The organism is Caballeronia temeraria (genome assembly GCF_001544795.2).
GTDB classification, from domain to species: Bacteria; Pseudomonadota; Gammaproteobacteria; order Burkholderiales; family Burkholderiaceae; genus Caballeronia; species Caballeronia temeraria.
The window spans coordinates 1-115,343 of sequence record NZ_FCOI02000020.1; the positions used below are offsets into that span (position 1 = coordinate 1).

The 115,343-nt window shown below is 65.7% G+C and carries 93 protein-coding genes and 2 pseudogenes (1 of these 95 running past the window's edge); 46 read left to right on the top strand and 49 right to left on the bottom strand.

Annotated features, from left to right (window positions below; translation table 11 throughout):
- Positions 1–1,416, top strand: a 1,416-nt coding sequence (locus AWB76_RS25125) for a thioesterase domain-containing protein (RefSeq protein WP_244173445.1), incomplete at its 5' end; no start/stop codon positions are given.
- Positions 1,417–1,583: 167 nt separating this feature from the next.
- On the opposite strand, the gene AWB76_RS25130 is transcribed toward AWB76_RS25125, so the two are convergent.
- Positions 1,584–2,237, bottom strand: a complete 654-nt coding sequence (locus tag AWB76_RS25130) for a GAF domain-containing protein (protein ID WP_061162846.1) — start codon at positions 2,235–2,237, stop codon at positions 1,584–1,586.
- Between the two features lie 187 nt (positions 2,238–2,424).
- Between AWB76_RS25130 and AWB76_RS25135 the strand changes: the two genes are divergently transcribed.
- The 4 genes from AWB76_RS25135 (at position 2,425) to AWB76_RS25150 (ending at position 12,831) form a co-directional block, all read left to right on the top strand.
- On the top strand, positions 2,425–3,309 hold the full coding sequence (locus AWB76_RS25135) for an alpha/beta fold hydrolase (RefSeq protein ID WP_244173446.1): 885 nt from the start codon (positions 2,425–2,427) through the stop codon (positions 3,307–3,309).
- Entirely contained in the window at positions 3,297–4,988 is a 1,692-nt protein-coding gene (locus tag AWB76_RS25140) for a cyclic peptide export ABC transporter (protein WP_061162848.1), read from the top strand. The genes AWB76_RS25135 and AWB76_RS25140 overlap by 13 nt, the downstream gene beginning before the upstream one ends.
- Before the next feature lie 52 nt (positions 4,989–5,040).
- Positions 5,041–12,243, top strand: a complete 7,203-nt coding sequence (locus AWB76_RS25145) for a non-ribosomal peptide synthetase (RefSeq protein ID WP_061162849.1) — start codon at positions 5,041–5,043, stop codon at positions 12,241–12,243.
- 165 nt (positions 12,244–12,408) lie between these two features.
- Positions 12,409–12,831, top strand: coding sequence for an amino acid-binding protein (locus tag AWB76_RS25150; protein ID WP_061162850.1), 423 nt, complete (start codon positions 12,409–12,411; stop codon positions 12,829–12,831).
- 45 nt (positions 12,832–12,876) lie between these two features.
- Here AWB76_RS25150 and AWB76_RS25155 read toward each other — a convergent pair whose 3' ends face one another.
- The 5 genes from AWB76_RS25155 to AWB76_RS25175 form a co-directional block, all read right to left on the bottom strand.
- Positions 12,877–13,869: an ABC transporter substrate-binding protein gene (locus AWB76_RS25155; RefSeq protein WP_061162932.1), complete on the bottom strand. Its 993-nt coding sequence runs from the start codon at positions 13,867–13,869 to the stop codon at positions 12,877–12,879.
- A gap of 2 nt (positions 13,870–13,871) precedes the next feature.
- Complete coding sequence (locus AWB76_RS25160) at positions 13,872–15,065, bottom strand: Gfo/Idh/MocA family protein (protein ID WP_061162851.1); 1,194 nt, start codon at positions 15,063–15,065, stop codon at positions 13,872–13,874.
- Positions 15,065–16,390: a Rieske 2Fe-2S domain-containing protein gene (locus AWB76_RS25165; protein ID WP_061162852.1), complete on the bottom strand. Its 1,326-nt coding sequence runs from the start codon at positions 16,388–16,390 to the stop codon at positions 15,065–15,067. The genes AWB76_RS25160 and AWB76_RS25165 overlap by 1 nt, the downstream gene beginning before the upstream one ends.
- Positions 16,391–16,431: 41 nt before the next feature.
- On the bottom strand, positions 16,432–17,406 hold the full coding sequence (locus AWB76_RS25170; protein WP_061162933.1) for a PDR/VanB family oxidoreductase: 975 nt from the start codon (positions 17,404–17,406) through the stop codon (positions 16,432–16,434).
- A 205-nt stretch (positions 17,407–17,611) separates the two neighbouring features.
- Positions 17,612–18,937, bottom strand: coding sequence for an MFS transporter (locus AWB76_RS25175; protein ID WP_061162853.1), 1,326 nt, complete (start codon positions 18,935–18,937; stop codon positions 17,612–17,614).
- Between the two features lie 262 nt (positions 18,938–19,199).
- Here AWB76_RS25175 and AWB76_RS25180 point away from each other — a divergent pair, with 262 nt between their 5' ends.
- Positions 19,200–19,787, top strand: a complete 588-nt coding sequence (locus AWB76_RS25180; RefSeq protein WP_061162934.1) for a MarR family winged helix-turn-helix transcriptional regulator — start codon at positions 19,200–19,202, stop codon at positions 19,785–19,787.
- An 83-nt stretch (positions 19,788–19,870) separates the two neighbouring features.
- Here the strand turns inward: AWB76_RS25180 and AWB76_RS25185 are convergent, their stop codons facing one another.
- From AWB76_RS25185 to AWB76_RS25205, 5 genes are all read right to left on the bottom strand, one after another.
- Complete coding sequence (locus AWB76_RS25185) at positions 19,871–20,203, bottom strand: hypothetical protein (protein WP_061162935.1); 333 nt, start codon at positions 20,201–20,203, stop codon at positions 19,871–19,873.
- Between the two features lie 292 nt (positions 20,204–20,495).
- Entirely contained in the window at positions 20,496–21,584 is a 1,089-nt protein-coding gene (locus AWB76_RS25190; protein WP_061162854.1) for a porin, read from the bottom strand.
- A gap of 52 nt (positions 21,585–21,636) precedes the next feature.
- Entirely contained in the window at positions 21,637–22,356 is a 720-nt protein-coding gene (locus AWB76_RS25195) for a sulfite exporter TauE/SafE family protein (RefSeq protein WP_061162936.1), read from the bottom strand.
- Positions 22,357–22,368: 12 nt separating this feature from the next.
- The gene (locus AWB76_RS25200; protein ID WP_063936399.1) at positions 22,369–23,811 is read right to left on the bottom strand and encodes an amidohydrolase family protein; all 1,443 of its coding nucleotides are present in this window, start codon (positions 23,809–23,811) and stop codon (positions 22,369–22,371) included.
- A 9-nt stretch (positions 23,812–23,820) separates the two neighbouring features.
- Positions 23,821–25,197: a uracil-xanthine permease family protein gene (locus tag AWB76_RS25205; protein WP_061162855.1), complete on the bottom strand. Its 1,377-nt coding sequence runs from the start codon at positions 25,195–25,197 to the stop codon at positions 23,821–23,823.
- A gap of 251 nt (positions 25,198–25,448) precedes the next feature.
- On the opposite strand from AWB76_RS25205, the gene AWB76_RS25210 reads away from it, so the two are divergent.
- The 7 genes from AWB76_RS25210 to AWB76_RS25240 all read left to right on the top strand — a co-directional run bounded on the left by AWB76_RS25210 (position 25,449) and on the right by AWB76_RS25240 (position 33,434).
- Positions 25,449–26,486 carry a LacI family DNA-binding transcriptional regulator gene (locus tag AWB76_RS25210; protein WP_061162937.1) on the top strand — a complete coding sequence of 346 codons (1,038 nt, stop codon included), beginning with the start codon at positions 25,449–25,451 and terminating at the stop codon, positions 26,484–26,486.
- A 180-nt stretch (positions 26,487–26,666) separates the two neighbouring features.
- Complete coding sequence (locus AWB76_RS25215) at positions 26,667–27,644, top strand: AraC family transcriptional regulator (RefSeq protein WP_061162938.1); 978 nt, start codon at positions 26,667–26,669, stop codon at positions 27,642–27,644.
- A 142-nt stretch (positions 27,645–27,786) separates the two neighbouring features.
- Positions 27,787–28,845, top strand: a complete 1,059-nt coding sequence (locus AWB76_RS25220) for an ABC transporter substrate-binding protein (RefSeq protein ID WP_061162856.1) — start codon at positions 27,787–27,789, stop codon at positions 28,843–28,845.
- Positions 28,846–28,907: 62 nt separating this feature from the next.
- Positions 28,908–29,711 carry an ATP-binding cassette domain-containing protein gene (locus tag AWB76_RS25225; protein WP_061162857.1) on the top strand — a complete coding sequence of 268 codons (804 nt, stop codon included), beginning with the start codon at positions 28,908–28,910 and terminating at the stop codon, positions 29,709–29,711.
- Between the two features lie 28 nt (positions 29,712–29,739).
- Positions 29,740–31,023 (top strand): sugar ABC transporter permease, encoded by a 1,284-nt coding sequence (locus AWB76_RS25230; protein ID WP_061162858.1) that lies wholly within the window; start codon positions 29,740–29,742, stop codon positions 31,021–31,023.
- 25 nt (positions 31,024–31,048) lie between these two features.
- Positions 31,049–31,777, top strand: coding sequence for an SDR family oxidoreductase (locus AWB76_RS25235; RefSeq protein ID WP_061162859.1), 729 nt, complete (start codon positions 31,049–31,051; stop codon positions 31,775–31,777).
- Positions 31,778–31,805: 28 nt separating this feature from the next.
- Positions 31,806–33,434 (top strand): FGGY-family carbohydrate kinase, encoded by a 1,629-nt coding sequence (locus tag AWB76_RS25240; RefSeq protein WP_061162860.1) that lies wholly within the window; start codon positions 31,806–31,808, stop codon positions 33,432–33,434.
- Positions 33,435–33,467: 33 nt separating this feature from the next.
- On the opposite strand, the gene AWB76_RS25245 is transcribed toward AWB76_RS25240, so the two are convergent.
- Positions 33,468–34,358: a LysR family transcriptional regulator gene (locus AWB76_RS25245; protein WP_061162861.1), complete on the bottom strand. Its 891-nt coding sequence runs from the start codon at positions 34,356–34,358 to the stop codon at positions 33,468–33,470.
- 99 nt (positions 34,359–34,457) lie between these two features.
- Between AWB76_RS25245 and AWB76_RS25250 the strand changes: the two genes are divergently transcribed.
- Genes AWB76_RS25250 through AWB76_RS25270 form a run of 5 tightly spaced genes read left to right on the top strand, consistent with a single transcriptional unit; the run spans position 34,458 to position 40,137 of the window.
- The gene (locus AWB76_RS25250; RefSeq protein WP_061162862.1) at positions 34,458–35,351 is read left to right on the top strand and encodes an HpcH/HpaI aldolase/citrate lyase family protein; all 894 of its coding nucleotides are present in this window, start codon (positions 34,458–34,460) and stop codon (positions 35,349–35,351) included.
- A 14-nt stretch (positions 35,352–35,365) separates the two neighbouring features.
- Positions 35,366–36,556 (top strand): CaiB/BaiF CoA transferase family protein, encoded by a 1,191-nt coding sequence (locus AWB76_RS25255; RefSeq protein ID WP_061162863.1) that lies wholly within the window; start codon positions 35,366–35,368, stop codon positions 36,554–36,556.
- A gap of 16 nt (positions 36,557–36,572) precedes the next feature.
- On the top strand, positions 36,573–37,382 hold the full coding sequence (locus AWB76_RS25260) for an amidohydrolase family protein (protein ID WP_061162864.1): 810 nt from the start codon (positions 36,573–36,575) through the stop codon (positions 37,380–37,382).
- A 28-nt stretch (positions 37,383–37,410) separates the two neighbouring features.
- Positions 37,411–38,775 carry a short-chain fatty acid transporter gene (locus AWB76_RS25265; RefSeq protein WP_061162865.1) on the top strand — a complete coding sequence of 455 codons (1,365 nt, stop codon included), beginning with the start codon at positions 37,411–37,413 and terminating at the stop codon, positions 38,773–38,775.
- A 24-nt stretch (positions 38,776–38,799) separates the two neighbouring features.
- Positions 38,800–40,137 (top strand): 2-hydroxycarboxylate transporter family protein, encoded by a 1,338-nt coding sequence (locus AWB76_RS25270; RefSeq protein WP_061162939.1) that lies wholly within the window; start codon positions 38,800–38,802, stop codon positions 40,135–40,137.
- Between the two features lie 12 nt (positions 40,138–40,149).
- Here AWB76_RS25270 and AWB76_RS25275 read toward each other — a convergent pair whose 3' ends face one another.
- The 5 genes from AWB76_RS25275 to AWB76_RS25295 are packed head-to-tail and all read right to left on the bottom strand — an operon-like array spanning position 40,150 to position 45,140.
- Positions 40,150–41,001, bottom strand: coding sequence for an isocitrate lyase/PEP mutase family protein (locus tag AWB76_RS25275; RefSeq protein WP_061162866.1), 852 nt, complete (start codon positions 40,999–41,001; stop codon positions 40,150–40,152).
- 4 nt (positions 41,002–41,005) lie between these two features.
- The gene (locus AWB76_RS25280) at positions 41,006–41,509 is read right to left on the bottom strand and encodes a LeuD/DmdB family oxidoreductase small subunit (RefSeq protein WP_061162867.1); all 504 of its coding nucleotides are present in this window, start codon (positions 41,507–41,509) and stop codon (positions 41,006–41,008) included.
- Positions 41,506–42,786, bottom strand: a complete 1,281-nt coding sequence (locus AWB76_RS25285) for a 3-isopropylmalate dehydratase large subunit (protein ID WP_061162868.1) — start codon at positions 42,784–42,786, stop codon at positions 41,506–41,508. The genes AWB76_RS25280 and AWB76_RS25285 overlap by 4 nt, the downstream gene beginning before the upstream one ends.
- 8 nt (positions 42,787–42,794) lie before the next feature.
- Positions 42,795–43,880, bottom strand: a complete 1,086-nt coding sequence (locus AWB76_RS25290) for a TauD/TfdA family dioxygenase (protein WP_061162869.1) — start codon at positions 43,878–43,880, stop codon at positions 42,795–42,797.
- Positions 43,881–43,904: 24 nt separating this feature from the next.
- The gene (locus tag AWB76_RS25295) at positions 43,905–45,140 is read right to left on the bottom strand and encodes a CaiB/BaiF CoA transferase family protein (RefSeq protein WP_061162870.1); all 1,236 of its coding nucleotides are present in this window, start codon (positions 45,138–45,140) and stop codon (positions 43,905–43,907) included.
- A 194-nt stretch (positions 45,141–45,334) separates the two neighbouring features.
- Here AWB76_RS25295 and AWB76_RS25300 point away from each other — a divergent pair, with 194 nt between their 5' ends.
- The gene (locus AWB76_RS25300; RefSeq protein WP_061162871.1) at positions 45,335–46,069 is read left to right on the top strand and encodes an IclR family transcriptional regulator; all 735 of its coding nucleotides are present in this window, start codon (positions 45,335–45,337) and stop codon (positions 46,067–46,069) included.
- 7 nt (positions 46,070–46,076) lie between these two features.
- Here AWB76_RS25300 and AWB76_RS25305 read toward each other — a convergent pair whose 3' ends face one another.
- Entirely contained in the window at positions 46,077–47,312 is a 1,236-nt protein-coding gene (locus tag AWB76_RS25305) for an MFS transporter (RefSeq protein WP_061162872.1), read from the bottom strand.
- A gap of 243 nt (positions 47,313–47,555) precedes the next feature.
- Here AWB76_RS25305 and rbsK point away from each other — a divergent pair, with 243 nt between their 5' ends.
- From rbsK to AWB76_RS25325, 4 genes are all read left to right on the top strand, one after another.
- Complete coding sequence (rbsK, locus tag AWB76_RS25310; RefSeq protein ID WP_082864529.1) at positions 47,556–48,536, top strand: ribokinase; 981 nt, start codon at positions 47,556–47,558, stop codon at positions 48,534–48,536.
- A 49-nt stretch (positions 48,537–48,585) separates the two neighbouring features.
- Positions 48,586–49,905 (top strand): MFS transporter, encoded by a 1,320-nt coding sequence (locus tag AWB76_RS25315; protein WP_061162874.1) that lies wholly within the window; start codon positions 48,586–48,588, stop codon positions 49,903–49,905.
- A gap of 36 nt (positions 49,906–49,941) precedes the next feature.
- Positions 49,942–50,901, top strand: coding sequence for a Dap2 family DHDPS-related protein (locus AWB76_RS25320; RefSeq protein ID WP_061162875.1), 960 nt, complete (start codon positions 49,942–49,944; stop codon positions 50,899–50,901).
- A 65-nt stretch (positions 50,902–50,966) separates the two neighbouring features.
- Positions 50,967–52,082 (top strand): LacI family DNA-binding transcriptional regulator, encoded by a 1,116-nt coding sequence (locus AWB76_RS25325; RefSeq protein ID WP_082864530.1) that lies wholly within the window; start codon positions 50,967–50,969, stop codon positions 52,080–52,082.
- Positions 52,083–52,124: 42 nt separating this feature from the next.
- On the opposite strand, the pseudogene AWB76_RS25330 reads toward AWB76_RS25325, so the two are convergent.
- Positions 52,125–52,379: pseudogene (locus AWB76_RS25330) on the bottom strand (carbohydrate ABC transporter substrate-binding protein); the annotation flags it as partial.
- Between AWB76_RS25330 and AWB76_RS25335 the strand changes: the two are divergent.
- Positions 52,380–52,634, top strand: a pseudogene (locus AWB76_RS25335) (extracellular solute-binding protein); the annotation flags it as partial. It lies immediately after the preceding pseudogene.
- A gap of 250 nt (positions 52,635–52,884) precedes the next feature.
- On the top strand, positions 52,885–53,130 hold the full coding sequence (locus AWB76_RS25340; RefSeq protein ID WP_061162878.1) for a hypothetical protein: 246 nt from the start codon (positions 52,885–52,887) through the stop codon (positions 53,128–53,130).
- A gap of 78 nt (positions 53,131–53,208) precedes the next feature.
- Here the strand turns inward: AWB76_RS25340 and AWB76_RS25345 are convergent, their stop codons facing one another.
- The 3 genes from AWB76_RS25345 to AWB76_RS25355 are packed head-to-tail and all read right to left on the bottom strand — an operon-like array spanning position 53,209 to position 55,788.
- Entirely contained in the window at positions 53,209–53,967 is a 759-nt protein-coding gene (locus AWB76_RS25345; RefSeq protein ID WP_061162879.1) for an SDR family NAD(P)-dependent oxidoreductase, read from the bottom strand.
- 36 nt (positions 53,968–54,003) lie between these two features.
- Complete coding sequence (locus AWB76_RS25350; protein WP_061162880.1) at positions 54,004–55,365, bottom strand: MFS transporter; 1,362 nt, start codon at positions 55,363–55,365, stop codon at positions 54,004–54,006.
- A gap of 51 nt (positions 55,366–55,416) precedes the next feature.
- Complete coding sequence (locus AWB76_RS25355; protein ID WP_061162881.1) at positions 55,417–55,788, bottom strand: tautomerase family protein; 372 nt, start codon at positions 55,786–55,788, stop codon at positions 55,417–55,419.
- Positions 55,789–56,060: 272 nt separating this feature from the next.
- Here AWB76_RS25355 and AWB76_RS25360 point away from each other — a divergent pair, with 272 nt between their 5' ends.
- A complete protein-coding gene (locus AWB76_RS25360) occupies positions 56,061–56,492 on the top strand; it encodes a MarR family winged helix-turn-helix transcriptional regulator (protein ID WP_061162882.1) in 432 nt (143 codons plus the stop codon).
- 13 nt (positions 56,493–56,505) lie between these two features.
- Here AWB76_RS25360 and AWB76_RS25365 read toward each other — a convergent pair whose 3' ends face one another.
- Both AWB76_RS25365 and hisD read right to left on the bottom strand, forming a co-directional pair.
- Complete coding sequence (locus AWB76_RS25365) at positions 56,506–56,946, bottom strand: acyl-CoA thioesterase (protein WP_061162883.1); 441 nt, start codon at positions 56,944–56,946, stop codon at positions 56,506–56,508.
- Between the two features lie 20 nt (positions 56,947–56,966).
- Positions 56,967–58,280 carry a histidinol dehydrogenase gene (gene hisD, locus AWB76_RS25370; protein ID WP_061162884.1) on the bottom strand — a complete coding sequence of 438 codons (1,314 nt, stop codon included), beginning with the start codon at positions 58,278–58,280 and terminating at the stop codon, positions 56,967–56,969.
- A 184-nt stretch (positions 58,281–58,464) separates the two neighbouring features.
- Between hisD and AWB76_RS25375 the strand changes: the two genes are divergently transcribed.
- Positions 58,465–59,511 carry a LacI family DNA-binding transcriptional regulator gene (locus tag AWB76_RS25375; protein WP_061162885.1) on the top strand — a complete coding sequence of 349 codons (1,047 nt, stop codon included), beginning with the start codon at positions 58,465–58,467 and terminating at the stop codon, positions 59,509–59,511.
- A 70-nt stretch (positions 59,512–59,581) separates the two neighbouring features.
- Here the strand turns inward: AWB76_RS25375 and AWB76_RS25380 are convergent, their stop codons facing one another.
- Entirely contained in the window at positions 59,582–60,370 is a 789-nt protein-coding gene (locus tag AWB76_RS25380; protein WP_061162886.1) for an SDR family NAD(P)-dependent oxidoreductase, read from the bottom strand.
- A 180-nt stretch (positions 60,371–60,550) separates the two neighbouring features.
- Between AWB76_RS25380 and AWB76_RS25385 the strand changes: the two genes are divergently transcribed.
- Positions 60,551–61,498 (top strand): GlxA family transcriptional regulator, encoded by a 948-nt coding sequence (locus AWB76_RS25385; protein WP_061162887.1) that lies wholly within the window; start codon positions 60,551–60,553, stop codon positions 61,496–61,498.
- Between the two features lie 21 nt (positions 61,499–61,519).
- On the opposite strand, the gene AWB76_RS25390 is transcribed toward AWB76_RS25385, so the two are convergent.
- The 13 genes from AWB76_RS25390 to AWB76_RS25450 form a co-directional block, all read right to left on the bottom strand.
- On the bottom strand, positions 61,520–61,915 hold the full coding sequence (locus AWB76_RS25390; protein ID WP_061162888.1) for a tautomerase family protein: 396 nt from the start codon (positions 61,913–61,915) through the stop codon (positions 61,520–61,522).
- A gap of 140 nt (positions 61,916–62,055) precedes the next feature.
- The gene (locus AWB76_RS25395; protein ID WP_061162889.1) at positions 62,056–62,295 is read right to left on the bottom strand and encodes a hypothetical protein; all 240 of its coding nucleotides are present in this window, start codon (positions 62,293–62,295) and stop codon (positions 62,056–62,058) included.
- A gap of 358 nt (positions 62,296–62,653) precedes the next feature.
- The gene (locus tag AWB76_RS25400) at positions 62,654–63,031 is read right to left on the bottom strand and encodes a CoA transferase (RefSeq protein WP_208606609.1); all 378 of its coding nucleotides are present in this window, start codon (positions 63,029–63,031) and stop codon (positions 62,654–62,656) included.
- 192 nt (positions 63,032–63,223) lie between these two features.
- A complete protein-coding gene (locus tag AWB76_RS25405; protein WP_061162891.1) occupies positions 63,224–64,180 on the bottom strand; it encodes a type VI immunity family protein in 957 nt (318 codons plus the stop codon).
- Positions 64,181–64,196: 16 nt separating this feature from the next.
- The gene (locus tag AWB76_RS25410) at positions 64,197–65,171 is read right to left on the bottom strand and encodes a beta propeller repeat protein (protein WP_157696208.1); all 975 of its coding nucleotides are present in this window, start codon (positions 65,169–65,171) and stop codon (positions 64,197–64,199) included.
- A 10-nt stretch (positions 65,172–65,181) separates the two neighbouring features.
- Positions 65,182–65,688: a hypothetical protein gene (locus AWB76_RS25415; protein WP_157696209.1), complete on the bottom strand. Its 507-nt coding sequence runs from the start codon at positions 65,686–65,688 to the stop codon at positions 65,182–65,184.
- A 129-nt stretch (positions 65,689–65,817) separates the two neighbouring features.
- A complete protein-coding gene (locus AWB76_RS25420) occupies positions 65,818–66,186 on the bottom strand; it encodes a DUF4150 domain-containing protein (RefSeq protein WP_061162894.1) in 369 nt (122 codons plus the stop codon).
- The gene (locus AWB76_RS25425; protein WP_061162895.1) at positions 66,183–67,247 is read right to left on the bottom strand and encodes a hypothetical protein; all 1,065 of its coding nucleotides are present in this window, start codon (positions 67,245–67,247) and stop codon (positions 66,183–66,185) included. The genes AWB76_RS25420 and AWB76_RS25425 overlap by 4 nt, the downstream gene beginning before the upstream one ends.
- Complete coding sequence (locus tag AWB76_RS25430) at positions 67,244–68,266, bottom strand: DUF2169 family type VI secretion system accessory protein (RefSeq protein WP_157696210.1); 1,023 nt, start codon at positions 68,264–68,266, stop codon at positions 67,244–67,246. The genes AWB76_RS25425 and AWB76_RS25430 overlap by 4 nt, the downstream gene beginning before the upstream one ends.
- Before the next feature lie 5 nt (positions 68,267–68,271).
- Positions 68,272–69,633, bottom strand: a complete 1,362-nt coding sequence (locus AWB76_RS25435; protein WP_061162897.1) for a hypothetical protein — start codon at positions 69,631–69,633, stop codon at positions 68,272–68,274.
- Between the two features lie 14 nt (positions 69,634–69,647).
- A complete protein-coding gene (locus tag AWB76_RS25440) occupies positions 69,648–70,106 on the bottom strand; it encodes a hypothetical protein (RefSeq protein ID WP_157696211.1) in 459 nt (152 codons plus the stop codon).
- A gap of 33 nt (positions 70,107–70,139) precedes the next feature.
- Positions 70,140–72,494, bottom strand: coding sequence for a type VI secretion system Vgr family protein (locus tag AWB76_RS25445; RefSeq protein WP_061162899.1), 2,355 nt, complete (start codon positions 72,492–72,494; stop codon positions 70,140–70,142).
- Between the two features lie 19 nt (positions 72,495–72,513).
- Positions 72,514–72,996, bottom strand: a complete 483-nt coding sequence (locus tag AWB76_RS25450; RefSeq protein WP_061162941.1) for an Hcp family type VI secretion system effector — start codon at positions 72,994–72,996, stop codon at positions 72,514–72,516.
- 148 nt (positions 72,997–73,144) lie between these two features.
- On the opposite strand from AWB76_RS25450, the gene AWB76_RS25455 reads away from it, so the two are divergent.
- The 7 genes from AWB76_RS25455 to AWB76_RS25485 all read left to right on the top strand — a co-directional run bounded on the left by AWB76_RS25455 (position 73,145) and on the right by AWB76_RS25485 (position 82,082).
- Positions 73,145–73,744, top strand: a complete 600-nt coding sequence (locus tag AWB76_RS25455; RefSeq protein WP_082864533.1) for a type VI secretion system tube protein Hcp — start codon at positions 73,145–73,147, stop codon at positions 73,742–73,744.
- Positions 73,745–73,760: 16 nt separating this feature from the next.
- Positions 73,761–74,267, top strand: a complete 507-nt coding sequence (gene tssE, locus AWB76_RS25460; RefSeq protein ID WP_061162900.1) for a type VI secretion system baseplate subunit TssE — start codon at positions 73,761–73,763, stop codon at positions 74,265–74,267.
- Positions 74,268–74,284: 17 nt separating this feature from the next.
- Entirely contained in the window at positions 74,285–76,171 is a 1,887-nt protein-coding gene (gene tssF / locus AWB76_RS25465; RefSeq protein WP_061162901.1) for a type VI secretion system baseplate subunit TssF, read from the top strand.
- A complete protein-coding gene (tssG, locus tag AWB76_RS25470; protein WP_061162902.1) occupies positions 76,147–77,229 on the top strand; it encodes a type VI secretion system baseplate subunit TssG in 1,083 nt (360 codons plus the stop codon). Before tssF ends, tssG begins: the two co-directional genes overlap by 25 nt.
- Before the next feature lie 112 nt (positions 77,230–77,341).
- On the top strand, positions 77,342–79,966 hold the full coding sequence (tssH, locus tag AWB76_RS25475) for a type VI secretion system ATPase TssH (RefSeq protein ID WP_061162943.1): 2,625 nt from the start codon (positions 77,342–77,344) through the stop codon (positions 79,964–79,966).
- 3 nt (positions 79,967–79,969) lie between these two features.
- The gene (gene tagH / locus AWB76_RS25480; RefSeq protein WP_061162903.1) at positions 79,970–81,325 is read left to right on the top strand and encodes a type VI secretion system-associated FHA domain protein TagH; all 1,356 of its coding nucleotides are present in this window, start codon (positions 79,970–79,972) and stop codon (positions 81,323–81,325) included.
- A 13-nt stretch (positions 81,326–81,338) separates the two neighbouring features.
- Positions 81,339–82,082: a PP2C family protein-serine/threonine phosphatase gene (locus AWB76_RS25485; RefSeq protein ID WP_061162904.1), complete on the top strand. Its 744-nt coding sequence runs from the start codon at positions 81,339–81,341 to the stop codon at positions 82,080–82,082.
- Positions 82,083–82,174: 92 nt separating this feature from the next.
- Here the strand turns inward: AWB76_RS25485 and AWB76_RS41135 are convergent, their stop codons facing one another.
- The 8 genes from AWB76_RS41135 to AWB76_RS25525 all read right to left on the bottom strand — a co-directional run bounded on the left by AWB76_RS41135 (position 82,175) and on the right by AWB76_RS25525 (position 97,415).
- Positions 82,175–83,566 (bottom strand): hypothetical protein, encoded by a 1,392-nt coding sequence (locus AWB76_RS41135; RefSeq protein WP_157696212.1) that lies wholly within the window; start codon positions 83,564–83,566, stop codon positions 82,175–82,177.
- On the bottom strand, positions 83,553–83,915 hold the full coding sequence (locus AWB76_RS25495) for a hypothetical protein (RefSeq protein ID WP_061162906.1): 363 nt from the start codon (positions 83,913–83,915) through the stop codon (positions 83,553–83,555). Before AWB76_RS25495 ends, AWB76_RS41135 begins: the two co-directional genes overlap by 14 nt.
- A gap of 250 nt (positions 83,916–84,165) precedes the next feature.
- Positions 84,166–85,677, bottom strand: coding sequence for a type VI secretion system contractile sheath large subunit (gene tssC / locus AWB76_RS25500; protein ID WP_061162944.1), 1,512 nt, complete (start codon positions 85,675–85,677; stop codon positions 84,166–84,168).
- A 20-nt stretch (positions 85,678–85,697) separates the two neighbouring features.
- Positions 85,698–86,219 (bottom strand): type VI secretion system contractile sheath small subunit, encoded by a 522-nt coding sequence (gene tssB / locus AWB76_RS25505; RefSeq protein WP_061162907.1) that lies wholly within the window; start codon positions 86,217–86,219, stop codon positions 85,698–85,700.
- A 90-nt stretch (positions 86,220–86,309) separates the two neighbouring features.
- A complete protein-coding gene (gene tssA, locus AWB76_RS25510; protein ID WP_061162908.1) occupies positions 86,310–87,341 on the bottom strand; it encodes a type VI secretion system protein TssA in 1,032 nt (343 codons plus the stop codon).
- A 12-nt stretch (positions 87,342–87,353) separates the two neighbouring features.
- Positions 87,354–93,362 carry a two-partner secretion domain-containing protein gene (locus AWB76_RS25515; protein WP_082864531.1) on the bottom strand — a complete coding sequence of 2,003 codons (6,009 nt, stop codon included), beginning with the start codon at positions 93,360–93,362 and terminating at the stop codon, positions 87,354–87,356.
- A 32-nt stretch (positions 93,363–93,394) separates the two neighbouring features.
- On the bottom strand, positions 93,395–95,155 hold the full coding sequence (locus tag AWB76_RS25520) for a ShlB/FhaC/HecB family hemolysin secretion/activation protein (RefSeq protein ID WP_082864532.1): 1,761 nt from the start codon (positions 95,153–95,155) through the stop codon (positions 93,395–93,397).
- A gap of 34 nt (positions 95,156–95,189) precedes the next feature.
- The gene (locus AWB76_RS25525; RefSeq protein WP_244173447.1) at positions 95,190–97,415 is read right to left on the bottom strand and encodes a CHAT domain-containing protein; all 2,226 of its coding nucleotides are present in this window, start codon (positions 97,413–97,415) and stop codon (positions 95,190–95,192) included.
- 148 nt (positions 97,416–97,563) lie between these two features.
- Here AWB76_RS25525 and tssJ point away from each other — a divergent pair, with 148 nt between their 5' ends.
- The 8 genes from tssJ (at position 97,564) to AWB76_RS25565 (ending at position 109,656) form a co-directional block, all read left to right on the top strand.
- A complete protein-coding gene (gene tssJ / locus AWB76_RS25530; RefSeq protein WP_244173448.1) occupies positions 97,564–98,070 on the top strand; it encodes a type VI secretion system lipoprotein TssJ in 507 nt (168 codons plus the stop codon).
- A gap of 73 nt (positions 98,071–98,143) precedes the next feature.
- Positions 98,144–99,484 (top strand): type VI secretion system baseplate subunit TssK, encoded by a 1,341-nt coding sequence (gene tssK, locus AWB76_RS25535; protein ID WP_061162910.1) that lies wholly within the window; start codon positions 98,144–98,146, stop codon positions 99,482–99,484.
- 30 nt (positions 99,485–99,514) lie between these two features.
- Positions 99,515–100,843: a DotU family type VI secretion system protein gene (locus tag AWB76_RS25540; protein WP_061162911.1), complete on the top strand. Its 1,329-nt coding sequence runs from the start codon at positions 99,515–99,517 to the stop codon at positions 100,841–100,843.
- 1 nt (position 100,844) lies between these two features.
- Positions 100,845–104,474: a type VI secretion system membrane subunit TssM gene (gene tssM / locus AWB76_RS25545; protein ID WP_061162912.1), complete on the top strand. Its 3,630-nt coding sequence runs from the start codon at positions 100,845–100,847 to the stop codon at positions 104,472–104,474.
- Positions 104,471–105,238: a type VI secretion system-associated protein TagF gene (gene tagF / locus AWB76_RS25550; protein WP_061162913.1), complete on the top strand. Its 768-nt coding sequence runs from the start codon at positions 104,471–104,473 to the stop codon at positions 105,236–105,238. The genes tssM and tagF overlap by 4 nt, the downstream gene beginning before the upstream one ends.
- Positions 105,235–107,097: a serine/threonine protein kinase gene (locus AWB76_RS25555; protein ID WP_061162914.1), complete on the top strand. Its 1,863-nt coding sequence runs from the start codon at positions 105,235–105,237 to the stop codon at positions 107,095–107,097. Before tagF ends, AWB76_RS25555 begins: the two co-directional genes overlap by 4 nt.
- 54 nt (positions 107,098–107,151) lie before the next feature.
- Entirely contained in the window at positions 107,152–108,924 is a 1,773-nt protein-coding gene (mltA, locus tag AWB76_RS25560) for a murein transglycosylase A (protein ID WP_061162915.1), read from the top strand.
- 24 nt (positions 108,925–108,948) lie between these two features.
- Positions 108,949–109,656 carry a response regulator transcription factor gene (locus tag AWB76_RS25565; protein WP_061162916.1) on the top strand — a complete coding sequence of 236 codons (708 nt, stop codon included), beginning with the start codon at positions 108,949–108,951 and terminating at the stop codon, positions 109,654–109,656.
- Between the two features lie 25 nt (positions 109,657–109,681).
- Here AWB76_RS25565 and AWB76_RS25570 read toward each other — a convergent pair whose 3' ends face one another.
- Complete coding sequence (locus tag AWB76_RS25570) at positions 109,682–111,457, bottom strand: ATP-binding response regulator (protein ID WP_061162917.1); 1,776 nt, start codon at positions 111,455–111,457, stop codon at positions 109,682–109,684.
- 266 nt (positions 111,458–111,723) lie between these two features.
- Between AWB76_RS25570 and AWB76_RS25575 the strand changes: the two genes are divergently transcribed.
- Positions 111,724–112,455, top strand: coding sequence for a hypothetical protein (locus tag AWB76_RS25575; RefSeq protein ID WP_061162948.1), 732 nt, complete (start codon positions 111,724–111,726; stop codon positions 112,453–112,455).
- Positions 112,456–112,705: 250 nt separating this feature from the next.
- Here the strand turns inward: AWB76_RS25575 and AWB76_RS25580 are convergent, their stop codons facing one another.
- Together AWB76_RS25580 and AWB76_RS41695 are read right to left on the bottom strand one after the other, a co-directional pair.
- Positions 112,706–113,833, bottom strand: coding sequence for a YbdK family carboxylate-amine ligase (locus tag AWB76_RS25580; RefSeq protein ID WP_061162918.1), 1,128 nt, complete (start codon positions 113,831–113,833; stop codon positions 112,706–112,708).
- Positions 113,834–113,986: 153 nt separating this feature from the next.
- The gene (locus AWB76_RS41695; protein ID WP_167357786.1) at positions 113,987–114,223 is read right to left on the bottom strand and encodes a hypothetical protein; all 237 of its coding nucleotides are present in this window, start codon (positions 114,221–114,223) and stop codon (positions 113,987–113,989) included.
- Between AWB76_RS41695 and yedE the strand changes: the two genes are divergently transcribed.
- Positions 114,129–115,340: a selenium metabolism membrane protein YedE/FdhT gene (yedE, locus tag AWB76_RS25585; protein ID WP_061162919.1), complete on the top strand. Its 1,212-nt coding sequence runs from the start codon at positions 114,129–114,131 to the stop codon at positions 115,338–115,340. The genes AWB76_RS41695 and yedE overlap by 95 nt on opposite strands.
- On the top strand, positions 115,337–115,343 hold the 5' portion of the coding sequence (gene yedF / locus AWB76_RS25590) for a sulfurtransferase-like selenium metabolism protein YedF (RefSeq protein WP_061162920.1). 245 nt of this gene lie beyond the right edge of the window; 7 of the gene's 252 nt are visible here — the first part of the coding sequence; it begins with the start codon at positions 115,337–115,339; the stop codon falls past the right edge of the window. Before yedE ends, yedF begins: the two co-directional genes overlap by 4 nt.

The window sequence follows — 115,343 nt, forward strand, 5'->3', positions numbered from 1 at the left end:
GGCAATCTCGAGTTCCTCGGACGCAACGATCATCAGGTCAAGATTCGCGGCTTCCGTATCGAGCTTGGCGAGATCGAAGCGCAGATCGCCAGTCATCCGGCTGTGCGTGAAGCCGTGGTCATCGCGCGGGCAAGGCAGCAGGATGCGCAGGATCAGCAACTCGTCGCGTATGTCACGCTTGCAGCGGAAATCGATGCGAGCGTTCTGCACGAACATCTCGATTCGCGTTTGCCGGACTATATGGTGCCCTCGGCGTTTGTCGTGCTCGATGCGCTGCCCCTTACGCCCAACGGCAAGCTCGATCGACGCGCGCTGCCCGATCCACAGTGGCAGGATCTTGCGGCTTATGTCGCGCCGCGTACATCGCTCGAAGCGTCGCTTGCGCAATGCTTCGCCGATGTGCTCGGGCTCGAACGCGTGAGTGTGTTCGATAACTTCTTCGCGCTCGGTGGGCATTCCCTGCTCGCAGTGCAACTGATGGCGCACATCGACGCCAGGCTCGGCGAGAACATCTCCATCCGCGTCCTGTTCAATGCACCCTCTGTGGCCGAACTGGCAGACCATCTGAGCACCGCGCCCTCGAACACGGAATTCGACACGATCATGCCAATCCGCGCTCACGGCGAAGGCGCTCCGTTGTTCTGCATTCACCCCGTCGGCGGACTCGCATGGAGCTATGCGGGCCTTGCCCGGAGCATCGAAGGGAATCGGCCCATCTACGCACTTCAGACGCCCGCGCTTCAGCAACCGGACTACATCCCCGCGAACATCGCGGAGATGGCGAGCGACTACATCGCGCGCATTCGCGGCATTCAGCCTCAGGGACCGTATCGCCTGCTCGGATGGTCTTTCGGCGGACTCGTGGCCTATGAAATGGCAACGAAGCTTCAGACCCTCGGCGAGACCGTCGATCAGCTCGTGCTGCTGGATTCGCGCCTGCCAGATGGCCGGGCCGCGCGCGATGTCGATGAATGCACGCTCATCGAAGCCGCGTTCCCGAACATGCCCGAAGCATTGACCATCGCGCTTCGCGGCATGCGAGACACCGCAGAGCGCGTCGATGCCCTGCGCGAACATCGGCTGATTCCGAGCTATATCAGCGATCGACACGTCATGACGGTCATCGAAGCAACGCAGCGAAACATGCAGTTGCAGGGCACGTTCGCGCCGGCGCGGTTCGGCGGCGACATCCTCTACTTCACCGCGATGCGTTCCGAAGCGCCCGGTCAGCCGCGTCACGTCGACGAATGGCGCGAGCGGATCGAAGGGTCGCTCGTGAATGTCGACATCGATTGCGCGCACGGTGAAATGGGCCAGCCCGCCTCGCTCGCGATCATCGGACAAAGCCTTGCGCCGTTGAACGTGTTCGACGCGTCGACGCGCCGCTATCCCGATCAGGCGCTCGGCGTGAAGTAACGGTATCGACATGAACCGGCGCCCGCGGCGAATCTCGCCGTGGCGCCGTAAATGAACGGAGAAGGAGAAACCTGATGGCCCTACGATCGCTGCCCGTCGACGCGATGCGAGCCGCAAAAAAAGCGGCGGCGCATAACGCGCCGCCGCTCATCGTGCGAAACGAACAATCAGCTTCCCCGCCGATGTTTCCGATCGCTGTGCTTGCGCACGTTGCTGGCGAGCTCGGAGATGATCTCGGTCGCCGCGCCGATGATCTGGCTGAAATCGAAACCCGCGCGCGTCATCTCGCGATAGAAGGATCGCGCGAGCATCTTCGAAAGCTGGCCTGGATTCTGGATCGACTGAGCCACGATGTCGCCGATCGTCTGATCCGACGCGCGCTTGAGCGTCATGCGCGTGAAGGGCGAGGAAACGAGTTTCTGCAGCCGATCCGCCTCGACCGCTCGCGCCACGAACGTGGCAAGAATTCGAAGCAGCTTCAGATCATATTCATCGAACTGCCGTTTGTCGCGCGGACCCGAAACCTGCACCACGCCGATCGGTTTCCCGCTCAGTTCGAGCACCGAAAACATCTTGTCGCGCGCGTCCGAATATTCGACGATGGCCCGCGCGCCGAGATGCACCTCGCCGAACGACACGTAGTGACCCGCGCACACTTCGGCGATGCGCTCGTCGGCTGTCACCGAAACAACACATCGCTTCGCATCGAGCGCATCGGCCACCATCGTCGCGAGTTCTTCGGGCGAGCCGGCCGAATAGTCGGCGACCGAAAAATCACTTTCGATGATCGACTCTTTGAATGCGGGTTCCGAATTTTTCATATGCGTATCCACCAGAAAGTTTCATTGAACTGACGGGACTTCGTGAATGAGCCGAGCGTAGGCGTAAAAAATTAGGATCCTGTGAGCGGCGATAAAGCCCTGCCGGATTCTGTCGATTCGAGACCTAATCCGTTTCTAACTCTCGATCGCCAAGCTGTCTGCGTTTGATTCCTGACAGGTGACCATCATGAAACGACCCTCTTTCGTGCAGCGACGCAGCGTCAGAATCCGCAATGGCCGCTTCGACATCTCCGTCGAAGATACAGGCGAAAGCGGAGCGCCCTGCGTGCTGCTGCACGGCCGCGGCGAGTGCAGCGGCGTGTGGCGCACGCTCACGGAATCGGCCTGCGCAGACCATCGCTTCGTATCGATCGATCTTCGCGGACATGGCGATTCGAGCTGGGACCCGGAGCGCGCATACGACGCGAGAACGCTCGCTGGCGACGTGCTCGAAGTCCTTTTTGCATTGAACATACGAAAGCCTGTTCTGATCGGTCATTCGCTCGGCGGCAGCGTTGCCTTGCATCTTACCGGGATGCTCGAACAGTTCACCTCCGGCCTCGTCCTCGTCGACTTTGGACCGTATTCCGATGGCCCCGGTTCGCAAAGCGTGCTCTCCGAAATACGCGAGACGCCGGCACGCTTCGACTCGATCGACGAGTATGCGCAATGGCTGCAGGAGCGCCGTCCGCTCGCGAGTGGACGCGCGCTGCGCAATCTCGCGGCACACGCATTGCGCCGCACCAGCACGGGCGGCTTCGAGCCGAAGCTCGACCGGGCCGTGGCCGACGATTCGCCGCATGACGCCGCGCGCGACATGCAGCTCTGGGCCATGCTCAAATCCGTGCGCTGCCCGAGCCTCGTCGTGAGAGGCATCGGATCGGCGCTGCTCACGCCGCAGGTCGCCTGGCGCATGGCGCATCAGGCACTGCCCAAGGGACAGCTCGCGACGATTTCCCGCGCCGGTCATTCCGTGATGACCGACAATCCCGACGAATTCAACACGACCATCCAGACCTTTCTCGCCTCCCTGTCGCCGTCAGCGAGCGGAGGCGCCTCATGTTTTCGCTGATTCCTGAGCAGCTCCGGCGCGAGTCGCGGCCGCGCATCGTGCTTGCTGTCGTCGCCGGCTTCATCGGCGCGATTTGCAGCGCGGAAATCGCGCGACTGATCAGTGGTGTCGCGGGCGGCCCCATACCGACGCGCGGACTGGCTATCGGCTTCTTCGCCGTGTGCGCCGCGCAACTGCTGTTCAGGACGACCTCGCAAATTCTCATCATGGATTTCGGGCAGCAGGTGATATGCAGCCTGCGCATCGAGTTGTGCCGGAAGATCCTGCATACGCCCTATAAAAAGCTGGAAGCGCTCGGAAAACCGCGCCTGCTCGCCATCCTCACCACGGACGTCAACACGTTCGCGCAGGCCGCGCAGATGCTCCCGGTCACGTTCGGGCACCTGGTCCTGATCGCCGTATGTCTCGGCTATATGGCGTGGCTCTCCTGGCAGGCCTTCGCGTGCTTCTTCGTCTTTCTGATCACCGCAGCCGTCATCTATCACTGCGTGGAGCGCTGGCCGCTACGAGAGATGCAGGCCGTGCGCGATCAGCTCGATGTCATCTTCCGGCATTTCCGCTCGCTGCTCGAAGGCACGCGCGAATTGCAGCTCAATACATCGCGAGCGCGGTACTTCACGGATCACGTCGTTCATCCGACCGCGCATGCCTTCCGTCGCTCTTTCACGCGCGCGATGCTCCTCTATTCGCTCGTCGCGAACGCGGGCGGCATGTTGTTCTACGTGGCCATCGGTTTGATTCTGCTCGTCGTGCCGCACTGGTTTCCTCAGTCGCCCGGCGTTCTCGTGACCCTCACGCTTCTGCTGCTCTTTCTGATCCAGCCCGTCAGCGAAGTGATGACCAGTCTGCCGATTCTGCGGCAGGCTTCCATCGCGTTGTCGCGCATCCGCATTCTCGATGCCGAGCTGACGCAAGCGCCGGATGACGACGCTCGCGCAACGCAGGACGATCCCTTCGCCGCTGCGGTCGAGGGCGCGCCATTGCTCAGATTCGCCGGCGTGTCGCATCGCTATCCGGGGCTGACCGAGGATCGCCCGTTCACGCTCGGGCCGATCGATCTGTCGATCCGTCAGGGCGAAGTGGTCTATCTGATCGGCGGAAACGGCAGCGGCAAGACCACGCTCGCGATGCTGCTGCTCGGCCTCTACGAACCCGAGCAAGGGCATGTCGAACTGGGCGGAATTAAGGTCGGAAAGCATAACCTCGTGCAGTATCGTCAGCGCTTCTCGGCTGTCTTCGCCGACTTCCATCTGTTCGACGAAATCCTGTGTCAGGACCAGGCGCAGGTCGCGAAGCAGGCGGCGCATTACCTGCACACGCTCGAACTCGATCACAAGGTCAGCCTCCAGGGCAACAGGTTCAGCACCACGAGTCTTTCGTCCGGGCAGCGCAAGCGCATGGCGCTGATCGCCTCGTATCTGGAAGATCGTCCGATCTATCTTTTCGACGAATGGGCCGCCGATCAGGACCCCGTGTTTCGGCGCGTGTTCTATACGGAGCTCATCCCCGATCTGAAGCGCCGGGGCAAAACGGTGATCGTCATTTCTCACGACGATGCCTACTTCGAATGCGCCGACCGGCTCGTGCAGGTCGCGCAAGGACGGCTCGTCGACGTATCCGCCGAGGCGCTGAAGGCGGGCCTGTACGCAAGACGCAAGAACTCGCCGGTGGCCGACTGACGCAAACGACACCGCCAGCCGTTTTGTTGAAAACTTTTCATCGGGTGACACGATGCACAGCTTTCCTCTCACGCCCGCGCAACTGGGCGTCTTCTTTCGGCAACAAGTCGACTTGCAGGATCCCCGATACAACCTCGCGCACCTGACCGAAATCGCCGGGCCGCTGGATATTGGCGTGCTGGAGTCGGCTTTGCGGCAGACGATCTCGGAGGCGGATGCGGTCCAGGTCAGGCTCCGCGGGACGGAAGGATTGCCGCATCAGATACTGGAGTCCGTCGACTTCAGGCTGCCGGTGCTCGATGTCAGTGGCGCGGCCGATCCGCTGCAGGCCGTCGAGGATCACGTTCAGACGCGGCGTTCCACGGCTATCGATCTCGATCAATGGCCTCTGTTTAATATCGCACTCCTAAGGACTGGTCAGGACCGATTATTTCTGTTTCTGTGCTTTCATCATCTCATCTTCGACGGCTACTCGTTTCTTCTCTTCATCGAGCGTCTCGCGGAGATTTATTCGGCTTTGAAAAGCGGCGCGCAGCCGGCCGCTGCGAAGTGGAGCCGATTAGCCGATCTGCTCGCCGATGACGAGGCCTACCGCGCATCCGCTGCTTTTCAGAAGGACCAGCAGTTCTGGAGCGAGTATCTGGCGAACTGCCCGGAACCTCCGATCATCGCCGGGGACGTGCAGAACGCGTCGCCCGCGAGCGCGACGGTCAAGGCGAAGGTCAATCTGTCGCCGGAAAAAACGGAATCGCTGCGACAGACCGCCCAACGCAACGGCACATCGTGGTCGCAGTTCATCACGGCCGCGATGGCCGCGTATCTCGCGCGCGTCACCGGACAGACCGATGAAGTGATTCTCGGCATGCCCGTCACCGCACGAGTCGGCCGCACCGCCAAGAATGTTCCGGCCATGATGTCCAACGTGCTGCCGTTGCGGGTGCCGATGAACCCGTCCTCCAGCATGACCGAACTGGTCAGGCAGGTGTCGGCCCAGAGCCTGCGCGTGCTGCGCCATCAACGTTATCGGATCAAGGACATCCGGCGCGATCTGGAACGCCTCGACATCGGTCAGCGATTGTTCGGGCCGATCGTGAATATCATGCCCGGCTTCAATAGCGCGATCGCTTTCACGGACTGCGAAGTCGTTTCGACGCGAACGTTTTCGGTCACGCCCGATGACCTGACACTGCATGTGCACGACGAAGGCGAAGCGGCCGGACTGAGGCTCGTGTTCGATGCCAGTGCCGCGCTGTATTCCTCCGAGGCCGTGCGGACGCATCTGCGACGATTCATGCATTTCCTCGAACATGCGATTGCGCACCCCGACGCGCCGTTGCATACGCTCCCGCTCCTGCTGCCAGGCGAGCGCGCGCAGCTCGGCACATGGAGCGGCGCGTCCGCACCCTTCGCGCAGGACCAGTGCATCCACCAATTGTTCGAGCGGCAGGTCACGCGCACGCCCGATGCAACCGCGCTCGTCTTCGAGGGCGAATCGCTCAGCTATGCACGGCTCAATGGCCGCGCGAACCGGCTCGCGCACCAGCTGATCGCGCTGGGCGTCGGTCCCGAGGCGCGCGTGGCGCTGTGCATGGAGCGCGGCCCGGAGATGGTGATCGCGTTGCTGGCGATACTCAAGGCAGGCGCCGCCTATGTGCCGTTCGATCCGGCCTATCCGGGTGAACGGCTGGCGCACATGCTGAGGGACGCTGCGCCCGTGTTGCTCATCGCCGATGCCGCCGGGCGCGACGCGCTCGGCCCTGCAGGAGATCTGCCGGTCCTCGACCCCGCCGCCTTCGACGACACCCGGCCCGATCACGATCCGCAGGTCGCGGCGCTCGGCGCCCGTAGCCTCGCTTATGTGATCTACACCTCGGGCTCGACCGGCGCGCCCAAGGGCGTCATGGTCGAACACGGCAATATCGTCAATCTCGCGGTGGCGCAGATCGGACTCTATGGCGTGGGTCCGCAAAGCCGTGTCGTCCAGTTCGTCTCGACCGGCTTCGATGTCAGCGTCGCCGATATTTTCATGACCCTCGGTGCGGGCGCGGCGCTCTGTCTGCCGGTGCGCGACGACTGCCTCGCGGCTTCATCGCTGATCGAGTACATGCGCCGGCACGCGATCACGCATGCCCAGTTGCCGCCAGCGCTCTTGCAGGGACAGAATTCGCTCGCGCTCTTGCCGAGGCTTCAGGTGCTCGTGCTGGGCGGCGAATCTCCGGGCCTCGCGCTGATTCACTCGGTTCAATCCGATGTCAGGATTTTCAACGCCTACGGCCCGACCGAAACCACGGTCTGCGCAACGGCGTGGTGCAGGCCGCAAGCATTCGATGGCTACACCGTGCCGATCGGCCGTCCACTCGCGAACACGCGCATCTACCTGCTCGACGCGCACGGCCAGTTGATGCCTCCGGGCGCCGTCGGCGAACTGCATATCGGCGGCGCCGGGGTCGCGCGCGGCTATCTGAACCGTCTGGAGCTTACCGCCGAACGCTTCCTCCACGATCCCTTCAGCGAAACGCCCGGCGCGCGCATGTACCGCACCGGCGACCTCGCCCGCTGGCTGCCCGACGGAAATATCGAATTTCTCGGCCGCAATGACCATCAGGTCAAGATTCGCGGCTATCGCATCGAGCTGGGCGAGATCGAGGCGCGGCTGACGGCGCATCCAGCCATCCGCGAAGCGGTCGTGCTGGCGCGCGAGACCGGCGGCAGCGGCAAGCAGCTCGTGGCCTACTACACGGCGCAAGCGCCCCTTGAAGCGCCCCAAAGTCAGCAGTTGCGCGCTCATCTGCAGGAGACGCTGCCGGACTACATGGTGCCGGCCGCCTACGTGATGCTGGACGCGCTGCCGCTCACGCCGAACGGCAAGGTGAACCGCCGCGCGTTGCCCGCGCCGCACGACGACGCGTTCACCCGCCGCGATTACGAACCGCCGATAGGCGACGCCGAAACGCGGATCGCCGCGATCTGGTCCGAGGTGCTGGGACGCGAGCGGGTAGGCCGGCACGACAACTTCTTCGAGCTTGGCGGCCATTCGCTTCTGGCGGTGTCGCTCATCGAACGGATGCGTCAGGCAGGCGTGCAGGCCGACGTGCGCGTGCTGTTCAGTCAACCGAGCGTGGCCGCACTCGCGTCCGCGGCGCAAAGCGTTCGTCATGCAGTGGCGGTGCCGCCGAACGGCATCCCCGCCGGCTGCGAGACGATCACGCCGGAGATGCTGCCGCTCGTGAAGCTGAGCGCGGAGCACATCGCGGCCGTGGTGGCCCGGGTCGAAGGCGGCGCCCGCAACGTGCAGGACATCTACCCGCTCGCGCCGCTGCACGAGGGGATGCTGTTCCATCACATCGCGGGCGGCGACGGTGATCCGTATCTCCAGAACATGATGATGGCGATGCCCGAGCGCGTCGAACTCGCGCGCTTCGTGCAGGCGCTGCAGACGGTGATCGCGCGTCACGACATCCTGCGCACGGCGGTGCTCTGGGAAGGTCTGCCCGAGCCGGTGCAGGTGGTATGGCGCGAGGCCCGCCTGATCGTCGAAGAAGTCGAGCTGTCGCCGCAGGATGGCGAGATCGAGGCGCAACTGGCCCGGCGCTTCGACCCGCGATATCAACGGCTCGACGTGCGGCACGCGCCGATGATGCGCCTCTACGTCGCCCGCGATCCGGCCAACGGCCGCTGGCTGTTGCAACTGCTCGGCCATCACATGGTGATGGACTACACGGCGCTCGAGATGATGCTGGAGGAAATCGAAGCGATCCTGCGTGACGACGCGCAACGTCTTCCCGTCCCGCTTCCTTACCGCAACTTCGTCGCGCAGGCGCGTCTCGGCATGAGTCAGGACGAACACGAGGCGTACTTCCGCGACGTCCTCGCCGATGTCGACGAGCCCACGCTGCCGTACGGTCTGAGCGACGTGCAGAGCAACGGCCTGGGCATCGCGGAGTTCAGGACGAGGCTCGCGCCCACGCTGAACCGCCAGTTGCGCGAGGAAGCGCGCAAGCTGGGCGTGAGCGTCGCGAGCCTTTTCCACCTCGCGTGGGCGCAGGTGCTCGCGCGCGTGTCGGGGCGTGAAGACGTCGTGTTCGGCACGGTGCTGCTGGGCCGCATGCAGGGCGGCGCGGGCGCGGACCGCGTGCTCGGCATGTTCATCAATACGCTGCCGATCCGCATCCGTCTGCACGACGTGAGCGTCGGCGATGCGGTGCGCGAGACGCATACGGCCCTGTCGACGCTGCTGCACCACGAGCACGCCTCGCTGGCGCTGGCGCAGCGCTGCAGCGGCGTCGCCGCGCCGTTGCCGCTGTTCAGCGCCCTGCTGAACTACCGGCACGGCCGCGCATCCGGAAGAACGGACGACGCGCGCGCCACTGCGAGCGGCGTGTCGGTCCTGCATGGCGATGAGCGCACGAACTATCCGCTGCTGCTCTCGGTGAACGACTTCGGCGACGACTTCGAACTCGTCGTGCAGGCCGATACGCGCGTCGATGCATCGCGTGTGGCCGGCTACATGGACTGCACGCTGGACGCGCTGGCCGTCGCGCTGACGCAAAGCCCCGCGCTGCCCGTGCGCGCGCTGGAGATGCTGCCGCTCGCCGAGCGCGAACGCTTGCTCGTCAAGCGCAACGAAATCACGACGGACACACCGCAAACCACGGTGATGGCGCGCTTCGAGGCGCAGGTCGAGCAGTCGCCGGACGCCGTGGCGGTGGTGTTCGAAGCCGAGCGTCTGACGTACGCGGAACTGAACGCCCGCGCGAATCAACTGGCGCATCATCTGATCGATGCGGGCGTGAAGCCCGACGACCGCGTGGCGATCTGCGTGCAACGCGGCATCGAGATGATGGTCGGCGTGCTGGGGATTCTGAAAGCGGGCGCCGGATATGTGCCGCTGGACCCCGGCTATCCCGTCGAACGGCTCGCCTACATGCTGCACGATTGCGCGCCGGTGGCCGTGCTCGCGCAGGCGAGCGTGCGCGACGTGCTGGGCGAACCGCCGGCGCCGATCATCGAACTGAGCGCACGGGAATTCGAGGCACAACCCACGCATAACCCCGTCGTCGCGGATCTGACGCCCCGGCATCTGGCCTATGTGATCTACACCTCCGGCTCGACGGGCCAACCGAAGGGCGTGATGATCGAGCATCGCAATATCGTGCGGCTCTTCACCGCCACGGACCCCTGGTTCGAGTTCGGGCCGAAGGACGTCTGGACGCTGTTCCACTCGTTCGCATTCGACTTCTCGGTGTGGGAAATCTGGGGAGCGCTGCTGTACGGCGGCCGGCTGGTCATCGTGCCGAAGGAAGTGAGCCGCTCGCCGCAGGAGTTCTATCGCCTGCTGTGCGAGGAAGGCGTGACGATCCTGAATCAGACGCCCAGTGCGTTCCGGCAACTAATCGCCGTCCAGGGCGAAAGCACTCTGCCTCATCGGCTGCGACAGGTCGTCTTTGGCGGCGAGGCGCTCGAACCAGTGATCCTGCAACCGTGGTATGCGCGCGAGCAGAACGCGTCGACGCAACTCGTGAACATGTACGGCATTACGGAAACGACGGTGCACGTGACCTACCGCGCGCTGACGCCCGAGGACGCGCAGCGCGCCGGCCGCAGTCCGATCGGCGGGCGCATTCCGGACTTGCGTCTGTACGTGCTGGACGGCCAGGGACAGCCGGTGCCGGAGGGCGTGACCGGCGAGATTCATGTGGGTGGCGCGGGCGTGGCGCGCGGCTATCTGAACCGTGCAGATCTCACCGCGCAGCGTTTCGTGCACGATCCGTTCAGCAGTGACGCAGACGCGCGGATGTACAAATCGGGCGATCTGGGCCGCTGGCTCGCCGATGGCACGCTCGAATATCTCGGCCGTAACGACGACCAGGTGAAGGTCCGCGGTTTTCGCATCGAGCTGGGCGAGATCGAAGCGAAGCTGCTGGCATGCGATGGCGTGCGCGAAGCCGTGGTGATCGTCCGGCAGGACAGTTCGGGCGACAAGCAGCTGGTCGGTTATGTGGTCGGCCATGATGACGCGGTACTGCCGGCGGCGGATTTGCGCGAACAACTCTCGACGATGCTCGCCGACTACATGGTGCCCGGCGCCTTCGTGAACATGAAGGCGTTGCCGCTGACGCAGAACGGCAAGCTGGACCGGCGCGCGCTGCCGGCGCCGGATCGGTCCTCGGTCGTGACGAGGCATTACGAGGCGCCGCAGGGCGAAGCGGAAATCGAGATCGCGCGTATCTGGCAGGAGCTTCTGGGTGTGCCGCGTATCGGCCGTCACGACGATTTCTTCGCGCTCGGCGGCCACTCGCTGAAGGTCATCACGTCGTTGTCGCGCATCGCCGGCGTGTTCGACAAGAAAATCGCGCAGCTCGATTTCTATCGACAGCCGACTGTCGCGGGCGTCGCCGGGTTGCTCGCCCGCGATGCGCACGCGGCCGACGCGGCGAACACGCTCGTGCCGATGCTCGCGCGCGGTTCCGCCCCGACCCGGCTGACGGTCGTGTGCGCGCCTTACGCGGGCGCGTCGGCCACGGTGTTCCGGCCTTTCGCCGATGCTCTGTGCGCGCGCGATCCGACGCTCGCGGTGCGCGCGATCGCGCTGCCCGGCAACGAGCTCGGCAGCGATCCGCGCGATTACGTATCGGTGGTCCGGATGGCGCAAGCCTGCGCCGACGAGCTCGTCGCGACGATCATCGGCGACATCGCGGTGTATGGCCATTGCGTAGGGAGCTTTCTCGCCTTCGAGCTGGCGCGCCAGATCGAAGCGCGGGGGCGCAAGGTCGCGCTGCTCGCCGTCGCGGCGGCGTTTCCGCTTCCGCGCCTTCTGCGCTGGCTGCCGATGCCCGCGCCGTGGAGCCTCACCAGCGACAGCAAGCTGCAGGCGCTGATCCGAAGCTGGGGCGGCCCGGCCGGCGAGATGGAACCGGAGGTCGTCGCCTTCATGATGGGCAACTTCCGCAGGAACGCCCAGCTCACGTTCGAGTATGAGAAACGCCGGACCGATGAAACGATCGCCGCGCCGATACTCTGCATCGTCAGCCGCGACGACCCGCTCACGCGCGGCTACGAGCGGCGTTATCGCGCTTGGTCCGCGCTTTCGGATCGTACGGATCTGGCAGTCTTGTCCGAGGGGCAGCATTACTTCATCGGCACGCGGCCCGGACTCGTCGTGGACGTCGTTTGCCAATATCTGCAGGATCACCGCGAGCCGTCGTCGCCTGTTGTCGAACGGGTTCGGTCTGTGGTCACGCGTGCGGAACGGTGATCTTCAAGGGGGTTCGCGGAATCGACGATTAGTTGCATTCCACGAATGCGATACCGTTCCCCCTTGCAGAACGGACGTTCGCACGCCGCAAATTTGCCGTTCTTGTTCGCGCGCCTTTGATGAACTAGATTTTTATTTTGTACTGCGACTGGCGGAGGAAGTGCCATGGAACTGAGCGTCGAACGTGTCGATGTCTGGGCCGCCACCATCGAGGACAAACCCGGTGGACTTGCTCAGGTTTTAAATGCCTTGCGGCTCGCTGGCGCGGACCTCCAGTTCGTCGTCGCGCGGCGCACGCCCGAGGCATCGGGAAAGGGAGTCGTGTTCGTTGCGCCGCTGCAAGGCGAAAGTGAAATCCGTGCCGCGACACAGGCGGGCTTCAGCGTCAGCCCGAGCCTTCACTCCGTGCGCGTCATGGGTATGGATCAACTCGGGATCATCGGGCAACTCGCTCAAATCCTGGGCGACGGCGGCGTCAATCTTCGCGGCGTTTCCGCCGCGGTACTCGGTACGCAGTTCATCGCTTATATCGCTGTTGATTCGCTTCAAGATGCCGAAACGGCAATGGATATTTTGCAGAGGGCATGAATCGTCCGGCCAGCCCCGCCGCGCTCGCCACGCCCCACGCCACGCTCAAATCTTGAAACTCTCCAGCGTCGCAGGATGAAAGAGTTCCTCGGGCTGCAACAGCCGGCTGGACAAGCCTTCCTTGTGATGCCGTTCGAGAAAGCGCGACAACACGTGCCGGTTCGGCTCGAAGCCATAAGACCAGAAATCGTGTCCCATGAGACGCCGCGCATTGCGCAACTGTTCTTCGACGAACGGCAGCGTCACCTTGGTCGCCGAGGTGTCATTGAGCCTGGCGAGCGCCAGCGCCTTGCTCTTCTCGAAGGCCTTCGCCACCGCGCCGGGCAGCCACGGATGCTGCTCGGCAAGCGTGCGCCGCACGCCCAGCAGATGCATGATCGGGAAGAGTTTAGTGCGCGTGTACCAGTCGGCGGCGGCCTTTTGCGGATCGTCGAACAGGTACTTGACGTTCGGATTACCGTTCGTGAAGCACGACGGCGCGCGCGGGCCGATGACCGCATCGATCTCGCCGGATGCCAGCAAGCCCGAGATCGTCTGGCTTTCCGGCGCGTTCTCGAGCCGAACGTCGCCGGGCAGCTTCAGACTGATCTTTTCCGGCCGGCCCGCTTCCTCGTAGCCGCCGCGAACCCACGTGACGTCGGACGGCTTAAGGCCGTGGTCTTCCTCGAGGAACAGTCGCGCCCATACGTTGGCCGTCAACTGATATTCCGGCACGCCGATGCGCTTGCCCTTCAGATCGGCAGGCGACTCGATGCCGCGATCGTTGCGGACATAGATTGACGTGTGCCGGAAGGCGCGCGACGGAAAGATCGGCACGCCGATATACGGGCTCGTGCCCGCCGCCGTCTTGACGCTAAAGCTCGACAGCGACAGTTCGCAGATATCGTAGTCGGCGTGGCGAAACGCGCGAAAGAAGATCTCTTCCGGATCCTGCAGCATGAAGGTCGGATCGACACCGTCGATCTGCACTTCGCCGTCGACCAGCGGCCGCATGCGATCGTAATTCCCCACCGCGACCGACAGATTGAGCTTGCCCATATTCAGCATTCCTTTGTAATTGATGTTTCGCCGCCGATGAGCACGTCGCGCTGTTCAGCGCTCGAACGCAGCATCGCGAGGCAGATTTCCAGCGTGCCGCGCGCCCAGACACCGTCGTGCAGCGGAGCGGTGTCGCCGTGCACCGCGGCCATGAGTTCGTCGATGACTTCCGCCCGCGGCACCTTGGGCGCATCGAGTTCGATGCGCTCGCGCCGTTCGTCTCCATACACGACGACGCCATCGGGCATCGGCCGAAGATCGCCGCGCTCGCACGACACGATCAGCGGCCCGAAGTGTTGATGCCTGCGGGCATCCGGAACGTTCGCGGCAGGCGTATAGGCGTTACCGCCATAAGTGCCCGCCGCCTTGAGACGCGCCTCTTCTTCGCGAGACGCCACTTTCGCGAGCTTGCGCCGCGCGACGCCATACTCGTCGGCGCTGCGCGTCTGACCCATTTCGCCGATCCAGCCGGTCCACTCGTCGGAATCGAAGTGCCCGTAGCCGTTGTAGGCAAGCGTCGCGAATGCTCCGTTCTCGAACCAGAGCGTCGCGGCGTACGCGCCTTCCGTCGGACGCGCCGGGTCCCAATTGCCGACGGCCGCCCGGACCCGCGTCACGCGGCTTCCCGCGAGCAGGCGCACGATATCCACCTGATGCGCCGCCTGACTGAATACCGCGCCGCCGCCCTCTTCCGTCTTCAGCTCTTCCGGACGGCGCGGCCGATAGAGATAGTCGGTGTAGTTGAGCGCCTGGATCATCTTCACGTCGCCGAATGCGCCCGATGCGATCAACTCGCGCGCACGCAGATACGGCGTATCGAAGCTATGGCAGTGACCGACGATGAGATGCACGTTCGCCTCGCGGCATGCGGCGATCATGTCGTCGCACTCGGCGAGCGACAGCGCCATCGGCTTTTCGACGAGCACGTGCTTGCCGTGCGAAGCCGCGATTCGCGTATGCGCCGCATGGAACTGATGCGGACTGGCAATGTAGACCGCATCGATGTCGGCGCGGCGCGCGAGCGCTTCGACATCATGGAAGGCCGGCGCGTCGAAGTCGGCTTCGAACTGCGAGCGCGCCGTCTCGCGCGGATCGCAGGCCGCGGCGAGCTGCACGCGCGCATCGGCGAGAAAGGTCGGCAGCATCAGCGAGAAGGCGCGGCCGAGGCCCACGATTCCGAGTCTGATCCGTTTCATCAGACCTGAACCTGATAGTTGGACTCGAGTTCCGGCGCGGCCTGCCCAGCCGGCTCCACCCAGACCGGATGCGCCGCGTATTGCTTCCAGTCGGTGTCCTTCGGCACCATCGCCTGAAAGGAACAGACGCTGCGCGGAATGGCCTTGTCGCCGGTACCGATAGCGGCCTCGCCCGACTTGAACGCCGCGAGCGCATCGAGCATGCGGCGGCGGAACTCGACCACGGCGACATCGCTCGCGCCGAGGCGCTCTTCGGTGCGATCCGCGATCGCGCCCATCGTCACCCACATCGCGATGTCCTGATTCGGAAAGCCCTTGATGCCGGTGAAGTTGCCGGCCTTCATGGCTTCACGATCCTGCCAGAAGCGGTTGTCGTGATTGCGCAGCGGCCGATAGTGCTCGTCGAGATCGATGCCGACCTGCTGCCCGAGGAACTTGCGCCACGTCTCGGTTTCCGGCGTCTTGTCCGGATGGCCCCACGCCATGAAGTAGAACGCGGTGCTGCGATCATCGCAGGGCACGTTGATGTTCGCCACGTTGTAGAGATTGTTCGGCGGGATCAGCGCGGTGGCCGGCGCGACGAACACGGTCGAGCGCACATAGTCGTGCGTCGCCGCGTTCTGTATCGGCCGGCGCAGTGCGGCGTAGCGGAAGCCGTATTCGGTGCGATGCACCTGGAGGCGAGGCGCCTTGTCCGTCGACGGGCGCAGCCAGTTTTTCGAGGTCGCTTCCGCGCCGCCCACGCGCGCCGGCACGAAGTCCGACGAGTGCAGGCTGGAGCTGTGCGCCGAATCGATCGCGCCTTCGAGAATCTGTGCCCAGTTGCACGGCAGGATCGCCTTGGCGATGCTCACGCGCGTGTCCTCGGTCGGCGCCCATGCCGGCGGCACGAACTCGGGAATGGCGTCCTGCGGGCCCATGTACGCCCACACGAAGCCGCCCCATTCTTTCGTTTCGTAGGCCTTGTGCTTGACCTTCTTCGTCATTTCGCTGCACGAAGGCTCCGAGACCATCTCGATCACATTGCCCTTCACGTCCATCTTCCAGCCGTGATAGAGACAGCGCAGACCGCAATCTTCGTTGCGTCCATAAACGAGCGACACCCGGCGATGCGGACAGTATTCGTCCATCACGCCGACGTTGCCGTCGGTGTCGCGAAAGACCACGAGATCCTCGCCGAACAGACGCGCCTTCACAGGCGCCCCGTCCGGCTCGCTGACTTCTTCGATGAGACACACCGGCGTCCAGTGACGGCGCATCAACTGACCCATCGGCGCATCGCCTTCGACGCGGCACAGCAATTCATTTTCTTCATGCGTGAGCATTTACGCTTCTCCTGACCAACGTATGCAGCGGGGATTGTTCTTCAGAGATCCAGCACCAGTTCTTCGCTCTTCGCACGCGATACGCAGATCATGATCTGATCGTGCTTCTCGTCGTCGCCGAGCACCATGTCGCGATGATCCGCTTCGCCCGCGCACAGCGTCGTGCGGCACGAACCGCAGGTGCCGCTCTCGCATGAGCTCGGCGCGCGGATGCCGTTGTCGCGCAGAATTTCGAGAATCGAGCGGTCCTTCGGAATATGGAAGCAGCGGCCCGAGCGTTCCAGCTTCACGCTGAAAGGCGTGTTGTCGGCCGCGCGCGACTGATCGACGCCGAAGCTCTCGAAGTGCACGCTGCCGGCCGGCCAGTGGCCGGTCATGTCCCGCACGCCGTCCATCAACGCACGCGGGCCGCAGCAATACACGTGCGCGCCGCTCGCGGGTTTCTCGAACACGGGCCAGAAATCGAGCGCTTGCGCGAGGTCGCCGTGGTCGTGATGGATGACCACATGCGGCTTCCATTCCGGGCTCGACAATTCGTCGATGAATGCCGTTGTCTCCGGGCTGCGGGAGACGTAAAAGAGCTTGAAACGCGGGCCGTCGATGGCTTTGAGATAGCGCATCATCGAGAGAATCGGCGTGATGCCGATGCCGCCCGCAACGAAGACGAAGCTGCGCGCGCGCTCGTTGAGCAGGAACTCGTTGCGCGGCTCCGAGACGTCGATGCGGTCACCTTCCGCGACGTCGTCCGCCATGCTGATCGAGCCGCCGCGACCCGCCGCGTCACGCTTCACGGCGATCACATAACGGTCCGTCTCGGCCGGATCGTTGCACAGCGAATAATTGCGATTCGCCCCGTTCGGCACGCGCACCGTCAGATGCGCACCCGCCGTGAACGGGGGCAGCTCGCCGCCTGCGTCGTCACGCAACTCGAAACGGAAAATGCCTTCCGCCACCTTGTCCTTCTTCGTCACCACGAGCGTCCTGAATGACAGTTCGTTGCTGGCCGACTCGTTCATCACCTGCTCTCCCCGCGTATCACCTGAATCGATCGCGCCCGCTGCGGCATCGATCACCATGACGTTTATATTAGATATCTAATCATTTTAAGGCAAGCGGGTTTTCCCTGAAGCGAGTCGTTTAGGTGCCGGCGCGGGTATCGAACGAAAACGGCGCCTTCATGGCGAAGGCGCCGCTCAAGCGATGCGATGCGATAAACGATGCTTACCCGTGCTTTTCCGCGTGCTCGCGCAGCGTGTTGGCCGGCACGCCGATCAGCACGGCGAGTCCCCCCAGCAGGACGATCGCCGCGATCGCGGACAGTCCGATGGCGAGGCTGCCCGTCATCGTCTTGATCCAGCCGAGCGCGATGGGTCCGCAGAATGCGCCGACCTGCCCCAGGCAACTGATCGCGCCGATGCCCGCGGCGGCGGCGTCATCGGAGAGATAGGCCGGCGGAATCGACCAGATGATCGCGGCCGCGCCGAAGTACGAGATGGAGATCATGCCCAGACAGATGATGGCCGCCGTCGTATTGCCGGACAGCACGGGCAGCAGAAAGCCGCCCAGCGCGCCGACCGCCGTGCACAGGAAGAAATGCCAGCGGCGCTCCAGCGTCACGTCGGAGCTGCGCGCGACCGCGAACATGCCGAGCGCGCCGATGATGTACGGCAGCGCGGACAGCAAGCCGACATTGAGCACGTCCGACACGCCCGCCTGACGGATGATGGTCGGCGTCCAGTAGTTGAGGATCGTGCCGCACAGAGGCACCGTGCCCCAGCCCGCCGCGAGGATATACACGCGCGGGTCCTTCAGCGCGGCCAGCAACTGGTGGCGCGAGTGTGTGGCGGGCTTCTTCTCGGCGCGGTCGGCGGCGAGCGCATCGAGGATGATCTTCTTCTGTTCGTCGTCGAGCCAGCGCGCTTCCTGCGGACGATCGACGAGATAGAAGAACGCGACGACGCCCATCAGCAGCGCGGGCAGCCCTTCGAGAAAGAACAGCCATTGCCAGTTCTTGTACCCGAGCACATTGACGAAGTTATGCAGAATCCAGCCCGAGAGCGGCCCGCCGATAATGCCCGCGGCAGCAATCGCCAGCAGGAAACGCGACGTGATCCGCGCACGCCGCGCGCCTGGATACCAGTACGTCAGATACAAAATGATGCCGGGCCAGAAGCCGGCCTCCGCGGCGCCGAGCAGGATGCGCGCGATATAGAACTGCGCCGGCGTGGTCATGAACGCCATCGCGGTCGAGATGCCGCCCCACAGGATCATGATGCGTGAAATCGTGAGGCGCGCGCCAATCTTCTTGAGCCATAGCGTGCTCGGCACCTCGAGCAGGATATAGCCGATGAAGAACAAGCTCACGCCGAGACCGTAAGCAGCGTCGGACAAACCGAGATCCTGCTTGAGATGCAGTTGCGCGAAGCTGACGTTCACGCGATCCAGATAATTGAGCACCCAGCAGACGAAGATGAACGACATCAGCCGCCAGGTGACCTTGTGATACGTGGCTTCGACGCGCGCTGCCGCCGCGTCCGATTCCGACATGAATTGCGTGACTGTGGATTTGGCCACCAGGCGTCTCCGATTCCCATGCTCATGAGGACGATGTCCCGGCGCGGACAGTTGTCTCACGTGTTCCGGACATGCGTGGTTTTTATTCGATATCTAATCATTATGGTACGGAGGCCAGCGCACGCGGACAAGTTCGGGTTTGCACCGAGAGCAGCGCGCCTCGCAGCGGATGCAGGCGGGACGGCCGCGCGGCTATGATGTCGGGAAGATCAACTGCATTCGGGAAAGAACCGCCATGACACGAAAGAAGACTGTGGAGGGCGCGCCGCGCGAGACCGCGGAGATGCTGCGCCATTGGCACGAATCGGTGCCCAACGATCGCCTCGCGCACCTCGTGAAGGACGCCACGCGCTCGATGGTGCGCGCATTGCAGATGCGGCTCGCCGAACATTCGGTGTCGTTCGGGCACTGGACCTTCCTGCGTATCCTGTGGGAGAACGACGGCCTCACGCAGCGCGAATTGAGCGAACAGGCCGGCGTGATGGCGCCGACAACGTTCGCCGCCGTCACCGCGATGGAAAAGCTCGGACTCGTCGAGCGTCAGCAGCGCCCGGACAACAAGAAAAACACGCACGTGTTTCTCACCGCCGAGGGGCGCGCGTTGAAAGACCAGCTGGTTCCGCTTGCCGAAGAGGTCAACGAGATCAGCGTCACGGGTTTGACCGACCGCGAGATCAAGACCGCGCGCAAGGTGCTGCTGACCATCATCGAAAATCTTGCGGATGACGAATCGGATTCGACAAACCCGATGCGACGCGTTTTATCGACGCGCGAATTGGGCAAGTTGATCGCCGAGCGTGGCGAGAGTCTGGAAGACGCGTGAGGTGCTTTGCCGGGCGAGCATCGGCCCAGCTGACACGAGCTATGCAGATCGTGTCGGGCGCGATGCCGTCGGACCGGCCCATTTCAGTTCGGAGCCAAACCCTCAAGCGTTTCCGGCAGGTAAGCCGTCGATCCGCTTCCGACCTCCGCGACGGCATTGAAATCGGCAGTTTGAAGTGCGGCCGTGTCAGCGCCCGCGATAGGACGCTTCTGCATCGCCCGGCTCAGGATGTAAATCGTGTGCTGATAGAAGAGTTCGAGTTGCCTTGCATCCGATGCATGAGGCGCTAGATCGAACGCCTCCTCGAGGGTCCGGCGCGCGATGTGAAAACGTTGAAGCCCGCGAATCACGCGAACCTGGAACACGACCCCGTCACTGTTGTGAGGGATTGCTGCCCACACTAGCGCACTGCCCATGAACGCCTCCATTGGCTACAAACTTCGTCTTATGATGGCGCTCAAAAAATATATTTCAAAAATACGTCAGCCTGGTTTTGATGTTTTCACCACACACAGAGAGGGAAGGCAGCAGCGCGACCGCAAGAATCCGCATGAGCCGGGCGTCATAGCTGCGCGACGTCGCACAAGACGCGTGTGCTCATCGAGTTCGTGATCGAACATTTCCGGCAGCTCGGCTATGCGCAAAGCTTCGATGCGACGAGCAACAAGTGAGGGAACGCGAGGAATTCGCGCAAAGCTCACGCCTCGCTCAAAACAGGTGATGAATCCCCGCCAGCACGACCGTCTGCCGGTTCGACGACGAAGGCCCGATGCCCAGCGTCGTCGCCACCGCGCCGGACGACGCCCGCTCCAACATCACATCGGCGTATAGCTGCGTGAGCTTCGAGAGCGCGTAGACGTTGGCGATCGTCACCTGGGTCCAGCGCTCGCCGGCGAACGTCGTCGTCCACGCGCCCACGCCGATCATGTACGCGGGCGTCACCTGCACGTTCGCGCCGCCGTCGATCGTCCGGTAATCGTCGGCCCGGCCCCGTTCCTCGATGCGCACCTGCGTGAGTAGCGCATGCAACTGCACGCGCCCGATCTGAAAACTCCCGCCGATGCCCGCATTCCTCACGCTGTCGGCGACGAAAGGCGCGCTGCCCGTGAGACCGATGCCCTCGAAGTTCGTCAGGCCGAGACCGCCGGCAAGGTTCACCGTGCGATCGCGATACTCCGAGTAAGCCGCCGCGAGATTGAGCGGCCCATAGCCGTATGTCGCGCCGAAGCTGAAGCTGCGCCCCGTCGTGCTGCTCGACTGATTGGTGAAGCCGTACATCGCGCCGAGCGTCACGCCCGCGATCGTCCGGCTGCGGAACTTCACCGTGTTCGACAGTTCGACGGGCACCGTATTGCCGAGACCATCGATATTCCCGGGATGAAACGCCGAGAAATCGCCGAGCGTCTGCGCCGTCGACAGCGGCCCGAGCATCTCGAAGTGAAAGTCCGTCTGACGTCCGAGCGTGATCGTGCCGATGCGGCTCTCGCTCAAACCCACATACGCCTGCCGGTTGAACAGCGTGCCCGCGCTCGACATCGCGCCGCTGATCGTCGAGAAGCCGGACTCCAGCTTGAACACCGTCTTCAGCCCGCCGCCGAGATCCTCGACGCCGGTCAGGCCCCAGCGGTCGGCCTGCAACGTGCCCTGCTGCGCGATGAACGCGTGCGCGCCGCGCAGATTGCTCACGTAGCCGATGCCCGCATCCAGACTGCCGTACAGCGTGACGCTGCTTTGCGCGTTGACGCCGCTCGCAACGAGCAGCATCGACAAGGCGAGCGCAATCCGACTCTTGTTCATAAGGGTCTCTCGATCGATGGAAGGAATGAGCCGGCCGAACGCCGGCCAAGGTTCAGGCGGCCAGCGTCTGATAAAGAATCGCCGCGCCCGAGACGATGGCGAACGCCATCACGCTGATGCGCAGGACGCGCGCGTTCAACCGCTGATGCACGTGCTGGCTGATCCAAGCGCCGGCGATCACCGCAGGCACCAGACACAGCGCCGACATGAACTTCGCGCCGGTGATCGTGCCCGTCACGCTCAGCATCGCGAGCGACAACGCCTCGCCGATCGCGAAGCACAGCGCGATGGTCGAGCGCAGCGCGGGCGCGCGATAGTGCTGGAAGACCATCGCGAGCGCGGGGCCGCCGATGCCCGTCGCGGTTTCGGTGATGCCCGTCACCGCGCCCGCCGCCATCAGCGCATTGCGGCCCGGCAGGAAGCTCGGCGCGCACAGCGTCGCGACGGCGGCCGCGATCGTCGATGCGCCGATGAACACGTTCAGGTCGTGCGCCGAGATGCGCGAAATGATCCACACGCCCGCGACCGCGCCGGCCGTTCTGCCGACCGTGATCCACAGCGTGCCTTTCGAATCGAGCGCGGGCCGCTCGCGCCAGGCAAGGTAGACGTTCAGCGGCAGCATCAGGATCAGCAGCGACACCGGCAGCAATCCCGGCTCGATCAGGCCGATCACGGGCGCGCAGATCAGCGCGAAGCCGACGCCGACCGCGCCCTGGATGAACGCGGCGATCGCAACGGTCGATGCGAGAACGATGAAGACAGTCAGACTCACGGACAAGCTCCTTCAGACGGTAGGCAGGATCGCGCCCGATGCCGCATCGTGTGCGGCGTCATGCACGGCTTCATGCACGCGCGGCGCGCTGTGCACGCGCTGGATCGGCGCGCGCGCGACGACTTCGCGTGCAACGTCGTCGACTTCGCGCAGAAAGGCACGCGCGTCCCAATCGGTCGGCCAGCCCTGCCAGAGACGCAGCTTGCCGGCGACGAACACGGCATCGATCTGGCTGCGGTTCGCCAGCCGCACCAGCTCCCACGTGAGGTCCCACGATGGCCGCATCTCGGGCACATCGAGATCGACGAGCAGGAAGTCCGCCGCCTTGCCCGGCGCGATCTCGCCGATGCGCGTGTCCAGGCGCAACGCGTCCGCGCCGCCGCGCAACGCGCGGTCGAGCCACAGCTCGCCGCCGCCGCACGACGAATCGCCGCTCGCCAGGCCGAAGGCGAAGCGTTGCGCGGTCTCGGCGGCATCGATCAGGCGGAACGCGTCGCTGCGCGTGCCGTCGGTGCCGAGTCCGAAGCGGATGCCGAGCGCGGCCATCTGCAACGCGGGCGCGACGGCATTGCCCTTCCACGAGCTCGCGACCGGGTTGTAGCTCACGGCGGCGCCGGTTCCCGCCAGAAGGTTCAGCTCCGAGGGCGTGACGAGCGTCGCGTGCGCGATCAGCGTCTGCGGTCCGAGCGCGCCCGCGTAATGCAGATGCTCGATCGGCCGCATCTTGCGTCGCACGATCGAGCGCTCGACCGCCGCGAGATGTTCGTTCGCATGCGTCTGAAACACCGCGCCGGCATCGGCGCACAATGCGGCCGCCGTCTGCAGCATCCCGTCCGAGCCCGCTTCCGGCACCGAGACCGCGAGCGACGGATGCACGAGCGCATGTCCTTCCCAGCGCGCCAGATGCTGCTGTGCACGCACGACGATCGCGGCGCGCGCGGGGGCGTCGATGTCGTCGGCGAGATCGTTGCAGATGAGGCCGAGCACGCAGCGCACGCCGGCTTCCTGCGTGGCCGCGGCGATCGTCGAGGCATCGCCGCTCGCGCGCGTGCCCGCGTCGCAGACCGTCGTGAAACCGCCGCGCAGCGCTTCGAGCGCGGCGAGCTTCGCGGACAGATAGACGAGGTTTTCGTCGAGACAGTTTTCGAGCGGCACCCAGATGCGCCGGTAAATCTCCGAAGGCTCGCCGAACGCAAGCGCCTTGCCGAAGGATTGCGTCAGGTGATGATGCGCATCGACGAAGCCCGGCATCACAAGCTTGTCCGGCAGCGCGACCGGCGTCAGATGCGGATGGCGCGCGATGACTTCATCGGCGGGGCCGACCGCGCTGAACGTGCCGTTCGATACGACCACGGCATGATCGCGCTGCGGACCGTCCGCGAGCAGCACATAGGCGGGCAGAAGCAGGAGTTCGTCGTCTTGCAGACGGGCGGGCGTGAGAGATGCGTTCTTCATGATGGTTCTTCAGTGGCAGGAGCGGTTGTCGTTGACGGCGGCTTCGAGATGCGCGGCGGGATCGGCCGCATGGCGTTCGCGCCAGTTCAGGTTCAGATGCGCGAACAGCGCGTTGACGAGCACGGCGGTGAGCGCGCCCATCGCGAGACCGTTGCCCAGCACGATCTGCAAGGCGGCCGGAAAGCGGCTGTACACGCCGGGGACGACGATCGGCAGCACGCCCATCGTGAGCGCCGCGGCGAGCGTGTACATGTTGGCGCGCGAGCGCAGCTCGACCTGGCGCAGCAGGTTGATGCCCATCACGCCGATGATCGAGAAGACGATGAGCGCCGTGCCGCCGACGACCGGCGCGGGAATCGCGTTCGCCAGCCGTCCGAGCGGCGCGAGCAGCGCGATGACGATGAGCAGCACGCCCGCCGCCGCCGTGACGAAGCGCGAGCGCACGCCCGTCGCCTGCACGATGCCGATGTTCTCGCTGCTCGTGATGATCAGCGACGTGCCGAACAGTCCGCCGAGCACGGACATCGTCGCATCGCCGCGAATGGTCCGGGGCACTTCGGTCTGCGGATCGATCTCCTTGCCGACCACTTCCGCGATCGCGATCGTCTGACCGGTGGCTTCGGCCATCGAGATCACGCTGAAGATGAGCAGCGGCAGCGCGGCCAGCACGTCGAAGCGCGGCATGCCGAACGGCAGCGGCGTGGGCAGCGTGACGAGCGCGCCGCTCCAGACCTCGGCGAAACTCATCAGCCCGAGCGACCACGCGAGCGCCGCGCCCGCGAGCAGGCCGAGCAGCACGGCGAGCTGCCCGAGCATGCCCTTGAAGAGCTTCGCGAAGAGCACGGTGAAGCCGACCGTCGACAGCGCGAGGCCGATGCCGACCGGGCTGCCGAACTCCGCCGTGCCCGGCGTGCCGACGATCACGACGCCGTAGATGCGGATCAGATTGACCGCGACGAGGATCAGCATCGTGCCGATCACGATGCGCGGAAAGAAGCGCAGGCAGCGCGCGAACACCGGCAGCAGCAGGAAGTAGAGCAGTCCCGTGAGGATGGTCGCGCCCGCGGCGGTCTGGAGATTCGTCTGCTGCGCGATCAGCACGAACAGCACGACGGGCGCGCCGCCCGGCACCATGATGAACGGCAGCCGCGCGCCGAATTTGAGCGGCCCGAACGACTGCAACAGGGTGCCGAGCCCGCACACGAGAAAGGTCGCGCTGATGAGATCGACCGTGAGCGCGGACGAAAGCCCGAGCGCCTTCGCGACGAGAAACACGGCCGTGATCGGCGAGGCCGCCACGACGAGGACGTGCTGCAGACCGAACAGGATGAGCTTCGCGAGCGGCAATCGCTCGTCGACTGCGTGAACCGGCGGATGGTGGGCCATGACGGTTGACTCCGGTGGACGATGAGTGAATCCCAAATCGATTTGGGATCAGGACAAAAGAAATGGGCTGCTGCCCCAAATCGATTTGTGATCGTAGAATGGTGTGTCATTTTTGGCTTGTCAAGCAGGGGATTTCATCAGGATCGCGGTGAGAACGGCGGGCGTTTCATCACACGAACCGGTCTAAAGACGCGCTGTCTTCCCATGAGAGAATCCCGCATCGAAACGTGAGCGACGTGAACGAAAAGACCATGAAAAACCCGGCGCCAAACAGACAGCGGCCCACCATCGCCGATGTGGCGCGCGCCGCGGGCGTCTCGACGACCACCGTCTCGCACGCGCTCAACGACAAGGGTTATGTCGATCAGCAAACGCGGGAGCGCGTGAAGGAAACGGCGCGCGCCCTCGGCTATCGTCCGAGCGTGCGGGCGCAGCGATTGCGTACGGGCGAGGCGCACACGATCGCGCTGATCTCGTCGATGCCCTTCGAAATCGCGGGCGGCGCATCGCGGCTCGGCTTCCTCATGGAGGTCGCCGCCGTCGCCGCCGCAGCCGCGCTCACGCGCGGCCTCGCGCTCGTGCTGGTGCCGCCGGTGATGGCGGGACGTCTGCCGCTCGAACAGCTCGACATCGACGGCGCAATCGTCATCGAACCCACGACCGACGACGCCAACGTCGCGCATCTGCAGGATCGCGGCCTGCCCGTCGTATGTCTCGGACGCCAGCCGGGGAATGCTTCCGTGCCGTTCGTCGATATCCATTCGTCGGCGACGACGGAACTGCTGCTAAATCATCTCCACGATCAGGGCAGCAGAAGGATTGCGCTCATCATCGGCGCGCAGCAGCGCAACTCGTACATCGAAGCACGCGCGAGCTACGAGCGTTTCTGCGCGGCGCACGGCATGGCGCCAGTGATCTCGGTCGCCGACGAATCGGGCGGCGAAGCGGCCGGGCGCGATGCTTGCGCAGCGTTGTTGCGCGAGCATCCCGATGTGGATGGCCTATGCGCGCTGGTCGATGCGTTCGCGGTCGGATCGGTTCAGGCGATCGCTGAGACCGGCCGGCGCGTGCCGGCGGATATCAAGGTCGTCACGCGTTACGACGGCACGCGCGCGCGAAGTTGCCGCCCGCCGCTCACCGCGGTCGATCTGCATCTCGACGATATGGCGCTGCAGGCCGTCGAATTGCTGTTCGCGCATCTCGCGAGCAAGGACGGCGCGCAGTCGGTGATGCCGCCTTTGCCGACACTCGTGATCCGCGAATCGTCCGGCGCTGCGGGCGCGAATTGAGGGCTGCTGCTTTGCACAAAAGTTGACATTCGCCCGCTAAGGACTAACCCGAATGCAAGAAAGTATCAGTCGGCGGTGTTTTTTTAAGTGGTGAGATGACATCGAAAGGGCTACTTTTGAGTCATGGCAAGACGCGATGAACCGCGCAGCGAAGAGTACAAAAAGCAGCGGAGACGATGGATGACAACAAACCGGGAGACGGCGCGCAGCGACGACGCCCGTCATGCCAAAGCGAGCGAGCCCGATCTTGAACTGGTGGCCGTTCCGCGGGACGAGTCGTTCAAGGTATGGTCGCATGGCTATCCGTATCGCACCGTGCGCTGGCATTTCCATCCCGAGTACGAAATCCATCTCATCACGGCGACCACGGGCAAATATTTCGTCGGCGATCACATCGGCAATTTCGCGCCGGGCAATCTCGTGATGGTCGGATCGAACCTCCCGCATAACTGGGTCAGCAGCGTTCCGGGCGATGAGCGCGTCGCCGAACGATGCCTCGTGCTCCAGTTCGATACCGGCTTCGTCACGCGTGCAACCGAAGCGTTTCCCGAGTTCAGGCGCATGGACGCGCTGCTCGATGCATCGCGCTGGGGCCTGCTCTTCACGCCGCAAACGGGCGCGGCCGCCGAACCGATCATGCGCGAGATGCTCGGCGCACAGGGCATGCGGCGCATCGTGCTGCTCGCGGCGCTGTTCGAACTGCTCGCGCAGAGCGAAGAACCGGCGAAGCTCGCGAGCGCCGCGTATCGCGCCGACCCGGACCGTTACGGCGAGACGCGCATCAATCACGTGCTTTCGTTCATCGGGAAAAATCTCTCGCAGGAGTTGCGCGAGACCGAACTGGCGGAGCTCGCCGGACAAAGCGCCAGCGCCTTCTCGCGATATTTTCGCCGCCATACCGGCGTGCCTTTCGTCCAGTACGTGAATCGGCTGCGCATCAATCTCGCGTGCCAGTTGCTCATGTCGGACGAGCTGAGCGTGACCGATATCTGCTATCAGGTCGGCTTCAACAATCTTTCGAATTTCAATCGCCAGTTCCTGTTGCTCAAGCAGATGTCGCCGACGCGCTGGCGCACCTATCAGCGGCTCAATGCCGCGAGCGCGGCCGAGTCGGCTGAGTCGGCCGAACCGGAAGAAGTACCCGAAATCTTCGGCTAGTGTGCGGCGGGAACGGCGGTGGCCACGCATCCATCAACCGGTCCCTTCAAAAGGATTCCTAATCGATTCTGATTCAGATACAGATGCGATGAGCCAGCCACGGTAGTACGCCATTCCAATCCTAAAAATTCGGAGACACGCGATGAAGAAGCTCTCAACCCAATTGATCAGTGCGGGCGCGCTGAGTCTTGGCCTGTCGTGCAGCCTGCAGGCGCTGGCCGCGCCCAGCGGCACAGTGGCGTTCCTGATGCCCGATCAGGCATCGACCCGTTACGAGCAGCACGACTTTCCCGGCTTCAAGGCCGAAATGGCGAAGCTCTGTCCGGATTGCAAGGTGCTCTATCAGAACGCCAACGCGGCCGTCGCGACGCAGCAGCAGCAGTTCAATTCCGTCATCGCGCAAGGCGCGAAAGTGATCGTCCTCGATCCGGTGGATTCGACGGCCGCCGCGTCGCTCGTCCACATGGCGCAGAGCCAGGGCATCAAGGTCATCGCGTATGACCGGCCGGTGCCGTCGACCCCGGCGGACTACTACGTCTCGTTCGATAACGAAGGCATCGGCAAGGCGATCGCGACGTCGCTCGTCGATCATCTCAAGGCGACGGGCGTGGCGACCGGCAAGGGCGGCGTGCTGGAAGTCAACGGCTCGCCCACGGACGCGGCAGCGGGCCTCATCAAGAAAGGCATTCACGCCGGCCTGCAAAGCGGCGGCTACAAGACGCTCGCGGAATACGACACGCCGGAGTGGGCGCCGCCCAAGGCCCAGCAATGGGTCAGCGGGCAGATCACGCGCTTCAGCTCGCAGATCGTCGGCGTGGTGGCGGCCAACGACGGCACGGCCGGCGGCACCATCGCGGCCTTCAAGGCGGCCGGCGTCAATCCGGTGCCGCCCGTGACCGGCAACGACGCCACGACCGCCGGACTGCAGCTCATCATCTCGGGCGACCAGTACAACACCATCCTGAAGCCGAGCGAGATCGTCGCGGCAGCGGCGGCGAAGGCAGCGGTCGGGTTTCTCTCGGGACAGCCGCCGAAGGGCGAAACCTCGCTCTTCAACACGCCGACGCAATTGTTCAAGCCCTCCGTCATCACGGCGCAGAATCTGAAGGCCGAAGTGGTCGACAAGGGCTTCGCGAGCGCGAAGGAGCTTTGCACGGACCGTTATGCGGACGGCTGCAAGAAGCTCGGCATCACGCACTGAGCGGGAGCGATATCGGCGGCGCCCGGCCATCTGCGGGTTCCGCCGCACCGAAGAGGATCATCATGAATGCAAACCCCACCCCGCGCGCGCAGCCCGGCGAGCTGGTGCTGAGCCTGCGCGGCGTCTCGAAGCATTTCGGCGCGGTATCGGCGCTCACCGACATCGAGCTGGACGTGCACGCCGGAGAAGTCGTCGCGCTGGTCGGCGACAACGGCGCCGGCAAATCGACGCTCGTCAAAGTTCTCGCGGGCGTGCATCAGCCGAGCGCGGGCACGATCCATTTCGGCGGCAAGGAAGTCACGCTGTCCGATCCCGGCATGGCGCTCGATCTGGGCATCGCGACGGTCTTTCAAGACCTTGCGCTGTGCGAGAACCTCGATGTCGTCGCGAACATCTATCTCGGACGCGAGCTCGCGCCCATGCGTCTCGACGAAGTGTCGATGGAAGTGCGCGCCTGGACCCTGCTGAACGAACTGTCGGCGCGCATTCCGAGCGTGCGGGACGTGGTCGCCTCGCTGTCGGGCGGACAGCGCCAGACCGTGGCGATCGCGCGATCGCTGCTGCTCGACCCGAAGCTCATCATGCTCGACGAGCCGACCGCCGCGCTGGGCGTCGCGCAGACGGCCGAAGTGCTGAACCTGATCGAGCGCGTCCGCGATCGCGGCCACGCGGTCATCATGATCAGTCACAACATGGAGGACGTGCGCGCGGTCGCGGACCGCATCGTCGTGCTGCGGCTCGGCCGCAACAACGGCATCTTCTATCCCGATTCGTCCAACGCGGAACTCGTGGCCGCGATCACCGGCGCGACCGAAAACGCCGTGTCGCGCCGCGCCGGACGTCGACAGGCTCAACAGGACGCATGAAACAGGACATCGGGTCAAAGGATCGATCATGAGCAAGCACACTCCGGGCAGCGCGCCGCCCGACACGCAGAGCGCGCCCCAACCTTCCACCCTGCTCGATCGCAGCGACGTTCGCGTGAAGCACGCGAGCGGCGTCGGCGAAAGCATCTCCGCGTTCTTCGACCGCGTGCGCTCCGGCGATCTGGGCTCGCTGCCGGTCATCGCGGGTCTCATCATCATCTGGACCGTGTTCACGAGCCTGAACCCGGTGTTTCTGTCGGCCAACAATCTCGTGAACCTGCTGTTCGACTGTTCGACGGTCGGCGTCATCTCGCTCGGCATCGTCTGCGTGCTGCTGGTCGGCGAGATCGATCTGTCGGTCGGCTCGATGAGCGGCTTCGCCTCCGCGCTCGTCGGCACGTTGTGGGTCAACGAAGGCTGGCCGGTGCTGCTCGCCATCGCCGCGGCGATCGTGGTCGGCGGCGTGATCGGCGCGCTCTACGCGCTGTTGCTCAACCGGCTCGGCATGCCGAGCTTCGTCTCGACGCTCGCCGGACTGCTCGCGATTCTCGGATTGCAGCTCTACGTGCTGGGCGCGAGCGGCTCGATCAACCTGCCGTATTCCACGCCGATAGTGAACTTCGGGCAACTGATGATCATCCCCGCGCCCGTCTCGCACGTCCTGGCGCTGCTGCCCGGCGTCGCGATTCTCGGGCTCGGTCTGCGCACGCGAGCACGCCGTCAGGCCGCGCGGCTCTCCGCGCCATCGACGGGCAGTCTGCTCGCGCGCGCCATCGCCATCACGGTGTTTCTGGAGGTCGTCGTCGCCTATCTCAACACGGGGCGCGGCGTGCCGCTGATGTTCGGCGTGTTCCTCGGCCTCACCGTGCTCATGGACTACGCGCTGACCCGCACGCGCTGGGGCCGTTCGATGAACGCCGTCGGCGGCAACCGCGAAGCCGCGCGGCGCGCGGGCATCAAGGTCGGCAGCATCTATACGAGCGCATTCGTGCTGTGCGCGGGCTTCGCGGCCCTCGGCGGCATTCTCACCGCCGCCCGCCTCGCGTCCGCGAGCCAGCAGGCCGGCACCGGCGACGTCAACCTGAACGCCATCGCGGCGGCGGTGATCGGCGGCACCAGCCTCTTCGGCGGGCGCGGGAGCGCGTATTCGGCGGTGCTCGGCATCATCGTGATCCAGTCGATCGCAAGCGGCCTCACGCTGCTCAATCTGTCTTCTTCGTTGCGTTTCATGATTACCGGCGCGGTGCTGGCCATCGCGGTGATCGTCGATTCGCTCGCCCGCCAGTCGCGCGTGTCGCATGGCCGCGCCTAAGCGCACCCCTACAGGAGAATCGTCAATGTCAGTTTCCATCGCGGGAAAAGTGGCCGCCATCACCGGCGCGGCGTCGGGCATCGGACTCGAGTGCGCGCGCGTGCTCATCGAAGAAGGCGCGAAAGTCGTGCTGATCGACCGCGCGGCGGACCGGCTCGCGGCCTGTTGCGCGGAGCTCGGCGCGAACGCGCTGCCCTTGTCCGTGGATCTGCTCAAGCCCGCCGAAGTCTCGTCGATGCTGCCGAAAATCGTCGATCTCGCGGGCGGCCTCGACATCTTTCACGCCAACGCGGGCGCGTATATCGGCGGGGAGATCGTGGAGGGCAATCCGGACGAATGGGATCGCATGCTCAACCTGAACATCAACGCCGCGTTCCGCTCGGTGCACGCCGTGCTGCCGCACCTCGTCGCGCAGAAGTCGGGCGATATCGTGTTCACCAGCTCGATTGCGGGCATCGTGCCGGTCGTGTGGGAGCCGATCTACACGGCCTCCAAATTCGCCGTGCAGGCGTTCGTGCACACCACGCGGCGCCAGGTCGCGAAGCACGGCGTGCGCGTGGGCGCGGTCGCGCCCGGCCCGGTCGTGACCGCCCTGCTCGACGACTGGCCGAAAGCGAAGATGGAGGAAGCGCTCGCCTCCGGCAGCCTGATGCAGCCGCGAGAAGTCGCCGAAGCGGTATTGTTCATGCTGACGCGTCCGCGCAACGTGACCATTCGCGATCTCGTGATCCTGCCGAACAGCGTCGATCTGTGATGACCCTACCCCGACCACGGACAAAAAGATGAACTCAGGCAACCCGAGCGGCGGCGAACGCTACGTCATTGGCGTCGACGTGGGCACCGGCAGCGCCCGCGCCGGAATTTTCGATGCCGCCGGCAACATGGCCGCCTCGGCGAAAAAGGACATTACGCTGTTTCACGAGAGCGGCGCCATCGTCGAGCAATCGAGCGGGGAAATCTGGCGCGCCGTCTGCCACGCCGTGAAGGAAGCGCTCGCGCAGGCGGCGATCGCGCCCGCGTCCGTCGCCGGCATCAGCTTCGATGCGACCTGTTCGCTCGTCGTGCTCGGCGACGGCGGCAAATCGCTGCCCGTGGGACCGTCGGAGCAGGCGGAGCGCGATATCGTCGTGTGGATGGATCATCGCGCGCTCGAGCAGACGGAGCGCATCAACGCGACCGGGCACGCGGTGCTGAAGTTCGTCGGCGGCAGGATTTCGCCGGAAATGGAGACGCCCAAGCTGCTGTGGCTGCTGGAACATCGCCCGCAGGTCTTCGACGCCGCATGGCAATTCTTCGATCTCACCGATTTCCTGACATGGCGCGCGACCGGCGATCTGTCGCGATCGGTCTGCACCGTGACCTGCAAGTGGACGTATCTCGCGCATGAAAAGCGCTGGGACGAGACGTATTTTCGGACCATCGGACTCGGCGCGCTCGCCGACGAGAACTTCGCGCGCATCGGTCAGCATGTGGTCGATCCGGGCACGCGGCTGGGCAACGGACTCACCGCCGATGCCGCCGCGGAACTCGGCCTCGTCGCGGGAACGCCGGTCGGCGCGGGCGTGATCGATGCCCACGCGGGCGGCATCGGCACCGTGGGCGCGCAGGGGAATCCGGAGTCGTGTCTGGCCTATGTGTTCGGCACCTCGTCGTGCACGATGACGACGACCGCCGAACCGGTTTTCGTGCCCGGCGTCTGGGGCCCCTACTTCTCGGCGATGGTGCCGCAGGCATGGCTCAACGAAGGCGGCCAGTCGGTCGCGGGCGCGGCCATCGAGCGCCTGCTCGCGATGCATCCCGCCGCCGCCGACGCCGCCCTTCGCGCAAAAGAGCGCGGCGAATCGCTGCCGGGCATGCTGGCCGCGCTGGCGGCGGAGGCGTCCGGCAGTCTCTCGGACGCCGTGAAACTCGCCGATGGACTGCACGTCGTCCCCGAGTTTCTCGGCAACCGCGCGCCTTTCGCCGATCCGCACGCGCGCGCGGTCATCGCCGGCCTCGGCATGGAAACGGGCCTCGACAGTCTCGTCGCGCTGTATGTGGCCGGTGTGTGCAGCATCGCTTACGGGCTGCGGCAGATCATCGAAGTGCAGGCGCAGGCCGGCGCGCCGATCGAACAGGTGACGATCAGCGGCGGCGCGGGCCGGCTCGATCTGGTCCGGCAACTGCTCGCCGACGCGACGGGCAAGCCGGTGCTGGCCACGCAAGCCGAGGAACCGGTGCTGCTCGGCTCGGCGATGCTCGGCGCGGTGGCGGGCGGCCTGTTCGACGACGTCCGTTCCGCGATGAGCGGCATGGCGCGCGTCGATACGACCTACACGCCGGCAACGGGCGATCTCGCGCAGCTCCAAGACGCGCGATATCGCGCATTCATCCGCTTGCAGCGTTGCGCGCGGGAGATTCGCGAGGACTAGCCCCACGCGCATCGGCCTGCGGACCTCGCCGCGCTATTCTCCGCGCGCGAGGCTCGCCGCGACCGCTTCGTCGGCGCACTGCAACAGGCCCTGAATCAGGCGCGCGCGCGGCGATGCCCGCTGCCACACCATGCCGAAGCGGCGCGGTTCCGTCTGGACCGGCAGCGCGAGCCGCGCGACCGAAAGCGCCGACGTCATCGGCGAAACGATATCCGGCACCAGCGACACGCCCAGTCCGCGGTCGACCATCATCGCGATCGCCATCAGCGCGTTCAGCTCGAAAAGCTCGTGCGGCACGATGCGTGCGGCGTGCAGATACCGGTCCGCCTGCTTGCCGCCGCCGAGCGTGCGGTCATAGCGGATGAACGGCTCGCGCCGCAGCAGCTCGTGCGGGTCTTCGTGCGCGAGCCGCGCGGGCGCGAGCACGACGAGCGGCTCCTCGCGCAGCAGATGCCAGTCGTAGGCCTTCGGCAGCGCGAACGCCGGATGCAGGCAGATGGCGACATCGAGATCGCCGCGTTGCAGCGTGTCGTACAGCTCCATCGACGTGCCCGCGCGTATCAGCAACTTCGCGCGCGGAAATTCGCGCGCGAAGTTGGCGAGCACGTCGGGCAGCAGGCTCAGGAGCGCCGTCGTGATCGTGCCGATGCGCAGTTCGCCCGTCGCCTCGCCTTCGAGCGCGTGCGCCTTCAGATCCGCGAAATCCGCGACGAGACCGCGCGCCCGCTCGATCACGCGATGCCCCGCCTCCGTCGGAATCACCGTGCGGCCAGCCCGCACGAAGAGCGTGACGCCCAGCTCGCGCTCAAGCGCCGACATCTGCTGCGCGATCGCCGCGGGCGTCACGCCGACGCGGCGCGCGGCCTCCGCCATCGAGCCGGTATCGACGACGAGCAGCAAATTGGAGAGAAACGCCGTATCCATCGGATAGCTTTTCTTTTGTTTGAAGATAGACGCGGATAGTTTATCTAAAACGTGAGCGTCCGTAGACTGGTCGGCATATCAAAAAAGCAAGGGAGACACATGAGAAGCAAGCTCTTCGTGCCGGCGTCGCGCCCGGAACTCTTCGCCAAGGCGCTCGCGAGCGCCGCCGACGCCCTCTCGTTCGATCTGGAAGACGCCGTTTCACCCGAGCGCAAGCCGCAGGCGCGCGCTGATCTGCGCGCGCTGCTCGCCACCGACGACGCGCTCGCGACCGGCAAGACGCTCATCGTGCGCGTCAACGCGCTATCGACGCCGCATTTCGCCGCCGATATCGACGCCGTCGCGCGCAACGGCGTGTCGCTCGTCAATCTGCCGAAGCCGGAGCATCCCGACGACGTGCTCGCGGCCGCCGCGGCCCTCGAAGCCGCCGAGCGCGCGAACGGCGTTACCGCGCCGATTGGCCTGCTGCTCAACGTCGAGTCGCCGCGCGCGTTGCGTCTCGCCGCGGAACTCGCGCTCGCGCATCCGCGCGTCGCGGGGCTGCAACTCGGCCTGGGCGATCTGTTCGAGCCGCTGTCGATCGCGCGCCGCGAAACAGCCGCGATCCAGCAGGCGATGTTCGCGCTGCGCATCGCGGCGGGCGAGGCGAACGTCTTCGCCTATGACACCGCGTTCGCCGACATCAAGGACAGCGACGGCTTTCGCGCCGAGGCGCGGATGGCGCGCGCGTTCGGTTTCATCGGCAAGAGCTGCATTCATCCGAGCCAGATCGCGATGGCGAACGACGTCTTCCGCCCGTCCGACGACGACATCGCGCACGCGCTGCGCGTGGTCGACGCCGCGCGCGATGCGGATGCCAGAGGCGTCGGCGCGTATATCGTCGATGGAAAGATGATCGATCCGCCGTTCGTCGAACGCGCGCGCGTGCTCGTCGCGGATGCGGCGCGGCTCGGGCTGCTCTCGGAAGCGCAGCGCATCGCGGCGGGAATTTGAAAGGAGAAGGTTTCATGGAACAGAACGTCGGACGCGGCGGGCCGCTTTCGGGCGTGCGCGTGCTCGATCTGAGCGCTTATATCGCCGGTCCTTACGGCTGCACGCTGCTCGCGGATCAGGGCGCGGAAGTCATCAAGATCGAACCGCCCACGGGCGATAACCTGCGCAAATATCCGTCGACGCTCGAAGCGGAAAGCCGCGCGTTTCTCGGCGTGAATCGCGGCAAGCGCGGGCTCGTGCTCGACCTCAAGCAGACGGAAGCGCGCGACGTGCTGATCGCGCTCGTGAAAGGGGCCGACGTGCTCGTGCACAACTTCCGCCCGAGCGTGCCGGCGCGGCTCGGCATCGCGTACGAGCAACTGCGCGGGATCAATCCGCGTCTCGTCTATTGCGCGGTGACGGGCTACGGCGAAACCGGCCCGAACAAGGACAAGGCGGGCTACGACCAGGTATTGCAAACGATGACCGGCATGTGCACGCTGCAAGGCCCCGCAGACGGTCCGCCCGAAGTGCTCTACGGGTCCGTCGTCGACTACTACGCGGCGGCGCTCGTCGCATCGGGCGTGTCGTCGGCGCTGTTCGCGCGCGAGAAGACGGGCGAAGGTCAGTACGTCGGCGTGTCGCTGTTGCGCAGCGCGCTCACGATGCAATCGGCGCGCATGATCTGGGCCGACAGCGAACCGAAGGACGTCGGCCGCGACATGCGTTCGGGCGGCATCACCGGCATTCATCCGACGCGCGAGGGTTATCTGTATCTCTCCGCGAACACGCCGCATTTCTGGAAGTCGCTGTGCGCGCTGACCGGCCTCGATGCGCTCGCGACCGACGAACGTTACGACAGCGTGCGCAAGCGCGCCGTGCATCGCGACGAGATCGTGCCGAAGCTGCACGAAGCGCTCGCGCAACGCACGGCGCTCGAATGGGAAGCGCATTTCGGCGATGCCGTGCCGTGCGCAGCGGCGCGCAGCGTCGAAGACATGTTCGACGATCCGCAAGTGCTCGCCGAAGACATGGTCGCGCGCTTCGACTATCCGGGCGTGGGCGCGTATCGCGGATTCAAACATCCGGTGCGCTTTTCCGCGACGCCGCTGCCCGAGCCGTTCGCCGCGCCCGCTTTCGGCGAGCACAGCGATGCGTTGCTGCGCGAAACCGGCCTGAGCGGGGAAGCCATCGAAACGCTGCGTGCGAAGCGCGCGGTGCTTTGAACGGAGACGCCTCGCGATGAAATGCGATTCCCACATCCATATCTATGACCGTGCGTTTCTGAAGCCGGGCGATGCTCAGGTCTTCGTCGAAAACGCCGATGTCGCCGCGTATCGCAAGGTACAGACGCAGATGGGCACCGGGCGCGTGGTGATCGTCACGCCGCGCGTGTACGGCACGGACAACGCCGTCACCGTCGATGCCATCCGGCAGCTCGGCTTCGACCACGCGCGCGGCGTCGCCGTGCTCAATCCCGACGTCACCGACGACGAACTCGACACGCTGAACCACGGCGGCATACGCGGCATCCGCTTCACGCTCTATACGGCGAAGAACGCGGCGGTCGGCTTCGACATGGTCGAGCCGCTGGCCGCGCGCGTCGCGGAGCTCGGCTGGCACGTGCAGTTGCACTGGACGGCGGAGCAGATCGTCGAGCACGAAGCGCTGTTGCAGCGCCTGCCCGCGAAGATGGTCTTCGATCATCGCGCGCGTCTGCCCTTGACGGATGGCGCGCGGCACGCGGCGTTCGACATCGTGCGCCGTCTCGCCGATGCAGGCCGCGCGTGGATCAAGCTCTCCGGTCCTTATCTGGACTCGGCGGCGGGCCTCGACAACCGCTATGCCGACATCGCGCCGATGGCCCGCGCCTGGGTCCAGGCCGTGCCCGAGCGCCTCGTGTGGGGCAGCGACTGGCCGCACGTGACGGAGACGCACAAGCCCGGCGATGCATTCCTGCTCGACCTGCTCGACGAATGGACCGGCGACGATGCGACACGCGAGCGCATCCTCGTGACGAACCCCGCCGTGCTCTACGGCTTCGCAATCTAAAAGAAAAAGATATCTCAGGAGACACCGCATGAAATCCGCCGCCGCGCCGACACCCGTGCGCAAGACCCGCTTCACCGAAGCGACCATCCGGCTCTTCGAGCGCACCATTCCCGACCCCTTCGTGCTCGCGATCCTGATCACCGCGATCGTCGCGGCGCTGTCGCTGATCTTCGCGCCGCATGCATCGGTGCCGAAGATGATCGGCGGCTGGTACAAGGGCTTCTTCGACATCTTCACGTTCGCGTTCCAGATCACGCTCGTGCTCGTCACCGGCCACGCGTTCGCGCACGCGCCGCCCGTGCAGCGCATGTTCAAGGCGCTGGTCTCGATCGCGCGCACGCCCGCGCAGGCGGCCACGCTCACGTTCGTGCTCGTCGCGGTGACGTCGTTCTTCAACTGGGGCATGGGTCTCGTCGTCGCCGCGTTGCTGGCGCGCGAAGTGGCGAAGCGCATGCGTGTCGACTTCGCATGGATCGTCGCGGCGGGATTTTCCGGCTGGGTCGTGTGGGCGAGCGGCATTTCGAGCTCCATCGCGCTCGCGCAATCGACGCCGGGCAGCTCGATGAACGTCGTGCAAAAGCTCACGGGCGCCGTGCTGCCCTTCGGCGAGACCGTGTTCACGCGCTTCAATCTCGTGCCGACGCTCGTGATGCTCTTCGCGATGCCCTTCGTGCTCGCGTGGCTCAAGCCGCGCGACGAAGACGCCGTCGTGCTCGACACCGAAAAGCATCCCGATGCGCCGCTGCGTAAAAGGCCCGAAGGCAAGCTGAGTTTCGCGCGCTGGATCGAGCATTCGTGGATCGGCAGTGCGTTCATCGGCGCGGCCGGCATCGCGCTCATCGTGTTGACGCAGTTTCAGCACATCGCGTTTTCGGGCGTGAACGCGGTGATCTTCGTGATGTTCATCGCCGGCGTGATCCTGCACGGCTATCCGCTCGCCTATGCGGACGCGATCAAGAACGCCGCGAAGCAGACCGGCTCGATGATGCTTCAGTACCCGCTCTACGGCGGCATCATGGGCATGATGGACGCGACCGGCCTGCCCGATGTGATCTCGCACTTCTTCATCGCGATATCGAATGCGCACACGCTGCCGTTCTGGAGCTACGTGTGCTCGCTCATCGTCACGTTCTTCATTCCGAGCGGCGGCGGGCACTGGGCCGTGCAAGGGCCGTTCGTCGTGCCCGCCGCGGTCGCGCTGCACGCGTCCGTGCCGGCCACGACGATGGCCGTCGCGATGGGCGAGCAGGTCTCGAACATGCTGCAGCCGTTCTGGGCGGCGCCCGTCGTCGCGATGGCGGGCGTCGGCGTGCAGCGCGTGCTCGGCTTCACGGTGATGACGTTCGCCCTCGGCCTGATCGTGTACGGCGCGGCCTTGCTGATCTTCATCTGACGCGCGATGAACGGAGACGAATCGATGAAGTCCTCTGCACGCGCCCTCGACGCGCAAAACGAAAGCATGGGCCTGAAGGAACGCTGGTGGCGCGTGTTCGATGTGCGCATCGGCGCGCTGCCCTTGCCGGTCTATGCGGTGCTGATCGCCGTGCTCGCCGCGATGAGCGCGCACGGCAAGCTCGCCTCCGACCTGCCGACGGGCATCGCGCTCGTGACGGTCGGCGGTTTCACCTGCGCCGAGCTCGCAAAGCGCATTCCGTGGATCCGTCATATCGGCGCGACCTCGATTTTCGCGGCCTTCATTCCGTCGATGCTGGTCTATTACCAGCTGATGCCGGCGCCGGTCACGAAGGCCGTGACGACCTTCACGAAGCAGTCGAACTTCCTGTATCTGTTCATTGCGGCGATCATCGTCGGCAGCGTGTTGAGCATGGACCGGCAGACGCTCGTGAAGGGCTTCGTGCGCATCTTCATTCCGGTGGCGAGCGGATCGGTGGCGGCGGCCGTCGTCGGAAGCGCGGTCGGGACGGCGCTCGGACTCGATCTGAAGCACGCGTTGTTCATGGTCGTCGTGCCGATCATGGCGGGTGGCGTGGGCGAAGGCGCGCTGCCGCTATCGGCGGGCTACGCGCAGATTCTCGGCGTCGAGCAGGGGCCGCTCTTCGCGCAGGTGCTGTCGGCGGTGATGCTCGGCAATATTGCGGCGATCTGTTGCGCGGGCGCGCTGAACTATCTCGGCACGCGGCGGCCGCATCTCACGGGCAATGGCCGTCTGACCGTCGCGCACGGCGACGACGACGTGACGGGCGCGAAAGCCGCATCGTTCGAATTCGACGTCAGCTCGGTCGCCGCCGCGGGCGCGACGGCCATCGCGTTGTATCTGCTCGGCGTGCTGAGTCATCAGTATTTCGACTGGCCCGCGCCCGTGGTGATGCTCGTGCTCGTCGTCGCCGCGCAGTTCTTCCAGCTCGTGTCGCCGCGCGTGCGAGGCGGCGCGCGCTTCATGTACGGATTCTTCTCGACCGCCGTCACGTATCCGCTGATGTTCGCCATCAGCGTCGCGATGACGCCGTGGGGCGAGATTGTCACCGCGTTTCACTGGGTCAATATCGTGACGGCCGTCTCGACGGTGCTCACGCTCACGCTGACGGGCTTCTTCGTCGCGCGCCGCATGGGCATGTATCCGGTGGAAGCGGCCATCGTCAACGCGACGCACAGCGGGCTCGGCGGCACCGGCGATGTCGCGATTCTGACCGCCGCCAACCGCATGGAACTGATGCCGTTCGCGCAGATCGCGACGCGCATCGGCGGTGCGATCACGGTCATGATCGCGCTCGCGGCGTTTGCGTGGCTGCGTTGAGCGGAACGTCGATTACTCGTAGCGACGTGCGTCGTCCATCAGTCCCGGCGTGCCGATGATCGCGTTGATCTCGTCGAAGTCGGCCATGCGTTCTTTCCAGGGCGCGGTCGTGCGATGCTCGCGCAGGCTGCCGTAGAAACCTTGCAGCGTATGCGCGACCGCCCGCGCCGCGCCGCCCGGAAAGATGACGATGCGAAAGCCGCGCGCCGCCAGCGCATCCGCGCTCTGCACCGGCGTCTTGCCGCCCTCGACCATATTGGCGAGCAACGGCACGCGCGACGCGAAACGCGCACAGGCCGCGTCCATCTGCTCGGCCGAGCGCAGCGCTTCGATGAAGAGCGCATCGACGCCCGTTTCCAGATAGCGTTCGGCGCGTGCGAGCGCGGCGTCGAGACCTTCCACCGCGAGCGCATCCGTGCGCGCCAGAATCAGCGTGTCGCGGCGCTCGCGTGCATCGAGCGCGGCGCGCAGCTTGCCGCACATCTCCGCGACGGGAATCACGCTCTTGCCATCGAGATGACCGCAGCGCTTCGGGAAGGTCTGGTCTTCGAGCTGGATCATCGCGGCGCCCGCGCGTTCAAAGCCGCGAACCGTGCGTTTGACGTTCAGCGCATTGCCGAAGCCCGTGTCGCCGTCGACGATAACGGGCAACGTCACGCGTTCGGTGATGCGCGCGAGCGTGTCGGCGACTTCGGTGAACGTCGTGAGCCCGACATCGGAGCGGCCCAGCTTCGTATAGGCGATCGACGCACCCGACAGATACAGCGCATCGAATCCGGCCTGCTCCGCGATCAGCGCGGAAAGCGCATCGTAGACGCCGGGCGCGAGCACGGTCTTGCGCGCGAGTTGTTCAGCGAGTGTCATCGGTTCATCGCTCCTTGACGCTGTAGCGCTGCTTCAGCAGCTTGAAAAGCCCGCCCGCTTCGGCCATGTCGAGCAGGAACGAAGGCAACGGCTCGCAAACGAGCGTGTCGCCGCCTGCCCGCGTAATGCGCCCGCGCAACGGATCGATGGCGATGCGCTCGCCCTCTTCCATCGCCTCGGCCTGCGCGCAGGTGAGCAGCACGAGTCCCACATTGAACGCGTTGCGGAAAAACAGGCCGCTGAACGCGGGCGCGATCACGGCGCGCACGCCGAGCTGCACGAGCGCGGCCGGCGCCTGTTCGCGCGACGAGCCGATGCCGAAGTTCGGCCCCGCCACGACGACATCGCCAGGTTGCACGTTCGCCGCGAACTCCGGACGTTGCCGCTGCAGGCAATGCCGCGCGATCTCGTCGATGCCGAATTTCATGTACGCGCCGGGCGCGAGCGCATCGGTATCGACGTCCGCGCCGACGCGCCACACACGATGCGTTTCGATCACTTCGCTCATGCGAGCACCTCGCGCGGGTCCGTAATGCGCCCGCGCAACGCGGACGCCGCCACCGTATAAGGCGAGCCGAGATAGACCTGTGCCGTTTCCGCGCCCATGCGCCCTTTGAAGTTGCGCGCGGTGCTGGAGATCACGGTGCTGCCTTCTGGAATCTGTCCGCCATAGCCGGAGCATGCGCCGCACGATGTGGCGAGCACCTGCGCGCCGGCGTCTTCGAGTATCGACATCACGCCTTCGCGGCGCGCGGTTTCGCGATCGCGCACGCTCGCCGGTGCGACGACCAGTTGCACGCCGTCCGCCACGCGCCGATGCGCCAGCACGCTCGCCGCCGCGCGCAGATCGTCGAGCTTCGCGCCGGTGCATGCGCCGATGTACGCCACCTGCACGGCGACGTCGCCGAAAGCATCGGCCGCGCGCGTATTCGCGGGACTGTGCGGCGCGGCCACTTGCGGCGCGAGCGTGCCGGCATCGAAGTCGTGGGTTTCGGCGCAGGCATCGGGGTCGCTTCGCCAGTGCGCGATGTCGATCTCATCGGTGACGCCCGCTTTGCGCAGATAGTCGAGCGTCACCGCATCCGGTGCGATCAGTCCCGTCTGCGCGCCCATTTCCGCGCTCATGTTCGACAGCGTCATGCGCTCCTGCATCGACAAGGCGGTGACAGCTTCGCCGCAGAACTCGACGGCCTGATAGCGCCCGCCGTTCATGCCGAAGCGGCCGATCATGTGCAGCATCATGTCCTTCGCCGTGACGCCGCGCGCGAGCCGACCGCGCCAGTGCATGCGCAGCGTCTCGGGCACCTTCACCCAGATTTGCCCCGATACCGCGACGCCCAGCATCTCCGTGCTGCCGATGCCGAACATGTACGCGCCGAACGCGCCGCCCGTCGGCGAATGCGAATCGCCGCCGACGCAGAACATGCCGGGCCGCACGTGCCCATGCTCGGGCAGCACGACATGACAGATGCCGACGCTGTCGTACACGTTCGGCAGGCGCTGCTCGACGGCCCACTCGCGCGCGATGCGCACGATGCGGCGCGATTCGTCGTCGGCTTCGGGCACGTAGTGATCGATGACGAGCACGATCTTCGACGCGTCCCAGAGCGGCGCGCCGAGTTCTTCGAGCATTGGCTTGAGGCGTCGCGGGCCGCTCGAATCGTGGAACATCGCGAGATCGACGTCGCATGTGACGATCTCGCCCACCGCGACTTCGGTGCGCCCGCACGCCTTCGCGATGAGTTTTTGCGCGAGCGTCCGGGGCGCGGTCACGAGCTGGCTCATGGTCGCGCTTACTCGACCATCTGCGCGACCTGCCCCGCTTCGAGCAGCAGGCGATCGTGCGTCGACGGCAGCTCCGCGAACGGGCGGCGATGCTGCGCCCACATGCGCAAGTCCTCCGGCTTGTGGAACACCTGCGCGTCGGGCATCGCGGGCCAGTCGGACACCGTGAGCCACAGGCGCAGCAGATGGCGGCGCTCGTTGAGCGGCCCGGCATCGACATAATCGGTGCGGCCGTGCACCAGCACGCGGTTGTTGAGGAACTGGATGTCGCCGTCGCGAAAGCCCATGTCGAGATAAAACTCCGGCGACGCCGCGATCTTGCGCGCCGTGTACAGCGCCTCGGATTCGAGCGCGCTGAACGGAACCTGGCCGCTCTTTTCGGCGAGACGCGCGTAGCCGGTCGGAAGATAGCAGATCACTTCGCCCGCGCTGTCCGTGAAGAACGGCACCTTGTGCTCGCTGAAGGTGCGCGTCGCGCGGCGGCCGTCTTCTTCGGTGCGCTTGCACCAGAGGCCTTCGCGCAGCGCTTCGAGCAGATCCGGGCGCGTGCGCAGCATTTCGTTGTGCACGGCGAGCGCGCTGGAGATGCGGCTTTCGCCACCGGAAATCGCGGTGCGCAGACACATCAGGCCGATGATGTCGCACGAGTCTGTGTGCATCAACTGACCGCCGCCCTTGCGATAGCCGCGCGACTTCGGCTCGTAGTCGCTCACGTTGACCACATGGCCGAGCACGTCGCCGAGATACGACTGTGTCACCGGCTTGCTGACGTACGAGCCGAGGCCGAAGTAGATGCGCGTCATGTCGTCGTCGGAGTAGCGCTCGCGCGGCAGGCCGCGCAGCATCATGAAGCCGCGTCCGTTGCGCAGGAATGCGGGCAGCTCGCGCATGAAGCGGGCCATCGTGTCGAGCGGAAAAGTCTCCGGGCTGATGTCGGGAAAATCGATGTCGCCGAGCGAATGCAGGTGCGCGAGCGCGCCGTCGATTTCCGCGATTTCGGCTTGCGTCAGCACGTGCAGGCCTTCGCGCGTCCAGTCGAGTTCGGGGCCTTTCCAGGCGGCGGGCGAGTCGATCAGTTGTCCTACTCGATTCATCTCATGCTCCTTGAGGAAAATGGTTCAGGCGCGCACGGCGTCGTGATGTGCGTCGATGACGGCGCCGCAGCCGATGAGTTCGTCGAGCGCGCATTCGCCGATGAGCGGCGCGAGAATCTCGCGCGAATGCTCGCCCTTCTTCGGTGCGGCACGCGTGAAGCCGCCCGGCGTTGCCGACAAACGCGCGACGACGTTATGCACGGCGACGTGGCCGAGCTCGTCGTCTTCGATCTGCACCAGCGCTTCGCGTCCCGTGACGTAGGCATCGTCGGCGAGATCGCTCGCGTCGAGCACCGGCCCCGCCGTGACTTCGGCGTGCTCGAAGAACGCGAGGTTGTCCGCGAGCGTGCGCGCCCGGATGAAGTCGCCGACCACGCGATCGACGTCCTCCACATGCTGAAGACGCGCGCTGTTGGTCGCGTAGCGCGGATCGGCGTTCATGTCCTCGCGGCCGATCGAAGCGAACAGGCGCTGCGCCATGCTCTGCGTCGAGGTCGAAATGCACAGCCACCTGCCGTCCGCGGTTTCGTAGGTATTGCGCGGACACGTGGTGCTCGAGCGGCTGCCCGTGCGCGCCTTCACGTCTCCGGTGAGCTGATAATTCGCGACCTGCGGACCGAGAATCGAGATCATCGGATCGAACAACGACAGGTCGATCACCTGCCCGTCGCCGCCGTTCACGCGCGTTTCCCACAGCGCGACCATCGCCGCGTGGGCGCCGTAGAGGCCCGCGGTCATGTCGCCGAGGAACATCGGCGGGAGCACCGGTTCGCGATCGCCGAAGCCGTTCATCGCGGCGAAGCCCGAATAGCCCTCGACCAGCGTGCCGAAGCCCGGACGCCCGCGATACGGTCCCGTCTGCCCCCAGCCCGACACGCGCACGATGACGAGCTTCGGATTGGCCGCGTGCAAGGTCTGCGGCGAAAGCCCCATCTTCTCCAGCGTGCCTGGCCTGAAGCTTTCGACGAGCACGTCCGCATCCCGCGCGAGGCTCGCGATCAGCTTCGCCCCCGCTTCGTGATGGAAGTCGATGCACACGCTGCGCTTGTTGCGCGCGTAGGCCTTCCAGAACACCTCCGCGCCCTGCGTGCGGAACGCGCGCAGCGTATCGCCTTTCAGCGGCTCGACCTTGACGACGTCCGCGCCGAAATCCGCGAGCTGCAAGGTCAGCATGTTGCCCGCGACGAGACGCGACAAATCGACCACCTTCACGCCGCGTAGCGGCCCGATGTGCGAGGCGTCGAAGGCTTTGCGATGCATGGTTCAGGTCCTCCCGGTTGCGCGTTCTGGGCGCGCCGACAACATCGGCGTGAAGTGATTATCCTTAAAAATAGACATCGTGTCTATTTTTGCTTCGAGACGGCGGCGAGGCGCTCGCCCTTGCGGGCCGCATGCCTTACGCGGCAAGATACGCGGCAACACGAAGACAACGGCGCAACCAACCGGAAACAGCAATGGCAACCGAAGAACCCGGCGTCGCGGCGGTCAACCGCGCGCTCTCGATCCTCAAGGCGTTCGAGGACAGCATCGACGGCATGACGCTCACCGATCTCACCAATGCGACAGGCCTCTACCACAGCACGATCCTGCGTCTGTGCGAATCGCTCGAGCACTTCGGCTATCTCAAGCGTCTCGAAGACGGCCGTTACATGCTCGGGCCGATGCTCTTTCATCTCGGCATGATTTATCAGACCTCCTTCCGTCTGCGCGATTACGCGCTGCCGGTGCTGCGCACGCTCGTCAAGGAAACGGGAGAGACCGCCGCGGTCTACGTGCGCGAAGGGGACGAGCGCCTGTGTCTCTATCGCGTGGAATGGCAGCGCTCGGTGCGCATGCATGTGCGCGAAGGCGAACGTCTCACGCTGGAAGCCGGTGCGGCGGGTCATGTGCTGCGCGCGTTTTCCGATGGCGCGGTCAAGGGCAATCTGAAGAAGGTGCGCGAACACGGCTATTGCGTGTCGCTCGGCGAGCGCGAGCCGGAAAGCGCCGCGATTGCCGTGCCGGTGTTTCGCACAGGACAGGAGCTCGTCTGCGCCATTTCGCTCGGCGTGCCGCGCTACCGTTTCGATCGCAAGTCCTTCGATGTCTATCTGCCGAAGGTGATGGAAGCGGGCGCGGCCCTCACGAAGGCGCTGGGCGGCGACGTGTCGCTCTTCGAGCCGCCCTACGCGCATTTCAGCGGCGTGTGAGCGCGCGTCACACGTTCTGCTGGATCGCGGGCGTCGCGCCGTCCACTTCCTGCCCGGTGCGATTCACGCGCGATTGCAGTGCCGCGAAGCAGCCCGCGCCGATGACGAGCGCCGAGATCATGAACAGGAAGCCGTTGTTGTACGAGCCGCTCGCCTTGACGAGATAGCCCACGCCGAGCGGCGCGAGCAGCCCGCCGATCTGCCCGCCCGTATTGATGACGCCCGCGAACACGCCGCGCGCGCCCTGCGGCGCCAGTTGCGCGACGAGCCCCGCATACGGCGACAGACAGCCGTACAGCAGGAACGCCGCCGCCGAAAGCCCGATCACGCAGGCGACGATATCGTCGGCGCTGTACGCGAGATACAGCGCGAGGCCCGTGCAGACATAGCCGACCGCGACGAGCGTCGGCCGTCTGCGATGCAGCAGTCCGCTGCCGAGCCAGCCGAACACGACGATGCCGAGAAAGCCGAACAGATAAGGCACCGACGCCGCGACGCCCAGCGACTTCAGATCGATGTGCCGCTGGTTGGCGAGATACGACGGAATCCAGCCGAGAAAGCCCCAGTAGCCGACGCTGAAGGTCATGTAGCCGAAGAACAGCAGCCACGTGCTCTTGCGTCCCGCGAACAGACGCCACTGCTCGGCGCGGCTCGCCGTGTCGTGCGTGACGCGTTCCTTCGCTTCGATCGCCTTGCCGGGAATCATAAAGAGAATCAGCAGCGCGACGATCACGCCCGGAAACGCGAACACGTAGAACACGTCGCGCCAGTCGCCGTGCATCAGCAGGCTCGTGACGACGGGCGCCACGACCGCCGGCCCGATCGCCAGCGCCGAGAGCCAGACGGCATGCGCCTTGGCCGCGTCCTTGTGACTGAAGTTGTCGGCGACAGCCTTGTAGACGGCCGCGTTGCACGAGCCCTCGGCCAGTCCGAAACAGAAGCGCGCCGCGATAAGCACGGCCATCGACGTCGCGAGACCCGTCATGCCGGTGAAGATCGAAAACAGGACGGGCGCCACGACCAGCAGCGCCTTGGTGCCGAACCGGTCCGCGAGGAAGCCGCCGGGCAACTGCATGAGCGCGTAGCCGAGCGCGAATGCGGCGAGCAGAAAGCCGAACTGCGCGGCGTCGAGGTGGAGCGATTTCATCATCGTCGGACCGGCGACGGAAATGCTCACCCGGCCGAGATAATTCACGAACTGCAGCAGCCAGGTCAGCGCCAGCAACCGGTATCTCAAACTCATCCTTGTCTCCCTCGCTTCGCGCGAATGTCCTGCGGCTCGAATAATAGAAATCATGTCTATTTTCGATAACGTAACGGACCAGCGGGGACTACACAAGAAAAGGAGGATCGGGGATTTCCCGTAGCCGGCGCGTTTAGGGAGTTTCCCTGAGCGCGTCTGCTTACCGTTGCTTTGCCTCGCCTTTGCGCGTTAATGTAAGCGCTAACACATCCGCGATCTCCAATTTTCTTGCCCGTCTTTTGTATGACACCGCTTAAAACACCCGAAAATGTAAGCGCTAACTCAAGCTATTCCGCCGCCCGGATCGTCGTCGCCGGAAGCGCGAACATGGACCTCGTCGTGCACGCGGAACGCCTTCCGGCGCGCGGCGAAACGTTGCTCGGCGGCGCATTCGCCACGTTCTCCGGCGGCAAGGGCGCGAATCAGGCGGTCGCGGCGGCGCGTCTCGGCGCATCGGTGGCGATGCTCGGCTGCATCGGCGACGACGCCTTCGGCGCGCAGCTCCGCGACGGCCTGCGCAACGAGCGCATCGACACGGCGCACCTGCATACGGCGGACCACACGTCGAGCGGCATCGCCGTCATCACGGTCGCCGCGGACGGCGCGAACACGATCGTCGTCTCGCCCGGCGCCAATGCCGCGCTCACGCCAGGTCACGTCGATGCGGCGCAAGACGCCATCGACGACGCCGGCATGCTGATTTGCCAGCTCGAAGTGCCGCTCGACACGGTGCGGCACGCGATCTCGGCCGCCGCGCGGCTCGGCACGCCGGTGCTGCTCAACCCGGCTCCGGCGCAGCCGCTCCCGGACGCGCTGTACCGGCAGGTGAGCGTGCTCGTCGTCAACGAGACCGAAGCCCATTTGCTGACGGACGTGCCCGTCGACGGCCCGGCGTCCGCGCGCGATGCCGCCACGCGCCTGCGCGCGAAAGGCGTGGAGACGGTGATCGTCACGCTTGGCGCGGCGGGCGTCTGGTATTCGAGCGACGCGGAGGAAGGCCATCTGCCCGCGCCGCGCGTCGACGCGATCGACACGACGGCTGCCGGCGATACCTTCGTCGGCGGTTTCGCCGCGGAACGCGTGCGCGGCGCGAGCATCCGCGATGCGATCGACTTCGGGCAGCGCGCCGCGGCGCTCAGCGTCACGCGTCGAGGCGCGCAGGCATCCATTCCGACGCAGGCCGAAGTGCGGGCGCAATCCCCGCTCGCGGCCGCGATTCGATAGACCCGGCGGCAAGCCCGCAGCCATCCATAAAACGATAGGAGACGACAGCATGAACCCGACCCCCGCGCCCGAGCAGGCCCCGCCGCGCGTGCGCCGCGCCCAGATCGTGGCGCTTACGCTGCTGATGGTGAGCGGCATCGTGAACTATCTCGACCGGGGCACGCTCGCGGTCGCCAATCCGCTGATCCGCAAGGATCTCGGTCTGTCGCTCGGTGAGATGGGGCTGCTGCTCTCGGCGTTTTCGTGGAGCTATGCGCTCTTTCAGTTGCCGGTCGGCGGCCTCGTCGATCGCGTCGGGCCGCGCAGGCTGCTCGGGCTCGGACTCATCGTCTGGTCGCTCGCGCAGGCTGCGGGCGGCATCGTGTCGACGTTCGGCTGGTTCGTCGTCGCGCGGATCGTGCTCGGCATCGGCGAGTCGCCGCAGTTTCCGTCGGCGGCGCGCGTCGTCAGCAACTGGTTTCCGATGCGTGCGCGCGGCAAGCCGACCGGCATCTTCAACTCCGCGTCGCCGCTCGGCACGGCGCTTGCGCCGCTGTGCCTGTCCGTGCTCGTCGTCGAATTCCACTGGCGCTGGGCCTTCGTCATCACCGGCGCGCTCGGGCTCGTGGTCGCGGTGATCTGGCTTGCGGTCTATCGCGATCCGATACCGTCGACGCTCACGCCGGAAGAAGTGCAGTACCTGAAAGGCGACGTCGCCGAGACAAAACCCGCCGAGAGCCTGAGCTTCGCCGACTGGCGGGCGCTCTTCTCCAACGTCACGACGTGGGGCATGCTGATCGGCTTCTTCGGCTCGGTGTATCTGAACTGGGTCTATCTGACCTGGCTGCCCGGCTATCTGACGATGCAGCGCCACATGACGTTGATGCACACGGGCGTCGCGGCCTCCGTGCCGTTCTTCTGCGGCTTTCTCGGCGCGCTGTGCGCGGGATGGTTCTCCGACCTCATCACGAAGCGGAGCACGCAGCCGGTGGCGAGCCGGCGCAACGCGGTCGTCATCGCGATGCTCGGCATGGTGGCGTTCACCGTGCCGGCCGCGCTCGTCGAAAGCAATACGATCGCCATCGTCTGCATCTCCGTGGTGATCTTCCTCGCCAACGCCGCATCCGCCTGCTCCTGGGCGCTCGCGACGGCGGCGGCGCCGGCCAATCGCGTCGGCTCGCTCGGCGCGATCCAGAACTTCGGCGGCTTTCTCGGCGGTGCGCTCGCGCCGATCCTCACGGGCTACATCGCGCAGACGTGGTCGTTCGTGCCGGCGCTGCTGACGGCCGCCGTGATCGCCTTCGTCGGCGCGATGAGCTATCTGTTCCTCGTGCGCAAGCCGATCGAGAGCGAAGAGCAACCGGGCGCCCCGGCGCGCGTCGCCGTCTGAGCGCCACTTTCACGAACTTCAAAGGACAACTTCGACATGACCCTCTCCACTTCCGCGACGCGCCCCGCGCAATCGATCGAAGGCATCGTGCCCGTCATGCTGACGCCCTTCGACGACGCCGGCGCGATCGACTATGACGGGCTCGAACGGCTGATCGAGTGGTATCTCGCGCATGGCTCGGACGCGCTCTTCGCCGTGGCGCAGTCGAGCGAGATGCAGTTTCTGAGTCTCGCAGAGCGCGCCGCGCTCGGCCGCTTCGTGGTCGAGCGCGTGGCCGGCCGCGTGCCGGTCGTCGTGTCCGGCCATATCAGCGACGATCCCGACGCGCAGGCGGAAGAACTCAGCGCCGCCGCGGCGACGGGCGCGGACGGCATCGTGCTGGTGACGAACCGGCTCGACCCGCGCCGCGAAGGCACGGAAGCGTTCTCCGCGAACCTGCGCCGCCTGATGAGCCGCCTGCCGTCCGATATCCCGCTCGGCCTCTACGAATGCCCCGCGCCGTACCGGCGTCTCTTGTCCGACGACGAACTCCGCATGTGCATCGACACCGGCCGTTTCGTGATGCTGAAGGACGTGAGCTGCGATCTCGAAACGGTGAAGCGCCGCGTCGCGCTGGCGCAGGGATCGCCGATGAAGATCCTGAACGCCAATGCCGCGATCGCCTGGGATGCGATGAAAGCCGGTTCGGCGGGATTCAACGGCGTGTTCACGAACTTCCATCCGGACCTGTACAACTGGCTGCGCAACCGCGCGCACGAGAACCCCGCGCTCGCCGACGAGCTTTCGACCTTTCTCGTGCTCGCGGCGGTATCCGAGGCGCTCGGCTATCCGGCGCTCGCGAAGATGTATCACCAGCGCATCGGCACGTTCGGTTCGATTCGCTGCCGCGCGATCGACTACGACGTGCGCGAGCGCTTCTGGGCGCTCGACGCCGTGCTCGACAAGATTGTCGAAGGCACCGAACATTTCCGCGCGCGCATCGCGGCCGGCGCCTGACACGCGCGTGACCCTGCCGCGCCGCGAGTAAGATGACGGGCTCATCCAACGAAGCCACAGCGTCGATGCCTCGCTCCTCCGACTCCGCCCCTGCTCTCGAAGACGAACCGTCGCCGGCCGGGCGGCCCGCCGGAGCGCGCACGCGCCGCGGCACGGGACGCACCGTCCTGTCCGATGTCGCGAAACGCGCGGGCGTATCCACGGCGACGGTTTCGCGCGTCTACAACGAGCCGGGCAAGGTGTCCGAGAGCGTGCGCGAACGCGTCGAGCGGGCGGCGCTGGAACTCAACTGGTTCCCGAACGCGGCCGGGCGCGCGCTCGCGTCCACGCGCAGCCATATCGCGGGCATCGTCATTCCGACGCTCGACGATCAGGTGTTCGCGTCGCAGGTGAGCGGCATGCAGGCGGCGCTCGCCGCGCGCGGCATCACGCTGTTTCTCGGCTGCTCGAACTACGATCCGAACGAGGCGCTCTCTCAGGTTCACGCGATGCTCGCGCGCGGCGTGGAAGCGATCGCGGTCGTGGGCGAGGCGCATCCGCCGGCGCTCTTCGACGCGTTGCGCGTCTGGCGCGTACCCTACGTCGTGCTGTATGCGTGGCGCGAAGGCAGTCCGCACGATTGCATCGGCTTCGACAATCGCGGCGCGTATGAAGAGATCACCGAGCATCTCGTCGCCCTCGGACATCGATCGATCGCCGTCTGTATCCAGCCCACGCGCGACAACGACCGCGTGCAGGCGCGGCTGGAGGGAATCCGCGTGGCGCTGGCGCGTCACGGTCTCGCGGTGCGCCCGGAGCATCTGATCGAAGGGGAATCCACGCTGGATTTCGGCCGGCGCGCGTTGCGCTCGCTCTGGCAACAGCCCGGGCCGCGTCCGAGCGCGATCATCTGCGGCAACGATCACATCGCGCTGGGCGTTCTGCGCGAAGCGGAAGAACTCGGCATCGCGATTCCGGGGGAGCTTTCGGTGACCGGTTTCGACGATCTCGCGATCGCACGCGAAGCGCGCCCGCCCCTCACGACGATGCACGTGGATACACGCGAGATCGGCACGGTCGCCGCGAAGCATCTGCTCGATGCGCTCGATGGCCGCGCGGCGCGGCAAGGCTACGCGGTGCCCGTGACCTTGAAAGTGCGCGGGTCGACCGGTCCGTGCCCCGATGCGGCAAGCAAAGCCTGATGTGCATCGGGCACGGCGCGGCCGGTTCGCGGTGACGTCCGCTTACTTCTTGTAGATGCGTTTGCGCGTCTGTTCGAGTTGCGCGAGGATGCTGTCGATTTTCGACGGATCGGCCACGAACTGTTGCATGCCCTTCATGCCTTCGTCGGCCATTTCCTTGGTCATGTCGCGATCGTAGAACTGCGCGATGCCGCCCTTCGTGTTCGACAGAATCTGGAAGCCGATCTTCGAGATCGGATCTTCCGGCTCCGGCGACTTGCTGTTCGCCGACAGCAAACCGAGCCCCGCCGCGAGCCTTCAGGCACCGGCAAACAATACGCCGCGCCGAGCGTGTATCACTCGTGGGGCCTGTTCTATCGCAAGTATCTGTTCCAGACGGTCGGCATCAGCGAAGAGCCGAAAACCTGGGATCAGCTGATGGACACATGCAAGAAGCTGAAGGCCGCGGGCATCACGCCGTTCTCGGTCGGCGGCCGGGATGCGTGGACGCTCGCGGGCTGGTTCGATTATCTCGATCTGCGGCTGAACGGCAACGCGTTCCGTCAGCAATTGCCATCGCCGGCACCGCATCCAGCTCACGCGCGGATCGGTGTACGGCGCATTGCCCGCCATCACCTTTGTCGACCAATGGTGAAGCAAGCGTGGAAGGCACCCCTTTCGTAATGGCACGGATCAGCGATGCATCGGTCAAAGCAAATAGCGTCGGCTCGTGTTCGCGGTTGTGATCGAGCGGCCACAGCGACAGCCCTGAAATGGCCGGAACGCATGGCGATTGGCGTCACATGGCGGAGAGCCTGCAATCATGAATTCACCCACGTTCAATATCGACCCAACCCCGCGCCGGGCCGATGGCGAGTACATGGCGCATGCCAGGATCATCTATCAGTCCGGCGACCAGATCGAGCCGCAAGTGCTCATGAGCGGCGATCTCGCAGCGTTCGATTTGCGGGAGGACGCAATCAACTTCGCCAGGCAATGGGCGGCGGCATGGCTGTCAGATCGGGAGGAGAAAGCCCGTGCTCGCGCCGCTGAATTTCCGCCGGCTTGAATGCTCCTTCCCGGCCCTTCTAACCCGGCTCGACCATGCATCGAGCCATGTTCGCCGGTAGAGCGTAATTGCGCATATCTACTGCGCCGTCCATCCTCCGTCGATACGCAGACTCGTACCGGTGATCATCGCGGCAGCAGGCGATGCGAGATACAGCACCGCCGCCGCCACCTGATCGCTGTCCAGCAGACGGCCCATGGGAATGCGGTCAAAAACCCAGCGCCTGAACTGCTCGTTCTCGAAGAACGGTTGCGTCATCGGTGTATCAACAAATGTAGGCGCCACCGAGTTCACGCGTATTCTCGGCGCAAGTTCGACTGCGGCCGCCTTCGTCAGCCCTTCCATCGCGTGCTTCGTCATACAGTAGACGGATCGATCAGGCGCGCCCACGTGCCCCATTTGCGACGATATGTTGATGATGACACGGTCGCCCGTCGCTTCGCCTTCGAGCATCTTGCGAACGGCCGCGCGCGTGGCCAGAAACATCGCCCTGACATTCAAACCGATCACGAAATCCAGCTCCGATGTTTTGACATCCGCGAGTCGTGACGGAATGTTGGTGCCCGCATTGTTGACGAGGATATCCAGTTTCGGAAGTTCAGCGAATGCCCGCTCCAGTGGCTCGTCTTTCAATAGATCGCAAACCAGAGGCGTGCAAGCGCCGCCCTTTCGATGAATGCGAGTGGCGACTTCGTCCAGTTCCCCTGCGTCCTTGCTGAGCAGATAGACGTGCGCACCGGACGCGGCGAGCATGGAGGCGATGTCCGCGCCGAGGCCACGGCCTGCGCCAGTCACTACTGCGGTCTTACCATCGAGACTAAAAAGTCCGTTCGACATACGTTCCTCCCGGATTCCAAAGTTCAGTTGATTGATTCATCCTTCGCGCGTATTGCCTGCCGGGATCATCGTTGCTGTCGACGGCGCCTTGCGATCGTCGGCGACCCTCGCGAACAGCGCGCAGACGAGCGTGATCCCTGCCGTGATCATTGCGAAGATGGCTACCGGCGTGTAGTCGCCGTACTTCGCGAGCAGCGCGGTAGCGATCAACGGCGTCGGCGCACCGGCGACCAATGCGCCCAGCTGGAACCCGATCGTCACCCCGCTGTAACGTACCTCCGGGCTGAACATTTCGGCGAACCATGCGGCCATCGGCGAGAACACGGCTGCATGAGCAATCGTGAGGACCATGATTTCCGCGAGCAGAATCATCGTCGGATTTCCGGTCCCTACCATCTGGAAGAACGGGAATGGAGCCGCCACCGCGACCAATGCGCCGAACACCACCACCTGCCTTCGACCCAACCTGTCCGATAGCGCGCCGAAGAAAGGCTTCGTCAGCAGTTCGAGCGCAGCGGCAATCAGGATCGCGACGAGAACCGTTTTTCGCGGCAAGCCCAGGTGGCTCGTCATATACGTGAGGCCGAACGTGGTGAACACGTAGTACAGGATGTTGTCGGCAAAGCGGAGTCCCGCGGACATCAGGATCGCCCTCGGGAACCGCCGAACCGCCTCGACGATCGGCAGCTTGACGGTTGCATCGGTGTCGAGCACCTTCTTGAACGCAGGCGGCTCTTCGATGCGCAGTCGAATCACGAGCCCGACCGCGACGAGTACCGCGCTGAACAGAAACGGAATGCGCCAGCCCCACGCGAGAAACTCCGTTTCCGGCAGGCGACTCGCCAGTTCCATTCCGCCGACCGCCATGCACAATCCTGCGGGCAGACCCATCTGCGGAAAGCTGCCATAGAGGCCACGCCGGTTCGGGTTCGCATGCTCGACGGCAATCAGGGCCGCCCCGCCCCATTCACCGCCCACGGCGAGCCCTTGCACGATGCGCAGCAGGATCAAGAGCATCGGCGCGGCCAGTCCGATGCTGTTATATGACGGCACAACACCGATGAGCGTGGTCGAAATGCCCATCGCCAGCAGCGTCGTGACCAGCACGAACTTGCGCCCGACGCGGTCGCCAAGATGGCCCGCCACGATGCCGCCGAAAGGTCGAGCGATGAACCCGACCGCGAACGTGCCGAATGCCAGAAGCGTTCCGGTCAACGGATCTCCACCGGGGAAATACAGCTTGCCAAAGACGAGTGCCGAGGTGATTCCGTACAGAAAGAAATCGAACCACTCAATGGCACTTCCAATGAAACTGGCAATGGCGATCGTCAACATCTTCGGTGACGAATGTCCTGTCGTAGTCGAGCGTTTGGTATCCAAACCCGTCTCCTGATGCATAGGTATGCGAAGCGTTATAGATTGATCTACAGACCGTATCTAAGGTCGTTGTTACGCGTAGGGAGGATCGGGCAACTGCTTGCCGCCGCGAATAATGAACGCGGGATTGAATTCGAGCAGCCCCGTCTCGATACGGTCTTCCGGAACACCGGCATAGTCGCTGAAAATGGCGCTCACCTTCTTGACCAGCGTGAGCTTTGCTTCGTCGGATCGACCCGCGCGAATATTGCACATGATGAGCGTGTCGCCGCCGGGTTCTCCACCCACGTAACTGCTTTCGGACGAGAGGTCATTGAAGACCACGCTGATGATCTCGAGCGGCGACTTGATGGTCTCGTTCACGGCCATCGTGATCGCCTTGGCGATTTTCCTCTTGACGTCGACGTCCAGTCCGGCGCGCGTGTTGCAAACGATGATGGGCATTTCTGACACTCCTTCGAGATGAATTGATGTGTACGGGTTGGAGCTTGTTAAGCGGATGCATATACATCTATACGGGCGCAATATGTTTCGACTAATATCAAAGCAGATGCATCTACAACCGATGTATATGCAACAGTCTAGTTAGAATCATCGGGTCTTCAACTTGGTGAGAACCCGTACTACCCTGCTCTTTCGTCGGCTCGACGTGTCCTGCAACGAAGTGCTACGATAGTTGCATATACACTGATCGATCAGATCGAAAGGAAATATCGATGTTCACCGAATGCTATTGCACCCAGTTCAGGCGCTCGGCGAATGCCCTGACGAGCATTTACGACGACGCCTTGCGACCGGTAGGTCTGAAAATCACACAGCACACGCTGTTGCGCGGGCTCGATCGCCTTGGCTCGGCGACCTACAACGAGATTGCAGCCGAGTTGTCACTCGACAAGACGACGATTTCGCGCAACATCAAGTTGCTGATCGACGCGGGATGGGTCGAGGTATCGAGCGACGAGGACGCGCGTTACAAACTGGCAAAGCTCAGTCCCGCCGGTGCCCGCGTCCTGAAGCAGGCCGAGCCGCACTGGCGCGCGGCGCAGACCCAGGTCGAGAAAGAGCTCAAGAAGTACCTGAAAGGCACCGCCAAGGACGTACTTCTGGAGGCGCTGGAGACGCTGCAGCACGTTGGCAGCGAACGATAGGCAACAGCGCATCTCAATGAGGCGCACGAATGTGATGGACCGCGTGTCGCATGTCCTCGGACAACGGCACGGGCCTTCGTGTTAGGCGGTCGACGTAGACATGAACGAACGTGCCATGCGCGAACGACTGATCACGGTCGTTTCTGAACAGGCTGATCTCGTACGTTACGCTCGTCGTCCCCACTCGGGTCACACACAACCCGCAGGTGACGAGGTCCGGAAAGACGACCTCGTCGAAGTACTCGCAACTCGTGTGCACGACCAGGCCGACAGCCTCTCCGCAAAGCGGGTCGAGTAGACCGCGATCGACGAGCCATCCATTGACTGCGGTATCGAACCACGTGTAATGAACAGCGTTGTTCACATGCCCGTAGATGTCGATGTCTTTCCACTGTGTATTCACCTGGCAAAACCAGTGGAAGTCGCTGCGCGGCCGTGGCCTGGTGCGTGTCATGAGCGTCTCCTCAGCAGCGCTTACGCGGGGACTGCCGTGCCGTAAGGCACATCGCGATTGCCGAAGCGGCGCACGCGAATGTTCGCTTGTTCCCCGTGCGCGATCATCCCCTCGATGGCGCACAGTCGTGAGCAGTACGAACCGATCAGCGCACTCGCTTCATCCGTCAGCACCTTCTGATAAGTGCACGTCTTGATGAACTTGCCCACCCAGAGACCACCCGTGTAGCGCGCGGCTTTGCCGGTCGGCAGCGTGTGATTCGTGCCGATGACCTTATCGCCGTATGCAACGTTGGTGCGCGCGCCGAGGAAGAGCGCGCCGTAGTTCTTCATGTTCTTCAGAAAGTAATCCGGGTCGCGCGTCATCACCTGAACGTGCTCGGATGCAATGCGATCGGCGACCGCGACCATTTCTTCGAGCGTGTCGGCCACGATCACTTCACCATAGTCGCGCCACGAAACGCCCGCCGTGTTGGCCGTCGGCAGAATGTCGAGCAGGCGTTCGAACTCCGCGATGGTGTCCTTGGCCAACTGGAGCGAGTTCGTGAGGAGAACGGCTGGCGTGTTGAAGCCGTGCTCGGCCTGTCCCAGAAGGTCGGTTGCGCACAGTTCCGCATCGACGCTGTCGTCGGCGATCACCAGCGTTTCGGACGGCCCCGCAATCAGGTCGATGCCGATGCGACCAAACAACTGACGCTTCGCTTCCGCGACGAAGGCATTGCCCGGACCGACCACCATCGCAACCGGATCGATCGTCTGCGTGCCGAGCGCCATCGCGGCGATGGCCTGAACACCGCCGAACGTGTAGATTTCGTCGGCGCCGCCGAGATGCATGGCGGCGACCACAGCCGGGTTCGGCTTGCCACCGACCGGCGGCGATGCCGTGATGATGCGCGGAACGCCCGCCACCTTCGCGGTCACGACGCCCATGTGTGCCGAGGCGACCAGCGGAAATTTTCCGCCCGGGACGTAACACGCGACGCTGTCGACCGGCATGTTCTTGTGGCCCAGCACGACGCCGGGCAGCGTCTCGATTTCGACGTCGCGAATCGACTCGCGTTGTGCCTGAGCGAAATTGCGCACCTGTGCCTGCGCGAACTTGATGTCGTCGAGCTGGCCCGGCGACAGCGTGCGAACACAGTTCGCAATCTCGTCTTCCGACAACCGGAAGCGCTCGGGCGACCAGTTATCGAACTTCGCCGAGAGTCCGGCGACCGCCGCGTCCCCGCGCGATGCAACGTCGGCGAGAATGCCCGTGACCACGTCACGGACCTTGGCGGCGTCCTGAGAGGATTCTTCCGCGCTGCGACCATGCTTCAGGTATTGGATTGCCATTTGCATTTCCTTTTTTCGGGGTGACAAAGAAGCAGCGTGGTCCGGAGTCGGAAGGCCTGCTGCGTTGCTGCAAATGTAGCGCAAGTTTTTCTGCAAAATTTGCGCAAATGCTCCACACTTACCCTACGGGCTCATATCCATAGGAGATTTGTGCCTCCTCCGTACAACCCGACAGTGCAAATCTATGCAAACGAAAGACCGTTCCGCGGTTCGCTCGAAGATATCGAAAGTTCGCCTCGAAGATGTTGCCGAGCGCCTCGGCATCTCGGTGTCCACCGTGTCTCGTTCGCTGACGGGCCACCCGGCTATAAGCAGCGAGACCCGTAGCGCCGTGCAGGCGGTCGCTGCCGAAATGGGTTATCGAATTCCGTCGCAGGGCCGATCCACCCGCAAATCGGCGACGAAGCTGATCGGGGTGGTGGTCGGCGCGCTGCACAACCGGTTCATGACCTTGTTGCTGACGCATCTCCATGACGCGCTGCAGGAGTTCGACTACCAGATCACGCTGATGATCGATTCGATGAACGACTCGGAGAACCTGCTCGCTTTCAGGCCTCTGATCGACGGCTATCTCGATGGGATGATCTTCGCCACCGCGACGCTCGACTCACCCGTGGTCGCCGAGATGCAACGACGAGGCATTCCCCTCGTACTCGTCGTTCGCTCCGTCGACGATGTGAGGGTCGACACGGTCGAGGTCGACAACGTTCACGCGGGGGCGCTCGCGGCCGAGCATCTCTATCAACTGGGCCATCGACGGATCGGGCTGGTCATGGGTTCGCAGAACACATCGACGAGCAGAGACCGAGTCAAAGGCGCCTTGCAGTGGCTGGAGGGCGTGGGCATAGCGCCGGCATCGGTGCCATTGATCTATTGCGATTACACCAGCGAGGCAGGCTATTCCAGCGCCATCGCGATGTTGAGCGACGATAACCGGGTCACAGGTATCGTCGCCGGAAACGACACGATCGCGCTGGGCGTGCTCGAGGCGGCAAAAAGGCAGAGCATCGCGGTGCCGCAACAACTCTCGATCATCGGCTTCGATGACATGCCGCTGGCGGGATCGCCGCTGGTCGGATTGACATCGATCCGACAGCCGGTCGAAGCAATGGCGTGCACCGCCGCGCGCCGGCTAGTCGAGCGCATTCGGGCCGGCGGGATGGGCGCACCCGTTCACGATGTCTTGCCCATCCAGTTGGTTCGTCGCGATACAACGGGACCGTTAAGCTAAGGCCACTTTATCTTGGCGGTGAGTTCTTCCTTGCGCCATGATCCGGGCTTTATTCAGTTATCCATATTGCCTACGCGTAGCGCGGCGCGGCCTTGGCATTGGCGAATTGGGGAGCCAGCGCACGACGGTCCGCTTCCCACTTCGTCCATTGATCGCCATCGTGCAGTGTCGGGATGGTCACGAGTTCGCCCTGATCGAGTCCGGCGAGCGCGGCATCCACGAGGTCGCTTGCTGTCATCGTGCTCGCCGCTTCCTTTTGCTTCGCATAGCCCGCCACGTCCCAGAACTCGGTTGCCGTCGCTGCGGGCAGCACGGTCTGCACGCGCACACCCTTGCCAGCTAGATCGCGCTGGAGCGCATGGCCGAAACTCAGAACATACGATTTCGAGGCGCTGTAGACACCGTTCAGCAGTTCGACCGCAATACTGACCACCGAACTGATGTTGATGATCGTGCCCGAGCCCTTTGCGACGAACGCCGGCGCGACCGCATAGGTGAGACGCGTCAGCGCCGTGATGTTCAGATCGATCATCGATTCCATTGAGTCGACATTGCCGTCCAGCACCGATGCAACCGAGCCGACGCCTGCGTTGTTTACCAGCATCGTGATGCGCTGATCTTCGCGAAGCATGCGTTCGATACTCGCGAGCGCGGCCTTGTCGTTGAGATCCGCGACAACAGTCTCGATCGAGCGGCCCGTCTCTTTCGTGAGGCGCGCTGCAAGCGCATCCAGCCGGGTCTGGTTACGCGCCACCAGAATGAGGTCGAAACCGCGCTTTGCGAGGCGATCTGCATAGATGGCGCCAATGCCAGCCGATGCACCGGTGATGAGCGCAAAACCTTTCGTAGAAGCAGTCATGATCGTTCCTTTGAGTGGATTGAACCAGCACGGTGCCGGTTCATGAAGCTAATTCTGATCTTGACCGTCTACGGCCTCAATGTCATAGATGCAATGATTTAAGCCATCGCGCCGAGGGCTCCGCGGGGTCGTCTGTTTTGTGCTACCTTCAATGAATCAGGCCATGCCTCGCGCGACATCATGCACACGGTCGGACTTCTCGTTTATCCGAATTTCCAGTCGCTCGCGCTCGCCGTGGCGAGCGTCTTCGAATACGCCAACCTTCTCCGCGACGAAACGTCGTATCAGTTCAGCATCGTGTCTCAGCACGGCGGACCGATCACTTCGTCCCAGGGATTTTCTGTCTACAGCGAACCGCTTGCGAAAGAGGGCTACGACACGCTCATCGTCGCGGGCGACAACGATTGCCGCCTTCCTTCGGCAGCGCTCGTGGAATATCTTCGGCGCGCACCGCGCCATTCACGGCGCATTGCTTCGATCTGCACAGGAGCGTTTGTTCTGGCTGCCGCGGGTCTGCTGGAAGGCAAGCGCGCGACGACGCACTGGTTCCATGCGCGTGCGTTCCAGGCGCAGTATCCGAACATTCAGCTCGAAGAAGACCGCATCTACGTGGTCGATGGGCAGATGTGGACGTCGGCCGGAATGAGCGCGGGCGTGGACCTAGCCCTCGCGATCGTCGAAAGCGATTTCGGGCTGGAAACCTCGCGCATGGTCGCGCGCAAACTCGTGCTTTATCAGCGACGCGGCGGCGGCCAGTCGCAGTTCTCGGCGCTGCTGGAGATGGGCGCGCGCTCGGACCGCGTGCAGATGGCGCTGACCTACGCGAGTGAAAACCTGGCGAGCGACTTATCGGTCGAACGATTGGCCGAAGCGGCCCGGCTGAGTCCGCGTCAGTTCAGCCGTGTGTTTCGTGAGGAAACGGGGCAATCGCCCGCCAAGGCGGTCGAGCGGCTGCGTGTCGAAGCCGCTCGACTGATGATGGAAACGACGCGTCATCCTATCGAGATCGTGGCGAGAGAGACGGGCTTTGGTGACCGGGAACGCATGCGTCAGGCCTTCCTGCGTGCATTCGGTCAGCCGCCGCAAACCATACAGCGGGCATCGGGCATCACGCCGCTTGCGCCGTGAGCGCAGCTTGCATTGCTTGCGTTACTGCTCGCCGGGCGTCCAATCCGGGCTATAGCCACCCAGCGCAGGGTGATACATCTCATCGCCGGAATGCTGCGTGAACTCGACGTTGAGCCGGTCTTCACGCAGCCCGAGAATGTCGACGCAATGCGCGCACAGCGCTTTGGCCACGTCCATACGCAGCTCGGGCGGCCTGCCCTTTCTGATGTCCAGCATCATGACCGCGACCGGTGTGGGCGCTTCACCGGCTTCGGGAATCCGCCAGACACCTCCTTCGCCCAGCTCGCGAATCGCGACGCTGATGCGCCGGATGTCGACCGACATCATCTGCGCGTAGGTCTCGCTCATCTTCAGCGCCAGGCGCCGTTTGTCTTCCACTGAATAGTGGCCGCATACGTCCAGTTGCAGATAGGGCATGGTCGTGACGCTCCTCGAAAGCCCCATTTTTTCATCGAAAGCAGTGCCGTTTCAATGTCACATGCGCAAGGATTCCAGACATGCGGGCGCCGCATCCGCCGCGCAGGGCTGCGGATGCGGATGCAGCACAACGAACGCGCTCAGAGCAGACGCGGATCCTGCGCCTGAGGAACGGGTTGGCCAGGCCACGACGCCGGAATGTGCAGATCCTTCAGGATCGCGGCGACGCCAGGCCACGACGCCGGAACTGACGGCGGCAATGGACCAGGGTTGCCGTTCGGCGGAAGCGTGATCGTGGCGATGCCGCCGCGAATGGACGACATCGCGTCGCGGTGCAGGGTGTCGGTGCGTGGCAGATCGGTGATGCTCAGCGTAGCCATGATTGGTCTCCTGGCAAAAGTGAAGTGAATGGCGTGAAAGCCGCCACCCGTTCTTTTGCATGAGGCGTGCCAATGAGCGCGAAAGACGCCGATTCCCGGTTTGAGTCGAATTTCTGGGCGAATTCAAGTGATTCGAAGACGAATCCACGCGTGTGTTTGCACCATGCGATGGACGCGAACAACAGTCCGATGGTTCGATGTCGGTAAATGCCAGACATATGAGCCGCGCGGCAGCGTGAGCCACGCATCACTGCCCCGTCGCTTGCCATTGGAGGATCGGATGCGTGGCGCCGGCAGGCATCGCCCAGACGCCCCCCCCCCGCGCTGAAGTCGTATCCCTTGAAACTGGATTGCTGACTCATCTGCGCCGTGCTTCGTGGTTGTGCTCGCCGAGTTCGGGACCAACGCTTCGGATGCTCCCCGGCGTGTCCGACAGCCGCGGCGCCACGTTCTGCATTTTCAGCATGCCGAAGCGCGGATGAGCGATTTCGATGGTCGCCTGGCGCGCCCTGAAGTGCGTATCTTCCAGCATCTCGGCCGCGCGGAAGATGTCGCCGCCCGGCACGCCCGCTTCATCGAGCACGCGACCTAGCGCTTCGCGATCGAAGGCGGCGGTCCAGTCGGCGATGATCTGGTCGAGCACGGCCTGATTCGATCCACGCGCGGTATGCGTTGCGTAGGCCGGGTCGGTGGAGAGTTCCGGCTGTCCCATCGCGGCGACCAGCCGCTTGAACACGCCCGACGCTCATGCGCACGCTCGGCGTCTTGCGTCGTCGGGATCATTCGCTGTCGCCGGCTGCGCTCGCGGTGCGGGAACTGTTGCAGGAGGTTGTCGCGAAGACGATTGAATGAGGTCGAGCGGCAGCGGTTGGGCGGCGCTGGCTGGCTAAAGTGCAGATCTCGTATTCGAGCAACAACGACCGCCGGATCAACCGCCCACGCCGATATCGCACGCGAGCCATTCTTCCTGCTCCTCGAACCGCCGCAGCCATGCACCCAGCACGTCGGGCCGGGCGAACGGCCCGGCCAAAGGCGTCGGGTCATCGAGCAGCAATGGCGCGATCAATCGTGCGACATGAACATACGTATCGAAGTCTTCGTATGCGTTGATGTCGCCCAGCAGCGGCTTCGGGCCGGCCGCGATCGCGAGCGCATGCCGGCCCGCTCGACGGAAAATCTTCTGCGCGGCAAGTGCGCCGTCGGCGTTTTCTATGCTTGCGAGGTCCAGCTTCATCGCGCGCGCATAGTCGCGGCCGATCAGCGTGAGCCAGTTCGCGCCCGGCATGCCACGCATCGCGTCCCACTGCAACGAAGTCCGATCGATGATCTGCACCGCCCAACAGCGTTTCGCGAGCGCCGCCATGCGCATGTGCGCGGTGAAGACCGCGCCGCTTCGATGCTCGAACACGTAACCGCCGGTCGCCCACGAAAGCGGCAGCGCGTCGATGAGCCATGCGGTCAGCTCCGATAACACGCCCGGAGGCGTGCCATCGGCGAAGCGCACGAAGAGGTGGCTCGCGCGATCGGTATCGGGCACGGGCGCGACATCGACGAATTCCCAGACGTTGGCCTGTGACGTCTGCTGAACATCGCTCGCGAGTTGCAGATAGTGCGTGCCGCCCTCGCACGGCCATGTCTCGCACAGGCTCGCGATGAAACTTGGAGTCCTAACGTTCTCGACGTCCTGCCATTCGATCTGCGCCGCCGCGCGATAGCGTGTCAGACGCTGATCGAGCCATCCCGCCTGCAGCTTGTTCAGCAGCGTTCGCAACGCTTCGGCGTGCGCAGCGAGCCGCCCCCGAATGAACACGACAAATGCGAGACACGGAGCGACATCGGCGGTCGCCCGCTTGATCGGGTCGATGGATGCGAAAGAGTCGGCCATGTCGTCGTCCGTCGATTCAAAACTCGAGTATCGTCCAAGGCCAGCTGTCCGTGTAGGGCGCGTACTCGACCACGGATGGCGGAGGCTGATCCGGCGGAACGAAATAGGCGCGGTCGCCCGCTATCCAGATCGTCACGGCCGCGAACGTCGTCCGGATCATTTGCACATCGCGGCCGATCAACTCCGCCGCGCCCTCCTCGGCAGCAAAAAGAATGCGGTCCTTCAGCCTGTCCATGCCGAGCAGCGGCACCTCGTAACGGCCGAATTCGGTGAAGCCGCCCGCAGCCGTCCCTTGCACCAGACGTTCGAGTTCACCCGATGCCGCGATCAACATGTCCTGCCCTTCGAAGCGGCAGATGCCGGTCAGACTCTCGCTCGGATCCACCGGGCCGGGCACGCTCAGTGGCCGCCATGTGGCGCCGTCGAAATGGAGCAAGGTCTGCATCGCGCCGACTGCATAGACATCGCCGGGACTGCCTGCGAACGCGCGTATCGTCCGCTCGCCGTTGCCCGGTCCCTCGTGTTGCTGCACCCACGCGCGGCCATCCCAATGATAGATGTGGCCGCCGTAGGTGCCGGCAAAGACATCGTCGTCCGAGTTGCCCCACAACACCGTGAGATTCGGCGGCAAGCGCGTGGAGCGCAGTACAGGAAGATCGGTCGCCGACCACGCGGGCGAACCGCCCTCGGTCCGGTAAGACACCGCGCCCGCGGGCGGCGGCCATGTGACGCGAGCCGTGGTCGCAACGGTACCGTCGGCGCTACCCGTCCACACCGAGCCTTGGGGCGAAGCCCAGAGGCAACGCAGCGAATCGTTCGTTTCCAGAACGCGTTGGGGGACGGCTCCCACCGGCTGATCCGCCGGCAACGTGAACACGTCGCCCGTCGCGCTCGCAATGTCGCCCTCTTCATAATCGATGAACAGCAGGTACAGTTCGTCGCCCGCTCGCGCCGCAGCAAGCACTTCGGTGCACATTTCCGTTTCGCTCATGATTCGGCTCCTAACCGCGTTTTCCGGTCACTGCCTTCTTTGCCGCTGTCGCCGCCTTTTTTAGCGCGACCTGCTCTTTCGTCGGATCCCAGGGATTGCGCAGCTTCGTCTTCGCGGTGATGCCGGCATCCTCGAACGCTTGCTCGGCAAGCAGGCGAATGCATTTGGCCGCCTTGTCGATGAGGTCGTCGCGATCGAGCGTCGAATCCTTGATCTCGCGTCGCTTCTTTCCATCCTTGAGCGCCTTTTTCGTGGCCTCTTCGTACTTTTTCATCCATTCGTCACGCGTCGCATTCGTACCGTTCAGTTCGTTTTGCTGAGAAAACTCTCGCATGGGGTCCGTGAGAAGCTTGTGCTCCTGCCCCTCGGACTGGCCATCGCTCACCATCCACGTCAATGCGCCGCTCGTGCTGTAGTCTCCGCAATCGCCGAACTTCGGGCCTGACCGCCCCGACTCATGCATCGCGGAACAAGGAAGAATATGCTCCGCCTGATACCGCTTCTTCGTGCCCTGCATCTCTTCGTGCGTTCCCATTTTGATCGGCGGATCGAACTGCGCGAATATCTGCGCGCAATTCATCTTGTCCTTCGCACCGGCCTTCACCAGCTTGGCCTGGACCATCGCTGCCGTCTCCGCCATGATCGCTCACATCTGGTTGCCCATGCCGGTGCTGCCCGTGAACGCGACATACGCGCCTTCCGCCTTCACGTTCGTGCTGCCGGTCAGGATGTAACAACTCGATCCCGTCTTCAGACTCACGACCTCCTTCTGCGTGCCGGGTTCATTGCCGTTGCACGCACTCACCGCAGAGTTGAGCGTGAACACGGGCTTCCCGCCGATCTTCACGTGGCGCGTATCGTCGTCGAGCCGGCCGGTGCCGTCGGCGGTCAGGATGGGATACGGCACGGGCAGCGGGCTCGGCGCGGCCGGCGTGATGCACACGCTCGGGTTCATGTAGACGACCTGATGACCGCTCGATTCGCTCGCGATCTCCTTGCTGTTCGCGGTGATCATGCTGCGCGCGCCTCCTCGATGTCATCCGCGCCGAGCAGCACGGCCCCGCGCGCGCCGTCGTCGGAGCAGCCGGTGATCACGGCGGTGTCGTCGTCGGCGATGTGCAGACGCCATGCTTCGGCCGCCAGCACGGCGAGCAGCGGCATCGCGGCAGCGCCCGGATCGCCGAGTTCCTTCAAGGGCATCTTCAGACCGGCGCGCGGACCCAGCACATCGGCAAGACGCGGAATCACGTTCTGCAACTCCTGCGCCGCATAGTCTTCGTGCGAGACATCGAGCAGCCACGCGTTGCTGCGCCCGCCCGCCGCGCGCAGCGGCGTCAACGCGCGATCCAGCGCGCCATTCAGCCCCGCCGCCTTCGATGTCTCCTCGCTTCCCACGGGATGCGGCTCGCGCGCGGCGCCGATGCCGTACACGCCGATATCCACCGGCGCACGAGCCGCTTCGAGCACGATGAACGCCGCCGCTTCGCCGGGCCGCACGCCGTCGACGTTCTCGCTGGTCAGCAAGCGCTGCGACCGTTCGAGCGCTTCGAGCACGCGCCAGTCGTGCAGCGAATCCACGCCGCCCCAGATCACCAGCCGGCCCTCGCCGATGCGCCGCACCGCATGCGCGAGCGCGGGCGATCCGGCCGCGCGTCCGAACGGAAAGACCTCGATGTCGATATCGGGAAAGACCGCGCCGAAGCACTCGCGCAGACGGCGGATCACGTCATCGCCCTCGTAGTGCGCAGAAAGGCACAGCATCAGCAGCGCCGGACGCCGGCCCCGCGTGGCGTCGCCGATGTCGCGCCCCGTATCGCGCAAGCGCGCGCAGAGTCCGTCGAGCGCCTGCCGCCCGAGCGCCTCGATGCGCCCGATCCCCGCGACGTCCGGCGGCACCGACGGCGCGCGGCAGAACATCACGCGTTCGCCCGCGGCATCGACGAAACGCGACTGCGTGACGTTGCACAGCCCGGCGCGCAGCAGCAGCAGCGTTTCGGCTGCGCTCTCGCCGAGGCTCGTGACGGCATCCCACGCGACGCATCGCGCCAGCGCCGTCTGATCGCGCAGCGTGCTCATACGCGATACTCCTTCGCCTGCACGCGAATGGCCGTGAAGCGGTCGCGCGTCTTCGGCGGGCAGCGAAAGATCGCGCGCCACACCAATTCGAGGATGAGCGCATCGCTGTCCACGACGACCGTATCGAGCGCGGGACGCCGCTGCACGAGCGCGCCGTCGATGAGCGCATCGACCGCAATGCGCCATCTCGGCAAGCGAAAGCCAAGCTCCGCCGATGCATGTACGCCCGCCGCCGTGACGCGCTCGCCGCCCTGCAACGGCGGATCGAAGATGAGGTCCGGCGACGCGCAGTTCTCATGCTCCGCGCGATAGTCGGCCGGTCGCGCGGGATAAACGTGCTTGAGCCAGGCGGCGTCGCAGGTGCCCATCGTCAGACGGCGCGGCGCGTAGCTGCGGCCGATGGGTGCGCACCCGGCAGGCACGTATCGGCCGCCCGCAATGCCGATCGGCGCGTCCGGCGCCTCGATCTGCGGCGCGAGCGTGCCGATCAGCGCCGCGGGAACCCGCGCGATGCCGCTGCCGACCGGATTGCGCGCCTCTTCGAGCGGCCGCTGCGGATCGCTCAGATCCAGCCCGCCGTATGCGCGCGACCACGCGAGCGGCGTCGCGGTCAGCGCGAGGCTCGCGCCCGGCACGACACCGTGCGGCGCGCGTTGCCAGAGCCGCGCGCCCCAGACGCGCAGCCGCTTCACGCGCCCCGCCACGGAAAGCGCGACATCGACGCCCGGCTGCGCGCGCATCGACGGCGGCATCGCGTGACCGGCGAGCACGACGTCCGTGCCGCGCTTCGCGAGCCCATAGTCCGCCGGCAGCCGGATATCGGGGATGTGCGCCGGTCCCCACATCACGTCGCCCATGCGCACTGCGCGCGGCGTTTCGCTCGGCATCAGCGCTTCGCCCGGACGAATGTCGTACGACGCCTTGACGATCACGATCCGCGCTTCGGCGCCGTCGCGATCGATGATCGGCAGCACGTCCGCGAGCAGGTCGCTGTGATTGTGAAAAGCGGGCTCGTCCATGACGTTCAGCTCCGCTCGCGCAACCATGCGCCGATACACCGGAGCGCCTGCCGCTGCACGCCGACGAAATCATGCACGCTGAAGCGCGGCACACGCGATGCCGTCGCCGCGCGCATCTCCAGATAAAGCGTGTCGCGTTCCTCGCGCGAGCCGGGGCCGTCGCGAAGCAGTTCGAGCAGCAGCGCGAGCGACAGCGCGCGGCCATCGCGATAACGCACGCCATAACGAAAATGCGACGCGCGCTGTTCCCAGAGCGAGGCGGTCTCGCGCGCGTTCGCTTTGGCATCGCGTGCATCGGATGCATCGCATGCAATGCCCGTGATGGTCTGAATGGACCGCCGTGCGCCGATGGCCGCCTCGGAATCCGCCGCGTGCCGCGCCAGCACCGACAGCAAATCCGGCACGAGATCGACGACGCCCAGCCGGGCCGCCGCCCGGATGCCCGCGCGCGGATCGGCGCCTTGCAGCAGCCGCGCGATGGCGGGCGCATCCGCCGCGCGGCCGAAGAGCGCGACGCAATGGGCGGCATCGGCCCAGCCGGGCGCATCGCCACGCATGCACCACGACGCGAAATCGTGCGCACGCGCCGCGCCGATGCTCACGCCCGCGCGCAACGCGAGACGCACGCGCGTCTCGGCATGAAGCATGTCGAAGCATGGCTGAAGCGCTTCCTCGCACGCGCGCGGCTCGTAGCCCGCGAGCGGCGCGCCGAGCGCGGCGGTGCTGACGCCGAGATCCGGATCGCGCAGGGCCGCGTGCCACGCAGCTTCGGCAAGCGTGCCCCGGAACGCCAGCACGCGAACGCATGCCTCGCGAATGCGCGCCTGCGGATCGCACAGCCATGGCGCGAGCGCATCGTCGAAACCGGGATGCGGGCACACGCCGAGCGCTTCCACCGCCGCCCTCGCCTCCGGCGCGCTGCGCATGACCGCGCGCCTGAAAATGCCCAGCGCCTGCGTGTGCAGCGCAGGATCGTCGACGGTGCCGAGCGTGAGCAGCGCCGCGAAGACACGTCCCGGGTCCGCGAGATCCGGATCGAGCGCGAGGCGGATCACCAGCGCCAGCGCATCCGGCCCGAGCGCGACGATCGCGTTGATCTGCGCGAGCAGCCGCTGCTCGGCGCGCGCCGGAAGCTGCCAACGCTCATCGGCGAGCGGCTCGCGATGCACGCGCAGCGCCGACGCCGTATCGAAGCATTCGCGCGCCGCGTGCCGTCTGAAACGGGCGATATCGTCCGCGTCGCGCACCGGCCCCCGCACACTGAGCGGCGCGCGGGTCTCGCGGGCGTGCTCGCGCGGCGGCCCGACCCAGGTCGCCGCGAGTCCGAGACACGCGGGAACGTCGGTCAGGGCAAGTGCCGTGCGCATGATGCCGGGCCTCGTCAGTTGAGCTTGATCATCGGCGCGAGCAATTCGAGCAGCCGGTGACCGCGCGCCGTGAAGCGCTTGCAGGCGAGTTCCACGTCGCCGTCGCGGCCGAGCGTGAGGCGCGCGCCGCCGTTGCGCAGCACGATGTCGCCCTGCGCTTCCAGCACAAGCTTCGGCGGCCTCGCGGCGCGTTCGGCGGGCGCGGTGATCGCATCCGGCTGCGCATACGGAACGATCTTGCCGATCACCACGCCGCGCCCGCCCGATGCGTCCGCGAGCCACACGAGCACGTCGTCGCCGGCGCAGAGCGCGACGGCTTCGCCGCCCGTCGCAAGCACGCGGCATTCGGCCATGCGCGCCGTTTCACCGATTTGCACGGTCACCGCGCCGCCGTCCTCGGCGGCCAGCACGCGCGCGGCGCAGACCGGCGCGGGCGGAAGAATCGACGATAAAACCTCGGACATGTTGGACACGATTCGCTCCCGGCGATGAAGGCAGACACACGCTTAGTTAAGCGTAATATCCGACGCCTCCATGATGATGCTGCTGCCGCCCTTGATGTTGATCTTGCCGCTGGCGTCGAGCGTGATGTTCTTGCCGCAGATCGCGATGGTGCCGTCCTTCTTGAGGCTGATGGAGGCGTCGCCGCTCGTGAGCGTGAGCGACTCGCCCGCATCGACGATGAGCGTCTTGGTCACCTTCAGCTCGTCGCTCTCGCCGACATTGACGGATCGTCCCTTCGTGATCTTGACGGCGAGCGCCTTGCCGACGGTCTCCTTCACATCGCCCTTGACCTCGAACGTGCGGTTGCCGTCGATGGTGAGCTTGTGATTCTTGCCGATGGTGGTCGTCTGGTTCGCGCCCACCGAAACGGTCTGGCTCAGACGCACGTCGATGTTCTGATACCCGCCGACAGACACCGACTGATACGCGCCGATGCCCACTTCCTGCGCCGCGCCGATCGCGATCGTCTCGTTGATGCCCACGGCGTGCGTGCGTTGCAGCTTCACGCTCGCCGTCTCGCTCGCCTTCACGCTGATGGTCCGGTTCTCGCCGATGGTGATGGTCTCGTTCCTGCCGACCGTTTCCGTCCGGTTCGCGACGATCGCGATGGTCTCGTTGTTGCCCACCTTCTCGTTGCGATCGACGACTACCTCGATCTTCTCGTTGTTGCCGACCGTTTCCGTGCGGTCATGTTTGACGACGGTCGTCTCGTCGTGATCGATCGTCTTCTTGCGATCGTGCCCGACCGAATGCGTCTCGTCGTTCTCGACTTCGATGCTCTGATCCTTCTCCGCGTGCAGCACGACCTGCTCCGCGCCCTTCTTGTCCTCGAAGCGCAATTCGTTGCAGTTCGCGGCGCTGCCGCCCTTGCTCGAACGGCTCTTGATGCCGCTCTGCGTCATGTTGCCGGGCAAGTCGTACGGCGGCATCTGCTCGGCGTTGTACACGCGCCCGGTGATGATCGGCCGGTCCGGATCGCCTTCCAGAAAATCGACGATCACTTCCTGGCCCATGCGCGGAATCGCGACCGCGCCGAAGCCCTTGCCCGCCCACGGCTGCGAGACGCGAATCCAGCACGAGCTGTTCTCGTCGCGCTTGCCTTGCCGGTCCCAGAAGAACTGCACTTTCACGCGGCCGTACTGATCGGTGTAGATTTCGTCGCCGCCCGGACCCACGACGACGGCCGTCTGCGGCCCTTGCACGAACGGCTTGCGCGCGTTGCGTGCGGGCGCGAAGGCCTGCTTCGAGTCGATCGCGGAAAACCAGCATTCGCAGCGATTCGCCTGCGCGCCGTCGAAGGCTTCGTAGTCGGCGAGCTCGATTTCGTAGCGCGTGCGCGTGACGAGATACTGCGCGTTCTGATCCGCGCGCGGATGCCGCGTCAGCTTGAGCAACGCGCCCGCGCGCACGCTGCGGCTATTGGTGCGCGCCTCGACCTGATGCCAGTTGATGCCGGGATCGTCGGGCACGCTGCCTTCCACGCGCCACTCTTCCGCGCGCGATTTCGCGCGGCTCTCGCCGTGATCCGCGTCGACATAGCCGCCGGGATAATCGAAATGTTCGAGTCCGGCGAACGCATCGAAGCCTTGCATCGGCTTCGCGGCCTGCTTCTGCAACGGCCGCGACGGATGCTTGAAGTCGTAATCGGTGAGCAGCCAGTTGCGCGTTTCGATCGCATGCTGCGTGCGCCACTCGCTCACGTATTCGATATCGGGCGCGGCGGCCATCACCGCGCCATACGGCAGCGATTCGCAGCCCGCGACGCTCTCGTGCGTGGCGAGCGTATCGGTCAGGATCAGCGATTCCTTGCCGTCCTTGTCCTGGAACCAGTAGTAGATGCCTTCGTCTTCGAGCAGCCGGCTCACGAAGTTGAAATCCGATTCGCGATACTGCACGCAATATTCACGCGGCGGATGCGCGCGCGTGCTGGCCTTCCACTTGATCTCGCCGAATTCGAGCCCTTTGTAGACGGGATCGGCGAAAACGGCCTTCACGATCTCTTCGACCGTCTTGTTCTGAAAGATGCGGCAGTTGCTGCGCCGCGCGAGCAGCCACAGCCACGGCCGCACCGCCGCCTCGTAGACGTGCAGCCGGCCGCGCATGCCGGTCTGCCGGAAGCCGACCACGTAGCCACCGAACACGCGCGGCTTCGCTTTCGGCACATTGAGCGACACGCTCACGCGCTTGCCCAAAATGCGCCCGAAGTCGAGGTCCGCGCGCTTCGACACGAGCGTCAGCTCGATGCGCGGCATGCGCCCGAGCTCCGCGCTCGCACGCACGCCCAGGATGCGCAGATCGTCGCCGAGCGGTGTATCGACGGTGACGAGCGGGCTTTGCGCGACGGCATCGTTGGCCATGAACGCACCGTGCTTCCGGTCAGCGCACTTCGGTGCTGCGCACGTCCCAGCCGAACTTCACGGCGCCGCCGAGCGCGCCCTTGTCGTCCTGCGGCTTGTATTCGAACTCGATGTCCGCGTAGCTCAGGTCGACAGTCTGCTCCGGATGGCTGTTCCCCAGGCATTTGAGCGATACCTGCGTCACGGTCACCTGCTTCATCGTGACGGTGAGGAATTCCTTTTGCCCTTCGCCCGCCTTGCTGACGGTCAGTTTCGCATTGGCGATGTGCTTGCCGCTCGCGCAGCTCTTCTTGAGCGTGGGCGCGGACTTGTCGTACTGATGCACGAACTGGAAGACGCCCGGACACGCCTTGCCGATGCCGCTGCCGCTGCCCGTCATCGGATTGCTCGCGTTCGTCACGCCCCAGTTGAAGCTCATTACCTCGATCTGTCCTTCCGCGCCCTTGTGCTTCGACTCGCCGTCGATTCCATCGATCTTCAGATAGCAGTCGGTCGTAGCCATGTGATCCTCCGTCGTGATCGGCCTTCGTTGCGCGCGCCTCGCGCATGCAATCCACTGGTTAAACGAATCGCCCCGGCGGTTTTTGAACTTCAAAATCGCGCGTCGCGCGCCGTCTTATGTTCGATACGCCGTCCAACGGATCAGCACGATGCCCAGCCACGATCTGCGCGAGCCGCGCCCGGAAAGCCTTCTCACGATCGACGCCCTGCGCCAGCTCGATATGCTCGCGCTCGCCGATTCCGACGACATGTTTCTGCACGTCGTGCCCAAGCGCAGCAACACGCCGGTCAAGGGCGAAGCGCCGAAGCGCGGCGACTGGGACACGCCGATGCAGATTCACGGCTGGCGCTGGGCGCAGGGCTACGACGCCGCGCCGCTCGCCGCCGCGCTCAACGCGAACGACATGCGCGTGACCGCGCTCGGCGTCGTCAAATCGGTGGATTCGGCCTCGCCCGTGCTCGCGCGTTTGTGCGCGCAGGCCGAACTGCTCGCCCTCGCGCACATCCGCTGCTACAAGTCGGCGGGAACGGACCACGGCGTGCAGATCGAATATCTGTCGATGAAGCTGGAGCAGGCGTATATCCGCAACTATCACATCTACACGAGCGCGCGCCTGGCGCGGCCGTGCGAAGTGTTCGAAGTGTCGGCGCAGCAGATCACGATGATCTGCGCGCCGCAGACCGAAACCGGCAGCCGCGGCGCGGACGTGACCTTCGCGCTCGATGTCTCCGCGCGTCGCGTGACCTGACCGCAAGGACAAGCCGATGAACGCACCCGCCGCCGCCGACCGCCTCCAGCCGACGCTGCTCGATCGCCTTATCGACGACGATCCCGCCGCGCGCACCGATCCCGCCGGCGGGCGCTTCATGTCGCATCGCGGCTTGCGCGCGGCCGTGCTGCGCGACGTGTCGTGGCTCTTCAACACGACCAATCTCGGCGACGCGATTGCAGAAGACGCCTGTCCGCACGCGTTCGCGTCGGTGCTCAATTACGGCTTGCCGTGCCTGTCGGGGCGGTTTGCATCGACGATCGATACGGTCCTGCTCGAACAGGCGATCCGCCAGGCGATCGAGCGCTTCGAGCCGCGCATCGACCCGTCGACGCTGGAAATCGAGCCGGTGCTCGACCGCTCCGTGCTCGACATGCACAACCAGATCGCGCTCGTGATTCGCGGCCTTCTGTGGGCGCAGCCGGTGCCGCTCGAATTCGCGCTGCGCACGGAGATCGATCTGGAAGAAGGCGGCATCACGGTGATGGAGCTGCCGCGCTGACGGCCACGGCGACGCTCATGGACCCGCGCCTTCTACGTCACTACAACACCGAGCTCGCGCATTTGCGGGAGATGGGCGCGGAGTTCGCGCAGCAGTTTCCGAAGATCGCCGCGCGGCTCGGGATGAGCGGCATCGACGTCGCCGATCCTTATGTCGAGCGGCTGCTCGAAGGCACCGCGTTTCTCGCCGCGCGCGTGCAGTTGAAGATCGAAGAGGAGTTTCCGCGCTTCACGCAGCAGCTCGCGCACGTCGTGCTGCCGCAGGCCGCGTGTCCGACGCCGTCGATGCTGATCGCCCGGCTCGCGCCCGATCTCGCCAGCCCGAATCTCGCGGAAGGCTTCACGGTGCCGCGCGGCACGGCGCTCATCGGCCGGGATGCGCCGGGCGCGCACGCGACGCCGTGCGAATTCCGCACCGCCGCCGATCTCACGCTCTGGCCGCTCGAACTCGCCGAAGCGCGCTATGTCGCGCAGTTGCACGATCTGCCGCTCGCCGCGCTGCCCGCGACGCAGGCGCTCGCGCATCGCGTGAAGGGCGCGCTGCGCATCCGTCTCGCGACGTCCGAGGGATTGTCGTTCGATGCATTGCGTCCCGATGCGCTGACGTTCTACTTCTCAGGCGCCGACGAAACCGCGTATCGCCTGTACGAGCTCGTGATGGCGGGCACGCTCGCCGTGGTCGTATCCACGCCCGAGCGGCCGAGCCGCGCGCTCGCCGCGTTGCCCGGCGACGCCGTCGCGCCCGCCGGCTTCAGCGATCGCGAAGCGCTCTTGCCCGTCACGCCGAACGCGTTTCAGGGCTACCGGCTGCTGCACGAGTATTTCGCGCTGCCCGAGCGCTTTCGCTTCGCGCGCCTGAACGGTCTCGCCGAAGCGCTGCCGTCGTTCGCATCGCGCGAAATCGAGCTGACGTTTCTGCTCGCGGCCGGCGATGCCTCGCTGGAACGCATCGTCACGAAAGGCAACGTGCTGCTCGACTGCGTGCCCGCGATCAACCTCTTTCCGAAGCGCGCCGACCGCGCGCTCGTGACCGAAGCCGCCGGGCGCTTTCATGTCGTGCCGGACCGCACGCATCCGCTCGACTTCGAAGTGCATTCGGTCACCGCCGTGTCCGGCTACGGCGCGAGCGACGACACCGAGCAGGTGTTTCATCCGTTCTACGCGGATTTTCTGTCGGACCGTCCCGGCGACGCCGCGTATTTCACGACCGAGCGCGAGCCGCGCATCGTGGCCGCCGGGCGGCGCAAGAGCGGCGCGCGCACCGAGTACGTCGGCAGCGAGACATATGTGTCGATCGTCGATCCGAACGCCGCGCCGTATCGCGCCTCGCTGCGGCAACTCACGTTCGCGACGCTCTGCACGAATCGCGACTTGCCGCTGACGATGCCGCGAGGCGCCGCCGGCAACGATTTCTCGCTCGATATCGCCGCGCCCGTGAGCGCCGTCCAGTGCGTGAGCGGCCCGTCGCGGCCCGCGCCCGCGAACCTCGACGCGACGCAAAGCTGGCGGCTGATCGACCAGTTGTCGCTGCATTATTTGTCGATGTGCAATGGCCCGCGCGAAGCCGCCGCCGCATTGCGCGCGCTGCTGATGCTGCACGTTCCCGACGCCGATCACGCCGGGCGCGCGCAGGTCGCGGGCGTCGTGTCCGTGGATGCGCAAGCCGTCGCGCGCCGCTTGCCGATGCCCGGCCCGATCGCGTTCGGGCGCGGCCTGCTGATCGACGTGCTCGTCGACGATCTGGCCTTTCAGGGCGGCAGCGCGTGGCTTTTCGGCAGCGTGCTCGACCGGTTTTTCGCGCGTTACGTGTCGATCAACGCGTTCGTGCAAACCGCGCTGCGCACGAGCACGCGCGGCGAAATTCTCCGGCTGCCACCGCGATGCGGCACGAGACCGATCTTCTGAGCGCGGCGGCGCTGCCCGAACCCGCGCGCGCGCTCGTCGATCTCTTCGATGCCGTCGCCGCCGAGCCGCATCGGCATGATTTCTATCGCGTGATGCGGCACGTCGAGGCATTGACGCCGCACTTGCCGCGCCTCGGCTGCGGCGCGCGGCCCGCCGACGAACCCGTGCGTCTCGCGCAAGACGTCTCGCTCGCGTTCGCGCCCGCGCCGCTCGCCGCGCTCGAACGCGATTGCGGCGCCCGCGCGCCGCGTCTCGAACAGCGCTTTTTCGGCTATTTCGGCCCGAATGGCCCGCTGCCGCTGCATCTGACGGATTTCGCCCGCGAGCGCGCGCTGCATCATGGCGATACGGCGTTCGCGCGTTTGCTCGATGCGCTGCTCCACCGGTTCCTGCTGCTGTTCTATCGCGCGTGGGCGCAGGGGCGGCCGGTCACGGCGCTGGATCGTCCGGGCAACGATCGCTTCGCGTTCTACGCGGGCGCGCTGATCGGTATCGCCGATGAAGCGAGCCGTCATCGCGATGCGGTCTCGGATCACGCGAAGCTGCATTTCGCCGGCCTGCTGAACATGCAGACGCGCCCTGCCGCCGTGCTCGAAGCGATCGCGGGCGCGCTCCTGCGCGTGCCGGTGCGCGTCGAGCCGTATCGCGGGCACTGGATGACGCTGCAACGCGATGAACGCACGGCGCTGCGTCATCGCGCGATGCGCTGGTCCGGCGATGCGTCCGGCTTCGCGCAACTCGCGCGCGGCGCCGTGCTCGGCCGCGCCGTGTGGGACCGGCAGCACGCGTTTCGTCTCGTGATCGGGCCGCTGTCGCTCGCGCAGTTCGAGGCGCTCCTGCCGGGCGGCGACGCGCTGCCGGCGCTCGTCGCCGTGGTTCGTCAGCATCTGAACGACGAGCTCGCGTGGGATGCGCAGCTCGTGCTCGCCGCCGCCGACGTGCCGACCATGCGAATCGGGCGCTACGGGCGGCTCGGGCTGTCGGCGTGGCTCGGTCGCGCCGCGCGACACGCCGATTGCGCCGATCTCGCGCTCGACGCCGGAGCGCATATCGCGTGATCGCGTGCATCGCGTGCATCGCGGGCATCGCGGGCATCGAAAGCAGGTTGCAAAATCCGCGCCGCTGCACCGTCTTATCGGATGGAGGCTCGCGCCGGGAAAGGAGATCGGAATGGCGGAAATCAGTCGTGTCGCGCTGTTCGGCAAGCTGGACAGGCTCGGCTACAAGACCGTCGAAAGCGCGACGGTCTACTGCAAGATGCGCGGCAATCCATATGTCGAACTCGCGCACTGGATCATGCAGATTCTGGAGACGCCGAACTCCGACTGGCAGCGCATCGTCGCGCATTACGGCGTGGACGCCGCCGCGCTCGCGCGCGAGCTGACCGCGTCGCTCGACCGTCTGCCGCGCGGCGCGAGCGCGATTTCCGATATCTCCGAGCACATCGGCGACGCCATCGAGCGCGGCTGGGTCTACGGCACGCTGCTGTTCGGCGCGAGCAAGGTGCGCACGGGCCATCTGCTCGTCGGCATGCTGAAGACGCAGCGGCTGCGGCACGTGCTCGTCGGCATATCGAAGCAGTTCGAGCGCATCAAGCCGGACGACCTGTCGGACAATTTCGCGCGCATCGTCGCCGATTCGGTCGAGGAAACGGAAGCCGAGCCGCCGCACAGCCCCGCCGATACCGACGCGCCGCCCGCGATGGGCGCGCAGGACGCGCTGCGCAAATACGCGACCGATCTCACCGACAAGGCGCGCAGGAACGCGCTCGATCCCGTCACCGGCCGCGACGACGAAATCCGCCAGCTCATCGACATCCTGATGCGGCGGCGGCAGAACAATCCGCTGCTCACGGGCGAAGCGGGCGTCGGCAAGACGGCGGTCGTCGAAGGTTTCGCGCAGCGTCTCGTGCGCGGCGACGTGCCGCCGCCCTTGCGCGACGTCGCGCTGCTGTCGCTCGATCTCGGCCTCTTGCAGGCGGGCGCGAGCATGAAAGGCGAGTTCGAGCAGCGCCTGCGCCAGGTCGTCGAGGACGTTCAGGCGAGTCCGAAGCCGGTGATTCTCTTCATCGACGAAGTGCATACGCTCGTCGGCGCGGGCGGCGCGGCCGGCACCGGCGATGCGGCCAATCTGCTGAAACCGGCGCTCGCGCGCGGCGATCTGCGCACGATCGGCGCGACGACGTGGGCCGAATACAAACGGCACATCGAGAAAGATCCGGCGCTCACGCGGCGCTTTCAGGTCGTGCAGGTGCAGGAACCGGACGAAGACAAGGCCGTGCGCATGCTGCGCGGCGTCGCTGCGGTGCTGGAAGCGCATCATCGCGTGCAGTTGCTCGATGAGGCGATCGAGGCCGCCGTGCGGCTGTCGCACCGCTATATTCCGGCGCGGCAGTTGCCCGACAAGGCCGTGTCGCTGCTCGACACCGCGTGCGCGCGCGTCGCCGTCAGCCAGCACGCGACGCCCGCGCAGGTCGACGATTGCCGCCGCCGCATCGAAGCGCTCGACGTGGAGGCGGATATCGTCGCGCGGGAAGCGAACGCGGGCGTCGATACCGGCACGCGCGCCGCCGATGTCGCGGCTGCGCTCGCCCGCGAACGCGATGCGCTCGGCGTGCTGGAGGCGCGCTGGAGCGAAGAGAAAGGCGTCGTCGATGAATTGCTGGCGTTGCGCGCGTCGCTGCGCGAAGCCACCGCCGCATCGTCACGCGACGACCAGCTTGCGCGGCTCGCGGAGCTCAAAACGCGCCTCGCCGGCATGCAAGGCGACGCGCCGCTGATTCTGCCGAGCGTCGATGCGGGCGTGATCGCGGGCGTCGTCGCGGACTGGACCGGCATTCCCGTCGGCCGGATGCTGAAGAACGAGCTCGACGCCGTGCTGCATCTCGCCGATGCGCTCGATCGCCGCGTGATCGGCCAGCGCCACGCGCTTGAGATGATCGCGAAGCGCATTCAGACGTCGCGCGCGCGGCTCGACAATCCCGACAAGCCGATCGGCGTATTTCTGCTCGCGGGCACGTCGGGCGTCGGCAAGACGGAAACCGCGCTCGCGCTCGCCGAAACGCTCTACGGCGGCGAGCAGAACGTCATCACCATCAACATGAGCGAGTTTCAGGAAGCGCACACCGTCTCGACGCTGAAGGGCGCGCCGCCCGGCTACGTGGGCTATGGCGAGGGCGGCATCCTGACCGAAGCCGTGCGCCGCCGCCCGTACAGCGTGGTGCTGCTCGATGAAGTCGAGAAGGCGCATCCGGACGTGCACGAAATCTTCTTCCAGGTCTTCGACAAGGGCTGGATGGAAGACGGCGAAGGCCGCTACATCGACTTCAAGAACACGATCATCCTGCTGACCTCGAATGTCGGCTCGGAGCTCATCATGTCGATGTGCCGCGACGCCTCGCGCCTGCCCGCGCCCGGCGACCTCGCGCGCGCGCTGCGCCAGCCGTTGCTCGACGTGTTTCCCGCCGCGCTGCTCGGGCGGCTCGTCACGGTGCCCTACTACCCGCTCTCCGACGCGATGATGGCCGACATCGTGCGCCTGCAACTGGCGCGCATCCGGCGGCGCGTCGCGGACAATCACGGCATTCCGTTCGATTACGACGACGACGCCGTGCGGCTCATCGTCTCGCGCTGCACGGAAAGTGAATCGGGCGGACGCGTGATCGACGCGCTGCTCACGAACACCGTGCTGCCGCGCATCTCGACGGAATATCTGACGCGTCTCACCGAGGGCGGCGCGCTCGCGCGGATCCGCTTGTCGGCGAGCGCGGACGACTTCGTCTACGCATTCGACTGAACCATGCTTACGCTCACGGTGACGCTTCACAACGGACAGCCGCCGCGCGTGCCGCTCTCGGCGACGTTCGATACGGACGGCGGCACGATCGGCCGCGCGGTGTCGAACCGGCTCGTGCTCGACGACGCCGAGCGCACGGTGTCGCGCCTGCACGTGCAGATCGTGTGGCGCGACGGGTGTTACCGGCTGATCGATCGCGGCAGCAATCCGGCGCTCGTCAACGGCGCGCCGCTCGATCCCGGCCAGGAAGTGACGCTCGCGCACGGCGACGAAGTGCAGATCGGCGGATATCAGCTTCACGCCGATGTCGACGCCGCCGCCGACGACGACACGCTGAGCGCCGACGCCTCATCCGGCGACGATCCGTTCTCCGGCTTGCTCGACGCAGCGCCCGCGATGCCGAAGCCGCCCGATGCTTTCGGCGACGATATCCTCGCCGCGCCGAAGCCCGCGCCCCGGCGCGCCGAAGACTTCGATTTCGGCTTCGACGATCCGGCCGCGAAACGCTCGATCGACGAATTGTTCGATCTCGCGCCGGGCGCTTCGCCCGAACCCGATGCGTTCATCGCGCCGGTCACGCAGCCGAACACCGCTCACGACGCGGACCCGTTCGCGAGTCTCACCGGCGCCGTGCGCCCCGCCGAGCCGCCCGCGACGCGCTCCGACGCCGGCTCGGAACTGCACAGCGCATTCACGCCGCCGAGGCCGCGCGCGACGCCATCGCCCGCTTTATCGCCATCGCCGGCACAGCCGACCGACGATCGCGCGCTCGTCGATGCGTTCCTGCGCGGCCTGAACACACACGGCGTGCGCGTCGAGGCGCTGACGCCCGCGCTGATGCAGCTCATCGGCGAATTGCTGCGCGAGGCGGCGCGCGGCACGCTGGAACTGCTCGCCGCGCGCGCCGCGCTCAAGCGCGAGATGCGCACCGGCGCGACGATGATCGAGGCATCGGACAACAATCCGCTCAAGTTCTCGCCGAACGTCGAAGCGGCGCTCATGCATCTGCTCAACCCGCAGATGCGCGGCTTCATGGCGCCCGCCGTCGCATTCGAGGACGCTTACGCCGATTTGCGCGCGCATCAGGTCGGCATGGTCGCGGGCATGCGCGCCGCGCTAGACGGCGTGTTCGAGCGCTTCGAGCCGCAGCGCATCGAGGCGCGCCTGTCCGGACGCTCGATGCTCGACGGCTTTCTGCCTGGCCTCTCCCGCCGCGCGCGTTGCTGGGATCTGTTCATCGACATGTACGGGCAGCTTTCGAGCGAAGCCACCGAGGATTTCCATACGCTGTTCGGACGCGCGTTCGTCGCCGCCTACGAGGCGCAGATCGACGAACTCAGACCGCGCGTGCGCCCGTAACGAGAGACACGACATGCAACTGCAAACCGCGAGCGTGAGCGAAGTGGGCGGCCGGTCGCGCAACGAGGACGCGCTCGGGCAATGGCGGCACGCGGCGCTTTTCGCGAGTGTCGTCGCCGATGGCGCGGGCGGTCACGGCGGCGGCGATGCGGCGTCGCGCATCGCGGTCGACACCGTGCTCGCGGAGCTGACGCGCGTGGCGAAGGCGGGCGTCGCGCTGACCGGGCCGAATCTGTTGCGCGTGCTGCTGCGCGCCAACGACGCGATCATCGACGCGCAGGAACACGATCGCGAACTCGCGCATATGCGTTCGACGGCGGTGCTGCTCGGCATCGACGAAGCGGCCGGCGTCGCGGCGTGGGCGCATTGCGGCGACACGCGTCTCTATTGTTTCCGGCGCGGCGCGACCGTCGTGCAGACGCAGGATCACAGTCTCGTGCAAAGCATGATCGACGCGAACCTGCTCGATTCCCGCGACGTGCGTCATCATCCGCGCCGCAACGTGCTGTTCTCGGCGCTCGGCACGGCGGACGATCTGGCGATCGCGGCATCGGAGGAGCCGTTCGTCATCGCCGATGGCGACGCCTTCCTGCTATGCACCGATGGCTTCTGGGAGTATCTCGACGAATCCGTGATGATCGAGGCGATCGGACGCGCGCGGACGCCCGCGCAATGGCTCGATCTGATGGTGGCGCATCTGCGCGAGGCGGCGCGGCCGAATCACGATAATTTCACGGCGAGCGCGGTGTGGGTTTGATGGACGTCTCTTTCTGCGACCAAGGTTTACCGCGTGCGGCGCTTCGTGCGCAGCCGGGGCATGATGCCCCGGCGTGGTTGAGTCAGGTGCGCCTACACACCGAGCCATTCCCAATAGAGTTTCGACGTGCCCGGCACGTTGAGCGACGGAAAGGAGTCACCGGTGCGCACGCGACGCGTATAACTTTCGTGCGTTTCATCGGTGGCTTTGGGGACGTAGTCAGCCATTTTGCGCAGCACCCATATTCCTTCGCGAGTGCAAGCGTCGGCCGGCTTGCAAATGGTCGAACGGGCAAGATCAGCCTCCCATTCCCACGTGTCCCAGTTGTTCGCATCGAGTCTTGGCGCGGCTTTTCCCGCTTCGAGTCTCGTCACGAACTGACTGCGAGGGCCGAAGACCGACACCATGCGGTAATAACCTGATTCGGCCACCATCGCGCCGGTCGGCAGCGCCGACACTTCTTTGGCTTTGCGGGATTCGAAGTCCTTCCACTCTTCAGGCGTCGAGGGATAATCACGGTCGAAAGTGACCCGACATGGGTGCTGATAGTCGGAGTGGAAATCCACGAAGCCCAGACTTGGCGCGACATCGGGCGCACTCGCGTCGAGAGCAGCAACGAGATTGAAGCTGTATAGGCCGTGCGGGATTTTGAGCTTTGGCAAGACATCAAATTCAAAAACTAGCGAGCTATACGGAGCAACGGTTACGTAGGTTACGACGCGTCCCCCGGGCGTCGTAATTTTTTTGCCCGATATATCAGACGCATCTACCGGTGTAGCGCCAGCAAGATTCGTCTCCCAAAAAACGCTCCCGCCCGCAAGCGACCCTTGAACATTCAGCCTGTCCCCCTGGTCCGGCTCCAGATCGTCAGGACGTCGAAAACTGATTGCATTTGGCCCTCCGTTCCTGAATTCAATCGATACCCGGAATCTCTCCGCGGCTCGTTCGACCCTCGCGACTCGAACATCGAGTTTCACAACGGTTCGAGCGTCGGGCAGGTACTGGGTCATCGATGAATTGAATCGATGCATCAGATTGAACAGTTCTTCGGGCAATTCATACATTTTCGCCGTTTTGTTTATTAGCTTCCCATCTCGGATGCAATCGACATCATATATTGCCGAGGGTTCCACGACTCGAACTTCATGTACGGGGCCGTCCTCTGCTGCTTTACATAGTCGACGATGAATTTCCTTCGCTAGCTTCATATCATCTGGCGACAGCCGGGCATCGAAAACCCCTACGCCGCTTAGATCGCCGCTGACAGTGTCCGACAAACCCATTCGAACGTTTCCGGAAAGCCACACACCCAAGCTGTTTGACCCATAGTCATGACCGCCTAGTTGAACGATCCCGAATCCTTCGCCGCTGCCGCCGAGGTTTAAAGTGACATTCATTCCAAGAGCATCCTGATTTATCATGAATAAGAAAGGTATAAAGACAAAAAAAGAGAAAATCTTGCGAATCAATCTAACTAGCTTCATACCCAATTTTCCATGTTTTGGCGGTTAGTATCGAGAAGTGCTTCCGCACACACTCCAAATAATTCGGCCCTACCACCGCGCTTTCCTTCCAGGCGCCACCTCCCATCAAATTTTCTTGAATAAGCAGCGAGCCCAATTGACCGAGGTATTCCCGCTGGGACAGGTCATGTGATGTATGCGTAAAGCGAATCTTGCACCGGGTCTCATGGCCAATACCCTCGATGCTCTCCCATTCGATGACATCCGCAGTCGCCGAACTTGGTGCCTGCAATACATCGATGAAGTAGTGCTGATGCTTCCCCTTGAATACCCGTTCACGCGCCGCATAAAACTCTTCTCTTCTATTCAAGAAAGACTCCCGTATCTAGTGTTCGTCGGCTAAAGAAGATCGCAACCGCGAAACGTAGAGGAAATTTATTTTGGGAGGAAGGGCGTCGACCGCGTAGGCCAGAGGCACTGCCGAAAAGCAGCGATTTAAGATTAGGATGTCCAATCGACGTATTCAGCGCGGATGCGGCGCTCTGGTGAAACGTGGCTGCTTCGAAACCACCAATAAATAACCCGCGACATCTGCGTCGCGGGCATCATCAACAAAACCCTCACGCCGCCTGCTTCGCCGACGGCAACCGCGACACCAACCGCAACGACACCGTCAGCCCTTCAAGCTGATAATGCGGCCGCAAGAAAAACTGCGACGTGTAGTAACCCGGCGCGCCCGGCACTTCCTGCACTTTCACCTCTGCCGCAGCGAGCGGCTTTTGCGCCTTCGTGTGCTCGGACGAGTTCGCCGGATCGCCGTCGACATATTGCGTGATCCACTTGTTGAGCCAGATTTCCATGTCGGAGCGTTCCTTGAACGTGCCGATCTTGTCGCGCACGATGCACTTCAGATAATGCGCGAAGCGGTTGCACGCGAACAGATACGGCAGGCGCGCGGCGAGCGCGGCGTTCGCGGTGGCGTCCGGGTCTTCGTACTCGAACGGCTTTTGCAGCGACTGCGCGCCGATAAACGCCGCGAAATCCGAGTTCTTGCGATGAATCAACGGCATGAAGCCGTTCTTCGCAAGCTCCGCTTCGCGCCGGTCGGAAATGGCGATCTCGGTCGGGCATTTCATGTCGACGCCGCCATCGTCCGTCGGAAAGCTGTGCACCGGCAAGCCCTCGACCGCGCCGCCCGATTCCACGCCGCGAATTCGCGAGCACCAGCCATACAGCTTGAACGAACGGTTGATGTTCACGGCCATCGCGTAGGCGGAATTGGCCCACGTGTACTTGGTGTGATCGGCGGAACCGGTGTCTTCCTCGAAGTCGAATTCATCGACAGGCTCGGTCTTCGCGCCGTACGGCACACGCGCGAGAAAGCGCGGCATCGCGAGCCCGACATAGCGCGAATCTTCCGATGTGCGCAGCGAACGCCAGCTCGCATATTCAGGCGTACCGAATATCTTCGTCAGATCGCGCGGATTGGCGAGTTCCTGCCACGAATCCATCTGCAGGAGACTCGGATCGGCGGCGGCGATGAACGGCGCATGCGCCGCCGCGGAAATCTTCGACATCTCGCCGAGCAGTTCGACATCCGGCGGCGTCTGGTTGAAATAAAAGTCGCCGACGAACGCAGCGAACGGCTCGCCGCCCAACTGGCCGTATTCGTGCTCGTAAATCTGCTTGAACAGCGGGCTCTGGTCCCACGCGACACCCTTGAAGCGCTTCAGCGTCTTGCCGAGATCCTTCTTCGAGATGTTCATCACGCGAATCTTGAGCATCTCGTCGGTTTCGGTGTTGTTGATGAGATAGTGCAGCCCGCGCCACGAACCTTCGAGCTTCTGAAAGTCCGAATGATGCATGACCTCGTTGACCTGCTCGGTGAGCTTCGCGTCGATCTCGGCGATCATCGCCTGAATGGAGCGGATCGCATCGCCGGAAACGAGCTTCGTCTGCGAAAGCGCCTGCTGCGCGAGCGTCTGCACGGCCGTCTGCACGGCGGTCCGGGCTTCGTCGCTTTTCGGGCGGAACTCGCGGTTCAGGAGCGAGGAGAGTTCGTCGCCTTCGAGCATCGCGCCCTGGATGGCGGATTGCGCTTCCGGCGCTGCGGATTGCGGGATGTCGGACATGGTCGTTTCCTTTTCGGCACTCATTCAGCAGTGGCGGCGGCGCCGTCGGCGGCGGGCTGCGTGACCGTGGCGAGCGTCTTGAGCAGCGCGGGATCGTCGAGCACGCGCGCGATGAGTTCCTCGGCGCCGTTCTTGCCGTCCATGAAGATGACGAGATTGGCGAGCTGCGTGCGCGCTTCGAGCAGCTTCGCGAGGGCATCGACCTTGCGCGCGACGGCTGCGGGCGAGAAGTCGTCCATCGTCTCGAAGGTGATGTCGACGCTGAGATTGCCTTCGCCCGTCAGCTTGTTGGGCACCTGAAACGCGACGCGTGGATGCATCGCCTTCATGCGGCTGTCGAAGTTGTCGATGTCGATTTCCTGAAACTTGCGCTGATCGACAGGCGGCAGCGCCTCGGCGGGCTTGCCGGACAGATCGGCCATGACGCCCATGACGAACGGCAACTGAATCTTCTTCTCGCTGCCGTAAGTTTCGACGTCGTATTCGATCTGCACGCGCGGCGCGCGATTGCGGCCGATGAATTTCTGACTGCTGGTTGCCATGACGCCTCCTTCGCGTGAGCAAGAGCCACGCTTTCAAGACGATTCACCGTGCGCGGATTTGAAGATCGACGCAGCCGCGCTTCGCGCCGTTCACTCCGGCCGCGTGCCCGCGATCAGATGAATCTGCGCGAGGCTGTCGGGCGCGAGATCCTGCATCACCGCGAGAAAGTCCTTGCCCATCAGCCCGCGCGCGCGCCGGATCAGCAGCGGCGCGGGATTCGTCGGCTCCGTGCGTTCGAGAAACGCGCACACGGCATCGAGCGCGGCGAGCGCATCCTCGCGTGACGCGATGCCGCCGGAACGCGCTATCGGCTGCGGCGCCGCCGGTTCGTGCGGCGATTGCGTGGCGGCGGACGCCGCTTCATCGCTCGCCGTCGCGGACGCGGACACCACGGCGCGACACTGCGTGGTCACGTGACGCGCGGTCGTCGTCAGCGCGGCCATCGATGGCGCGCGCGCTTCGCCGAGCTTCTCCGTCAGACAGCCCGCGAGCGTCTGCACGGCGCGCTGCAAGTCGAGGCCATCGTCGAGCACGCCGGGATCTTGCGCGACGGCATCGGCGAGCACGCCTTCCACGCGCGGCAACGTCGTCGCCGCCGCGCCGTCCTGCGCCGCGAGCCGTCCTTGCGCGACGAGCATCTCGCGCACCGTCAGGCGCTCGCCATGCACGCGGCACACTTCGCATTCGCGCAGTTCGTGCAGCAGCGTTTCGGCTTCCGCGAACGGCGTGTAGGCGTCGGCGAGCGGCGCGAGCGCGTTGATGCGCAACGCGGCGTCGTTCTCGTCGTCGGGATCGAGCGGCGGAAAAAGACCCGCCCAATAACGGTCGATGAGACCGCTCAGAAGCCGTATCCCCGCGATAAAGCCCGCGAGCCCGTGCACGTGCGCCGCCGCGCGCGTCCACGCGATCGCGATGCGCACATCCTTCGAGCGCGCCAGCAGCGCCTGCCCCTGCTCCAGCAGTTCGTTCCACGGCGGCGGCTCGGCGGGCGCGCCGAACTGGCGCTGTGGATTGCCGCGCAGGCGCGCTTCGAATTCGAGATACGCGTCGTCGTATTCCAGATCGATGCCCGCGGGCGGCATCGATACGGTCGGCGCGAGCAGCGGTTCGACGTCGATCATCGCGGCTCCCGCTCAAAATTCGCCGCAACCGTGCTGCCCGTTCACGACGAGGCAGTTGTTCAGATTCGGGCGCGAGCGCACGTGCTTCCATTCCGCCGCGAGCGTGTCCGCCTCGCCTTCGGCCTGTTGCAGCGCGAGGATCGGCTCGTTCGTGCCGACGCAAATATTGACGCCGCCCAGATTGCTCTCGTACACGAACGTCTGCTCCTGCGCGGTGAAGAGCGGCTGCAATCCCGTGCGATTGAAGACCGCGCCCTGAAGCTCGCCCGGCGTGACGGTCACCGTGCCCGGCACGACGACGATGTTGTAACCCACCGGCGACGAGAACGTGCCGTCGATCGAATACGCGCCCGCCTGCGATGCCGTCGTCGCGGACGAGCCGAGCGGACCCGCGACGATCGCCGAACCGGGTTTGTCGCCGTCGAGCAGGCCGCTGATGTCGAAGCGGAACGGACCGTTGGGCGAGCCTTCGCCGCGCGTCTGATTGCCGATGGTGATCGTCGCCGTCGGCCGGTCCGCGTAGACGAAGTGATTGCCGTTGCCCGTCACGACGTGCTGCGACGGCTGGCCGTTCCAGCTGCAAATGCCGCCGTAGAGGCAGCCGTAAAAATTCGGCAGCGCGCCGCCCGGATCGATCCCGTTGCGGTTCTCGCCATTGCGCGTCGCGGCCCACACGCGCCACGCGTTGCCCGCGCTCAAGGTGCCGCCCGGCGCGTTATCGAAGACGGCGTTCTGCATCACGAGGTCGATGCTGCCGCCCGCGCTCAGTTGCGCCGGCGCGCCGGCCGAGCCGAGCGCGATCGCGCCGTTTTCGGAGATCGCGGTGAGATCGCCGGTCACGTTCGGCTGCGTGCCGCCGATCGGCACGAGCGCGCCCGTCGCGCCGTCGATGCCGGTCGCGCTCGCCGTGCCGATCGTGAAGCTTCCCGGCATCGAAAATCGCACGTTGTGCGCGCCGGACAGCGCGAGCGTGCCGACGACGTTGCCCGCGTCGGTGAGATCGAAATCGCCGCCGCCCGTGAGCAGGAGCGTCTGCGCCTGAATGCCGCCCGGATCGGTCACGGGACCGGACGACGCGAGCGCGAGCGTCCTGCCGGGCATCGCGACGCCCGAGAGCAGGTCGATGCCCGCGCTGCCCGCGCCCGTGTTCTGGAGCGTGAGATCGTGCGTGAAGCCCGTCGCCTGATAGACGGTGATCCTGCCGGTCTGCGTGGACGAGCCGATCACGATCGCGCCGATATTCGCCGCCGCCGCGTTCAACATCGACGGCCCGATGGTCAGGCCGCTGCTGCCGCCGAGCACGTTGATCGGCTGCGCGTTCTCGCCGACGATGCCGAAGTCCGCGCCGACGCGTCCCGGCGCGAACACGAGCGTGCCCGAACGCGACGAGAACGACGCGCCGGACGCATCGAAGACGTTTCCGGACGTGCCCGAGTTCGCCGCGCGCACGATGATCGCGCCGTAATCGCCCGCCGAGAACGTCGCGCGGTCGAGGAAGAGCGCGGGCGCGCCGTCCGCCGGCGTCGATGCCGTGACGGACACGGTCTGCGCGGGCGCGTTGGCCCGAATGTCCGCATCGACGATCGACACGCCACGGCCGCGCGCGCCCGTCGCATCGAGCTGGCCGTTGGTGCCGCCGCGAATATCGACGGAACCGGCCGCCGAGCTGACCGCGCCGCGATTCGACGCCGTGCCCGCGAGCGACACGCCGTCCGAGCCGCTGCCGAGGCCGAAGATCGTCACCGCGCCGTTCGCACGCAGACCGCGCGCGGGCGTCGCGGCCATGCCGGACACGAACACGCCGTACGCGGCGATGCCATCGGGCGCGACGCCCCGGATCGACAGGCTGCCCGCATTCGCCGCGATATCCGATGCCTCCAGATGGACGCCGTCGAAATCCGGCGCGGTGTCCTCCGCGTTGGGCGGCAGGACGAAGCGCACCTTGCCTTTCGCGCCCGTGCCGTTGAGCGCGACGTTGCCGCCGCTCGATGCGATCGTCGCGTTCTGCGCGTAGATGCCCGCGCCGCCGACGGCCGTCGTACCGCCGTTCGCGGACGCGCCGGTTCCCGTGAGGTCGATTGCGCCCGCCGTGTTGATCGACGTGCGGACCAGCGACACGCCGTCGCCGCGCACCGGATTCCCCGGCGCGCCACTGCCGCTCGCGCCCGTGCCGCGCAGCGTGACCGGCCCGCGCGCCGAAATGAGCGACGTATCGGCGAGCGTGAGGCCGAAGCCTGCGACGCTGGCCGTGCCGCCGTTCGCCGCCGCGGCGGTGCCGGTCATGTCGATCACGCCGTTCACGTTGACATTGACCGAATCGATGATCGCGCCACCGCCGCTGACTCCGCCGGTCACGTTCGTGCCGCGCGCGCCCGTGCCCTGAATCGTCAGGCCGCCATTTGTCGATGTGATGCGCATCGGCGATGTCGAATTGCCGAAAAGCTCCACGCCGTCGCCGCTGACGAATGTCTGCGCGCCGCTTCCCGATGGCCCCGTGCCGGCGATGCCGATCGTGCCGCCCGCCGTGAGGCTGCCGCCCTGCAATTCGATGCCCGCGCCGGAAACGGACGATCCGGCGGCGGTGGTTGTGGGTCCGCGTCCGGTCAGATCGAGTGTGCCGCCCGCGTTGATATTGACGTCGCCGAACAGCAAGCCCTGGCCCAGAAGATTCGATGACGCCGGGCTTTGCGAGCGGGCCGCGGTGCCGTCGATACCAATGGCGCCTTTGGCCGTCAGCGTCACGTTCTGGAGAAAGACGCCCGAGGCGATGACGTTCCCGCTGCCGCCGCGCAAGGTCGCGCCGGTTCCGGTCAGACTGAGCGCGCCGCCCGAGCTGATCGACGTGCCGACCATATGCACGCCGTCGCCCTGAACCAGACCAGGCGAACTCTGGACGACCGCGCCGTTGCCCTGAATGGCGATGCCGCCGCTCGCCGATCCGATGACCGGCACGATCGCGCCGCCGCCCGTACTGAGCGATGCCTGCACGATGTTCACGCCGTCGCCCGCGACGGAGCCGGCCGCGGTCGAGATTCCGGTCGCCACGGTCTGCACCGCGGGCCCATTGCCGTTGATCGAGATGCGGCCCGCCTGCGTCTGCAGCAGCGGCGTGTTCGTCGTGCTGACGGACGAGGCGGTCGTCGAGACGAGCGTCGGCACGATCTGCACGCCATAGCCCGTCACCGATCCGGTGCTGAGCGTCTGCACCGCCGCCGAAGCTGCGATGAAGATGCCCGCCCCGCTGACCGTGGCGCCGTTCGAGCTGGTTCCCGTGACGCTCGGCCCCTTTCCGGTGACAGAGACATTGCCGGAATCCGAAACGACGGACACGCCAACAGGCACGCTTCCACCCGCATTCGGCGCCATGCTCACGCCCGCGCCGGACAGCGTGCCGCCGGTCAGGTTCTGCACCGTGGTCGCACTGCCCGAGATCGAGACGTTGCCCGAGCCCGTATGCACGAGCGGCCCGGCGCCCGCGTTGAGCGCTTGCGGCCGGAACGAGACGCCCGCGCCGCTCACGTTGCCGGAAGCGGTGCCGATCGACATGCCGGTACCGGCGATGCTGACGTTGCCCGAGCCGGTCTGGATGACCGTATTGCTTTCGTTCAGGCGCGCCGTCGGCTGGATCAGTACGCCGCCGCCGCTCACGGTGCCCGTCGCGCTTTGCAGCACCGCCCCCGTGCCGGCGATGGACACGTTGCCCGACGTCGTGCTGAGCAGCGCGCTTCCCGGACCGAGCGCCAGCGGTACGAGCTCGACGCCGTAGGTTTCCGGCGGCGTCACCCCGCTTGCCTGAGTCGTGGGCGCGCTGCCGCTGATGTTGATGTTGCCCGATGTCGTGTGAAGGCTTCGCGCCCCGCTGATGACAACGCCCGCGGGCGCGCCGGCGCCGGCCTGCCCCGCGATGGAAATATCGCTGAAGGAGGTCGCGATGCTGGCTGAGTCGATGCTGACGGGCGCGAGCGGCGTGTTCGTCTGAAAGCCCAGCGACGGATTCTGGACGCCGAAGATCGTGGCCGGGACGTTGAGCGCGCCCTGCCCGTGGATCGTCACCGGGCCGCTCGCGAGACCGGCCGGTCCTTGCGGCACGGTCGTGTCGAGCGTCGAACCGGCGATGCCGACCGCCGCGCCGTCGAAGCTCGTCGCGGCCGCGGCCGTGCCGATGTCCGCCTCGCGCACGCCGATGTTCAGACTGCCGCCGTTGGTGCTGATCGACGCCCCGGAGAGGATGATGTTGCTCTGTCCCGTGCCGCCCTTGTTGGCGTCGAGCACGACGTTGAGCCTGCCGCTCGGGCCCTGCCCGCCCGCCGCGCCGCCGATGTTCCCGAGCACGGTAATGGAGCCGTTGGCGCTCAGGGTGAGCGTGGCGTCGCTGGAGGCGGCCGGCGCCGTTTTCGTGATGCTCGTCCCGCTCAGCATCGTGATGTCGCCGTTGAATGCGCCCGTGCCGGCCGAGCTCGTCGAAATGGTCACCGAGGCGCCCTGGTCCAGTTGCGACGTGATGGCGCTCGCCAGCACGTAGTTGTCGGACGCGCCCGGCGAGAAGACGACCGGCGTCGCGGTGACGAGCGCCGGAGCCGGCCCAGTGGCGAGCGTGAGATTCGGCGGCGTGGTGGTGCTGCTGGTCGTCGTGCTGATGCTCGACGGCGCCGTATTCACGATCTCGATGCTCGCCGGATCGAGCAGCCATTGCCCGCCGTGCCCCTTCGGCGCGCCGAGACGAATCCGCGCGCCATCCGTGTTCAGATACTCGCCGGACGTCTCCACGAGGCCGCCGTTGCCGCCCTGCGGCCCGCCGCGCGCGGAAAGCTCGCCATAGACGCGTGCCGCCTCCGTCCCGTACATCACGATGTTGCCGCCGTTGCCGGACACGAGCGCGTCGGCGCTCACGTGCGCGTTCGGGCTCATCCACAGCGCATCCGCGTTGGCGAGGTCCGTCGCCTTGCCCGCCGCGCCTCCGCCCACGCGCACGCGCCCGCCGCCCTGCGCACCGTCCGCGCGGATCTGCGCGCCGTCGTTCACGGCGACGTGATAGCCGGTCGCGTCGATGCGCCCGCCCGTGCCCGCATCGGGCGCGGTGGCGTCGAGCGTGCCGCCGATGTTGGTCACGCCCGTCGTGCCGCCATCGAGCACGATGCGCCCGTTGCGCGCCTCCACGCTGCGCGCGCGCACCGTGCCGGTCTGGTTGACCACGGCCGCCGTGGCCGCGTCGGCGGCGCGCACCGACATCACGATCTGGCCGCCGTCCGCTTCGAGCGTGCCCGCGTTGCTGACGAGCGCGTTCGCGACCTTGTCGTTGACCTTGAGCATCGTGAGGCCGTCGCCCGCGAAATCGAGCGTGATGTCGCTGCCCGCGCCGATCGCGATCTTGCCGAGCGTCGCGCTCACGTAGCCGCTGTTGTCGACCTGCGCGCCCAGCAAGGCGACCGCGCCGCCCGAGGACGCCGTGAGGTTCGCGCCGGCTTCGACCGACACTTTCGCGCCCGCCGCCGCGCCCTGGTTGAAGTGATACTTCCCGGCGAGAAATTCGTCGTTCGTGATGCCGAGCGTCGACGCGACGAGCGATCCCACGTTCACCGACGCGCCTTGCGCGAACACCACGCCCGCCGGATTCACGAGAAACACCTTGCCGTTCGCGTTGAGCTGCCCGGCGATGCGGCTCGCATCGCTGCCGACGACGCGGTTGAGCAGCACCGCCTGCGCCGACGGCTGCGAAATATCGACGCGCTCGCCGCTCTGAATCGAGAAGCCGTTCCAGTTGACGATGCCTTTTTGCGAGCCCTGGTTGATCGTCATCGAACTCGTGTTCGGCCGGCTGATCGTGACGTTGCCGCTTTGCACCTGCTCGCCGACCGGTAGCGCGAACGCACCCGGCGCCGCGACGACCACGAAAAGCGGCAACAGCGCGCTCGCCGTGAGATCGGCGCCTGCATGACGCGCGGCGCGCTTCACGAAACGGCGGATCGCACGATCCCACTCCCGGCGATGCCTGCGGGTCCGAAGAGAGGTGATGTCGCTCATGGCGAACTCCTTTGATTGCCGATCCGCTTGCGCTAGAACGATTTGGAGACCTGGACGTACACGCGCGGCACCTTGTCGTCGCCGGTCGTGTCGGGGCGCGTCGTGCGCCACGCGACGCTCGCATCGACGGTGATGCCGTATGGCCCGTTCCAGAACGCGCCGATGCCCGCGCCGCTGCGCGTGACGGTGTTCGCGCCTTGGCCCGGAATCGATTTCGCGTTGTAGCGGCCGACGCCGATATCGAAAAACGCCGACAGCGTCACCGAGGGAATCACCGCATAGCGAAGCTGCGCGGTCGCGATCAGCCCTTCGTCGACGACCGATTCCGACGGCGAATAGGCGCGCACCGCACGCGGCCCGCCGAGCGTGATGCGCGACGAGCTGTCGAGGTTCTGATTCGCCCATTGCCCCGACACGCCCAGAAAGAAGCTCGTGTTGCGCGTGATCGCGTTGAGGCGGTTCGCCTGCATGGTCAGGCGCACGCTGTTGCCTTGCGTGTGGCGCCCGAACGGACCCTGATCGATCGCTTCCGCGACCGCCGAATCGATGTTCAGATGCGCGAACGCCAGTTGCACGTCGGCGCTGTTGAAGCCGCCGCCGAGAAAACTGTCGCGGCTTTCGTACGACAGCCCGACGCTCGCCACATACAGCTTTTGCGGATTGTCGAAGCTGACGCTGTCGATCTTGTCGGTCAGCGAGCGATATTCCAGCGCGCCGCGCAGCAGCAGGTTCTGGCTGCGCGAGCGGATCAGCGGATGCGACACCGACGCGGTGACGACATCGGCATCGCCGTGCGCGTTCAGCGACGCGAACTGCTCGCCGAGGTAGTAGTACAGATGCGAATACGCAATGCCGACGCGCGTGCCGCTCGCGTCCACCGGGGCGTCGTAGCCGATGCGCCCGTACACCGTGTCGGCGCGCTCGGCGGCGAGCAGGTTGATGTCGAGGTTGTCGCCGATGCCGAACGGCGACGCGAGCCGCCCGAGCGCGCCGAGCCGCCAGCGTCCGGCGGGCGCGGAGCCGTAGTCGTCGGCGGACACGGCGAAGTTCCAGCGGCGCACCGGCTCGACCGTCACGCTCAGATCGACGGTGCCGGGCGTGCTGCCGGTTTCCAGCGCGGAACTCACGCGAATGCCCGGCAAATCCGAGAGCAGCAGCATCGTGCGTTCGAGCTCGCTCTGCCTGAGCGGCTTGCCGGGTTCGATCGCGGCGAGCCGCGCGCGCACCATCGATTCCTTGATGGGCGCGCCGGGCGCCATCGTCAGCCGGACGCGGCCGATCTTGCCTTCGAGCACGGTGAACGTGACATCGCCATTCGTGACGTCCTGCGGCGGAATCACGACCTGCGCGAGCGGAAAGCCGCGCTCGTGATACGCCTTCGCGATGCGCGCGCTCATCGCGTTGAGATCGTTGATCGAGACTTGCTGGCCGATCTTGTCGGCGACGAGCGGCAGCAGCGTGCCGGCGGGCAGCGTTTCGTTGCCCGCGAAAGCGATGTTCCGCAACACGAATTTCTTGCCCTCGGGCGCTTCCGGCGGCGCGGCGGGCGGCGCGGGCAGCGCGTTCGAACCGCCGGGCGGCGGCGCGGCGGTCGACGGACGCGGCTGCTCGTTGAGCAGCGTGCCCGCGCTCGGCACCTGCGCCGTGCCGGGCATCGGCACCTGCTGCGCCCACGCGCTCAACGCGCTCAACGCGCTCGCACAGGCGATGCCGGCGCCCGCCGCGCGCGCGAGCTGCCGCGAACGCGCCGTCGACCGTGCGGGAAACGATTCGGACTTGATGGCGTGGTTCACTTCAGCAATCCTCACCGATGATCAAAAACGCACGTCAGCGCGCGACCGAGAGCCGCCAGTTGCCCATCAGATCGAAGGGCGCCCAGTAGAACGGATGCGCGAACCGCTTGTCGGCGAGCACGGCGAGCTGCGCGTCGCGCATCGCGTCGATGGCTTCCGCGCCCTTCGTGAGCGAGCCGTAGAACGTGCGCATCGTGAGTGCGGTCGATTCATCGGCGACGGGCCACATCGACACGAGCAGCGCCGACGCGCCCGCGTAGAAAAACGCGCGCGTGAAGCCCATGATTTCGTCACCGCGCTCGATGCGTCCGAGCGCCGTTTCGCACGCCGACAAGGTGACGAGCGCGACCGAATCGAACTTCAGGTTGTAGATGTCTTGGGCGAGCATCGGATCGGGGCCGTCGGCGGGTTGCTTCGCGGGCGCGAGCAGCACGCGCGAATGCAGCGGATCGATGGTGTCGGCCTGCGCGTGCGTCGCCACGTGAACGATGCGGCCGGCGGGCGCGTTGTCGCTGAAAGTCTTGCGCGTGACATCGCCTTGCACGAAGGTTTCGCGCTGCGCGAACAGCGGGCCGATCGCGCGGACTTCGGCTTCGGCGCCGGGCAGATCGAATTCCGGCGCGATGCGCGGATTGCCGAACGCGACGAGATTGCTCGCGATGCGCTGCTGCCGCCGCACGAGTTGCACCGCGATGCTCGCCGAGGGCGCGAGCGCGAGCGCGTGCCGCTGAATCAGGAATCCCTGCGCATTCCTCAACGCCTGAAACGGCATGTAATGCAGCGCGCCGTTCGGCACGACGACGAGCCGCTCGTTCGCGCGCAGGCCGAGCGGCTGGATCAGCAGCGCATCGAGCTTCGCGCCGTACGTCAGCGCCTGGGGCCGTCCGCGGATGATCGACGTGCGGAAATCGCTGACGGCGAGCGTCATCTCCTTGCGCGGAATCGGCAGCGTGAAGCCCTGAATGCCGTCGCGGCGCACGACCCACGCGATCATCCGGTCCGGCAAGCCGTGATATTCGACGATCGCCTCGCCGGGCGCGAGCGCGCTCTTCACGTCGTCGAGCGAGAGCGCGCGGCCGTTGAGCTGCGTTTCGTCGACGTTCGTCGCGAGCCGGTTGCGCACGACATCGAGCAGCGCGCGGCTGCGGCTCTTTTCCGAGAGCGTCCAGGCGAGCGCATAGTCGCCGTCCTCGACGACGAGCGCGATCGTTTCCTCGAAGACCGTCTGGGTATCGGAGAACAGGCCGGTCTTGAACTCGTCGCTGCGAAAACGCGCGCGGATGGTTTCGGAGTCGTCGAGCGCGGTGAGCCACGCCTCGCGCGCCTTCTGGCGCTCGCCGAGCGCGAGGTACGCGCGGCCCATGCCTTCGTGCGCCCAGAGGTTGTCGTAGCTCGCGTCCGTGCCGCCTTTCGTCGCGCTCGCGGTGAAGGCGTCGAGCGCCGCCCGCGGCTGGTTTTCCGCGAGCAGCAGATTGCCTTCGATGCGCTTGTAGAGCGGCGCGAGCAAGGTTTCCTGCACGTTGCTCGTCTGCTCGAACGTGGCGCGCGCGCCCGCCGCGTCGCCGGTGGCGATCTGCGCGTTGGTGATCGAGAGCAGGACCATCGGCTTGTAACGCGGCGAGGCCGTCGCGAGCGCCGCGCGATATTCGGTCAGCGCGCCGGCCGCATCGCCGCGCCGCGCCGCGATATCGCCGAGCACCTTGTGCGCGGGCGCGAGCACTTGCTGGGGATTCTTCTCGCCCTGCGCGATGGCTTCCTTCGCGTAACGCTCGGCGTCGTCGAGATCGCCGGCGTAGCTGTAGGCGATCGCCAGATCGCGGCGCGACAAGGCGGCGAGGTTCGCGTTCTCCGTCTGCCGCGCGACGACGAGCGCCCGCGACGCCGCCTCGATGCTCTCGCGGAAATCGCCGCGCTCGGCCGCCGCGACGGACATGCTGCAGTACGCGTAGCCGTCGAGCTTGACCTGATCGCGCGCGAGCAGCAGCCGTCCTTCCTGCGACAGCGTCGCGATGGTTTCGGCATCGCGTACGCGGGCTTCGGCCTGGCGCGCGGCGGGCGTGAGGGCTTCGTCGCTCTGCGTGCCTTGCGGTTTCTGCACGTTCGGCGCGGTTCTCACGCCCGGCGTGCCTTGTCCACGCGCGCCCGGCGCGGCCAGCGCCAGCGCGCCCAGCGCCGCCAGCAGCGCGAGCGCCGTGCAAAGCCGCCTGGCCGCATCGCCGGCTGCAATACGGGCCGGCGCGATCCGTTCGATCGGTTTCACCAATGCGCTCCTCGAAGACCGTCGTCGTGCACCGGCGCAACCGGACAGCTCCGGCGCGGTGCCATCAGTAGACGAAACACCTCGACGGTTTTGAAAAGCGCGGCGGCTTCGTTCGTCTGTTGAAGTGTCCGAAGACACTCACGATCCGATGATGGCCATCTCACGTCTGTTCGCGCGTCTGTGCGCATCGCTCGTTTGTGCATGCGCGATCGGCGCGTGCAAGTCCCCGCCGCCGCCCGCGCCGACCATCGTGCGCATCAACGTGAATGCGCTCGACAGCGTCAATCCCGATCACGCGGGCCGGCCGTCGCCCGTTGTCGTGCGCGTGTACGAACTGAAGACGACCGCCGCCTTCGACAGCGCCGACTTCTTCACGCTCTACGGCAAGGAGCAGGCGACGCTCGGCGGCGATCTCAACGCGAAGAACGAATTCATGCTCAAGCCGGGCGACAGCCGCAGCGTCGAGCAGACGGTGCAGCCGGGCACGAAGTTCGTCGCGGTCGTCGCGGCGTATCGCGATATCGAGCGATCGCGCTGGCGCGTGAGCGCGCCCGTGCCGCCGAATCAGACGACGCTCCTGACCGTGCGCATCGACGCCGCCGACGTGTCCATCGCCGCGCAGCCCGCGCCGCCGGCATCGGGAAAGAAGAAGTGACGACGCGCCGGTTTGCAAATCCGCCGCGCTGAATCGTCCTTTGAGCATCGAGCCCAAGCGGACGCGAGGCACCATGACCTGGCACCAACGCATGATCTGGTCCGAGGGGCTGTTCCTCGAACCCCAGCATTTTCAGCAGCACGACCGCTTCATCGAGCATCTCGTGCGCTCGCACGCACGCGCGACCGAAGCGTGGTCGTGGGGCTGGGCCGCCGTGATGCTCGACGAGATCGCGCTCGGGCTCGGCAAGATCGCGCTCGCGTCCGCATTCGGCGTGCTGCCGGACGGCACCGCGTTCTCCTTTCCCGACGACTTCCCCGCGCCGCCGCCGCTCGACATTCCCGCCGGCACGCGCGATGAAATCGTGCTGCTCGCGCTGCCGCTCGCGCGCGCGGGCGCCAAGGAATTCGACGCCGACGGCGATGCCGCACAAAGCGCCGACGCACTGCGCTTTCGCACGACGGACACCTCGGTCGCCGACATCACGACGAGCACGGATCGCGTCGCGCAGATCCGCGTCGGCGCGCCGAATCTGCGGCTGATGCTCGCGCGCGACGCCACCGGCGCCTTCGCGACCATCGGCGTGACGCGCGTGCTGGAGCGGCGCGCGGACAATCGCGTGCTGCTCGATCCCGGCTACATCCCGCCGATGCTCCACGCGCACGCCGACCCGCGCCTCTTCGGGTACGCGCAGGAGCTCGCCGGGCTCGTGCATCAGCATGCGGACCGGCTCGCGAGCCGGCTGGCGAATCCGGGGCGCGGCGGCGTCGCGGAAATCGCCGATTTCCTGCTGCTTCAGACGCTCAACCGCTTCGAGCCGCAGTACGCGCATCTGCTGCAGGTGCCGCTGCTGCATCCCGAACGCCTGTATCAGACGACGCTCGCGCTCGCCGGCGATCTCGCCGCGTTCGACGAGCGCCGCCGCGTGCTCGCCTATCCGCCGTATCGGCACGACGATCTCGCCGCGTCGTTCGAGCCGCTGATGCGCGACGTGCGGCAACTGATCGGCATCGTGCGCGAACCGGATGCCGTCGCCATCGAGTTGCAAAGCCGCAAGCCGGGCGTGCGCGTCGCGCTCATCAACGATCCGGAGCTCGTGAAGCACGCCGGCTTCGTGCTCGCCGCGAACGCGCAGATGCCGGGCGAAGCGCTGCGCACGCGCTTCCCGACGCAGGTCAAGATCGCGCCCGCCGAAAAGCTGCGCGATCTCGTCAATCTCGCGCTGCCGGGCATCGGATTGCGCGCGATGCCGGTCGCGCCGCGCCAGATTCCGTTTCACGCGGGCTTTTCGTACTTCGAACTGGATCGCGGCGGCGAGCTGTGGAAGGAGCTGGAGCAGACCGGCAATCTGGCGATGTATATCGCCGGCGACTTTCCCGCGCTCGAACTCGAATTCTGGGCGATCCGTCATTGAGCGGCGGGCTTAACGGGGCGACGGCACGACATGACGAACGACGACGATCCTTTCGCAGGCTTCGAATCCGATCAGACGATGATCAAGCCCAATCCCGGCGCGCGACGGCGTGCCGCGGCCAGCGGCGGCACGGAGGGCGCGCGTGCGCCGGCGGGCGCGGCGGCTTCGCCGTCCGGTTTCGATCAGCGCGGGTTCGACGCGGCCTTCGCGGGCGGCGGCGCGGTCAATCCGCTCGTCGCGGCCTGCGCGCCGCTGTTGCAGCTCGCGCCGCGCATCCGCGCGATGAGCGCCTGCGCCGATCCCGCCGCGCTGCACGCGTGGCTCGCGGCGGGCGTGCGCCGCTTCGAGGACGAGGCGCGCGCGCACGGCATCGCGGCGGATCAGGTGACGGCGGCGCGCTACATCGTCTGCACGATGCTCGACGAAGCCGCGTCCGGCACGCCGTGGGGCGCGGGCGTGTGGGCGCGGCAAAGCCTGCTCGTCACGTTTCACAACGAAGCGTGGGGCGGCGAGAAGGTCTTTCAACTGCTCGCGCGGCTCGCGCAGAAACCGGCGCAGCATCTGCATCTGCTGGAACTGGCGAGCATGGTGCTCGCGCTCGGCTTCGAGGGGCGCTATCGCGTGGCGGCGCAAGGCAGACAGACGCTCGAGGCGATCCGCGCGCGGCTTTATCAGCTGATCCGCAAGGAGCGCGGCGAACCGGAGCGCGCGCTGTCGCCGCACTGGGAAGGCGTGCCGACGGCGCGGCGGCGCACGACCGACGTTTTGCCGGTGTGGGTCGTCGGCGCGTTCGCGCTGTTGCTGCTCGCCGCCGCCTGGCTCGCGATGAGCTTCCAGCTCGGCCGCCTGTCCGATCCGGCGTTCGACACGCTCGCGTCGATCCGCGCGGGCGCGCAACGGCCGCTCGTCGTCACGCAGGCGGCGCGGCCGCGTCTGGCCGAATTCCTCGCGCAGGACATTCGCGATGGCCTCGTCGCCGTGGATGACCGCGTCGACCGCTCCGTCATCACGCTGCATGGCGACAACGTCTTTCGCGCGGGCAGCGCTGAAATCGGCGGGCAGACGCGGCCGCTGATCGAGCGCATCGCGGCAGCGCTGAAGGCCGTGCCGGGCAAGGTGCTCGTGACGGGTCACACCGACGACCGGCCGATCCGCTCGGCGCGCTTTCCGTCGAACTGGGAGCTTTCGCAGGAACGCGCGGCGAACGTGCGCGATCTGCTCGCCGCGACCGTCGGACCCGAACGCCTGAAGTCGGAAGGCAAAGGCGACGCCGATCCCGTCGCGCCGAACGATTCGCCCGCCGGGCGCGCGCGCAACCGCCGCGTCGAGGTGACGCTCTTCGCGAAGCCGGGAAGCTGACATGAAAAAAATCTTCGCGATCCTGTTTCATCCGGTGCTGCTGCTGATCGTCGGCTTGCTGCTGATTGCCGGCGCGATCTGGATCGCCGGGCCGCTTCTGTCGTTCGCGCGCACGTATCCGCTCGAATCGACGACGGCGCGCTTCATCGCGATCGGCTGCGTCGCGCTGCTGCTCGTGTTGCGGCACCTCTGGGCGGCGTGGCGCGCGCGGCGCACGCAGGCGGTGCTGTCGGCGGGACTGGCCGCGCCTGCCGGCATCCCGCTTCGCGCGAGCGCGCCGCCAAGCGCCGGCGACGCCGAAGTCGCGACGCTCGGCAAGCGTTTCGACGAAGCGCTCGCCGTGCTCCGCGACGCGCGCATCACCGCGTCCGGCAGAAAACCCGGCTGGCGCGACTGGGTGACGCTCTCGGGCCGGCAATATCTGTATCAGTTGCCGTGGTACATGTTTATCGGCGCGCCGGGCGCGGGCAAGACCACGGCGCTCGTGCATTCGGGCTTGCGCTTTCCGCTCGCCGAGCGCTTCGGCACCGACCGGATTCGCGGCGTCGGCGGCACGCGCAATTGCGACTGGTGGTTCACCGACGACGCCGTGCTCATCGACACGGCCGGCCGCTACACGACGCACGAAAGCGACCGCGACACCGATCAGACCGCGTGGCAAGGCTTTCTCGCGCTCCTGAAAAAGACGCGCCCGCGCCAGCCGATCAACGGCGTGCTGCTGACGCTCGCCGTCCCCGATCTGCTCGCCGCGACGCCCGCGAGCACGGACGAGACGGCATCGATCCTGCGCGCCCGCTTGCGCGAATTGACGAAGGCGTTCGGCACGCGTTTTCCGGTCTACGTGCTGGTCACGAAGACGGATCTGCTCGCGGGATTCACCGAATTTTTCGCGGACATGCCGAAGGACGAGCGCGCGCAGGTCTTCGGCTTCACGTTTCCCTTCGATCCGAAACACACGCTCGCCGATGCGGATTTCCGCGCGCGCGTCGATGCCGAACTGGATGCGCTCGAAGCGCGTCTCGTCGCGCGCCTGCCCGATCGTCTGAATGCCGAGAGCGGGCTGGCGCAGCGCGCGGCGATCATGGGATTTCCGCAGCAGTTCGCGGCGGCGAAACCGCTGCTCGCCGAAGCCTTGCACGCGACGTTCGTGCAGTCGAAACACGAGGACATGCCGCTGCTGCGCGGCGTCTATTTCACGAGCGGCACGCAGGAAGGCACGCCGATCGACCGCGTGCTCGGCTCGCTTGCGCGCGCGTTCGGCATCGAGCGCGGCGTGCAGCCGCCGCGTCCGTCGAGCGGGCGCAGCTACTTCATCGAGCGGCTGCTGACGCAGGTCGTGTTCGCGGAACAAGGGCTCGCCGGATCGAACCTGCAATGGGCGCGCAGGCGTCATCTGTGGCGGCTCGGCGCGTATGCGGCGATCGCGGCCGTGACGGCGGGCGTGCTCGCGCTCTGGGGCACGAGCTATCTGCGCAATCGCGCGTATGTCGCGAACGTCGAGCAGACCGCGCATGCGGCGAAGGAAGCCGTCGCGGGGACATCGGCGGCGGGAACGCAGCTCGTCGCGCTGTTACCGCTGCTCTCGGCGGTCCGCCATCTCGCCTCGACGCCGCAGGTCGATGCCGCGCATCCGCCCGTCGCGATGCAATTTGGCCTGTGGCAAGGCGCGAAGCTCGACGCCGCCGCGACCGGCGCTTACGAGCGCCTCCTGACCGATCTGTTCCTGCCGAAGCTCGCGGCGCGCATCGAGGAACAGGCGCGCAGCGCGAGCCCCGCGAACGCCGGCTACGCGTACGAAGCCCTTAAGGCGTATCTGATGCTGAACCAGCCCGACCATCAGGATGCCGATGCGCTCAAGGCGTGGATTCTCACCGACTGGGAGCGCTCGCTGCCGCGCGACATCGGCAACGAGGAACGCGCCGCGCTCGCCGGTCATCTCGATGCGCTCTTCGCGCGCGGCCTCGTGCATCCGAATCTGCCGTTCGACGAGCGCCTCGTCGCGCATTTGCGCGCGATGCTCGCCGGGAGCACGCTCGCCCAGCGCGTGTATGGGCGCGTGAAGCAGCAAGGCGCAGGGGCGGACTATCCGGAGTTCACCGTCGCGCATGCGGGCGGGCCGAATGCATCGCTCGTCTTCACGCGTGCGAGCGGCGCGCCGCTCACGCGCGGCGTGCCCGGCCTCTATTCGTTCGACGGCTATCACAAGGCGTTTCTGAAAGCCGTCGATGACACCGCCGCGCAGCTCGCCGCCGAAGAACCGTGGGTGCTCGGCATCCGCGATCAGAGCGGCCTGCCGCAAGGCGATCCGGCCGCGATGCAACGTCTCACCGAAGACGTGCGGCTCCTGTACTTGCAGGATTACGCGCGCATCTGGACGGAATTCCTGAACGATATCCGCATCGTGCATGCGGACTCGCTGTCGCAATCGACGCAGATCGCGCGCATTCTCTCCGCGCCCGATTCGCCGCTCGCCGCGCTCTCGAAGGCGGCGTCGCGCGAAACGACGCTCGGCGCGAAGCCCGAAGCCGAGACGACCGTCGTGGATCGCGCGAACGACAAGATCGGCGCGGCGCGCGACAAGCTGCTGAAGGTCATCCGCGGGCCCGATCCGACGCAAATCGCCACCGTCGCGCCGGGCGCGCAGCTCGAAAGCATCGTCGATGACCGGTTCACCGGACTGCGCGCGCTCGTCACGAGTCCGGGCGCGGGCCAGGCCGCGCCGATCGCGCAGACGCTCGCCGTCATCAACGACGTCTACACGTATCTCAGCGCCACCGACGAAGCCCTGCAGCAAAAGACCGCGCCGCCGCCGTCGGACGCGCCCGCGAAGCTGCGCTCGCTCGCGCCGCGCATGCCCGAGCCGATCCGCACCGCGCTGCTCGATCTCGGCAGCCAGGGCGCGGGGCAGGCGCAGCAGGCGCGGCGCGTGAATCTGTCGGCGGATCTGAAGGAATCGATTTCGTCCTTCTGCAATCGCGCGGTGAGCGGGCGTTATCCGTTCGATCCGGATTCCGGGCGCGACGTGCTGCCCGAGGATTTCGGCACGCTGTTCGCGCCGGGCGGCAAGTTCGACGACTTCTTCCAGAAGAACCTCGCGCCCGACGTCGACGTGTCCGCGAAGCCGTGGGCGTTCAAGAAGTCGGATTCGTCGGCGTCGCAGATCAGCCCGTCCGGGCTCGCGCAGTTCGAGCGCGCCGCGACGATCCGCGGCGTGTTCTTCCGCGGCGGCGGCAAGACGCCCGCGCTCGCATTGCAGTTCAAGCCGCTCGACATGGACCCGACGATCCTCTCCTTCACGCTCGACGTCGACGGGCAAGTGCTCACCTACGCGCACGGCCCGCAGATCGCCACCGCGATCCAATGGCCCGGCACGCGCGGTTCGGGACGCGTGAGCCTGCAACTGACGCCGCCGCCCACGAGCGGCGCGCGCAATCTCGTATTCGAAGGACCGTGGGCGCTCTTTCGCATGTTCGACCGGCTCGACGTGCAGCCGACCGAACAGCCGGAGCGCTTCATCGTCACGTTCGATGTCGAAGGGCGCAAGACGCGCTTCGAAGTGACGGCGAACAGCGTCGAGAATCCGTTCCGGCTCGCGGATCTGCGCGCATTTTCCTGTCCGGAGCGGCTATGAGCGATGCGGACGGCGTGGCGCTGGCCGGCGACGGCGCGGCGATCGCGGGCTGGTACGGCAAGCTGCCCTCGCTCGGCGATTTCGCGGCGCGGCGCCTTTCGGACGCGTTCGTCGCGCCGTGGGACGCGTGGCTCGCGCAGCGCGTCGCCGAAACGCAGCTCGCGCTCGGCGACGAATGGCTCGCACGCTATCTCACGTGTCCGGTGTGGCGCTTCTTCGCGATGCCGGGTGCGATCGCGCCGACGCTCGGGGCGTGCTGGACGGGCGTCGTGATGGCGTCGGTGGATCGTGTCGGAAGGCATTTCCCGTTGACGATCGCGGCGTCGATGCCGGCGGCGCCATCGACGGGAAACGAAGTCGCCGCGCTCTGGCAATGGCTTTCGGCGATCGAAGACGTGGCGCTCGCCGCGCTCGATTTCGATCACAGCATCGAGCGGCTCGACGCGCAGCTCGCGACGCTGCCGGTACCGCAGCCGCAGCCGGCGTACGCGGGCACGCGCGCCGCCGTGTTGCAGGAACCGTGGATCGTGCAGTCGGCGGCCACGCTCCCCGGCGCGCTCGCGCGCACGCTCGCGCCGGTCTGGCAGACGGAGGTCTACGGCATGAGCATGTGGACATCGGCGCAGACGCCGCCTCATCCAGAAAATGCGGACGTTGGCGGAGCAGAACGGAATCCGCCGCCGCGGCCGTTCACCATCTGGCCCGTGTACGGCCTGCCCGACACGGCGCTCTTCACCACCCTGCTGCGGGACTGCGGATCATGAATGCGACGGGCAGGCTACCGGGCGAGGACGACAGCACGACCAGCGGCAGCACGACTGGCAACGGCGGCAAGACCGAAACCAATCCCGGCGATGGCGACGAGGACAAGACGGTGATCGTCGGCGGCGGCGCGCGGGTGCCTTCATCGGCGATGCCGGGCATGAGCGCGCACGACGCCCCGCCGATGCACAACGTCCTGCCGCCCGGCACGCGCCTCGGCGAATTCGAGATCGTGCGGCTCATCGGCGAAGGCGGCTTCGGTATCGTCTATCTCGCGTTCGACACGTCGCTCGACCGCTATGTCGCGGTGAAGGAATACATGCCGGCGGCGCTCGCGTCGCGCGTCGGCGTGACGCAGGTTCAGGTCAAGTCCGAGCGCTACGAGCCGACGTTCCGCGCGGGCCTCAAGAGCTTCATCAATGACGAGGCACGGCTGCTCGCGCGCTTCGATCATCAATCGCTGGTGAAGGTGTACCGCTTCTGGGAAGCCAACGGCACCGCCTACATGGCGATGCCCTACTACAAGGGCGTGACGCTGAAAGACACGCTCAGGGCGATGAAAAAGCCGCCCGACGAAGCCTGGCTGCGCGCGCTGCTCACGCCGCTTCTCGATGCGCTTTCGGTGCTGCACGCGTCCGACTGTTTTCATCGCGATATCGCGCCGGACAACATCATCTTGCTGGAGGGAAGCCATCGGCCGGTGCTGCTCGATTTCGGCGCGGCGCGGCGCGTGATCGGCGACATGACGCAGGCGCTCACCGTGATCCTGAAGCCGGGCTATGCGCCGATCGAGCAATACGCCGAAGTGCCGTCGATGCGGCAAGGACCGTGGACCGATCACTATGCGCTCGCCGCGCTCGTGTACTTCGCGGTGACCGGCAAGACGCCGCCGCCGTCCGTCGGGCGCGTGGTGAAGGACAGCTATCAGCCGCTCGCGAAGCTGGCGGCGGGCCGCTATTCGGATCGCTTCCTCAAGGCGATCGATCATGGGCTCGCGGTGTCGCCCGCGCATCGGCCGCAGACGGACCGGCAGTTCGCGGCCGAACTCGGCATCTCGCTCGACGACGCGCCGCAGGCGCACGGCAAGGCCCGCGCGGGCGCGCTGGCGGGGCGGCGGCGCATCGGCTGGGCGCTCGGCGCGGCGTGCGTGCTCGCGGTGGCGGCCACGGCCGGATGGTTCGCGCCGCGGTTCACGTCGCATGGAACGTCCGCTGGCCGCGCCGCGAGTGCGCCAGTCGTGGCATCGGCGCCGGCTTCCGCCGTCGTCGTGGCGTCGGCGGTGGCGCCCGAGGCGGCATCGGCGGTCGCGCAGCCTGCGCCGCCCGCGCTGCCGCCGTTCACGCCGGACGGCGAATTCGCGCGCATCGTGTCGCTCGCGGATGCATCGTTCGATGTCAAGGTCGAGGTGCCGCTCGCGCGCGCCGTCGTCGACAAGGATTTGCTGCGTTTCGCGCTCACGAGCAATCGCGATGGCTACGTGTACGTGTTCGTCGTCGATCCGGCGAAGCAGTATCTGCAATTGTTTCCGAACGCGCTCGACCGCGATAACCGCATCGGCAAGAAGAAGCGTCTCGTGCTGCCGCGTCCGGGCTGGCCGATGCAGGCGGGCGAACCGGTCGGCGAGAATCATTTCGTCGTGATCGTGTCCGCCGCGCCGCGCGACTTTCCCGCGCTCGATCTCGCGCACGACGCCGTCTTCGCCAGTCTCTCGCCCGATGCGCAGAACGCGGCGGCGGCGCAGCGCACGCTCACCGCATCGCCGTTCGCGGGCGTGCCGTCGTGCGGCGAAAAGGCGTCCGTCTGCCCCGTCGCGTACGGCGCGGCGACATTCAAAATCGATGTCGTCCGTTCGTCTAGATAGATGAACGAAATCCGGAGACCACGCCGTTGGCTCCGGTGGCGAGACGAGGGCACCATGGCAACACCAACCAGGCCGCTGTCGAATCCATGCGCGGCAACGCGTTTGCGCACCGCATTTACTACGCTTGCCGCGTTCGTGGCCGTGGCGCTCGCCGGATGCGCGGGCACGCCGCCCGCGCCCGCCGCGCGAGACGATCAGTCCGCGCCGGCGACATCTTCATCGAACGACGACGACGCCCGCATGGTCAGCGCGACGGGCTCTGAACCGGGCATCGCGAATCCGTTGCCGGCGAGCCCGTCTGCAACGGTCAGCGCAAGCGCGACGCCTTTCGCAACGAAGAACGCGCTCTACACGCCCGTGCCGTTTTCGAGCCTGCCGGGCTGGGGCGCGGACAACGTCGCCGAATCCTGGGACGCGTTCCGGCGCAGTTGCGGCGTGCTGGGCGGCAAGCCGGGCTGGGCCGCGCCGTGCGCCGCGTCGCGCACGATCGATGCCGCGAACAGCGCCGCCATCCGCCGCTTCTTTGAGGACAACTTCACGGTCTATCAGATCCGCAACGTCGATAAATCCGCGCGCGGCGTGCTGACCGGTTATTACGAGCCGATCCTCAAAGGCAGCCGCGAGCGGCGTCCGCCGTTCGTCTATCCCGTCTACGGCGTGCCGACCGACATGCTGTTCCTCGACGCGCGGCGGCTGCCGCCGGGCGCGCGCGGCACGCCGGTTCCGGCGCGCATCGAAGGCCGCAACGTGGTGCCGCTCACGACCGTTTCGATGAGCGGCAAAACGTATACGCTGCGCATCGGCGATTCGATGCCGGACATCCGCGACAAGAAGCTGAGGCTGCGCCGCGACGGCGCGGACATCGTGCCCTACTACTCGCGCGCGGAGATCGAGCGCGGTCTGAGCCGCGCGCCCGTGCTCGCCTATGTGGAAGACCCCGCGATGCTCTATGCTATGCAATTACAGGGTGCCGGAAAGGTCGTGTTACCGGACGGCAAGACCGTCATCCGGCTCGCCTATGCGGAGCAGAACGGTTTCGCGTTCAACCCGCCTGTCGCCAGTGCTGGAACGAAGGGCCGCAAGGTTCTGGTGCGGGGCGTCGAGATCGACCTGGAAGAAGGCACCGTGGGCACTCAGAACACACAGAACGATATCGGCGGCGCCGCGTCCGACGATGCCCCTCAGTCCTCACTGTTGCGCGGCGCCCAGGACCTGCCCGCCGGCAACGCGGACGCCGCGCCCGAATCGCAACTCTTGCGCGGCTTCAATCTCACGAAGAGCGCCGCCGCCGCGCATCCTGCGCGCGTGAGTGCGTCGTCGGCTTCGGTCATGCCGTCGACGAAAGCCGAAACGCCATCGCTCGCGAGCGCGCCGCCGATCAGCTATACGTTCGCCGCATCCGATCCGAGCTACGTGTTCTTCCGCACGATCCCCGATTCGCCCGCCGGTCCCATCGGGGCGCTCGGCGTGCCGCTTTCCGCGGGACGCTCGGCCGCCATCGATCCGCGCACGACGCCGCTCGGCGCGCCGGTTTTCATCAACGCGAGCGAGGGCGCGGGTTCGTCCGTCACGCGTCTTCTGATGGCGCAGGACGCGGGCGGCGCGATACGCGGCGCGGTGCGCGCCGACTACTTTTTCGGCACCGGGCCGCAAGCGCAACAGCAGGCGAGCCGGATGAAGCAGCCCGCGCAGATGTGGGTGCTGCTGCCCAAGGGACTGCGGATTTCGGCGAAGGAAAGCGGCGTGCGCGTGCGAGGCGGCCCGATGATGCCGAGCGCCGATTGCGTCGTGAGCGATCCGGATCTGTGCGTCGACGAAACACGATGAGAACGCGCGCCAGCGGGAGAAAACATGAGGTTTCTCGTCGCCGATGATCACGAACTGATCCGCCAGGCCGTCAAGTCGCTGCTGCGTGGAATCGATCCCGAGGCGCAGTTCGACGAAGCCGACAACTGGGACACGCTCGCCGCCGCCGCGCGCCCGGAAGCGAATCACGATCTCGCGATCGTCGATCTGCATATGTCCGGCATGGAAAGCGCGGCGTCGCTGACGGCGCTCCTGAAGGCGAATCCCGCGTTGCCGCTCGTGGTGCTGTCGGCGGAAGAATCCGTCGATGAAATGCGCGCCGTGCTCGCCGCCGGCGCGCTCGGTTTCGTGCCGAAGCGCGAACCCGCCAACGTGATGGTGAAAGCGATCGAGCTGGTGCTGTCCGGCGGCGCGTATGTGCCGATCGAAGCGCTGAGTCTCATCGATCCGACGCCCGCGCGGCTCGCCCGTCAGAGCGCCGCCGAGCGTCCGCGCCCGGTGATGAACATGTCGGCGGCGCCGCTCGCGCCGCATCATCTTCATTTGATGGAAAACCTCTCGCCGCGTCAGCGCGAAATCATGCGGCTCGTGCATCGCGGCTGCACGAACAAGATGATCGCGCGCGAGCTGCAAGTGGCCGAAGGCACCGTGAAGGTCCATCTTTCCGTGATCTTCCGGGCGCTGGGCGTGCACAACCGGTCGTCGGCGATCGCGCTCATCAACGGCTGGCTGCAAGGCGGGCGCACGCTCTGAATCCGATTCACACGATGCGCCTCGCTCAGGCCGCTTCGTCCTGGCCGCGCGGCTGCAGCAGCACGTCGAGCGTGCGGCGCAGGCGCGTCGGCGTCACGGGCTTGTAGAGGATCGGCACGCCATCGGCCGCGAGCGCCGCCAGTCCGGGCGACGCCATGTCGCCCGTGATCAGCACGCTCGCCGGCTCGCCGTGCCCGCGCCGCCGCAACGCTTCGCGCACCGCCTGAAGCACCTCGGCGCCGGTTTCGTGCCGATCGATCTGGTAATCGCAGAGCAGCGCGTCGGGCACGAAGCCATCGGAAATCGCGCGCACGGCGGCGAGCTCGTCGCGGCAGCCGCGCACGATGCAGCCCCAGCGCGTCAAGAGCGCGCCGAGCGCGTCGAGGTTCGCGGGATCGTCGTCGACGCAAAGCACGCGGCGTCCTTCGATGCATCCGCCGACCGCCAGCGGCGCACACAGGCTCGCACTGACGAGGCTCGCATCGCCGAAGCGCACCGGCACGCGAATCGTCGTGCCGCGGCCCGGCTCGGAGCGCAGTATCGGCTCTTCGCCGAGCAGACGTGTGAGACGGCGCACCGTCGCCAGTCCGAGTCCGTGGCCCTGGCGCGCGGCATGCGGCGGCAGCGGCGCCTGATAGAACTCTTCGAAGACGAACGCATGCTCGCGCGGCTCGATGCCGATGCCCGAATCGCGCACTTCGACATGACCACGCGCCGGGTCGCAGCCATGCCGCACGCCAATCCAGATCGAGCCGCGCTCGGTGTAGCGCACCGCATTCGACACCAGATTGGCGATGATGCGTTCGAGCAGAACCGGATCCGTGAACGCGATGCATTGCGTCGGCGCGATGCGCAGCGCCAGTCCTTTCGCGGCGGCGGCGGGCCGGAACTGCCGCTCGATGCGCGCGAGCAATTCGGCAAGCGGGAAGTGCTGCGGCATGACCTGCGTCACGCCGCTTTCGATGCGCGCGAGGTCGAGCACCTGATTGAAGAGCTGATTGAGCGCTTCGACATTGGCGATGATGTGCTGCGCCGATTCATCACGTTCCTGCGCGCTCGCGCCGCCATCGCTCAATGCCTGCGCGAGCAGTCCGATCGCGTGCAGCGGTTGACGCAGATCATGACTCGCCGCCGCGAAGAAGCGTGTCTTCGCGAGACTCGCCTCCTCGATCACGCTTTTCTGGAGCGCGATGGTTTCGGCCTGCCTTTGCTGATGCACGCGCGCCTCCACGATGCCGCGAAACAGCTCGCGATACTGCGATCCGAACACGTGAACGGCGGTGACGAACACCGCGAGCACGACGCCCAGTTCGAAGCGGCCGTCCCCGGGCCACGCGAGGCTCATGACCGTGACGGGCAGAAGCAGGGTCAGCACCGCGCCCGACAGATTGAGCAGGCTCAGTCCGTTCGACACATAAGCGAGCGCGGCCAGCGTGACGAGCAACACCGCCTGCGCGGCGACGAACGGCGCGGACTCGCTCTGGAACGCGAAGCAGATGGCGATGCCGGGCGCCGCATGCAGCAGCACGTTTCTCAGCGCATGCAGTCGAATCCAGCGGCGGGCATCGAAACGAAGCGGATCGCGCCGCCGCCACGCCCACAGACAGATTGCGAAACAGTTCGCAATCCCATAGAAGATCAGGCACCAGAACACGGGCCGCCCGACATGCGAGTCCGGCAGACAGGACGTGCTCAGAAGCGCAACGGAACATGCGTGCGCGATGAAAGCACCCGGGTCCGCCGCGTAGAGCGCGCTCGCGAGATCCTCGTCGATCTCGCCCTGCTCACGATCGCCATGCATCTGTCATCCCCTTATTGCGTCGATTGCTTCGGGTGACGTCACGCATCGGGCGGACGTTGCGAACCTGCGGCAACCCAACTGCCGCGCGATTCCCTGGTCGCCTGCCTGACCGGTTTACCCAAAAGTTTAGTCAACGGATATGACTAATTCCATATTGGTCCTTCCATACGAGAAATCCATACTCAAGACGTTGCCACCTATTCGAGGGGATTGACAACGTGGAGACCTTGACCATAAATCCCGTCTGCGAGACGGGCGCGCCTTCGATGCTCACCGACCTGTGGCGCAGGCGCACGCAACTGTCGCAGGACGAAATGGCGTCCATCTACACGCTCGTGAAAGGCGCATTGCGCAGCTATCACCCGCCGGAGCTGCAATCGCTCAAGGAGGACAAGGAAGAACTCGTCGCGCAGTTCATCTATTCGAAAGTGCTGCGGCTCGAACCCGGACACGGCGAATCGCATTCGGGCGAGCAGAGCGCGCCATCGAGCGGTTATGCGGTATGCGCGTACTTCCGGCGCTTTCTGATCGATTGCCTGCGCAGCGCGAGTTATCAGCGCGATGTGTCGATGGAGCTCGACGGCATCGTCGCCCAGGTCGATGAGCACGCGCACGCCGTCGACGATCCGGTCGAGTCCGTGCTGCTGCAATACGGTCTCGACGAAGCGCGCGTGCGGGGCCGTGCGCGCGAGTTCATCGACCATCTCGACAAGTACGAGCAGCTCGTGCTCGCGGGCACGCTCGGCTGGTGTTCGGCCGGCAAGGGCGGCCTCTTCGGGCTGGCGACGCGGCATCACATCCCTTCGTATCACTATCGGGCGATGCGGCTCGGCGTCACGTTGAAGAAGTCGGCGCACAGCGCGGACTTCGCCGCGACGAAGATCGGCCGATGGATCAGCGGTGTGCTCGGCATCGCGATCGTCGCGGAGAATCAGGCGGTCATCCTGCTGGTGCTGAATCTGCTCGCGGTGGAGTCGAGTCAGACCGTGCCTTCGTGAACGGGCCTTCGGAACAACGGCGCGCCGGTCAGCCGGAGACGACGCGGCCCGCGACGGTCCGCATGAACTGATCGGCGGGCATCGGTTTGCCTAGGTGAAAGCCCTGCAGGTATCGCAGCCGAAGTGGCCGAGAAACGCCTGCTGCCCGGCGGTTTCGACGCCCTGCACGACCACGCGCAGAACTAGCGTGCGGCCAAGCGTGATGATCGCCGCGTCTGCAACCGCGATGACCGATGAGGCCTGAGAACGATTAACCAGTCGCCCGCGCGCCCCGCCAGATCTGACATTGCTGCCGGACGACTTCATGCAGCGAGTCATGCGCGCCGTAGACGCGGCGTAACCAGTCGGCATCGCTCAGGCCGGACGTTACGCTGTGCCTGATGAGATGAAGGCCCTCTTCCGCGCCCAGAACTTGCGCGTGACTCGAGATAGCGTCCAGCGTTTCGACGATCTCGCTGCGGATCGAACCACGCTGGCCCGTCTCGGGATTCACGCAGGTTCCGTCCAGACCGAAGCGACACGCCATGAACCGGTTCGTCCGATAGACTTCATAATCCCGCTCGCTGAGGCGCGCGGGTTTGCCCATCAGCAGATAGCGCGAAAGCGCCTGGATATAGGCTGCGATTGCCGCGGCCCATTCGACTCGAAGCGGCGTATCCATGACACGAACTTCGATCGTGCCGTATCCCGGACTCGGACGAATATCCCAGTAGAAGTCCTTCAGACTGTTGACGAGCCCCGTGTTCGTCATGCGATCGAAGTACTGCTCGAAATCGGACCATCTCGTCACGAAAGGCGCCTGCCCGGCCAAAGGAAACGGCGCGACCGAATTGAGCCTGGCGCACTGAAACTGCGTGTCGCTCCCTTGTACGAAAGGAGAAGACGCAGCCAATGCGATGAAGTGCGGCACGTAACGGGAAAGCGAATGCAGCAGAACGAGCGCCGAGTCGGCATCGGGACAGCCAACGTGCACGTGCTGGCCGAAGATCGTGAACTGCTGATACAGCGCGCCGTACAGCCCCATGAGGTACTCGGAGCGTTCGCGTCCGTCCGAACGCTGGTCGAACCAGTTCTGGAAGAAGTTGGTCCCGCCGCCGCATACGCCGACATTCAGAAAATCAGCGGCGTCTACCAGCGTATCGCGAAGAATCTGCAACTCGCTTCGCGCCTGATCGAAGCTTTTGCATACGCCAGTGGACAACTCGATCATTCCTTCCGTCGTCTCCGGATTGATCGCACCCGCGAAGCTCTTTTCCTTAACCCGGCTCAATAGCTCCGTTGTCGCCTTCGTCAGATTGTAGTCGTGCGTATTGACGACCTGAATCTCGAGTTCGACTCCAATCGTGAACGAATCTGAAGATGCGAATGGCTGCAGCATGAGAGGGTCCTCGTGCACGGAAGATGAAGATCAGAAGCAGCGTGACCATTCTACGCATCCTGGCTCGCGAGGAAGATGGGATTGCGCATCCGGTGCTCATGCAGATCGGCAGGCGGGAAAATCTACAGGAGCGGGCCGATCTTCTACGGCCTGTCAAATTTCGTCCTCCCGTTCGGTCTGCAATTCGACGCGGCCGAAAATGTCGTGACGATGCCGGATCTGGACCTCCCCCGACGCAGCCAGCGCTGCTCGCCATCGTTTGAAACGAACAACCGCTTCTGGAAAGCTGGAACCTATGACGAACCTCAAAGAGAGATATTTCGTTCGATTCTGGTCGCCTTTGTCCGCTGTCGTGGCCGCGGGCATCATGTCGACCTTGTACTTCGGCATCACCGGCACGTTCTGGGCCGTGACGGGCGAGTTCACGCGCTGGGGCGGGCATCTGCTGCAGTTCGCGGGCTTTCATCCCGAGAACTGGGCCTATTTCAAGGTCATCGGGCTGCAGGGCGCGCCGTGGAACCGGATCGACGGAATGATGGTCATCGGCATGTTCGCCGGCAGCCTCGCCGCCGCGCTGTGGGCGCGCAACGTCAAGCTGCGGTTTCCGCGCAGGAAGCGGCGCATCGCGCAAGCGCTGATCGGCGGTGCGATCGCCGGATTCGGTGCGCGGCTCGCGATGGGCTGCAATCTCGCGGCCTTCTTCACGGGCATTCCGCAGTTCTCGCTGCATGCGTGGCTGTTCGCGCTGTCCACCGTGATGGGTTCGTATTTCGGCACGCGTGTCGCGCTCATGCGCTTTCTTCAGGCGGACGCGAAGCTCGTGCGCGTCGACAAGCGGCGTCCGGCGAGCACCGCGGTGGAATCGTCGCGGCAGTTCCGGATCGGCATGGCGGTGTTCGTCGTTGCCGTCGGCGCAGGCGTCGCGGCGCTGTTCGGGCAACCGAAGCTCGGCATGGCCGGTCTCTTCGGCATCGGCTTCGGCTTGCTGATCGAGCGCGCGCAAATCTGCTTCACGTCCGCATTCCGCGACATGTGGATCACGGGCCGCACCGCGATGGCCCGCGCGATCATCATCGGCATGATGGTGAGCGCGTTCGGCATCTTCAGTTATGTGCAACTGGGCGTGGCGCCGAAGATTTACTGGGCCGGCCCCAATGCGATTCTCGGCGGCGTGCTGTTCGGCTTCGGCATCGTGATCGCGGGCGGATGCGAGACCGGCTGGATCTATCGTTCGATGGAAGGGCAAGTTCATTACTGGTGGGTCGGCGTGGGCAACATCGCCGGCGCGACCGTGCTCGCCGCCAACTGGGACACGCTCGGCCCCGCGCTCGCCACGCGCTATCCGAAGGTCAATCTGCTCGTTACGCTGAGTCCGGCGGGCGGTCTCGTCGCAACCTACGCGGGGCTGGCCGCGTCGTTCCTGTTGCTGCTGTGGTGGGAACGCCGCTTTGGCCAGCGCCAGCGCGCGCGTGAAACCAACGTCGAACCTCAAGAGGCATTTCAATGAACG

Bases quoted from the DNA above. Each gene is read 5' to 3' on its own strand.
- AWB76_RS25430 (WP_157696210.1), bottom strand. From the start codon at position 68,266: ATGGACGAGCCCGCTTTTCACAATCACAGCGACCTGCTCGCGGACGTG.
- AWB76_RS25210 (WP_061162937.1), top strand. From the start codon at position 25,449: ATGAAAAACCCGGCGCCAAACAGACAGCGGCCCACCATCGCCGATGTG.
- AWB76_RS25305 (WP_061162872.1), bottom strand. From the start codon at position 47,312: ATGAGTTTGAGATACCGGTTGCTGGCGCTGACCTGGCTGCTGCAGTTC.
- AWB76_RS25190 (WP_061162854.1), bottom strand. From the start codon at position 21,584: ATGAACAAGAGTCGGATTGCGCTCGCCTTGTCGATGCTGCTCGTTGCG.
- AWB76_RS25280 (WP_061162867.1), bottom strand. From the start codon at position 41,509: ATGAGCGAAGTGATCGAAACGCATCGTGTGTGGCGCGTCGGCGCGGAC.
- tssC (WP_061162944.1), bottom strand. From the start codon at position 85,677: ATGTCCGACATCCCGCAATCCGCAGCGCCGGAAGCGCAATCCGCCATC.
- AWB76_RS25315 (WP_061162874.1), top strand. From the start codon at position 48,586: ATGAACCCGACCCCCGCGCCCGAGCAGGCCCCGCCGCGCGTGCGCCGC.
- AWB76_RS25420 (WP_061162894.1), bottom strand. From the start codon at position 66,186: ATGATCACCGCGAACAGCAAGGAGATCGCGAGCGAATCGAGCGGTCAT.
- AWB76_RS25365 (WP_061162883.1), bottom strand. From the start codon at position 56,946: ATGACACGCACCAGGCCACGGCCGCGCAGCGACTTCCACTGGTTTTGC.
- AWB76_RS25175 (WP_061162853.1), bottom strand. From the start codon at position 18,937: ATGTCGGAATCGGACGCGGCGGCAGCGCGCGTCGAAGCCACGTATCAC.
- AWB76_RS25395 (WP_061162889.1), bottom strand. From the start codon at position 62,295: ATGGCTACGCTGAGCATCACCGATCTGCCACGCACCGACACCCTGCAC.
- AWB76_RS25255 (WP_061162863.1), top strand. From the start codon at position 35,366: ATGGAACAGAACGTCGGACGCGGCGGGCCGCTTTCGGGCGTGCGCGTG.
- AWB76_RS25555 (WP_061162914.1), top strand. From the start codon at position 105,235: ATGAATGCGACGGGCAGGCTACCGGGCGAGGACGACAGCACGACCAGC.
- AWB76_RS25325 (WP_082864530.1), top strand. From the start codon at position 50,967: ATGCCTCGCTCCTCCGACTCCGCCCCTGCTCTCGAAGACGAACCGTCG.
- AWB76_RS25295 (WP_061162870.1), bottom strand. From the start codon at position 45,140: ATGCATCGCAAAGCCTTCGACGCCTCGCACATCGGGCCGCTACGCGGC.
- AWB76_RS25215 (WP_061162938.1), top strand. From the start codon at position 26,667: ATGACAACAAACCGGGAGACGGCGCGCAGCGACGACGCCCGTCATGCC.
- AWB76_RS25565 (WP_061162916.1), top strand. From the start codon at position 108,949: ATGAGGTTTCTCGTCGCCGATGATCACGAACTGATCCGCCAGGCCGTC.
- AWB76_RS25435 (WP_061162897.1), bottom strand. From the start codon at position 69,633: ATGCGCACGGCACTTGCCCTGACCGACGTTCCCGCGTGTCTCGGACTC.
- AWB76_RS25170 (WP_061162933.1), bottom strand. From the start codon at position 17,406: ATGAACGAGTCGGCCAGCAACGAACTGTCATTCAGGACGCTCGTGGTG.
- AWB76_RS25515 (WP_082864531.1), bottom strand. From the start codon at position 93,362: ATGAGCGACATCACCTCTCTTCGGACCCGCAGGCATCGCCGGGAGTGG.
- AWB76_RS25345 (WP_061162879.1), bottom strand. From the start codon at position 53,967: ATGTCGAACGGACTTTTTAGTCTCGATGGTAAGACCGCAGTAGTGACT.
- AWB76_RS25240 (WP_061162860.1), top strand. From the start codon at position 31,806: ATGAACTCAGGCAACCCGAGCGGCGGCGAACGCTACGTCATTGGCGTC.
- AWB76_RS25260 (WP_061162864.1), top strand. From the start codon at position 36,573: ATGAAATGCGATTCCCACATCCATATCTATGACCGTGCGTTTCTGAAG.
- AWB76_RS25360 (WP_061162882.1), top strand. From the start codon at position 56,061: ATGTTCACCGAATGCTATTGCACCCAGTTCAGGCGCTCGGCGAATGCC.
- tssB (WP_061162907.1), bottom strand. From the start codon at position 86,219: ATGGCAACCAGCAGTCAGAAATTCATCGGCCGCAATCGCGCGCCGCGC.
- tagF (WP_061162913.1), top strand. From the start codon at position 104,471: ATGAGCGATGCGGACGGCGTGGCGCTGGCCGGCGACGGCGCGGCGATC.
- AWB76_RS25355 (WP_061162881.1), bottom strand. From the start codon at position 55,788: ATGCCCATCATCGTTTGCAACACGCGCGCCGGACTGGACGTCGACGTC.
- AWB76_RS25140 (WP_061162848.1), top strand. From the start codon at position 3,297: ATGTTTTCGCTGATTCCTGAGCAGCTCCGGCGCGAGTCGCGGCCGCGC.
- tssK (WP_061162910.1), top strand. From the start codon at position 98,144: ATGACCTGGCACCAACGCATGATCTGGTCCGAGGGGCTGTTCCTCGAA.
- rbsK (WP_082864529.1), top strand. From the start codon at position 47,556: ATGACACCGCTTAAAACACCCGAAAATGTAAGCGCTAACTCAAGCTAT.
- AWB76_RS25410 (WP_157696208.1), bottom strand. From the start codon at position 65,171: ATGAGCGAAACGGAAATGTGCACCGAAGTGCTTGCTGCGGCGCGAGCG.
- AWB76_RS25270 (WP_061162939.1), top strand. From the start codon at position 38,800: ATGAAGTCCTCTGCACGCGCCCTCGACGCGCAAAACGAAAGCATGGGC.
- AWB76_RS25180 (WP_061162934.1), top strand. From the start codon at position 19,200: ATGACACGAAAGAAGACTGTGGAGGGCGCGCCGCGCGAGACCGCGGAG.
- AWB76_RS25385 (WP_061162887.1), top strand. From the start codon at position 60,551: ATGCACACGGTCGGACTTCTCGTTTATCCGAATTTCCAGTCGCTCGCG.
- AWB76_RS25580 (WP_061162918.1), bottom strand. From the start codon at position 113,833: ATGCTGCAGCCATTCGCATCTTCAGATTCGTTCACGATTGGAGTCGAA.
- AWB76_RS25405 (WP_061162891.1), bottom strand. From the start codon at position 64,180: ATGGCCGACTCTTTCGCATCCATCGACCCGATCAAGCGGGCGACCGCC.
- AWB76_RS25150 (WP_061162850.1), top strand. From the start codon at position 12,409: ATGGAACTGAGCGTCGAACGTGTCGATGTCTGGGCCGCCACCATCGAG.
- tssA (WP_061162908.1), bottom strand. From the start codon at position 87,341: ATGATCGACGTCGAACCGCTGCTCGCGCCGACCGTATCGATGCCGCCC.
- AWB76_RS25340 (WP_061162878.1), top strand. From the start codon at position 52,885: ATGAATTCACCCACGTTCAATATCGACCCAACCCCGCGCCGGGCCGAT.
- AWB76_RS25235 (WP_061162859.1), top strand. From the start codon at position 31,049: ATGTCAGTTTCCATCGCGGGAAAAGTGGCCGCCATCACCGGCGCGGCG.
- mltA (WP_061162915.1), top strand. From the start codon at position 107,152: ATGGCAACACCAACCAGGCCGCTGTCGAATCCATGCGCGGCAACGCGT.
- AWB76_RS25135 (WP_244173446.1), top strand. From the start codon at position 2,425: ATGAAACGACCCTCTTTCGTGCAGCGACGCAGCGTCAGAATCCGCAAT.
- AWB76_RS25245 (WP_061162861.1), bottom strand. From the start codon at position 34,358: ATGGATACGGCGTTTCTCTCCAATTTGCTGCTCGTCGTCGATACCGGC.
- AWB76_RS25390 (WP_061162888.1), bottom strand. From the start codon at position 61,915: ATGCCCTATCTGCAACTGGACGTATGCGGCCACTATTCAGTGGAAGAC.
- AWB76_RS25375 (WP_061162885.1), top strand. From the start codon at position 58,465: ATGCAAACGAAAGACCGTTCCGCGGTTCGCTCGAAGATATCGAAAGTT.
- AWB76_RS25320 (WP_061162875.1), top strand. From the start codon at position 49,942: ATGACCCTCTCCACTTCCGCGACGCGCCCCGCGCAATCGATCGAAGGC.
- AWB76_RS25225 (WP_061162857.1), top strand. From the start codon at position 28,908: ATGAATGCAAACCCCACCCCGCGCGCGCAGCCCGGCGAGCTGGTGCTG.
- AWB76_RS25130 (WP_061162846.1), bottom strand. From the start codon at position 2,237: ATGAAAAATTCGGAACCCGCATTCAAAGAGTCGATCATCGAAAGTGAT.
- AWB76_RS25250 (WP_061162862.1), top strand. From the start codon at position 34,458: ATGAGAAGCAAGCTCTTCGTGCCGGCGTCGCGCCCGGAACTCTTCGCC.
- AWB76_RS25540 (WP_061162911.1), top strand. From the start codon at position 99,515: ATGACGAACGACGACGATCCTTTCGCAGGCTTCGAATCCGATCAGACG.
- AWB76_RS41695 (WP_167357786.1), bottom strand. From the start codon at position 114,223: ATGCCGAAGTACAAGGTCGACATGATGCCCGCGGCCACGACAGCGGAC.
- AWB76_RS25290 (WP_061162869.1), bottom strand. From the start codon at position 43,880: ATGAATCGAGTAGGACAACTGATCGACTCGCCCGCCGCCTGGAAAGGC.
- AWB76_RS25445 (WP_061162899.1), bottom strand. From the start codon at position 72,494: ATGGCCAACGATGCCGTCGCGCAAAGCCCGCTCGTCACCGTCGATACA.
- AWB76_RS25455 (WP_082864533.1), top strand. From the start codon at position 73,145: ATGCCCAGCCACGATCTGCGCGAGCCGCGCCCGGAAAGCCTTCTCACG.
- AWB76_RS25380 (WP_061162886.1), bottom strand. From the start codon at position 60,370: ATGACTGCTTCTACGAAAGGTTTTGCGCTCATCACCGGTGCATCGGCT.
- AWB76_RS25220 (WP_061162856.1), top strand. From the start codon at position 27,787: ATGAAGAAGCTCTCAACCCAATTGATCAGTGCGGGCGCGCTGAGTCTT.
- AWB76_RS25205 (WP_061162855.1), bottom strand. From the start codon at position 25,197: ATGGCCCACCATCCGCCGGTTCACGCAGTCGACGAGCGATTGCCGCTC.
- hisD (WP_061162884.1), bottom strand. From the start codon at position 58,280: ATGGCAATCCAATACCTGAAGCATGGTCGCAGCGCGGAAGAATCCTCT.
- AWB76_RS25230 (WP_061162858.1), top strand. From the start codon at position 29,740: ATGAGCAAGCACACTCCGGGCAGCGCGCCGCCCGACACGCAGAGCGCG.
- tssE (WP_061162900.1), top strand. From the start codon at position 73,761: ATGAACGCACCCGCCGCCGCCGACCGCCTCCAGCCGACGCTGCTCGAT.
- AWB76_RS25160 (WP_061162851.1), bottom strand. From the start codon at position 15,065: ATGAAACGGATCAGACTCGGAATCGTGGGCCTCGGCCGCGCCTTCTCG.
- AWB76_RS25570 (WP_061162917.1), bottom strand. From the start codon at position 111,457: ATGCATGGCGATCGTGAGCAGGGCGAGATCGACGAGGATCTCGCGAGC.
- AWB76_RS41135 (WP_157696212.1), bottom strand. From the start codon at position 83,566: ATGAAGCTAGTTAGATTGATTCGCAAGATTTTCTCTTTTTTTGTCTTT.
- AWB76_RS25155 (WP_061162932.1), bottom strand. From the start codon at position 13,869: ATGGGCAAGCTCAATCTGTCGGTCGCGGTGGGGAATTACGATCGCATG.
- AWB76_RS25575 (WP_061162948.1), top strand. From the start codon at position 111,724: ATGCTCACCGACCTGTGGCGCAGGCGCACGCAACTGTCGCAGGACGAA.
- AWB76_RS25350 (WP_061162880.1), bottom strand. From the start codon at position 55,365: ATGCATCAGGAGACGGGTTTGGATACCAAACGCTCGACTACGACAGGA.
- AWB76_RS25275 (WP_061162866.1), bottom strand. From the start codon at position 41,001: ATGACACTCGCTGAACAACTCGCGCGCAAGACCGTGCTCGCGCCCGGC.
- AWB76_RS25200 (WP_063936399.1), bottom strand. From the start codon at position 23,811: ATGAAGAACGCATCTCTCACGCCCGCCCGTCTGCAAGACGACGAACTC.
- AWB76_RS25415 (WP_157696209.1), bottom strand. From the start codon at position 65,688: ATGCAGGGCACGAAGAAGCGGTATCAGGCGGAGCATATTCTTCCTTGT.
- AWB76_RS25300 (WP_061162871.1), top strand. From the start codon at position 45,335: ATGGCAACCGAAGAACCCGGCGTCGCGGCGGTCAACCGCGCGCTCTCG.
- yedE (WP_061162919.1), top strand. From the start codon at position 114,129: ATGACGAACCTCAAAGAGAGATATTTCGTTCGATTCTGGTCGCCTTTG.
- AWB76_RS25265 (WP_061162865.1), top strand. From the start codon at position 37,411: ATGAAATCCGCCGCCGCGCCGACACCCGTGCGCAAGACCCGCTTCACC.
- AWB76_RS25425 (WP_061162895.1), bottom strand. From the start codon at position 67,247: ATGAGCACGCTGCGCGATCAGACGGCGCTGGCGCGATGCGTCGCGTGG.
- AWB76_RS25165 (WP_061162852.1), bottom strand. From the start codon at position 16,390: ATGCTCACGCATGAAGAAAATGAATTGCTGTGCCGCGTCGAAGGCGAT.
- tssF (WP_061162901.1), top strand. From the start codon at position 74,285: ATGGACCCGCGCCTTCTACGTCACTACAACACCGAGCTCGCGCATTTG.
- AWB76_RS25145 (WP_061162849.1), top strand. From the start codon at position 5,041: ATGCACAGCTTTCCTCTCACGCCCGCGCAACTGGGCGTCTTCTTTCGG.
- AWB76_RS25485 (WP_061162904.1), top strand. From the start codon at position 81,339: ATGCAACTGCAAACCGCGAGCGTGAGCGAAGTGGGCGGCCGGTCGCGC.
- tagH (WP_061162903.1), top strand. From the start codon at position 79,970: ATGCTTACGCTCACGGTGACGCTTCACAACGGACAGCCGCCGCGCGTG.
- AWB76_RS25185 (WP_061162935.1), bottom strand. From the start codon at position 20,203: ATGGGCAGTGCGCTAGTGTGGGCAGCAATCCCTCACAACAGTGACGGG.
- tssJ (WP_244173448.1), top strand. From the start codon at position 97,564: ATGATGGCCATCTCACGTCTGTTCGCGCGTCTGTGCGCATCGCTCGTT.
- tssH (WP_061162943.1), top strand. From the start codon at position 77,342: ATGGCGGAAATCAGTCGTGTCGCGCTGTTCGGCAAGCTGGACAGGCTC.
- tssG (WP_061162902.1), top strand. From the start codon at position 76,147: ATGCGGCACGAGACCGATCTTCTGAGCGCGGCGGCGCTGCCCGAACCC.
- AWB76_RS25285 (WP_061162868.1), bottom strand. From the start codon at position 42,786: ATGAGCCAGCTCGTGACCGCGCCCCGGACGCTCGCGCAAAAACTCATC.
- AWB76_RS25450 (WP_061162941.1), bottom strand. From the start codon at position 72,996: ATGGCTACGACCGACTGCTATCTGAAGATCGATGGAATCGACGGCGAG.
- tssM (WP_061162912.1), top strand. From the start codon at position 100,845: ATGAAAAAAATCTTCGCGATCCTGTTTCATCCGGTGCTGCTGCTGATC.